This window comes from Pseudomonas migulae, assembly GCF_043225285.1.
In the GTDB taxonomy this organism is placed as follows: Bacteria; Pseudomonadota; Gammaproteobacteria; order Pseudomonadales; family Pseudomonadaceae; genus Aquipseudomonas; species Aquipseudomonas migulae_C.
On the sequence record NZ_CP171224.1, the window covers coordinates 6,202,573 to 6,317,915 of the forward strand.

Below are 115,343 nucleotides of genomic sequence, written 5' to 3' on the forward strand. Positions count from 1 at the left end.
CATAGCCATCGCCGGCAAGCCGGCTCCTACAGGGTTCGCAGTAAACCTCGTAGGAGCAACGCCAGACTCAAGCCAGGCTTTTGCTGACCACCTCAAACACATCGCTGGACAGCTGGCCCGAAGCACGAATCCGCTCCAGCTCGCCTTTCATCAACGCCTGACGGGCGTCGTCATACTTGCGCCAGCGCGTCAGCGGCGCCAGTTGGCGTGAAGCGATTTGCGGGTTGAAGCCGTTGAGTTCGATCACCAGGTCCGCGAGGAAGCGATAACCCGAGCCATCGGCTGCATGGAAGTTGATCAGGTTCTGCCCGGCAAAGGCACCGACCAGCGCCCGCACCTTGTTCGGGTTCTTGATGTTGAACGCCGGGTGCTGCATCAACTGACGCACACGCTCCAGACCACCCGGCAGCGTGCTGCCCGCCTGAACGCTGAACCACTGATCCATGACCAGCGGATTGTCCTTGAAGTGCTCGGCAAAACTCGCCAGCGCCCGCGCCTTGTCTTCTTCGTACGGAGAATTGACCAGCACGGCCAGCGCCGTCAGGCGTTCGGTCATGTTGTCGCTGGTCTCGAACTGCTCAAGCGTCGCCGCGAGGACTTCCGGTTTGCCGCTGAGCATCAGGTACGACAGCGCAATGTTCTGCAACGCGCGACGGGCAAAATGCTCGGCCTCGGCCACGTATGGGGTTTGCTTCGACAGATCGCGGTTGGCCTGGTAACGCAGCCACAACGCTTCGAACAGGCCTTCCGCCAATTGCTTGCGGGCAAACTCGCGAGCGATGTGGATGGCGTCGACGTCAGCCGTTTCGCTGATTTCCGTCAGATACGCCTCGCCCGGCAGCGAGAGCATTTCCGCGACCATCGCCTGATCCAGCGTCTCGTCCGACAGCACAGTACGCAACGCCGAGACCAGACGTTGATCCAGTACCAGCGCCTCGCCCTTCTGCTGCTGGGCAATCAGTTCCTGCAACACTTGCACCGACAATTGCTGACCGGCATCCCAGCGATTGAAACCGTCGCTGTCGTGCTGCATCAGGAACATCAGTTGGTCGCGGTTGTACGGGAAGCTCAGTTTCACCGGCGCCGAGAAGCCGCGCAGCAACGAAGGCAAAGGCTGTTCAGCGATGTCGACGAAGGTGAAGGTCTGCTCGGCTTCAGTCACCGAAATCACCCGCGAAGTGCCCTGGGCGCTGGCTTCGCCGGCCAGGCGCAAGGCAATCGCCGCGCCTTTGGAATCCAGCAAGCCGAGTTCCACCGGGATCACGAACGGCAGTTTTTCAACTTTGTCCGGGGTGGCCGGGCAGCTTTGACGGAAGGTCAGGCTGTAGGTTTTTGCCGCGGCGTCGTAGGACTCGCTCACTGCCAGACGCGGTGTGCCGGCCTGGCTGTACCAGCGTTTGAACTGGGTCAGGTCGACACCGTTGGCATCTTCCATGGCTTTGATGAAGTCGTCGCAGGTCACGGCCTGGCCGTCATGGCGCTCGAAATACAGATCGCTGCCTTTACGGAAGCCTTCGGCGCCGAGCAAGGTGTGAATCATGCCGACCACTTCCGAGCCCTTTTCGTACACGGTCAGGGTGTAGAAGTTGGAAATCTCGATGAAGCTGTCCGGGCGTACCGCATGCGCCATCGGGCCGGCGTCTTCGGCGAACTGGTGAGTGCGCAGGTAAGCCACGTCCTGGATGCGTTTCACGGTGGCCGAGTTCATGTCGGCGGAGAAGCCCGAATCCCGGAACACGGTGAAGCCTTCCTTCAGCGACAACTGGAACCAGTCGCGGCAGGTCACGCGGTTGCCCGACCAGTTGTGGAAGTATTCGTGGGCGACGATCGCTTCGACGCGCTGGTGCGCGGCGTCGGTCGCGGTTTCGGCGCGGGCCAGCACAGCGCTGGAGTTGAAGATGTTGAGGCCCTTGTTCTCCATGGCGCCCATGTTGAAGTCGTTGACCGCCACGATCATGAAGATGTCCAGGTCGTACTCGCGACCGTAGACTTCCTCATCCCAGCGCATCGACTTCTTCAGGCTGTTCATGGCGTGCTGGCACTTGTCGATGTTTTCCGGCTCGACATAAATACGCAGCGCCACGGAGCGCTCGGTCATGGTGGTGAAAGTGTCTTCGACGCACCACAAGTCACCGGCCACCAGCGCAAACAGGTACGCCGGTTTCATGAACGGGTCTTCCCACGTCGCCCAATGGCGACCGTCTTCGCCAGGCCCGCTGGCAATCGGGTTGCCATTCGACAACAGCACCGGATAGCTGTGCTGCTCGGCGACCACCGTGGTGGTGAACTTGCTCATCACGTCCGGGCGGTCGAGGTAATAGGTGATCTTGCGGAAGCCTTCGGCCTCGCATTGGGTGCAGAACATGCCGCTGGATTTGTACAGGCCTTCCAGCGCGGTATTGGTTTCCGGGTGGATTCTGACGCTGGTGTCGACCGTGAACGAGGTGCTGGTCGGGTGCAGGGTCAGGTGATTTTCGGTCAGCTGATAGTCAGCATCGCTCAATTCAGTATCGGCCAGCGTCACCGATAGCAGTTCGAGTTGCTGGCCATCCAGCACCAGCGGCGGCAGGCCCGGGCCGCGCTCAGGGTTGCGGCGCATCACCAGTTGCGCATGGACCAGGCTGTGGTCCTCGAACAACTCGAAGGTCAGGTGCGTCTCGTCGATCAGGTACTCGGGCGCCTGATAGTCTTTCAAATAGATCATCTTCGGTTGTTCGGTGCGCATGCTGGAGTCCTTACTGATGCACGGCGAGTTGATAAGCCGTGTACTTACGAATATTGATCACGCCGGTGTCGAAAATCAGGTACTGGCCCTTGATCCCCAGCAGCGTGCCTTCGGCAATCGGGTTCTTGTCCAGGTTGAAGCTGACGATCTTGGCCGGGTATTGCTCCACCGGATAACGGATTTCCAGCGGTTCTACGTCGGCAATAGTCTGGATCGCCTGCAGGCCGAATCGTTCCTGCAAGGCCAGCAATCCCTCGGCACAGCTGTCGAACAACTGGTCGCGAACCCCGGCCAGGTCCACCGACGCCGCTTCGCCCTTGAGTAAAGCACGCCAGTTGGTCTTGTCCGCCACCTGACTGCGGAACAGGTCTTCGACGAAGCCGGACTGCTGGCGGGTCGAGACGCGCATGATCGGCAGCGCCTGACGGGCGCCCTGATCGATCCAGCGGGTCGGCAACTGGGTGGCGCGGGTAATCCCGACTTTCACCCCGGACGAGTTCGACAGATACACAATGTGATCGGTCATGCAGAACTTCTCGCCCCACTCCGGTTCACGGCAGGTGCCAGCGTCGTAATGGCAGCGCTCCGGACTCATGATGCAGATATCGCACTGCGCCAGTTTGGTCATGCACGGGTAGCAGTAACCCTGGCTGAAACTGGTTTTGGTCTTGCGCCCGCAATGGGAGCAATGGATCGCCCCCAGGTATTCCAGACGCACCGTGCTGCCGATCAATGGATTGACCGGAACCTCGACATCGTCCAGACGAAACGCATATTGCACGTCAGCCCCGTCAAGGCGTGCCGACATCTTGCTGATTGCACCGCGGCCAATCTCGATCAATGGATGGCATCCGACTTGAACAGAATGTTCGGTACGCTGATCGACTTCGAGCTGCATTCCTGCGGGCCCATGTAGCCCGTGCGCTCTTCTTCCGGCAGGTTCTGGATTTCCCAGGCGATCATCGCTTGCAGCGACAGCTCGCGTTGTTCGGCGGTGAGTTTGCCACCGTCGGACCATTTACCGATTTCCACCGCCAGTTTCAGGCTCTGGTAGATATCGGGCGTGATGTTTTTGATCATTTCGTTAAAAGAGGACATCAAGGTCTCCGAACTTACATAACTGTTTTAGGCGGCCAGTTTACGGCGGTTGTACAAACCACCCAACAAGCCGGTCAAGCATCCGACGAGCAACCCGCCGACGTGGGCCGCGTTGGCAATTTCACCGAAGCCAATCATCGAGACCAGCCCGGACAGGCACAGCAGCAGCCACACCAGCATCATCACCAGCACACCGCGCGGCAGGCGATAGGCCCGGTTCGGCGACAGCACCTGGAAAATCCAGCAATGCCCGAGCAGGCCGTACAGCACGCCCGACAACCCGCCAAACAGGGTCGGGCCACTGAAATAGAACTGGGCGTAATTGGACACCAGGGCGAACAGCAGCGTCAGGCCGATCAGGTTGATGCTGCCCTGGCGCGACTCGATGCGCCGCCCCAGCTCCCAGTACCACATGCCGTTCATGGCCAGGTGCAGGATGCCGAAGTGGATCAGCATCGGCGTCACCAGGCGCCACCACTGCCCCGCCGCCAGGCTGTCAGCCAGCGGCACGAAATGGATGTATTCGCCGACCACGCGGAAATCGAGGAAGGTCAGCCAGCGCATCGTCTCGAGATTTTCGCCCAGCAGCGTCACGGCGCCGACGATCAGGCTCAGCAACAGCACGATCGCGGTCGCCTTGGCGTGGCGCAGTTGTTCGATGAAACCGGGACGCGGGGTGGTCTTCGCCACCGGGATGTGCAGCTGCTCGTCGGGATCGCCCGCCGGGAAACGCTCGTACAACGCACGCACGTCCTCGCTGATGTTGGCGGGCACCCACAGCACTTGCTCGCCCAGCTCCTCGCTGACCCGATGCGGCACCTGCATGCGTTGCAGCAGTTTGACAAACCCGCTCAGATCCACCGCCAGCGGCAGGCGCAATACGGCCACGGCACTCATCGCAGCACCTCCGGCCGTTCGACGTCGACCCAGACGAATTTATGCGGATCGAGCCGGGTTTCCTGGTCCAGGCGATAGGCAACCAGTTTGCCGTAGAGCACCGCGCTGTAATCCAGGCACGCCAGGTTCGGGCGGATCGGCGCCGGTTTGCCGCTGCGCCAGTAGTGGCCGACGAACAACAAGGGCTCATCAGCGCCATAGCGCAGCAAGGTGTTTTTCTCGGTGGACGACAGCGGCGTGCGGGCCACGGGTTCCGGCAAGGCGTCAGGCTGAAACACGATGTCTCCGTAGGTTTGCGGGTCGTCTTCCCAGAACTTGGTGCGGAAGAACGAACGCGTCAGGCCATCGCCGCTGGTCATGGTCAAGCCGTCGGGCAAACGCATGTCGGTGCCGCGCAGCAAGCGGTCGAACACGGTGCAGGCGAAACTGCCCGGCACGGCCGAAGCCTGGAGGAAATGTTCATCGACGCAGCCATCGGGAAACAGCGCGCGCAACGGCTCGATCAGTCCCGAATCCCAGCAGGCGTGCACCACGCGGAAACGCCCGGCATCGACAAACAGCGGCAGCTCATAGAACCACTGCTGAAAGTCATGCCAGTCACCGGGGTGATCTTCGAACTGCGCAAGGGTTTCGCCCAGCAGGCGCGCATGGCGCGGCGTGTGCTCGCGCACGAACTGCTTGCCGCTGCCGGGAGGCGCCGGGGTGCTCCAGCCGAGTGCGTTGAATTCATGGTTGCCCATGATGCACAACGCCTGGCCGGCCTCGACCATGTCGTGGACGATGTGCAGCGCTTCGCGAATCCGCGGGCCGCGGTCGATGATGTCACCGACGAACACCGCCATGCGCGACGGATGCCGCCAGACGCCACCCTGTTTGTGATAACCGAGCTGGTCGAGCAAGTGCTCAAGGGTCAGGGCGCAACCGTGCACGTCACCGATCAGGTCGTAACTTCGCGCGGGATCGAGCATCAGTCGCCTCCACCCCCCAACTTGCTGCCCCAACCGAGTTTGGTCCGGCAGACTTCATAATAGTTGTGGTCGAGCGGATGAATCAGTCGCAGCTTCTGGGCTTTCTTGCTGACGGTGATGGTGTCGCCCGGCGCGCAGGTGAAGTGGTTCTGACCGTCACAGGAGACTTGCGGGTATATCTGCATATCCTTGGACACGACGATTTTCAGCTCACTGTTGCCATCGACCACGATCGGCCTACCCGACAAGGTATGGGGGTACATCGGCACAATCACAATAGCGTCGAGCTTGGGGTGCATGATCGGGCCGCCGGCGGACAGCGCGTAGGCGGTAGAACCGGTCGGTGTGGCGACGATCAGGCCGTCGGCCTTCTGGCTGCAGACAAACTGGCCGTCGATGTACAGCTCGAACTCGATCATCCGCGTCGATTTACCGGGGTGCAGCACCACATCGTTCAGCGCGTCGCCCTGGCCAATGGCCTCGGCGTGGCGGCGGACTTCGGCCTGAAGCAGGAAGCGGTTTTCCACCAGATAGTGGCCGTCGAGCACTTCGGCGACCTTGACTTCGAGTTCGTCGGGACGGATATCGGTGAGGAAACCCAGGCTGCCCCGGTTGATGCCGAGCACCGGAATGTTGTGCCGGGCCAGCGCGCGGGCGGCGCCGAGAAGACTGCCGTCACCGCCGACCACAATCACCATGTCACATACTTCGCCGAGCATCTTGCGCGACGAGGTTTGCAGGCCATGACCCGGCAGCACTTCGGCGATGGTGTCTTCGAGGATCACGTGCAGGTGACGATCGAGCAGAAACCGTTTCAGTCGGCGGACGGTATCCAGCACCTGCGAACTGCCCAGGCGACCGATGATGCCGATATTACGAAATTGCTCCATGGGGCTCCTGCGGGGGTCTGCGGCGGCGAAAAACACGATTATGGGCGAAAGCGCGGGATAGACAAAATCCTTTCAGCTACAAGGGTGTACTCATGTTTAAGGCTATGCTCGCAAGATGATCCTATTTCCCGACTTGCAGCCGTTACCCCACCAGTTGCGCCACCCCGAAGTGCGCGATCTGGCCTGGGTCATCCTCGCGCCGCCGATGCTCGAGGTCACGCCGTGGCCGCAGCGTCACCCGCTGGCCGGCAGCGACTGGGTGCAGGCTCCGGAACAGCTCGAGCGCTGGCTGCGGCAACTGGATCGCGACAGTTATGACTTGCTGCACTGGCTGGCCCAGGCCCGCACCCGACGCCTCGGGCTGTATTACGAAAGGCTGTGGCAATACGCGGTGCGCCACGCGCCGGGCATCGAACTGATTGCCGCCAACCTGCCAATCCGCCGCGAAGGCCACACGCTGGGCGAGCTGGACATGCTGCTGCGCGATCGCGACGGCGTGCATCATCTGGAACTGGCGATCAAGCTTTACCTCGGCCCGCAGAACGGCGACGGGCATGACACGGCGTTTTGGCTAGGCCCCGGGTGTCACGATCGGCTGGATCGAAAGCTGGCCCACCTGAGCCAGCATCAACTGCCGATTTCCGCGCGTGCGGAGAGCCGTGAAGTGCTTGCTGCGCTGGACATCCAGCAGTTCAGCGCGCACCTGTGGCTGGGCGGTTATCTGCTGTACCCGTGGCCGGGGCAGTCCCGCTCGCCGAACGGCGCGCATCCGCAGCATTTGCGCGGCAGTTGGCTGCATCAGAAAGACTGGAAGGACTTTGTCGCGCAACGACCCTTCGGGCGCTGGCAACCCCTGCCCCGCCATGCCTGGCTGGCGCCGGCGCACTACCCGGTGGAGCAGACCTGGGACTCGGAACAGCTGGAGGCGTGGCTCCAGGACCTGAACCCGCTCGCGCCGGCGCAGTTGCTGGTGCGCCTGGTCGAGAATGCCGACGGGGACTGGGAGGAAACGGAACGGTTGTTTCTGGTGGCGGATCTTTGGCCGAATGTGCCGGGCAGTGGTTGAGTTTTTGTAGCGTCTGGCCCGGCCCTATCGCGAGCAGGCTCGCTCCCACAGGGAGCTGCATTCCAATGTGGGAGCGAGCCTGCTCGCGATAGAGCCAACCCGGTTTAGAAGGACAACCGCACCGCCAGCGCCGCCAACGTCACCAGCAACACCGGCACCGTCAACACAATCCCCACCTTGAAGTAATAACCCCAGCCGATCCGAATGCTCTTGCGCTCCAGCACATGCAGCCACAACAACGTCGCCAGGCTGCCGATCGGCGTGATCTTCGGCCCCAGGTCACTGCCGATGACGTTGGCGTAGATCATCGCTTCCTTCACCACCCCTGTTGCCTGGCTGGCATCGATCGACAACAGACCAATCAGCACCGTGGGCAGGTTGTTCATCATCGACGACAGCAACGCCGTCAACACCCCGGTGCCCATGGCCGCGCCCCAGACCCCATACCCGGCAAAACCATCCAGCCAACCCGCCAGATACCCGGTAAGCCCGGCATTGCGCAGCCCGTAGACCACCAGATACATGCCCAGGGAAAAAATCACGATGTGCCACGGCGCCTCTTTCATCACCTTGCGCGTGGAAATCTTGTGGCCCCGGGCGGCAATCGCCAGCAGCAACGCGGCGCACACCGCCGAAATGGCGCTGATGGGAATGCCCAACGGTTCCAGTGCGAAGCAGCCGAGCAGCAGGATCAGCAACACCGCCCAGCCGGCGATAAACGTGGCCTTGTCGTGGATGGCGCTGGCCGGTTCTTCCAGTTGTTCGGGGTCGTAATCCTTGGGAATGTCACGCCGGAAGAACCACATCAACACCGCCAGCGTCGCGGCCACGCTCACCAGGTTGACCGGGATCATCACGGCGGCGTAGCGATTGAACGTGATGTGAAAGAAGTCGGCGGAGACAATGTTCACCAGGTTCGACACCACCAGCGGCAGGCTCGCGGTGTCGGCGATAAACCCGGCGCCCATCACGAACGCCAGGGTCGCCGCCGGGGAAAAACGCAGCGCCAGCAACATCGAAATCACGATGGGCGTGAGGATCAGCGCCGCGCCGTCATTGGCGAACAATGCCGAGACCAGCGCGCCAAGCAACACCATGTAGGCAAACAACTTGCGCCCGCTGCCCCGCCCCCACCGCGCGACATGCAATGCCGCCCAGGCGAAGAACCCGGCCTCGTCCAGCAACAGGCTGATGATGATCAGCGCGACAAACGTACCCGTGGCATTCCAGATGATCTGCCACACCAGCGGGATGTCGCTCAGGTGCACCACGCCGAAAATCAGCGCCAACACAGCGCCGAACACGGCACTCCAGCCGACACCGAGGCCTTTGGGTTGCCAGATCACGAGGGTGATGGTCAGCAGGAAAATCAACGAGGCGGTGAGCATGCAAGCGCAGCCATCAAACAAGGGGCGGCTAAAATACCGCAGTTCACCGACCCGATGTAAGCGGGATAACAGCGCTACATGGGGCCCTTGTAGGAGCCGGCTTGCCGGCGATGGCGGCCGTTAGACCGATGCAGATTCCAAAGGCCCCATCGCCGGCAAGCCGGCTCCTACACGGGCTGTGTGTTTGTCAGGTTTTTTTGTGTTGCTCGACCCATTGGGCATAGGCGTTGATGAAGCTTTGCAAGAACGGCTTCACGGCATCGGACAGCTTGCCCGCCTCGTCGAATGCCGTGCCGGCGCCACCAAGGTACGCTTCCGGTTGCTGCATGCAGGGCACATTGAGAAACACCATCGACTGGCGCAAATGGTGGTTGGCGCCAAATCCGCCGATAGCCCCCGGTGACACACTGATTATCGCGCCGGGTTTGCCGCCCCAGGCGCTTTTACCATAGGGCCGCGAACCCACGTCGATCGCATTCTTCAACGGTGCCGGTACCGAGCGGTTGTATTCAGGGGTGACGAACAGCAACGCGTCGGATGAACTCACTTCCTGCCGGAAAGTGCTGTAGGCTGCCGGCGGTGATTCGCCATCGATGTCTTCGTTGTACAGCGGCAAGTCGCCGATTTCGACGATCTTCAGTTTGAGATTCGCCGGTGCCAGATCGGCCAGGGCCAAAGCAACCTTGCGATTGATCGAGCCCTTTCTCAAACTGCCGACCACAACGGCGATCGTATAGACATTGCTCATGGAAGATTCTCGACTGTCCGATGGAAAGAGCTAGTAGTTATAGATGACGATTCACGCAGTGGGCGACTGAAACCGCCGTCCCTGACTTTTTTTTTCCTGTAGGAAAACTTACCTCGCCCAACCACGGTCTACTGAGCCGCAAATTGAGTGATTTATCTCCAGAGGTTCTAAGCAGATGGCAGCAGTACTCGTCGGTCAGTTCCACGCAAGAGACGCGGAAGGCCGTGTCTATTCCGTGCATGAGTTCCAGGAATCCACCCCGTCCGCAGACGGCATCGCCGGCTCCGCGCCTGTTACCACCTACAAGCTGGCCATTGGCGATCGTGTAAAAAAACTCGATGAAAACCAGTTCCTGCTGGTGCAATCGGACGTCACGATCATTCGTGAGCCCGATACGTTCATTGCGGGCGTAGCGGAAACCAACGTCGCTTCATAACCTTGCGTTATGAGCAGAAGTCATATGCGCGGACTTGGGTTAGGATTCAGTCACTGACTCCTCCACCTGCTGAACATGGACTTCACGCATGCGTTTACGTCATATCGAAGTGATCCAGGCGCTCCTGCAGACCGGTCACCTGGGGACCGCCGCCGAATGGCTGCAGCTGCCAGTGACCGAGGTCGAAGGCATTCTGCGTGATGCCGAGAGTCAGTTGGGCTTCATGCTGTTTTCCAGCGTCCGTGGGCGTTTGCAAGCCACGCGCGAGGCGCGGGAACTGCAAGTGGAAATCGCCCGCGTCTACGACGCGCTTGAACCGGTCCAGCGTCTGGCCAGCAGCCTCAGGCAATATCAGGCCCCGCCCCTGCGCATCATTTGCACCCCGCCGCTGGCACAACAACTGTTGCCACAGAGCATTGCGGCCCTGCGCCGACGCCTTCCCGACGTCCCTTGCAGCCTGCTGAGCCAACCCACCCGCGACATCGTCAAAAGCCTGCTGCTGCGCGAAAGCGATCTGGGTCTGAGCCTGCATGATCCCGATCGCGCAGACATTCATTGCCAGGTCATCGCCCAGGGCAAGCTGCAGTTGCTGGCACCCCATGGTTGGCTACAACCCAAGCAAAAATACATTTCGCTGCAGGATCTGGCGGGCCAGTCGATGGTCGGCCTCGAAGGCCATGATCCGCTGAGCCCGGCGCTGGACAACAAGCTGCATGGCCTGCGCCCGGCGCCCGTCGTGCACACTCGTGTGCAGACGCACCAGATGATGCGCAGTATGGTCGAGGCCGGTGAAGGCCTGGCGATTGTCGACCCGTTCACGGCGCTAGGCGCAAAAACTGCCGGCCTGGATGCCTGCCCGCTGGCGCCCGCCGTGCCGATCAGCGTCTACGCCCTGACCTTGAAAAACGGCGAGCCTTCCCCGGCGGTTCAGGCGTTGCTGGAGATCGTCACGGAACAAGCCGCGGCGATGTTGGCGAGCTGATCGGGTTTTCCAGCGGGTTATCGAACAGTCGATACCAGAACAGCGCCACTTCGGCGGTGTTCGGATCGATCCCGCGATAGCGCAAGTGATCGACGCCACCCACGACATAACCGCAGCGTTCATATAGCCGACATGCGCCCAGATTATTGTTCTGGGTTTCGAGCATGATGCCCGGGAGTTTTTTCTTGCGACTCCAGAATTGCGCCACGTCCAGCAGCGCCTTGGCCACGCCATGCCGCCGGGCCGGCGCATGAACCGCCAGCTCGTCGATATGGGCAAAGCCGTTCCAGTTGGTGCTGATCACCAGGTGACCCACGGGTTCATCGTCGAGATACGCCATGAAAATCGCGCTGTCGGCGGCATCGCGAAAACTGCTGAACTCCTCGGGATCAATGCCGTAGCACTTGCGGTACGGAGTAATGGGCGTCACCCGCCACTGCTCCACCGGTTTGCCGATTTCGGCGGCGCCGTAGGCCGCGACTTCAAAACTGAAATCACTGCCCCAGATGTAGGCGGCGAAGCCATCGTCGGCAACGCGCACCGACAGCCCTGGGTACTTCGGATTCATGACCGGTTGCATACTGGGAAAGGTCCTCACTCCTTGATGCAATCGACGGTGTAATGCCGCCCATTGCCCTCGTCTTCGTGTTGCAAGCCGTGCACATCGGCGACAAATCCAGGAAAACTGCTGTCGAACGTGCGGGCAAACGCCAGGTAATCGATGATCGAGCGGGTTGAATCGGTGAAGCGTTCGCCGGGCATGATCAACGGGATCCCCGGCGGATAAGGTACGAGCATCACGGCGGCGATGCGGCCGTGCAGCGCATCGATCGACACTGCCTCCACCTCGCCACGCACCAGGTGATCGTAGGCGTCAGCGGGTTTCATGGCGATTTCCGGCAGCACGGTGTACATGCGCTTGAGATGTTTGGCCGTGGCGTTGCTGCGATAACAGGCATGCAGTTGATCGCACAAGTCACGCAAGCCCATGCCCTTGTAGCGCGCGCCGTCCTGTTGCGCCACGCACGGCAAACAGGTGGCGAGACTGACATTGGCGTCGTAGCTGCGCTTGAATTCCAGCAACTCGGTCAACAGCGTGCTCCATTTGCCTTTGGTGATGCCCATGGAAAACAGCACCAGGAACGAATACAAACCGGTTTTCTCGACGACCAGCCCGCGCTCCCATAGGAACTTGCTGACCACCGCCGCCGGAATTCCGCGCTCACTCAACGCGCCGCCCGCCGTCAGCCCCGGCATCACCAGGGTGACCTTGACCGGATCGAGCAGCACATAGTCGTCGGTCACGCCGCCAAAGCCGTGCCAGTCAGCATCCGGCTGCAGCAACCAGTCTTCTGTGACCACACGCTCGATGCCTTCCACCGACGGTGGCTGCCAGATCGAAAACCACCAGTCATCGGCAGCGATGTGTTGTCGGAGGTTGGCCAGCGCCCGGCGAAAACTCAAGGCTTCGTCGAACATTTCCTGTAACAAGGAACGACCGGCCGGGCCTTCCATCATCGCCGACGCCACGTCCAGCGAGGCAATGATGCTGTACTGCGGCGACGTGGAGATGTGCATCATGAACGCTTCGTTGAAGCGATCGCGATCCAGCTGCCGCGCGCCGCCGTCCTGGACGTGAATCATCGACGCCTGGCTGAACGCCGCCAACAGCTTGTGGGTTGAATGGGTGGTGAACACCAGCGGGCTGTCTTCACTGCGGGAAGTACCCATGCCGTAACGCCCGGCAAAGAACTCGTGAAACGCCGCGTAGGCGTACCAGGCTTCATCGAAATGCAGCACTTCAACGCTGTTGCCGAGGTTTTGCTTGATCAGTTCGGCGTTGTAGCACAGACCGTCGTAGGTCGAATTGGTCACCACCGCCAGCTTGACCCTGGGTTCGCGCCCCTTCGTCAGCGGACTGGCGTCGATCTTGGCCTGGATCGACTCGCGACTGAATTCGCTGAGCGGAATCGGGCCGATGATCCCCAGTTCGTTACGTTCCGGGCACAGGTACAACGGAATCGCGCCGGTCATGATGATCGAATGCAACACCGATTTGTGGCAGTTGCGGTCCACCAGCACCAGATCATCGCGAGCCACCATGGAATGCCAGACGATCTTGTTGGCTGTCGAGGTGCCATTGATCACGAAAAACGTGTGATCGGCGCCGAAATTGCGCGCCGCTCGCGCTTCAGCCTCGGCCAGCGGCCCGGTGTGATCGAGCAACGAACCCAGCTCCGGCACCGACACCGACAGATCCGAACGCAGGGTGTTTTCCCCGAAGAACTGATGGAACGCCTGCCCCACCGGACTCTTGTGATACGCCACACCACCGCCGTGACCGGGGGTGTGCCAGGAATAATTGGAATCGGCCGTGTGCTGCACCAGCGCCTTGAAGAATGGCGGCAGCAATCCATCGAGGTATTTACGCGCAGCCCGCGCAACTTGCCGCGCCAGAAACGGCACGGTGTCCTCGAACAGATAAAGAATCCCGCGCAGTTGATTGAGCTCGTCCATGGCGTCGGCCGGGGCGTTTTCCAGCGTCACTTGTTCGCCGAGGGCGAAGATCGGCAGGTCCGGCGCACGCACCCGTGCCAGCCCGATGAGGTCGGCCATGTTCTGCAATAAATGGGAATTGGCGCTGGGGTCTTCGGCGGCGATCAACATGCACGAGAGGCCGTGATGGGTCGACGCGACCAGGCGTCCCTCGGTGTAATCCACCGCCGAGACAATGCTGAAGCCTTCCTGCTCCAGCTCCCGTGCGATGCCACGCACGCGATCACCGGCAACGGTGTCGGCCTTGATGTCACGATGGACGATCAAAACCGGGAATTTCAAATCTTTATACATGGGGCTCAGTGTCCTGAGGCGGCAGGCCTTGGCCTGCCAATAACCTCAGGGTAGAGGGTTGAGGCGGATGTGGCGAGCGCCGATGCCCCGAAATGGGTCATCAATATCCGTGGATCACACAACCTTGTAGGAGCCGGCTTGCCGGCGATAGCGTCCGTTCAGGCGATGAATGTGTCGACTGTCCTACCGCAATCGCCAGCAAGCCGGCTCCTACAGATTCGATGTCTCTCAGGGAGATTTAAGCTTGGGCTTCAGCCTCGACCAGCTGCTCCCACAGCGAGGGAGCGCCGGCGGATTTGGCGATGATTTGCAGGCGGGCCATGTGTTGCGCCAGGTCATCCTCGCTGGCGCGGATGATCCGCGTCGGCTGACGATCAGCCGGCAAACGGCGGATTTCCGTGGCGGAATTGTCCGCGCCTTCGCCGGAGCCATTGCCGTCGGAAGCGTTACCGGCCAGCGACAGGCTGGTCTGGCCGCCGGTCATGGTCAGGTAGACGTCGGCGAGGATCTCGGAGTCGAGCAAGGCGCCGTGGAGTTCACGGCCGGAGTTGTCGACGCCATAACGTTTGCACAACGCATCGAGGCTGTTGCGCTGCCCCGGGTGACGTTCCCGGGCCATCATCAGGGTGTCGAGGATCGAGCAGTGCTGCGTGATGTCCGCGCGATCGTGCTGGCCCATCAGGGCGAATTCGTTGTTGATGAAACCAACGTCGAACGCCGCGTTATGGATGATCAGCTGTGCGCCCTTGATGAATTCGAAAAACTCATCGGCCACTTCAGTGAAGCGCGGCTTGCCCACCAGGAATTCGTTGGTAATGCCGTGGACGCCGATGGCGCCTTCGTCACTTTCGCGGTCCGGTTGCAGGTAAACGTGGAAATGCCGGCCCGTCAGGCGCCGACCAATCAACTCGACACAACCGATTTCGATAATCCGGTGGCCGTCGGTCACCGGCATGCCGGTGGTTTCGGTATCGAGTACAACGGATCTGGTGGCCATCAGTGCTCAGCTCTCAACGGGTCAATCGTGCAAAAGCGGCGATGTTATCACGCTCGCCGGGTACGTCGCGCACAGGCCAGTGGCTGGCTTGTCATTTGTAGGAGCCGGCTTGCCGGCGATGGATCTTGAGCCTTGTACGGACCGCGAGGACGCTATCGCCAGCAAGCTGGCTCCTACGGGATTGCGCTGAATCACGCTTGTTTGTAACCGCGCACTTCATCCACGCCACGGTTCGCCAACTGGTCCGCCCGTTCGTTGCCGTGATGGCCAATGTGCCCGCGCACCCATTTCCATGTGACGTTGTGGCGGTTGACCTGCTCGTCCAGCAACTTCCACAGGTCAGCGTTCTTCACCGGCTCCTTCGCCGCCGTTTTCCAGCCGCGCTTCTTCCAGTTGTCCATCCACTCGTTGATGCCTTTCATGACGTACTGGGAGTCGGTCACCAGCAGCACGTCGCAGGAGCGCTTAAGCTCTTCGAGCCCGCGGATCGCGCCCATCAGTTCCATGCGGTTGTTGGTGGTATTCGCTTCGCCACCCCAGAGTTCTTTTTCAACGCCCTTGCAAACCAGCAAAGCGCCCCAGCCGCCAGGGCCGGGATTGCCTTTGCAGGCGCCGTCGGTGAAGAGTTCTACGCTATCGCTCATGCCAATCTATCCAGAAAAATGCGGTGGCTCGCCGATCCGTGATCGACGATGCCCGAGGCCGGGGCAGCCCCGGCCGGGAATAAAAAAGGTATTACGGTTCGATATTGCGCCGGTTGACCTTGGCCATCGGCAAGGGAATCAGCTTGCCCATCGGTTCGCGGCGCTCCTGACGCAACGGACGCAGGCCCACCACGATCTTGCGCGCGACCAATAAATAGAAGCCGCCGCCCGAGAGTTGCCAGTCACCGGCCTTGCGTTCCCAACCGGCCAGACGGGCTTGCCAGGCGGGGGACGCCAGCGGCGGACGATAGCACCCGAAGCGGCGTTTCTCCAGCGCGAAGCCCAGCAGGTTCAGCCAGTCGCCAACCCGCGACGGCGAGATGCAGCGGGCCTTGCGCAAAGCATCATGGGCAAACACATGGCGCAATCCCCAGCTGCTCCAGGGGTTGATCCCGATAATCAGCAAATGCCCGCCGGGACGCACGCTGCTCGCCGCTTCGCGCAGCAGGCCGTGGGGTGACAGACAGAAATCCAGGCCGTGCTGCAACACCACCACATCGGCGGCATGCTCGCTCAACGGCCAGGCTTGTTCTTCACAGACGATTTCGACACCCGGCAACGGCGCGCCGAGCCGCACATTGCGCTGGACCTGGGGCGCCGGCGGAGGTGTTTCGGCCGAAGGTCCGTAATGCACCAGATAGCCGCCGAAGAAGCGCCCCAACTCGTCTTCGAGCATGCGGCGCTCTTCGTCCAGCAGAAATTGCCCGAGGGGCCCGGACAGCCATTCACGGGCCGCGCTGATCAAGGCCAGCCAGTCAGGATCAGCCTGAGCGAACGCTTTATCAGTCATTGCATTCTCCAACGCGCCAGGAAGTTCTAAGATGCGCCATTGTTTTCCGCTTGGCGAATCCGACGATGATACAGATCACAGCCCTGCCCGCCTTCACCGACAACTACATCTGGTTGTTACAAGACCCCACCACCAAGCGCTGTGCCGTGGTCGATCCGGGCGATGCCGCGCCGGTACAGGCCTGGCTTGCGGCGAATCCGCAATGGGCATTGAGTGACATTCTGATCACTCACCATCATCACGACCACGTCGGCGGTGTCGAGCAGCTGAAAAAAGCGACGGACGCGAAGGTCTACGGCCCGGCCAGCGAAAACATTCCGGCGCGGGACGTTGCGCTCAAGGACAACGACCGCATCAACGTGCTCGGCTGGGACTTCGAGGTGATCACCGTTCCCGGCCATACCCTGGGACATATCGCCTACTACCATCAGGGCGTGCTGTTTTGCGGCGACACACTGTTCGCCGCCGGTTGCGGACGGCTGTTCGAAGGCACCCCCGAGCAAATGCACACCTCGCTGACACGCCTCGCCTCCTTTCCGGAGGACACGCGGGTTTACTGCACCCACGAATACACCTTGAGCAACCTGCGTTTTGCCGTAGCGGTCGAACCCGGCAACCCGCATACCGTCGAGCGTCTGGCCAAAGTCACGGAACAACGGGCCGCTGGCGTCATTACTTTGCCGTCGACATTGGCCCTGGAAAAACAGACCAACCCCTTTTTACGTGTCGGCGAAACATCCGTTAAAGAAAAAGTGGACGAACGGGACGGCTCCAAAAACCGGGCTCCGAGTGCGGTTTTTGCTGCTCTGAGGGCTTGGAAAGATACGTTCTGACGAAGATTGTCATCAGGGCGAAAAATCTGAATGGTTGACCGCAAGGGGTGCGCTTTCTAGAATCGCCCGACATTTTTGCCCGGAACTTACTTCCAGCCAATGTCGTCATCCATACGTAAAGCCATCAATTCAGACGCATTGACCCGCTTGGCTCAAGCCATAGCGGTGGCTGTGTCCGCCACTTTGGCGGGCTGTTCCAGCCATGTGCCGCAGACCGAAGCGGCCCACACTCCGAATATTGCCGCACGCGCCAAACAGAAACCCATCTGGCTCAGCGAGAAACCGAGTCCACAGATCCCGCAGGACGTCTGGGAGCGCATGCGCCAGGGCTTCCAGTTGCAGGAAGGCCTGGGCGTCAACCCGCGCATCGAGCAACAGCGCCTGTGGTTCGCCAGCAATCCTTCTTTCCTTGAGAACGCCGGCGAACGCGGCAGTCTCTACATCCATTACATCGTCGAACGCCTTGAAGAACGCAACATGCCGCTGGAACTGGCGCTGTTGCCGGTGATTGAAAGCGCCTACAACCCGATGGCCTATTCCCGGGCCGACGCGGTGGGCCTTTGGCAATTCATCCCTTCCACCGGGCGTTACTTCAACCTGCGTCAGACCCGCTTCTATGATGGCCGTCGCGATATCACCGCGTCGACCACCGCTGCGATGGATTACCTGACGCGCCTGCACGACATGTTCAACGGCGACTGGCTGCTGGCCCTCGCGGCCTACAACGCCGGTGAAGGCACGGTCAGCCGGGCCATCGAGCGCAACGAAAAGCTCGGCCTGCCAACCGATTACTGGAACCTGCCGCTGCCCGCGGAAACCCAGGCTTATGTGCCGAAACTGCTGGCCTTGTCGCAAGTAGTCCTGGCGCCTGAAGCCTACGGCGTGAACCTGAACCCGATCGCCAACGAACCGTATTTCCAGGTCGTCGAAATCAACCAGCGCATGGACCTGTCGAAGGTTGCCGCGGTGGCCAACATCGACGAAGACGAACTGTTCCAGCTCAACCCGGCCTTCAAGCAACGCACCACCACCCTGGACGGTCCTCAGCATTTGCTGGTGCCAACGTCCAAGGCGCAGTTGCTGACCGCCAGCCTGCAGACCATGCGCCCTGAAGAGTTGATCAGCAAGAAGCCGCTGAAGCCGGTTTTCGAAGGCTCCGACGACGCCCAGCTCGCTACCCTCAAACGCGCCTACCGCGTCAAACGTGGTGATAACCTCGGCACCATCGCCAAGGCCAACAAGGTCGACGTCAAGGACCTGCAACGCTGGAACAAGCTCACCGGCAAGGACCTCAAGGTTGGCCAGACGCTGGTGATGCAGGACAAGACCAAAGGCAACACCGGGCGGGTCAATACCGTTGTGGCGGCCAATACCAAGACCTCTGGCAAGAAGGACAGCAAGAAGCCGCAGACCCAATACAAGGTCCAGCAGGGTGATTCGCTGTACATCGTGGCCAAGCGTTTCAACGTTGAAATGCAGCACCTCAAGCGCTGGAATCCGCGCGTCGGCCAGGCGCTGAAGCCGGGTCAGATGTTGACGGTTGCTTCGCCGCATTAAAAAAAGCCCCTGACTCCAGGGGCTTTTTTTTGCCCGAAAACCGACGCCATACCTGTAGGAGCGAGCCTGCTCGCGATGGACCCGAGGGCACCGCGGGGTATCAGGCTACCCGCGTTATCGTTAACGGCCATCGCGAGCAGGCTCGCTCCTACAATGGCCACGTTGCCCAAGCATTAAATCCCCGTCTTTTTCCTGTCCATACAAGCTGTTACTGTACGGCCCACAAAGCCCAAGCCGCCTGGATCGGATCTCTGACTTGAAGCGTCCCCTCCTCCTGCTCCTGATCAGCCTGGCCTTGAGCTCCACCGCAAGCGCGACGATCAGCGAAAGCCATGGTTATGCGCAGTTCGGCACGCTCAAGTACCCGGCCAGATTTACCCACTTCGACTGGGTCAACCCGCAAGCGCCCAAGGGCGGTACGTTGCGGGTGATGGCGTTTGGCACCTTCGATACGCTCAATCCGTACACCTTCAAGGGTTCAAGCCCGGTCTCCACCGCGAATTTCCTGCAATACGGCATCAATGAGCTGAACGAGCCGCTGATGGTCGGCACCGGCCAGTACGCGCCGTCCGGCGACGAGCCCACGTCCAGTTATGGCCTGATTGCCCAATCGGTGGAGTACAGCGAGGACCGCAGCTGGGTGGTGTTCAACCTGCGCCCCGAAGCACGCTTTCACGATGGCACGCCGATCACCGCGTATGACGTCGCGTTCTCCTACCGCTTGCTGCTCAAGGAAGGCCACCCGCAATACCGCACCAACCTGCAGGAAGTGCTGCGGGTCGACGTACTCAATCCGCAGCGCATCCGCTTTGTCTTCAAGCGCGCCGGCAACCCGTTGTTGATCCTGCGCCTGGGCGAGTTGCCGGTGCTGCCGCAGCATTACTGGAAAGGTCGCGACTTCAAGGCCACCACCTTCGAGCCGCCGCTGGGCAGCGGACCGTACCGGATCACCTCGGTCACGCCTGGACGGCAGCTGGTGTTCGAGCGGGTCAAGGATTACTGGGGCAAGGACCTGCCGGTGAATCGCGGCAAATACAATTTCGACCGCATGGAAGTCGAGTTCTACCGCGATAGCGACGTGGCGTTCGAGGCGTTCAAGGCCGGCGAGTTCGATATCTACATCGAGCATCAGGCCAAGAACTGGGACAACGGCTACCGCTTCCCGGCGATCAATCGCGGCGATGTGATCAAGGCGCAGATCCCGCATCAGATCCCGACCCAGAGCCAGGGTCTGTTCATGAACAGCCGCCGCGCGACCTTCTCCGATGCAAAGGTTCGTGAAGCATTGGGCATGATGTTCGACTTCGAATGGACCAATCGCACGCTGTTCAGCGGCGCCTACAAGCGCGCCATGAGTTACTACCCCAACAGCGAATTTTCCGCCACCGGGCTGCCGGTCGGCCACGAATGGCTGTTGCTCAAGCCGTATCGCGAGCAACTGCCCACCAAACTGTTCACCGAGCCCTTCAGCCTGCCGCAGACCCAAGGCCGCGGCATCCCGCGGGAAACCATGCGCAACGCATTGAGCCTGCTGGCCGAGGCCGGCTGGAAGCTGAATGGCCAACGCGTGCAAAATGCCGCCGGCCAACCGCTGAGCCTGGAAATATTGCTGGTCAACCCGAACCTTGAGCGCATCCTCCAGCCCTATGTCGAGAACCTCGCCAGCATCGGCATCGACGCCCGCCTGCGCACGGTGGATCGCGCCCAGTACAAACAGCGCCTCGACCAGTTCGATTTCGACATGATTCTGATGACCCTCAACCAGACCCTCAGCCCGGGCCTGGAGCAATGGCAGTACTTCCACTCCAGCCAGGTCGGGGTCAAGGGCAGCAAAAACTACGCGGGGATCGCCAACCCGGTGGTCGATCATCTGCTCGAACAATTGCTCGCCGCCCAGACCCGCGATGAACAGGTTGCCGCCGGCAAAGCGCTGGACCGGGTGCTGCTGTGGCAGCACTACATCATTCCCAACTGGTATCTCAATTATCACCGCCTGGCTTACCGCAACCGGTTTGCCTTCATCACTACGCCGCCCTATACGCTGGGCCTGAGCGCGTGGTGGTTGAAATCTTCGGAGAAAGATCGATGAAATCCGTACGTGCCCTGCTGTTGCAGGCCAGCGGCCTGTTGTTCGCCGGGCTGGCCAGCGCCGCCCCGCAACACGCCGTCACCTTGTACAACGAACCGCCGAAATACCCGGCCGACTTCAAACACTTCGATTACGTGAACCCTGACGCGCCCAAGGGCGGTATCTTCCGTCAGGCCGGTTTCGGCGGCTTCGACAGCCTCAATCCGTTCATCAGCAAAGGCGTACCGGCCGATGACATCGGCATCATCTACGACACCCTGGCCAAACAGGGCCTTGATGAGCCGTTCACCGAATATGGGCTGGTGGCGGGCAAAATCGAAAAAGCCCCGGACAACAGCTGGGTGCGTTTCTACCTGCGCCCCGAAGCCCACTTCCACGACGGTCATCCGATCCGCGCCGAAGACGTGGTGTTCAGCTTCGAAACGCTGACCAAGGAAGGCGCCCCCCTCTATCGCGGTTACTACAGCGACGTTGCCGAAGCGGTCGCCGAAGACCCGCTGACCGTGCTGTTCAAGTTCAAGCACACCAATAACCGCGAACTGCCGTTGATCCTCGGCCAGTTGCCGGTGCTGCCCAAACACTGGTGGGCGACGCGTGATTTCAACAAGGGCAACCTGGAACTGCCGCTGGGCAGTGGCCCGTACAAGGTCGCCGAAGTGAAGGCCGGGCGCTCGGTACGTTACGAGCGGGTCAAGGATTACTGGGGCAAGGACCTGCCGGCCAACCGTGGTTTCTACAATTTCGACGTGATGACCACCGATTACTACCGAGACAACACCGTCGCCCTCGAAGCGCTCAAGGCCGGACAGTTCGATTTCTGGCTGGAAATGAGCGCGAAGAACTGGGCCAATGCCTACAACACCCCGGCCGTCACCGAGGGCCGGCTGATCAAGGAACAGATCGTCAACGGCAACCCCACCGGCATGCAGGGTTTCGTCTTCAACATGCGCCACCCGGTGTTCCAGGACGTGCGTGTGCGTCAGGCGCTGACGCTGCTGCTGGATTTTGAATGGACCAACAAGCAGCTGTTCAATGGCGCCTATGTGCGTACCCGCAGTTTCTTCGAAAACTCGGAAATGGCCGCCACCGGCCTGCCGGACGCCGATCAACTGGCGATCCTCGACCCGTTCCGCAGCCAACTCCCGGCCGAGGTGTTCAGCGAAGCGTTCCAGAACCCGACGACCGACGGCAGCGGCATGATCCGCACGCAGCAGCGCAAGGCATATCAACTGCTGCAGGAAGCCGGCTGGCGGATCGTCGATGACAAGATGGTCGACGCCAACGGAAAACCGGTGACGATCGAATTCCTGCTGGCCCAGACCGAATTCGAACGGGTGCTGTTGCCGTTCAAGCGCAACCTGAGCGACCTGGGCATCGACCTGGTGATTCGCCGGGTCGACGTCTCGCAGTACATCAACCGCGTGCGCTCTCGTGACTTCGACATGATCGTCGGCAGCTTCCCGCAATCGAACTCGCCGGGTAACGAACAGCGCGAATTCTGGATGTCGGCGGCCGCCGACAAACCCGGCAGCCGCAATTCGATGGGGTTGAAAGACCCGGTAGTGGATCAACTGGTCGAGCAACTGATCAACGCCGACTCACGCAAAAGCCTGGTCGCCCACGCCCGGGCACTGGACCGCGTGCTGCAATGGGGTTATTACGTGATCCCCAACTGGCACATCAAGACCTGGCGCGTGGCTTACTGGAACCACATCGGTCATCCGAAAATCTCACCCAAGTACGACATCGGCACGGCCACCTGGTGGATCAAGCCCAACGTGACACCGGCGATAGAAATCGAAACCAAACTGCAAGCCGACCCTGCGGGCACGGAGTAATAGATGCTGGCGTATATTTTTCGGCGACTGCTGCTGATCATCCCGACGTTGTTCGGCATCTTGCTGATCAACTTCGTGATCATCCAGGCCGCCCCCGGGGGGCCGGTAGAGCAAATGATCGCCAAGCTTGAAGGCTTCGAAGGCGCCACCAGCCGCATTGCCGGCGGCGGTGCCGAAGTGTCGGTGGCTGGCTCGGCCTATCGCGGCGCCCAGGGTCTCGATCCCGCGCTGGTCAAGGAAATCGAGCACATGTACGGCTTCGACAAATCGGCGCCGGAACGCTTGTGGATCATGGTCAAGAACTACGCCACCCTGGATTTCGGCGACAGCTTCTTCCGTGACGCCAAGGTCATCGACCTGATCAAGGAAAAGATGCCGGTCTCGATCTCCCTCGGGCTGTGGAGCACGCTGATCATGTACCTGGTGTCGATCCCGCTGGGGATCGCCAAGGCCACGCGGCACGGCAGCCATTTCGACGTCTGGACCAGCTCGTTGATCATCGTCGGCTACGCGATCCCGGCGTTCCTGTTCGCCATCCTGCTGATCGTGCTGTTCGCCGGCGGCAGTTATTTCGACTGGTTTCCGCTACGGGGCCTGACCTCGAACAACTTCGATGAACTGAGCATGGGCGGCAAGGTGCTCGATTATTTCTGGCACCTGGCGTTGCCGGTGACCGCGCTGGTGATCGGCAACTTCGCGACCATGACCCTGCTCACCAAAAACAGCTTCCTCGATGAAATCAACAAGCAGTACGTGGTGACGGCCAAAGCCAAAGGCCTGACCAACCACCGCGTGCTCTACGGCCATGTGTTCCGTAACGCCATGCTGCTGGTGATCGCCGGTTTCCCTTCGGCCTTCATCGGGATCTTCTTCACCGGCTCGTTGTTGGTGGAAGTGATCTTCTCCCTCGACGGGCTGGGGCTGATGAGCTTCGAAGCGGCGATCAACCGTGATTACCCGGTGGTCTTTGGCACGCTGTTCATCTTCACGTTGCTGGGGCTGGTGGTGAAACTGATCGGCGACCTGACGTACACCTTTGTCGATCCGCGCATCGACTTCGAAAGCCGGGAGCATTGAGATGAACCTGTCCCCTCTCAATCGCCGACGTTTCGAACTGTTCAAGGCCAACAAGCGTGGCTGGTGGTCGCTGTGGCTGTTCCTGGTGCTGTTCGGCCTGAGCCTCGGTGCCGAGCTGATCGCCAACGACAAACCGCTGGTGGTGCACTACGACAACAGCTGGTACTTCCCGGCGATCAAGCGCTACCCGGAAACCACCTTCGGCGGCGAATTCCCGCTGGAAGCCAACTACAAGAGCCCGTACATCCGCGAACTGCTAAAAGCCAAGGACGCCTGGGTGTTGTGGGCGCCGATTCCTTTCAGCTACCAAAGCATCAACTACGACCTGAAAGTCCCCGCCCCCGCGCCGCCCTCCGCCGACAACCTGCTGGGCACTGACGACCAGGGTCGCGACGTGTTGGCGCGGGTGATCTACGGTTTCCGGATTTCCGTGCTGTTTGCCCTGAGCCTGACCATTCTCAGCTCGATCATCGGTGTGATTGCCGGGGCGCTGCAGGGTTTCTACGGTGGCTGGGTCGATCTGGCCGGGCAGCGCTTCCTGGAGATCTGGTCGGGTTTGCCGGTGTTGTATCTGCTGATCATTCTCGCCAGCTTCGTCCAGCCGAACTTCTGGTGGCTGCTGGGGATCATGCTGCTGTTTTCGTGGATGAGCCTGGTGGACGTGGTCCGTGCCGAGTTCCTGCGCGGGCGCAACCTCGAATACGTGCGCGCGGCGCGAGCGCTGGGGATGCAGAACGGTGCGATCATGTTCCGCCATATTTTGCCGAACGCCATGGTCTCGACCATGACCTTCATGCCGTTCATCCTGACCGGCGCCATCGGCACGCTGACCGCCCTCGATTTCCTCGGTTTCGGTTTGCCGCCGGGCGCGCCGTCGCTGGGCGAGCTGGTGGCCCAGGGTAAATCCAACCTGCAGGCGCCGTGGCTGGGCATGAGCGCGTTTGCGGTGCTGGCGCTGATGTTGAGTCTGCTGGTGTTCATCGGCGAGTCCGCTCGCGATGCCTTCGACCCGAGGAAGTGAAATGAATCAGGACAATCTGATCGAAGTGCGCGACCTGTCCGTCGAATTCGTCGTCGGTGAGCGCTGCCAACGTGTGGTCGAAGGCGTCAGTTTCGATATCCGGCGTGGCGAAACCCTGGCCCTGGTCGGTGAAAGCGGTTCCGGCAAATCGGTGACCGCCCACTCGATCCTGCGGCTGCTGCCCTACCCGCTCGCACGGCATCCGAGCGGCACCATTGAGTATGCGGGGCAGGACCTGCTGAGCCAGAAAGAGAAAACCATCCGCCACATCCGCGGCAACCGGATCGCGATGATTTTCCAGGAGCCGATGACCTCGCTCAACCCGCTGCACTCGATCGAAAAGCAGATCAACGAGGTGCTGGGCATCCACAAAGGCCTGGTCGGCAAAGTCGCCACCAAGCGCACCCTTGAGTTGCTGGAACTGGTCGGCATTCCCGAGCCGCACAAGCGCCTGAAGGCCTTGCCCCACGAATTGTCCGGTGGCCAGCGTCAGCGGGTGATGATCGCCATGGCCCTGGCCAACGAGCCGGAACTGCTGATCGCGGATGAACCGACCACCGCGCTGGACGTGACCGTCCAGCTGAAAATCCTCGAATTGCTCAAGGAATTGCAGGCCCGCCTGGGCATGGCATTGTTACTGATCAGTCACGATTTGAACCTTGTGCGAAGAATTGCGCATCGCGTATGTGTCATGCAGCGCGGTTGCATCGTCGAACAGGCATCGTGCGAAGAGTTGTTCCGCGCGCCGCAGCATCCGTACACTCGGGAACTGCTGGCAGCGGAGCCCAGCGGCAAGCCGGCGACCAACGTGATAGGCCCGCCGTTGTTGCAGGTCGAGGACTTGAAAGTCTGGTTCCCGATCAAGAAAGGCCTGCTGAAAAAGACCGTCGATCACATCAAAGCGGTGGACGGCATTAATTTCAGCCTGCCGCAGGGGCAGACCCTCGGGATCGTGGGTGAAAGCGGTTCCGGCAAGTCGACCCTCGGGTTGGCGATTTTGCGGCTGATCGGTAGCAAAGGCGCGATCCGGTTTGAAGGCAAGCAGCTAGACTGCCTGACGCAGCAACAGGTTCGGCCGCTGCGTCGGGAGATGCAGGTGGTGTTCCAGGACCCGTTCGGCAGCCTGAGCCCGCGGATGTGCGTGAGCCAGATCGTCGGCGAAGGCCTGCGGATCCACAAGATCGGCACCGAGGCGGAACAGGAACAAGCGATTATCGAGGCACTGAAGGAGGTAGGTCTGGATCCGGACACCCGGCACCGCTACCCCCACGAATTTTCCGGCGGGCAACGGCAGAGAATCGCCATTGCCCGGGCATTGGTGTTAAAACCGGCGCTGATTCTGCTGGACGAGCCGACTTCGGCCCTCGACCGGACAGTGCAGCGCCAAGTGGTGGAGCTGCTGCGTTCACTGCAAACCAAGTACAACCTGACGTATCTGTTTATCAGCCATGACCTGGCTGTCGTCAAAGCGCTGAGCCACCAGCTGATGGTGGTCAAGCATGGCCAAGTGGTCGAACAGGGGGACGCGCAAAGTATCTTTGCCGCCCCCCAACATCCGTATACACAGCAGTTGCTGGAAGCCGCTTTTCTGGCACCAGCCACTGCGCAATAACCTGAAAGAGGAGCAACACATGGGTTTTCTCGCCGGTAAGCGCGTACTGATCGTCGGTGTCGCCAGCAAGCTGTCCATCGCATCCGGCATCGCTGCCGCCATGCATCGCGAGGGCGCTGAGCTTGCCTTCACTTATCAGAACGACAAACTCAAGGGTCGTGTCGAAGAGTTCGCACAAAGCTGGGGTTCCAACCCGGACCTGTGCTTCCCGTGCGACGTGGCCAGCGATGAAGAAATCGCCAAGGTCTTCGAAGCGCTGAGCAAGAAGTGGGACGGCCTGGATTGCATCGTGCACTCCGTCGGCTTCGCCCCGGGCGACCAACTGGACGGCGACTTCACCGAAGCCACCACCCGTGAAGGTTTCCGCATCGCTCACGACATCAGCGCCTACAGCTTCGTGGCCCTGGCCAAAGCCGGTCGCGAAATGATGAAAGGCCGCAATGGCAGCCTGCTGACCCTGTCGTACCTGGGCGCCGAGCGCACCATGCCGAACTACAACGTGATGGGTATGGCCAAGGCTTCGCTGGAAGCTGGCGTGCGTTACCTGGCCGGTTCCCTGGGCCCGGACGGCACCCGCGTCAACTGCGTGTCGGCTGGCCCGATCCGCACCCTCGCGGCTTCCGGCATCAAAAACTTCCGCAAGATGCTGGCCGCCAACGAAGCGCAAACGCCGCTGCGTCGCAACGTCACCATCGAAGAAGTCGGCAACGCCGGCGCCTTCCTGTGCTCGGACCTGGCGTCCGGCATCAGCGGTGAAATCATGTACGTGGACGGTGGTTTCAACACCACGGCCATGGGCAGCCTCGAAGAGTAATCTTCGGCTCGGCCAATAAAAAACCCGCCTCCCTAGGCGGGTTTTTTTGTGCCTGCGATTCCAATTCTCACCGCAAATCCCTGTAGGAGCCAGCTTGCTGGCGATGACGATGTCCGGCTCACTGCAAATGTTGGATGTGACATTGCTATCGCCGGCAAGCCGGCTCCTACAGGGGTTGTGTGTTCGAGGTGAGGCAGTCGGTGAACAATTGCTGGATCGGCTGTGAACGCTGGCTGTAGCGCTGCAACAGGACGATCTCGCGGTGGAAGGTCAATTCGCCCAACGGGATGATCCTGACCTTGGCGCCATACTCCAGCCACAACCCGGCTTCGGGCAGCAGCGAAACACCAAGCCCGCATTCGACCATTTTCACGATGGCCTCCAGCTCGTCCAGCTCCAGCGCCACGCGCACCTCGATGTGTTGCTCACGCAGAAACCGCGTCACCAGCCGCCCACCGAACGAATTGCGGTCGTAGCGCACATGCGGGTGATCTGCCAACAGCTGCAACGGCTCATCGCCTTCCAGGTCAGCGGGCACGATCAACACAAACGGCTCACGGCGGATCACCTGCGCCGACAACTCCTTGGGCAGCTCAAAGGGTGGCTTGATCAGGATCGCCAGATCCACCTCGCCGGTGTCCACCTGGCTCAGCAAGTTAAGCGACACACCGGGCACCAGCTTCGGTTCGAGCAGCGGCGCTTGCTGGCGCAGCCGTAATAAAGCCTGGGGCAACAGCCCGGTCTGGGCGGTGGCCACGGCGCCGATTTTCAGCTCGCCACGGTACTCGCTGACATCATCGCTGACCGCCATGCGACTGAAGGTGTCGAGCATTTCCCGAGCCATCGGCAGCGCCCGCTGCCCCGCCGCGTTGAGAATCGCCTGGCGCCCGGTGCGATCGAACAAACGAATGCCCAGCGCCTGCTCCAGATTGCGCATCTGCGCGCTGACCGCCGACTGCGTGAGGCCGATGTGCATGCCCGCGGCCGCGAAAGTGCCATAACGGGTGACGGCGATGAAGGTTTTCAGTTCACGCAACATGGCGTTCTCGATTGATCGAAATTATTTGAGCTCGATGCAAAAACTATCGTCTTTCAATCAAAAAGCACAGCGGTAAACTCAGCCTCAAAGACCAACAGCCTGTGAGGTTCAACGATGCAACTCAGCCCTTTTCATCTGGCGATCCCGGTGTATGACCTGGCGGCGGCCCGGTCTTTTTACGGTGAGGTCTTCGGCCTCGAGGAAGGCCGCTCCAGCGATCATTGGGTCGACTTCAACTTTTTCGGCCATCAACTGGTGATTCACCTCGCGCCGAAAAACGCTTCCCAGGAAGCGGCGCACACCAACGCCGTGGACGGGCATGACGTGCCAGTGCCGCATTTTGGCGTGGTGCTGGGGATGGAGGAATGGGAACGGCTGGCGGAACGGCTGAAGGCGCGTGAAACCCGATTCGTGATTGAGCCGGGAATCCGGTTTCAAGGGTTGGTGGGTGAACAGGCGACAATGTTTCTGTTTGATCCTTGTGGGAATGCGCTGGAGTTCAAGGCGTTCAAGGATATTGGGCAGTTGTTTGCCAAGTGAAGTAGTAGGTGTCTGTTAAGACGCCATCGCCAGCAAGCCGGCTTCTACAATGGAATGCGTTCCCTGTAGGAGCCGGCTTGCTGGCGATGAGGCCGGCCAATACACCGCCGACCTCTGCCTACCGATGCAGCAAAAGCTCCACCTCATCCAGCAATTCATCCACTGAATGATGAACCGCCATGTCGTACTCAACCTGCCCAATACTGAAACGAATGTCATAACCACGACGCATCGTCGCATTGCGCTCGTCGAGAATCTCTTCCAGCCGCACCTTGATCGCATTCAGATCCACAGCGCTTGAGCCGGTCAACAACACCACAAACTCATCATCGCCCAGCCGCCCCACTACATCGCTTTCGCGAAACGCGATACGCAGCACGTCGGCGAAGGTTTTCAGCGCGTCATCACCCTCCGCACGACCGTACAGGTAGTTGATCTGCTTGAAGTAATCGAGGTCGAAATACAGCAAGGTGGCCGGTATTTCCAGGCGCTGGCAGACGTCCAGCCCCAGTTGGGCCAACGTGGTGAAACCGTGACGATTGGACAGCAGCGTCAGCTCATCCATGCTCGCCATGGTCACGCCCATCACGGCCTGTTCGGCGGTGCGGGCCATGTCTCGCAGTATTTCCCGTGCCTGTTGCGGTGAAAGCGAAGGGTCTGTGCTAGCACCGTGTTTGACCGGTTTGCCTGGGATCAGCATTACTTGCTCCAGTGGCGGGTATGTTCTTTAGAGTCGCCCATCGCCACTATGACTCCCTGCTAACGGACCGCCGGTCAACTGCCTGCCACCGGACAGGGGCCTCCGGCATCGGCCCAAAGCTTGAACTGGGTGACGAAAATGTCGTGCGGCACCGGCACCGGCGCCCTGCCCTCGCCCGGATTCCAGCCCCACAGCACCAGTTTGTCCTCGCTGACGTGCTTGATCAGTGCCGCGAAATCACGGTCGCCGTTACTGGAACGGTCCTTGATCATCGCGCACAGCTTGTCGGCGGGCAGCCCGATCCAGGCCATTTTGTGCGCCGCGGGCGGCAGGCTCCAGTGCGGCGCCCCCGGTGGCGCATGCGGGCCGTAACTGGCTGGCGGGTTGTTTTCGGCATGACAGGTGGTGCAGGGCAAACCTGCGGCACCCTTGCCGTCCATGCCCCGGACCACGTTCATCGCGTGGGGCGTCCCGGCGTCGAACTGCAATGGCGAGTCGCCGGGAATGTGGCAGTTCTGGCAACGCGGGTTCTGGAAGACTTTCTGCACGGTCTCGAACGCCTTCAACGCTTGTTTGTCCTCAGCGAAAAGGGCCGAGGCGTAAATCGTCAGGCCGACCAGCACCACTGCTCCAAGCACAAGATGTCGTTTCATCTCATACCCCCGACAGCTGCAAGGGTAATTCGCGCAGACGCTGCCCGGTCAGGGCGAACACTGCGTTGGCCACGGCCGGTGCCGTCGGCGGTACGCCAGCCTCACCGATACCGCCGGGCTTGTCGGTGCTGGGCACGATGTGCACTTCTACCACCGGCATTTCGTTGAGCCGCAACACTTGATAGTCGTGGTAGTTGGACTGCACCACTTGCCCGTTCTTGAAGGTCAGCTTGCTGTGCAAGGTGAACCCGAGGCCGAAGGTGATGGCCGATTCCATCTGCGCTGCAATGCTCATCGGGTTCACCGCAATCCCGCAGTCCACCGCGCACACCACCCGGTGCACGCGGACTTTCAGGTTGTCCTGGGACACTTCGACGACCTGCGCGACGTAGCTGCCAAACGATTCATGCACCGCCACACCCAGCGCATGGCCGTCCGGCAAGGGTGCCGACCAGTTGGCTTTCTCGACGGCGAGATTCAGCACGCCAAGATGGCGCGGATGGCTTTTGAGCAAGGTGCGGCGATAGTCCACCGGGTCCTTGCCGGCCGCCTCCGCCAACTCGTCGATCAACGATTCCATGACAAACGCGGTGTGGGTATGCCCCACCGAACGCAGCCACAGCACCGTGATGCCGGTCCTCGGCGAATGCAGCTCAACCTGATGATTGGCCATGCCTTCGAGGTACGGGCTGTCGGCGACGCCTTCGACCGACGTCTTGTCGACACCGTCCTTGACCATGGTGGCCGCAAACGCCGTGCCGTCCATGATCGACTGCCCGACCATCGAGTGCTTCCAGGCCATCGGCATGCCGTTGGCATCCAGGCCAATGCGCGCCTGGTGCAGGAACGCGGAGCGGTAGTAACCGCCGCGAATGTCGTCCTCCCGCGACCACACGGTTTTCACCGGCCCGCCCGCCGCCTTCGCCACTTCGACCGCTTCCGCGACGAAGTCCGAGGTCGGGTTGGCCCGACGGCCGAAACCACCGCCCAGAAACTCGGTGTGAATCTGCACTTGCTCTGGTTTGAGCCCGGTGATTTTCCCCGCGATCATTTGATCCAGGGTCTGGAACTGCGTGCCGGTCCAGATCTCGCATTTGTCCTTGGTGATGCTGACGGTGCAGTTGAGCGGCTCCATCGGCGCGTGCGCCAGATACGGCACGCTGTATTCGACGTCGATGGTCTTGGCGGCCTTGCTCAATGCGCCGGCGGCATCACCGGACTTGCTGGCCGAGGCGCCCGGTGTGCCGGCGAGTTTGCGAAAGCTTTCCAGCAAGGTCTGGCTGTCGAGCCCGGCGTTCGGCCCGAGGTCCCAATCGACCTTCAGCGCATCACGCCCCAGCTTCGCCGCCCAGTAATGATCGGCAATCACCGCCACGCCCGTGGGCACCTGCACCACTTTGTGCACGCCCGGTATCGCCAGCGCGCCGGCGCCTTCGAAGGATTTGACGTGCCCGCCCAGTACCGGCGGGCGCGCGACCATGGCGGTCATCAGGCCTTCGAATTGAACGTCCATGCCGAATTTCGCCCGGCCGGTGATTTTTTCCGGGGTGTCCAGGCGCTTGGTGGGTTTGCCGATGACCTTCCAGTCCTTGGGCTGCTTGAAGATGATCGACGCCGGATCCGGCACCGGCAACTTGCCCGCGTCATCCGCCAGATCGCCATAGGTGACGCGATGCTCACCGGCAATCACCACGCCCGATTCGGTGCGAATGGTCGACGGCGCGACATCGAAACGCTTGGCCGCAGCCTGCACCAGCATCAGACGCGCCGCCCCACCAGCCTGCCGATAGCGGTCGAACTCCATCCAGGTCGAGGTCGAGCCGCCGGTGATCTGCATCCCGCCAAACCCGGCCAGACCGTAGTCGGCGGCCGATGCGGGTGAATGTTCGACACGGATTTTCGACCAGTCGGCGTCCAGTTCTTCGGCGATCAACATGGTCAGGCCGGTCCAGATGCCCTGGCCCATTTCGGAATGACCGAGCAGCACCGTCACGCTGTTGTCGTTACCGATGCGCAGAAATGCATTGGGCGCGAAGACATTGCCCTGGCCCTCTGCACCCAGGGCAAAACGATGCGCCCCGGGGATGACAAACGCCACGACCAGCCCGCCACCCAGCACCGCACTGCCCTTGAGAAAGCCGCGACGGGATAACGGTTCGAGGCTGTTCATGAGCCAATCTCCGCAGCCCGTTTGACCGCCGCGCGAATCCTCGGGTAGGTGCCGCAGCGGCAGATGTTGCCGGAGAGTGCCTGGTCGATATCGCCGTCGGTGGGTTTGGGGATTTTTGCCAGCAAGGCCGCCGCCGACATGATCTGCCCGGACTGACAATAGCCGCACTGCACCACATCGAGTTCGGCCCAGGCTTGTTGCACCGGGTGCGAGCCGTCGGTGGACAGGCCTTCGATGGTGAGAATCTTCTGCCCATGGGCCACGGCTGTGGCGGGCGTGATGCAGGCGCGCAACGGTGCGCCATCGACGTGCACGGTGCAGGCACCGCATTGGGCCATGCCGCAACCGAATTTGGTCCCGGTCAGGTGCGCAACATCGCGCAGGACCCAGAGCAACGGCATGTCCGCAGGGACGTCGAGCTCCTGATCCTTGCCATTGATGTTCAAGGTCAGCATGACGATTTTCCTCAGGCTCACGGTGACGCCGTTATTGTGTGTGGGTCGGCGTTATCCTTTCAGCTAAGCGCAAATTGCCGGGCGAGACCGGTTCATCGACCGCCGGTACTCCAAAGATCACCACAAAACTGTAGGAGCCGGCTTGCCGGCGATGGCGTCTTCGGAATCGCCATCGCCGGCAAGCCGGCTCCTACAGGGTGCGTTTCAGTTTAGAAATCGGTGGAGACGGACACTTCGCGCCAGGCCTGCAACTCGCCGGCGACAAAACTGTTTTTCGCTTCGATCGCCGCGACGCAGTCACTGCCCAGCGGCAGCCGCAGAGGCGCGTTCGGCGCTTCCACCAGGGTGATCATGACCTGGGCGAGTTTGTCCGGGTCGCCGGGCTGGTTCAGGGTCACGGCCTTGGCGATCTTGCGCACTTCGCCCGCCGTGCCGTCGTAGTCGGCAATCGACGACGGCGATTCGACCAGCGAATTGCCTTCGAGAAACTCGGTGCGGAAATAGCCCGGCTCAACGATGGTCACCTTCACGCCCAGCGGCGCCAGTTCAGCATGCAACGCCTCGCTCAAGCCTTCGACGGCAAACTTGGTCGAGCAGTAGACACCGAAGCCCGGTCCCGATTGGTAACCGCCCACCGACGACAGGTTGATCACATGCCCGCTGCGAGCGGCGCGCATGTACGGCAGGACGGCGCGGGTGACATTGAGCAGGCCGAACACATTGGTTTCGTATACGCGGCGTACTTCATCGGCAGTGGCTTCTTCCACCGCGCCCAGCACACCGAAACCGGCGTTGTTGACCAGCACGTCGATGCGCCCGAAGTGCTCGATGGCAGCCTTGGCGACCGCGACACCCTGAGCTTCGTCAGTGACGTCGAGGCTGGCGGCCAGCAAACCCGGCTGCTCGCCGAAACGCTGGGTGATGCTGCTGGCGTCACGGGCGGTGGCAACCACGGCATCGCCGTTGGCCAGCGCGGCGGCAGCGATCTTCGCGCCGATGCCACGGGAAGCGCCAGTGATGAGCCAGATACGCTTGAAGGAGTTGGAAGTGGTCATGAGCGTGTTTCCTTGTGTGCAGTGGGGGTAGGCACAAGGTACGCAGGATGATTGCTCGGAAAAATGCCCTCGTGTTACAAGCACTATGAAACGCTCTTTCATAATGGCGCCCCAATGAATTACGACCCGTTCGACGGCTTGACCGAGTTTCTGGCGGTAGCCGAGCACAAGAGCTTCACCCTTGCCGCGACGCGCCTGGCGGTCACGCCCACCGCGATCAGCCACGCGATCAAATTGCTCGAGCGCCGCACCGGGGTGTTGCTGTTCCAGCGCACCACGCGCCGGGTCGCGTTGACCGAGGCAGGCGCCAGCCTGTTTGCACGCTTGCGCCCGGCGGCCAACGAGATCGACGAAGCGCTGGCGGTGCTCAGCAGTTTCAGCGATCAGCCCATCGGCACGCTGCGCCTCACGGCCCCGCGTTTGTCCGGGGCCTTGTTGATTGAGCCGCTGATTCCGCTGTTTCGCGCGGCGTACCCGCAAGTCACCCTCGACATTTCCCTCGATGACGCCACGGTGGACCTGATGGCTGGCGGATTCGATGCCGGGATCCGCCTGGGCGAATCCATCGAAAAAGACATGATCGCCGTGCGCCTCACGCCCGATCTGCAATGGTCGGTGGTGGGCGCTCCGGGGTACTTCGCCAAGGCCGGCAAACCCGCAAGCCCGGAAGAGCTGACCCGACATCAATGCATCGGTTTTCGTTTCTCGACTTCGGGCAATGCGCATCGCTGGGAGTTTCGCCGCGAGGGCCGCGACTTCACCGTGGGGGTCGAGGGAGGCGTGATCGTCAACGACCGACAGCTGCTGGTGTCAGCCGCGCGCAACGGCTCGGGGCTGGCGTATGCCTGTGACCTGGAGATCGCCGACGAGCTGGCGGATGGACGACTGGAACGGGTACTGGTGCCGTTTGTGCCGCTCAGTTCGGCGCTGTACCTGTACTTTCCCAGCCGCACCCAGACGCAGCCGAAGCTGCGCGCCTTTATCGACCTGGCCACGCGCTGGGTCGCCAGCCAGGGCAGCCTCAAACCCTCGGTTTGAACAGGATGCCGCTGTAGCACACGAGGAACAGCGCGAACGCCGCACACCAGAACAGCGCGGACAGCGCCAGCCCGCTGCCGGAAAACGGCACGAGCAGCACACGACAGACGCTGGCCATCAACAACAGGAAGAACCCGACGACAATCGCTTTCGACGGCTGCAACAAGCGCCCGGTATGGCCGAGGCTGACCCGGGCAATCATCGCCAGGATCAGGCCGCCGATCCCGCCGACGGCCAGCGAATGCGTCGCCAGGCTCTGTTGCGGCAGCACACCCAAATGCCACAGCGCCATGGCCAGCGTGGCGACAGCCAGCCAGAAATACGCCAGGTACAACGACCACAACAGCGGCACGCGCCAGATGCCCCGGTCATGCCAACGCCAGAGACGCAGCAGGTGCAAGCCGCCGATCAACAGAAACAACGCCGCGAGCCACACCCGGGGGACATCGTTGAAACCGCCGGCAAAGGCAACGGCCGACAGCAAACTGCTCGCCAACAGGATTCGGGTTGGCAATGGATGAGCGGGTTTGGCCGCAGGACGATTCAGGCCACGCTGGATAAAGAACGGAATCACCCGCCCGCCAATCACAGTCATCAAAGCGCCGATCAACCACACCGCCGCCAGCACGCCGTTTCGTTGCAGGCCGACGTCATCGGGCGAGATCCCCCACAACGTCATGGCCTGAGTCGTGGCCAACAGTGCGACAACCAACAGGATCGGGTAATTGTCGCGTTTGCCGGCGGCCACCAGGTCTCGGCCCAACACCCACGCCAGCAACGGCAGAAAAGGTATTTGCAGCGCAATCAACGCGACCGCAGGAATGGGCAGCAGCCACGCCAGCCGCGCCGCCAGCCACACCAGCAGCAAACCGATCAGGGGCCAGCCGTTGAGGCCCGGGCGCCCGGTCCAGTTCGGCACCGCCGTCAGCAGGAACCCGGCGATGATCGCCGCTGCGAAGCCGAACGGCATCTCGTGTCGGTGCCAGCTCAGCATGCCGCCCACCGGTTGCGCGCCGGGCAAGCGTCCGTAAAGCCACACGGCCCAGACCGCCACGGCGATGGCCGCAAAACCGGAGCCTGCAAGAAAGAACGGACGAAAGCCGAGGCTGAAAATGGGTGCAGAGGCGAGCCGGCGCATCAGGCGACCGCCACGGTCAGGCCTTTGCCCAGGCGATGCTGGGACAGCAGGCGCATGACGTAGCCGATCTTGATCAGCGTCGGGCCGACGATGGTCATGGCGTGCATCGCGACCAGCATCACGATTGGCAGGGAGCCGGCGTAGAGATAAGCGCCGTAGATACCTGCCAACAGCATCGCGAGGCCAACGCCGAGGATTTTGCTCGACAGCTGCAGGACATTCTGAGGATTGCTGAAGTAAGCGAACATTTTTTCGTACTCCTGAATCAGACCAGTTGTACGTTGGCTATATCAGCTTCCGTGCCAGGTTTGTCGTTCTTGTAAATCAAGGGGTTAAGACGCGACAGGTCAATTTGACTCAACCCAGAACATGTCCTATTGACTACAACCGATGTCATATCGACAACAGCACTCTAAAAGCAAACCAATATCATTTGCACAGCGCAAAGCCTTTTGTTTTAATCGCGACCAATTCTTATTTGCACCAAAGGCGCCCGCCGCCCAGGGACACGTGCTCACGATGATGGTCGCCGACTCTTCCAGCGTTCAAAACCTCTACGTCACTCATCACCGCTGGCTGCACGAACTGCTTCGCCGGCGTTTGAGCGATGCGTTCGATGCCGCAGACCTGGCCCACGACACCTTTATCCGTGTACTCAAACGTCCTCAGGTGTTCGACTGCGAAGCCCGTGAACGCTCCTACCTGGCCACCATCGCCCGGGGTTTGTGCATCGACCACTGGCGCCGTCGGCAACTGGAACAGGCGTGGCTGGAGACCCTGGCCTCGCGGCCGCAGGCGGTTCAACCGTCGCCGGAGCAACGGGCGATCATCGTTGAAACCCTGTACGAAGTGGACGCCATGCTGTTGCGCCTGCCGAAGAATGTGCGCGACGCGTTCATCCTCGCCCAGTTGCATGGCCTGCCCTACCGCGCCATCGCCGAGGAAATCGGCGTGTGCGAGCGCATGGTCAAGAAGTACCTGGCCCAGGCGCTGATGCATTGCGCGATGCTCGAAGCCGAGCTCGACGGCCTGTTGATCGAGTAAGCGCATGCCAGCCCCCGCCTCCAGCAGCATCAGCCACGCCAGCCTCGAACAGGCGGCGCAATGGTATGTGCAACTCAACGATCAGCAGGTCGGCGAACACGAGCGCCAACGCTGGCAAGCGTGGCTGGCGCAAAGTGGCGATCACCAGGCAGCCTGGCGTTACATCGAACGCGTGGGCCAACGCTTCGCCGCGTTGCAGGACGATCAGCCGCAAGCCGCCAGCCTGGTGTTGCGCAACACGGCGCGCACGCCGATCAGCCGGCGGCAGACGGTCAAGAGCTTGCTCATCCTGGCCTCGGGCGGCCTGCTGGGCTGGAACGCCTGGCGCGAAACGTCGCTGCCGGAGGCCTTGGGCCGATGGACCGCCGATATCTCGACCGGCACCGGCGAAACCCGCGAAAGTGTGCTCAGCGATGGCAGCCGCCTCTGGCTCAATGCCCTGAGCGCCTTGAACGTGCGCTTCGACACCACACAACGTCTGTTGCTGCTGAGTGCCGGCGAAGTGCTGATCGACACCGCCAAGGACGCCAACCGACCGTTGCTGGTGCAAACCGTCCAGGGCCGGATGCGTGCGCTCGGTACGCGCTTCAGCGTGCGCCAGGAAGCACAACACACGTTGCTCAACGTCTACGAAGGCGCGGTTGAAGTCCGCACCACCGAGGGCCAGGTGCAAGTGGTCGAGGCCGGGCGCCAACTGGCGTTCACACAAAGCCATATCCCGCCTTCTTCCGAAGCGGCGGCTGGCCGCGAAGCCTGGCGTCGCGGAGTGCTCCTGGCGGACAACCTGCCGCTGGGGCAACTGATCGAGGAATTGAGTCGCTACCGTCACGGCCATCTGGCGTGCGACCCGGCGATTGCCGGTTTGCCGGTCATGGGTTCGTTTCCACTCAAGGACACCGACCAGGCCTTGCGCCTGCTGGAAGCCGCATTGCCGATACGCGTGGAGAAGCGCCTGAGCTGGTGGGTCAACGTCGGCCCGAACGTGTGATCCGGAATTTATGCAACGCCAGAGTTCCCTTTTGCGTTTCTCGTTCGGTTAACCCTGTGAAGCCCTTCTATTGCCGATCGATCTGATGCCAGGGAACACCGATTTGCGCGACGCCTTCATTCGCACCCGTTTTGCCTTGCGACCGTTGGCACTGGCCTTTCCGACGGCGTTGCTCTGTCTCGTCGCGACACCTGCTCAAGCCGAATCACCCGCCGCCAGCGCGCAGGCCGCCAGCCACACGCGTTTCTACGCCATCGAGGCTGGCTCGCTGGTGAGCGTCCTGAACCGCTTCGCCGAACAAGCCGGGATTTTCCTCGCTGGCCATAACGACCTGGCGAGCGACAAGCGCAGCCCCGGCCTCCACGGTGAATTCACCGAGCAGCAAGGTTTGCAGCGCCTGTTGCAGGGCAGCGGCTTGCAAGCCCAGCCCCAGGGCAGCCGTGGTTACGTGCTCAAAGTCGCCGCCTCAACGGACGGGCCGCTGGAACTGGGCGCGACCAACATTTCCGGCCAGGCGCTGGGCGCCACCACCGAAGACACCCATTCCTACACCACCGGCTCGACATCGTCAGCCACCGGCCTGCCGCTGTCCCTGCGCGAAACGCCGCAGTCGGTGACCGTCGTCACCCGTCAGCAACTGGACGACCAGGGCTCCACCAGCATCGCCGACGCCTTGCGCCGCGTGCCCGGCATCAGCGTGCAGAACTACGACAGCGAACGCTGGGAGTTCTCCAGCCGTGGCCTGCCGATCACCAATTTCCAGTACGACGGCGTCAACACCGACTACGACGGTGTCTACGATTACGGCACCACCAGCACCGACATGGCGACCTTCGATCGCGTGGAAATCATCAAGGGAGCAACCGGCCTGATGACCGGCTCGGGCGATCCGTCGGCCACGGTCAACCTGATCCGCAAGCGTCCGAGCAAAGCGTTCAAGGCCTCGATCACCGGTGCCGTCGGTTCCTGGGACAACTACCGCAGCACCGCCGATATCGCCGGTCCGCTGAGCGAAAGCGGCAATGTGCGTGGGCGTTTCGTCGGGGCCTATCAGGACCGCAGCGCCTACATGGACAACTACCGCAACACGCGGGACATCGCCTACGGCATCGTCGATGCCGACCTGACGCCGGACACCTTGCTGACCGTCGGCATCGACCAGCAGAACACCCGTTCCCGTGGCGCCAGTTGGACCGGTTTCCCGATGTACAACAGCGACGGTTCGCGCACGCATTTTTCCCGCTCGTTCAACCCGGCCACCGACTGGAGCCGTCGCGATTTCACCAACCAGACGCTCTTCGCCTCGGTGCAACAGCAACTGGCCAACGACTGGGCCCTCAAAGTCAGCTACGACCGCAAGCATCGCCAGCACGACACCTTCCTCGCCTCGGCCAGCGGCGGCAATCCGGACCCGGTGACCGGGGACGGCATGTTCATGTACATGGGCAAGTTCAAGGGCGATCAGTTGCAGGACAACCTCGACGTCAACCTCAGCGGGCCGTTTCGTCTGTTCGGTCGCGAGCACGAACTGATCCTCGGTTTCATGTCGATGAACACGCGCCAGGACATTCCGGTTCACGGCTCGGTCTACCCGCCCGTCGACGACAGCATCTACGACTGGCGCGGCGAGTTCGCCAAACCGGACATTCCCAAGGTCGGCGACAACGACATCGTCCAGCGCCAGACCGGTGCGTACCTCGCCACCCGGCTCAAGCCCACCGACGACCTGTCGTTGATCCTCGGCACCCGCGTCAGTCAGTTCAAGGCCAGCGACGACCTCGACTACAGCGACCCGAACACCGCCGACCTGCACGATGGCTACCACCAGACGGGCGTCGTCACGCCGTACGCCGGGCTGGTTTACGACCTCGACGACACCTATTCGGTGTACACCAGTTACACCCGCATCTATCAGCCGCAAATGAGCAAGGACGCGGACCGAAAGCTGCTCGACCCGGTGCAGGGCGACAGCTACGAAGCGGGGATCAAGGCTGAGTATTTCGACGGACGTCTCAACGCCAGTTTCGCGGTGTTCCGTATCGAGCAGGACAACCTCGCCGAGTACGTCAGCGGCGTCGACAGCGAGTCGGTGTACCGCGCGGTGCAAGGCGCGACCATCAAGGGCTTCGAGGTTGAACTGGCGGGCGAAGTGCTGGACGGCTGGAACCTGTCGGCCGGCTACAGCTACAACCACACCCGCGACAGCAAGGGCGATTACGTCTATGGCTCGATCCTGAAAACCACGGCGCCGCAACAGGTGGTGCGGGTGTTCAGCACCTATCGCCTGTCCGGCCCACTGGAAAAACTCACCGTCGGTGGCGGCGTGAACTGGCAGAGCGAATTCTTCGGCAACGTGTTCCAGCCCAACCCGAATGACCCGGTCAACGTCGGCCAGTCCTCGACGATCACCCAGGAAAGCTATGCCCTGGTGGACGTCATGGCGCGCTACCGCTTCAACGATCACCTGAGCACGACGCTGAACGTGAAGAACCTGTTCGACAAGACCTACTACACCGGGCTCGGCAACTTCGGCACCGGTTTTTACGGTGAACCGCGCAGCCTGCAACTGACCACTCGCTGGGATTTCTGATCGGCAATCGGTGCGAGAGCTAATACACTCCAGAACTGACCTGCCGAGGACACCGACGATGAAGCCCACCGCTGCCAAAGACGCTGACAAGGCCCCGCGCTTCTGGCGCGATGACGCCCTGCCCTTCATCGAAGCCCGCTCCATCGCCGATGGCCGCGAGGTCTGCTACACCCGCCACGCTCACGAACATTTTTCCATCGGTGCGATCACGGCGGGACGCAGCACCTATATCCATGAGCAATCGGAATTCGAAGTCAGCGCCGGCACCGTGGTGCTGATGAACCCTGGCGACGTCCACGCCTGCAATCCGATTGACGACCAGCCGTGGTCGTACCTGATGCTGTACGTCGAAACGCCATGGCTCACCGATTTGCAGCATCAACTCGGGTTCAGCCATGACCTGGCGTTTCGGCGTTTCTCCATCACGCACAACGACGACGCCGACCTGTTTACCGGACTGAAAGACCTGTACGCCGTGTTGATCGATAACGAGCAGGACGTGTTGCGTAAACACAGCACGGCAGTGGAGTTTTTCACCGACGTGCAGCAACGGCTCAACCCGGGCGATCAACCGTTGCGCGAGCCCAATTTCAAACTGGAGCGCGCGGCGGATTTCATCCGTGACAACTGCACGAAACTGCTCAAGCTCGAAGACATTTGCGAGGCGGCGCAGCTGTCGCCGTCGTACCTGATCCGCGCCTTCAAACAGCATTACGGCATGACGCCCCACGCGTTCCTGGTCAACCGGCGGATCCAGTTCGCCCGGGAGCGGCTGCGCAGCGGCAAGCTGATCGCCGACGTGGCGCTGGAAGCAGGGTTCGCCGATCAGGCGCATTTTCAGCGGGCGTTCAAACAACACCTGGCGGCGACACCAGGGCAGTATCGAGGCTAGGGCAGCAACAGGTAGATCGCGCTCAGCGCCAGCAACAGCGCCATGATCCGGTTGAACAGGCGCATGCCCGCCGGGTTGTTCAAGTAACCGCGCAAAAAGGTCCCGGCATACGCCCAGCAGCCGACGGACAGGTAGCAGATCACCAGGTACACCGCGGCAAACTGCCAGACCAGTCGCGCTTCGCCATCGGCGACAAAGGCGCCCATGCCGGCGACGCAGGCCAGCCAGGCTTTCGGATTGAGCCACTGCATGATTGCGCCGTACAGCATCGAGGGCGCTCGCGCTGAGTCCTTCGCCTCAAGCTCGCCATTGTCCGCTGCCAGCTTCCATGACATGAACAACAGAAATGCCACACCGGCCAGTTGCACCACCCGCGTCAGCGCCGGCCACAGCTGCAACACCTCATGCAGCCCCAGCCCCATCAGCACCAGCAACAACACAAAACCCAGCGTCACCCCGGCCACATGCCGCTGGCTGGCGCGAAAGCCGAACTGCGCGCCGGAGCTCAACGCGACAATATTCACCGGCCCCGGCGTGATCGACGCCACCAGCGCAAACGCCGCCATCGAAATAATCAGACTCATCGCATACCTTCTTCAATTCAGTTGAACCAGGCCTCACGGTAAAGAGCGGGCTGGCTGGCGTATTGAAGAAAACTGCCCAAGGCACACGGATTGCCCTTTGTAGGAGCCAGCTTGTCTGCGGGCGGCGTTCCGACGATGGACGTCAACGATAACGCGGGCTGCCTGAAGGAACGCGGTGTCTGGATGATTTTCGCGAGCAGGCTCGCTCCTACAGGTTGTGTGTACGCATTCCCCGTGTAGGAGCCGGCTTGCTGGCGATGGCGTCCGTTCAGACAATTGGCGTGTCGACTGACCCACCGCTATCGCCAGCAAGCTGGCTCCTACAGGGGTTGTGCGGGTTTCGGGATAGACGTTTATCCGTATGCGCCAACCACCCGTTTCACCTTGATCAACGCCGCACGCAGCGCATCCATGTCTACCGACCCCAACGCCAGGCGGATCGCATGCGGCACATGGACCGAGGTGGCGAAAGGCTCGGCGGTGGAGACGGCGACTTGCTGGTGCATCAATTCCACGGCGATCTGGTCCGCCCTGGCGTCTTCGGCCAAGGGCAACCAGAGAAAGTACGACGAAGGATGCGTGATACAGCGCAGCCCTTTCAGCAGCTCGGCGGCCATGGCTTGCCGAGCCTGGGCGTCGGCGCGTTTTTGCGCTTCCAGTTGCGCGACAGTGCCATCATCGAGCCAGGCGCAGGCAATCGCCGTCATGACGCCAGGTGTGTTCCAGGTGGTTGCCCTGATCGCACGTTCCAGTGCAGGCACTTTTTCCAATGGCGCGGCAACGAAACCGACGCGCAATCCGGTGGCGATATTCTTGGAGAACCCCGAGACGTAAACGGTCCGCTCCGGTGCGATTTCGGCTAACGGTGCCGGGGCATCTTCGACCAGGAAGGCGTACGCCGCGTCTTCGATGATCAACAGATCATGCTGACGGGCAATCGACACCAACCGGTCGCGAGACTGCGCGTCCATGACCCAACCCAGGGGATTGTGCAGCGTCGGCATGCTGTAGACGGCCCGCACCGAGCGGCGCCGGCAAAGCTGCTCGAATGCATCGAGATCAGGCCCGGTGTCCGTGACGGGAATCGGTACGATTTCCAGGTGCAGCGATTCGGCGAGCACCTTGAAGCCGGTGTAGGTCAAGGCGTCGGCGGCGATCACATCGCCGGGTTTGAGCAACGCCATCAGGGCCACCGTCAAGCCATGCTGGGCACCGCTGACGATCAACACCTGTTCGCCCTCGACATTCAACCCGCGTGAAGCCAAATGAGTGGCAATCGATGCCCGCTCATGCGCTCGCCCGCCATGGGGCTGGTAGCGCAGATGGGATTCGAGGTCGCCGGACAACGCGAGCTGACGCAACGCGGTTCGCAACAGGTCGGCCTGACCGGGTAATGACGGGTAGTTGAAGTTGAGATCGGCCATGCCCACGGCCACCACGTGCTGGCTCACGCCCTGGCCGGGCGGAAGCGAGGTCTCCCTGACGAACGTGCCCCGCCCGGTTTCGCCGCTGACCAGGCCCATCGCCTCTAGCTCCGCGTATACCCGACTCGCCGTCACCAGCGCCAGGCCATGCTCGGCGGCGAGCTGGCGATGGGTGGGCAGGCGAGTACCGGGCGGCAACTGTCCTGAACGGATGTCGGCAGCAAAGCTGTCGACCAGCGACTTGTAGCGCAAGCGAGGCATAGGGCGATGTATCCATGACAATTTTTTGATTGTCTTAATACTCGGTCATACGATGGGTTCAAGGCAACCCGCCTTGTCACCCTTCAGTCGAGTATGACCGCCATGGAACGCGTATCGAATCTGCAAACCCACTCCCGGGAAAACTCCGCCAGCGGCTGGCTCAACGGGCTGATCGGCGTGGTGATCTTCAGCGGCTCGCTGCCTGCCACGCGGGTCGCGGTGCTGGAATTCGATCCGGTGTTCCTCACCGTCGCCCGCGCTACCATCGCCGGTCTGTTGGCGCTGTGCATGCTGTGGTTGTTCAAGGAAAAACGCCCAGCGCGCAACCAACTGCTGCCGCTGGTCATCGTCGCCTTGGGCGTGGTGGTCGGGTTTCCGCTGCTGACCGCGCTGGCGCTGCAATACGTGACCTCGGCGCACTCGATTGTCTTCGTCGGCCTGTTGCCCCTCGCGACCGCCGTGTTTGGTGTGCTGCGCGGAGGCGAACGCCCGCGCCCGGTGTTCTGGTTTTTCTCGATTCTGGGCAGCTTGCTGGTGGTGGGCTTCGCCGTGTCCCAAGGCCTGACCACCTCGCCTGCAGGCGACCTGCTGATGCTGGCGGCCATCCTGGCCTGCGGCCTCGGTTATGCCGAAGGGGCGAAACTGTCCCGGACACTCGGCGGCTGGCAGGTGATTTGCTGGGCGCTGGTGTTGTCGTTGCCGGTGATGGCGCTGTTGACCCTGTGGCGCATGCCCGCCTCGTTTTCGGGGATCACATGGCCGGCGTGGTTCAGCCTGGGCTATGTGTCGCTGTTCAGCATGCTGATCGGGTTTGTGTTCTGGTACCGCGGATTGGCCCAGGGCGGGATTGCGGCTGTGGGGCAGTTGCAATTGCTGCAGCCGTTTTTTGGGCTGGCGCTGGCGGCGACGTTGCTTCACGAGCAGGTGAGTATCGGAATGCTGGGGGTAACGGTTGCTGTGATTCTGTGCGTAGCGGGCGCGAAGAAATTCGCCAAGTAATCCCCGATCCCCTGTAGGAGCCGGCTTGCTGGCGATCGCGTCCGTTCAGACAATAAATAGGTCGGCTGACCCACCGCTATCGCCAGCAAGCCGGCTCCTACAGGAGATTGGCGTGATGCCTGGTGACCGGGTCAGTATTGGGTGTTGACTGTACGGGTCGAGCCCCACCCCACCTGTGGTAAAAATATCGCTCTCGTTACTGGAGCCGATCATGGACCTCGCCACCCTCTCCCTCTTCCTCCCGGCCTGCTTCGCCCTGAACATGGCACCCGGCCCGAACAACCTGCTGTCGGTGAGCAACTCGACGCGCTACGGCTATCGCACAGCGTGCGTGGCGGGGATCGGTCGGCTGTTGGCGTTTGCCGGAATGATCGCCCTCGCCTCGGCCGGTTTGGCGGTGGTGCTGCAAACCTCGGAATTGCTGTTCTACGGGATCAAGATTGTCGGCGCGGCCTACCTGTTCTACCTCGCGTGGCAATTGTGGCGCGCGGACCCGGGCACGGAGAACGTGGTGACCGGCGCACCGGCCGGGATGCTGACCCTGGCCCGACAGGAATTCCTGGTGGCCGCCGGCAACCCGAAAGCGATCCTGATTTTCACCGCATTCCTGCCTCAGTTCGTTGATCCGGCCCAAGCCGTGACACCACAATTCGCGGTGCTTGGCGCACTGTTCCTGATGCTGGAATGGATCGCCATCGGCGCCTACGCCTACATGGGCCTGCACATGCGCCGCTGGTTTGCCAAGCCGCGGGGCAAGCGGATTTTCAACCGTTGCTGCGCGGGGTTGCTGTCGGCGGCGGCGTCGGTGCTGCTGATGGCGCGCCGCGCCTGAATGGCTGATTGATTACCTGTGGGAGCGAGCCTGCTCGCGATGAGGGCATGTCAGCCAACATTGATGTCGACTGACACACCGCTATCGCGAGCAGGCTCGCTCCTACAGGGGGATTGGTCCACTGAGTAATTCTCTGTCGATTTTCCGGTGGAGGCCCTGGTCACCGCGCCCTATGCTCAACCCATGAACCTACAAAACGCTATGCTTCCGCCCCACGCCGAGATGGTTCGCGCCATGCTCGAACGAGACACCACCTACGAGGGGGTGTTTTTTACTGCGGTCAAGACCACCGGCATCTTCTGCCGCCCCAGCTGCACGGCGCGCAAACCAAAACCGGAAAACGTCGAGTTCTTCGCCCATGCCGACGAATGCCTGTCCGCCGGCTATCGCGCCTGCCTGCGCTGTAAACCGCTGGACGCTGCCGCCATCGCACCGGACTGGGTACAGAGCCTGCTGAAGTCGGTGGACGCCGATCCCGAGCAGCGCTGGACCGACGCGCAGTTGCTGGCCGAAGGCATCGAGCCGCTGAAATTGCGCCGCTGGTTCAAGCAGCATTTCGGCATGACCTTCCACGCCTGGTTGCGCACCCGGCGCCTCGGCATGGCCCTGGGCGGGATCAAGCAAGGCGATTCGATCGACAGTGCCGCCTACGACTCCGGTTACGAATCCCTGAGCGGGTTTCGCGATGCCTTCCAGAAATCCTTCCACATCACCCCCGGCCGAGCGGCCCACAGCGAACCACTGCTGTTCACCCGCCTGACCACGCCGTTGGGTCCGATGATTGCCATGGCCGAGCGGCGTGGCCTGGTGTTGCTGGAGTTTCTCGACCGGCCGGCACTGACCCGGGAAGTCGAAGCCCTGCAGAACCGCCATGGCTATGCGGTAGCGCCCGGACACAACGGGCACCTGCAGCAGATCGAGATTGAACTGGCCCAGTACTTCGCCGGCAAACTCACCGAATTCAAGGTGCCGCTGCACATGCCCGGTACCGTATTCTCCCGGCAGGTCTGGGCGGAACTGGCGAAAATTCCCTACGGCCAGACCAGCACCTACGGCACCCTCGCCGCGCGGCTGGGCAAACCCGGCGCCAGTCGTGCCGTGGGCCTGGCCAACGGGCATAACCGGATTTCGATTGTCCTGCCCTGCCACCGGGTGATCGGTGCGGACGGTTCACTCACGGGCTATGGTGGCGGACAACCGCGCAAGGCATTTCTGCTCAGGCTGGAACACGACGTGAACACATTGCTCAAACCAGCGGTGAACGCTTGACCGATCCTTACTTACCCGCGACGGCGTTTCTCGCCGCCATCGATGACGACTGGGCGCGCCACATCGCGACCATCGGCCCTTGCCTGCACCAGCCCCATGCTGCGCGCGATCCCTATGAGTCGCTGGTGCGGTCGATTGCCTACCAGCAACTGCACGCCAAGGCCGGGGATGCGATTGTCGGCCGACTGCTGGGGTTGTTTCCTGCTACTGCGTTTCCTCGACCGGAACAGATTCTCGCGACCGGGTTTGACCAGATGCGCAGTTGCGGTTTCTCCGCGAGCAAGATTGCGACCATTCAGGGCATTGCTCAGGCGACGCTGGACGGTGTGGTGCCCGATTATGCGACGGCGCTGGCCATGGACGATGAAGCGCTGATCGAACGGCTGATCACCATGCGCGGGGTGGGTCGCTGGACCGTGGAGATGCTGCTGATCTACAGCCTGGAACGGCCGGATATTTTGCCGGCCGATGATTTCGGGGTGCGCGAGGGGTACCGGCGGCTGAAAGGGCTGGAGGTGCAGCCGACACGCAAACAAATGATTGAGATAGGGTTGGCGTGGAGCCCGTATCGGACGGTCGCTTCGTGGTATTTGTGGCGGGTGCCCAGCCGGTAGACCGCGTTATCGTTCATCGTCGGAACGCCGCCCGGAGCCGGCTCACTCCTACATTTGAAATGCGTTCCCCTGTAGGAGCGAGCCTGCTCGCGAAGAGGCCAGCCCAGGCACCCCATCATCCAGAGCCTCTGACACTCAGTTCTCAAGTTATGAGGATCCATGCCGACAAACCCTGTAGAAATTACGGATATTCAGCATGGAGCCGCTATGACCGCCATCTCTTCAATCCCTGCCTTGCCGCCACCGGTGGTCGCCAGGATTGCTGCCACTCAGCCCGTCGCCAGCACTGCCACCGAGCCATCAAGTGCCCTGTCCTCCCCGGCATCGATTGTCACCCTGCATCAAGAAAACAACGTGATCGATGCACAGATTTACAACTCTCGGGGTGTCATTGCACAGCCGGATGCTCCGCTTGCCTGGGAATACACGCAGCCTGACAAAGTGTCGTTTCACATGGGCGGCAACTTCAGCACCGCTTCAACCAGCAGCCGTTTTTGGGGACTCGGAGAGACACTGCTTCTGCAGCTGGCGCAATCCAACAAGAACATCTCCCAGTCGGTCATTCGCTCATCGACTGGACGGGAGCTCGAGGCTGCAGAGTTGGCGGCTGCCCAAGCCAAAATCCACAGTGGCGATGCAGACAACAGCATCAACCTGACCTTGAAAACAGCAAGCGGCAAAACCATCCAGATAAGCCTGTCCAGCCAGGATAACGCGCTGGCCGTGCAGGCTCAGGTCCAGGACGGCGATCTCAATGAACAAGAGCTTGCTGCGCTTGGGGCGATGGCCAAAGGATTTGAAACGGCCCTTCAAGGCCTCACCGCCGTTCCACCGCAACTCAAGCTGGAGGCGCTGACTCAGTTCGACACTGACGTGTTTTCCTCGGTCGACCTGACTACACGGTTCAAGCTCGACGATGACAGCACGCAGAGCTTTGAGCTGCATGCTGACGCAAGTCAGCGCCAGGTACGCATGAGCGGCGCGGCTGGCGATATTGACATGTCCGTGGACCTGAAAAACGCCGCCATCCTCGGCGACAGCAATCAGAAAGCCAAGGCACTCGCGAGCTACCTGCGTCAAATAGAAGCGGCGCGCGTGCGAGGTGACGGCGACCGAAATCTGCTGTCGATGTTCGAGAGTGCATTCAAGACGCTGCACAGCGACTATCCGCAAAGCCCCGCTGTCAGCCAACCGCAGGCTTCAACGGCAATCACGCTGACAGACACCGACCGCCGCGTGCTCACCGGCCTTGCCGATTTCAGCGCTACGGTCAGCGAGAAGAGTGTGAACGGCAATCCTGCACGGCCTAACGAACTCGACTCGTTCAACTATGGTTTGTCGCAAACCACGCAATCCAAGGGTCAGGACCAGTTCAATCGCAAGGTAGTCCAGAATCAGCAATCGCATCTGACAGCCCGATTCCACAAGCCACTGTATCCCGGACAAAAGCTGGAACTGACGACCGACCCACAATCCCAGAACTATCAGTACTACCAGATCGACGATCAGGCCAGCAGCATGAGCAGCATCGGGTATGTCAAAGGGAAGTTGGTCGAAGCGTCCGTCACCCAATCGGCCAGCCAATCCACGCGCATCTCCAAGTATGTGATGGGGCATCTGGAGGAAGAAAGTGTGAAACCGGTCTCGTCCTCGAAGACACAAAATCTCCTCGGTCTGCTGCAAAAGGCACTGCAAGAGGACAAGCTTGCGAAAATGGGACGGGGGACGTCGTACGGCTTTGCCGCTATCCAGGACAAGCTGATGTTGGCGAGTGATCCGGGAGAGATTAAGGGCTGAGCCGAAAACTGCCGCGGCCCTTTACCTTGATTATCACGACAGTCATTCTCAGACTCAGCAACAATAACAAGCACTAACGACTGTTATCATCAAGCCACCCTACTTGCGTTCGGTGGCTTTTTGGCTTCAAAGAGTGCGGCAGTTTGCCGCAAGTTATCAATAATCCTTTGAGGCGTATAATCCGTCCCCCCGCTAAACCGGCATGCATCATAGACGCCCTGCCCGAGCTTGATTATCCGTTCGGGCTCATCAAAAGGTCTGTAGAACATGAGTGTTTCGTTGACCCGCCGCCAGGTGGTTGCAGGCATGGGCTTGTTCAGCCTTGGCCTCCTGACCGGCTGCGACAATAGCGTCAGCCTGTCGTACAAATACGGCAAGGACCTCAGCGACAAGATCCTCGGACGGACATTCAAGCTGAAAGATTCTGAAGGCAACCTCACCACGCTTTCGAGTTTTCGTGGCCTGATGCCGATGATTTTCTTCGGCTTCACCCAGTGCCCGGCGGTCTGCCCCACGACCCTGGCTCGCGCAGCGCAAATCAAGAAACTGATGGGCAAAGACGGCGATATTCTGCAAGTCGTCTTCATCACGCTGGACCCGGAACGGGACACACCGGCGGTGCTGGACGCCTACGTCAAAACGTTCGATCCCTCATTTGTCGCGCTGCACGGAACGCTCGAGGAAACGGCGGAAACGGCCAAGGAGTTCGGGGTGTTCTATGAAAAAATCCCGAGCGGTTCGACCTACACGCTTTCCCATACAGCGACCAGCTATGTGTACGACACAAGGGGCAGGTTGCGCGTTGGACTGTCCCAGTCCCTTTCGGCACAAGAGTGCACGGAAGACTTGCTCACCGTTATGGAGGTCTGCTGATGAATTCGAATGCCATTAAAACCGCTGCTTTGGGACTTTTCCTGCTGGGATTCGCGCTGCAGGCTTCGGCCCAGACTCAAGTGGACGACGCCTGGGTCCGCGCCACCGTTGCCGGGCAACAGGCCACCGGCGCGTTCATGACGGTGACTGCGAGCGGCGACAGCAAACTGCTGAGCGTGCAATCACCGGTCGCCAAAACCGTGCAGATTCACGAGTCGACCATGAAAAACGACGTGATGAGCATGCAGCCGGTGGAGTTCGTCGCTTTGCCTGCGGGGAAAGCGGTCTCTCTGGACCCTCATAGCTATCACGTGATGCTGATCGACCTGGTTGGCCAGGTCAAAGAAGGCGACAAAGTGCCGCTGACCTTGACCGTCGAAAACGCCAAGGGCGAGAAGGAGTCGATCAAGGTCGAGGCTGAAGCGCGTGCGCTGAATACGATGGATCACAGCAACATGCATTGATGGGTGGCGCTCAGCGGGACCGCGTTATCGTTCATCGTCGGAACGCCGCCCGGAGCCGGCTCGCTCCCACAGGAGAATGCATTCCAAAGTGTGGGAGCGAGCCTGCTCGCGATGACGGTGTCACTGTCGATACATCATCCAAAGCCTGTCACAACCCCGACTTCAACCGACTGAACGCCCGAATCAGCGCCCGGTTGAACGCCTTGCCATTGTCATTCTTGCTGTACAACGAAGCCCGCACCTGCGCCGACGGATACGTCCCCGGATCATCGCGAATCGCCGGGTCGATCAAGTCATCCGCCGCCGTAATCGCATTGGCGTAGTGAATGGTGTCGGTGATCGGCGCGATCACTTCCGGGGTCATCAGGTAATCCATCAACGCCAGGCCGGCCTCGGGATGCGGTGCATCCTTGGGAATGACCATGGCATCGAACCAGATCAGCGTGCCCTCCTTCGGTATCCGGTATTTCAGCGTGTACGGTTTTTTCGCGGCTTCTGCCTGCCCGGCAGCGATGGCCACGTTGCCGTTCCACGACATCGCCACGCAGGTGTTGCCGTTCGCCAGGTCGCTGATGTTCAAGTCATTGTCGAAGTAGCGAATGTAGGGCCGTATCTTCGCCAGTTGCTGCTCGGCCTGTTTCAAGTCATCGAGGTTCTGGCGGTTGATGTCCAGCCCCATGTACTTCATCACCGCAGCGAACACCTCGTTGGGGTCGTTGAGCAGGCTCACGCCGCAATCGGCAAATTTCGACACCACGGCAGGATCGAACAGCATCGCCCAACTGTCCGTTGGCGCAGCGGGCAGGCGCTTGTCGACCGCCTCTTGCTGATAACCCACACCCGTCGTGCCCCAGGCGTAAATCCCGGCGTAACGATTGCCCGGATCGAACACCGCCATGTGCTGGCGGAACTCATCACCCACGCCGGCAAAATGCGGCAGTTTTTGCGGGTTCAGGGTTTGAATCGCGCCACTCTGGATCGCCCGGGACAGATGCTGTCCCGCCGTCAGCACCAGGTCATAGCCACTGCGCCCGGTGAGCAGTTTGGTCTCGACGGTCTCCAGGGAATCGAAGTGATCGGCGACCACATGGATGCCGGTCTTTTTCTCGAAATTGGTCAGGGTATCCGGGGCCAGATACTCGCCCCAGATGTACAGGTTCACCACCGGTTTGGCGCTGTCAGCGGCCTGCACACACCAGGGTGCAAGCACCAGCAATACCGCTTGGGTCAGTTTGTGCAGGCCCATGATCACACTCCTTTGCCGGCGTATTGCGGCATGGTGATGCACGCGACGTTGCCGCCGCCGAGGAGGATTTCCCGGGAGTTTTCGATGCCGACAATCTTGTGTTGCGGGAACAGTTCGGCCAGGGTCGCCAGTGCTACCTGATCATTGCGATCGCCAAACAGCGGCACCACGATCGAAGTGTTGCCGGCGTAATAGTTGATGTACGACGCGCAGATTTGGGTCCCGGCCTGACGGGTGTGGGTGCTGTCTTGCTGGTCCAGGCCTTCGGCTTCTTCAGCAGTCCATTCCAGTACGTCGGGTTGCGGCAGTTTGTGCACGGTCAACTCGCGGCCGCGGCTGTCGCGGGTACTGCGCAGAATGTCGTAAGCCTCCTGGTAGATTTCCCATTGCGGGTCGTCGCGGTTGTCGGTCCATTGCAGCACCACTTCACCGGGACGCACGAAGCACGCGAGGTCGTCGACGTGGCCGTCGGTTTCATCGAACTTGCAACCGCGCGGCAGCCAGATGACTTGCTCGGCGCCGAGGTAATCGGTCAGCCGACGGGTGACTTCTTCCTTGCCCAGATGCTGGTTGCGATTGCGGTTGAGCAGGCATTGCTCGGTGGTGAGGACGCTGCCCTGGCCATCGCTCTGGATGCCGCCGAGCTCGGCGATCAGCGGCGCGCGGTAGCGGTCGAAACGTTCGATTTCGAGGATCTTGCTGGCGATCTGGTCGTCCTTGTCCCACGGGTAGTACAAGCCGCCGTCGAGGCCGCCGTAAGCGTTGAATTCGAAGTCGACGCCGCGCACTTCGCCGCTGGCATCGTTGACCACAAAGCACGGGCCGCTGTCGCGGAACCAGGTGTCGTTGCAGGTCATTTCCACCACGCGCACTTGCGGCGGCAACTGACGGCGGGCCGTGGCGAACTGCGTGGCGGAGGCGCACACGGTGACCGGTTCGCTGTGGGAAATGGCCGTGACGATCTGCACCCAGACTTTCTGCGCAGGCTTGGCGCCGTTGCGCCAGACGTCGGTGCGTTCCGGCCAGCCGAGCCAGCAACCGGCCTTGGTTTCGAATTCGCCGGGCAGCCGGAAACCGTCGTGTTTGGGAGTGGAGTCGAGCAAACGTGCCATGGTCAAACCTCATCGGCGGGGATTGGAATGACCACAGGCTAAGGTTGTCGGCGCCCTCCTCGCCAACGATGATTATTTCGGAATACTTGAATTCAACTCATCAATCGATCAGCTGATCGTTGAACCATTCGAGCATTTGCGCCACCGCCGGCCGCTCCAGCCGTACCCGCTCGCACACCAGCGCGTATTGGCCCAGCGCGGTCATGCTCGACGTGAATGGCCGCACCAGGCGGCCGCTGAGCAGATCCTCCTGGGCCGTGAGGTTATCGCCCATGGCCACGCCCTGCCCTTGGGCCGCCGCTTCCAGCGCCAGACCGGCGTGGGCGAAATACAGCTGCCGTTGCGGACGCAGATCGCCGGCATGGCTGGTGAGCCAGGCGGTCCAGGTCTTGCCGTCCTGATCGTCGTGCAGCAGGCAGTGGCGCGACAAATCCTTCGGGGTTTTCAGGCTGCCCTGGTTGAACAGGCCGGGGCTGCACACCGGGAAGAACTGCAAGGCCGGCAAAGGCCGGACGAAATAGGCGCTGCTGTCCACCGGGCCGGTGCCGTAGGTGATCGCCAGGTCGATGTCTTCACCCGGTGCGGTCGCGTCGATGGGTTGTTCGTAGAGGTGCAAGGTGATGTGCGGGTAACGCGCGTAGAAATCCGTGAGGCGACGCATCAACCACTTTTGGGCGAGTTCGGCGGTCACGGCCAGGCGCAGCACTGCCAGCGATGACGGATCGCGCAGTTCGTCACAGGCCTCGCCGATCAGTTCGAAGGCCTGTTGCAGGCTTTGCATCAAACGCCCGGCGGCCATGGTCGGACGAATCTGCCGGCCTTCGCGGATGAACAGCGACACGCCCAATTGCTCTTCGAGCTGACGGATCTGATGGCTGACGGCGCTGTCGGTGACGCACAGCTCCGCCGCTGCACGGCCGAAATGGGCGTGGCGGGCGGCGCATTCGAAGGTTTTCAGTGCGGCGAGGGACGGTAGGCGGCGCATGAGTCGGTTCCCGGTTTGAGGTGGTCATGCTGACTGGGCGGGCGGTGGGCGTCCAGTGGGAGCGCGTTATCGTTTATCGCGAGCAGGCTCGCTCCCACAGGGATTTTGTGAACACTGGAGATCCACTGTGGGAGCGAGACCGGCTTGCTGGCGATGGCGTCGGCACTGACACCGATGATCTTCTAGGCTAAACCAGTCAGCTTCATTTCACCGGAGGTCCCCCATGAATCTCGAAGGCTCCTGCCACTGCGGCGCGGTGTCGTTCAGCCTGACCAGCGCCCACCCCTATCCTTATCAACGCTGCTACTGCTCGATCTGCCGCAAGACCCAGGGCGGTGGCGGTTACTCGGTCAACATCGCCGGCGATGCCGCCAGCCTCAAGGTCCGTGGTCGCAAATCCATCGCGGTGTATCACGCACGGCTCAAGGACGATGGCGGCAAACGCGCCCACCGCAGCACGGCAGAGCGGCATTTCTGCTCGGTCTGCGGTTCGGGGTTGTGGGTGTTCAGCCCGGAATGGCCGGAGCTGATTCACCCCTTTGCCTCGGCCATCGACACCGCGCTGCCAGTGCCTCCCGAGTACACCCACGTGATGCTCGGTTCGAAGGCACCCTGGGTGGAAATCCCGCCCCACGCCGGTGATCGACCGTGCGACGTCTGGCCCGAAGAATCCATCGCGCAGTGGCACGAGCGTCTGGGTCTGGCACGCTGAATCCGGAAAAAAACACCGGCCCCACTATTTTTTGCACACGGCAGTTCCCTTTTGCGTTTTTCGTTCGGTTAACCCTCAGAAGCCTTTCACTTACCGAACGATTCGATACAAAGGGATCTCCATGTCGCACCCACTTGCCGCACGTTTTCGTTTTGCCCTGCGCCCCTTGGCCCTGGCCCTTCCCGCCGCGCTGCTGAGTTTTGCCTCCACGGCCCATGCTGCCGACACCGCCGAAAGCAAACCGGCGTCCAAGGAAGACGGCGCGCTGCAACTGGGGGCGACGAACATTTCCGGTGTGACCTTGGGCGCGACCACCGAAGACACTCATTCCTACACCACCGGCTCCACGTCGTCAGCCACGGGCCTGGCGTTGTCGCCCCGTGAAACCCCGCAATCGGTCACGGTGGTCACCCGCCAGCAAATGGACGATCGCGGCGTGCAGAGTGTCAGCGATGCGTTGCGCAATACCCCCGGGGTCTCGACGCAAAAGTACGACAGCGACCGCACCGAGTTTTCCGCCCGTGGTTTTGCCATCACCAACTTCCAGTACGACGGCATCAACCAGCCGTACGACGGCGTCTACGGTGAAAACCCGAACAACAGCGATGACGCCGCCAGCCTCGACCGCATCGAAGTGATCAAGGGCGCGACCGGCCTGATGACCGGTTCGGGCGACCCGTCCGCCACCGTCAACCTGATTCGCAAGAAGCCAACCAAGGAATTCAAGGCGTCGCTCAGTGGCACGGTCGGCTCGTGGGACAGCTACCGCACCACCGGCGACATTTCCGGTTCGCTGAATGACAGCGGCAGCGTGCGGGGCCGCTTCGTCGGTTCGTACCAGGACAAGAATTCCTACATCGATCACTACAGCCAGAAGAAAGACCTGTACTACGGCATCCTCGAAGCCGACCTGACGGACGACACCTTGCTGACCTTCGGCATCGACAAGTCCAGCGCCACCCCGCGCGGCAGTTCCTGGACCGGCAACACGGTGTATTTCGCCGACGGCGGGCGTACCGATTTCCCGCGCAGCTTCAACCCCGGTGCCGACTGGAGTCGACGTGATTTCGACAGCGTGACCTACTTCTCGTCGCTGGAGCAGGCCCTGGCCAATGACTGGAAACTCAAGGTCAGCCTCGACCAGAAAACCACCGATCACGATACGCGCCTGGCCTCCGCCAGCGGCGGCGCCCCGGATCGCGCCACGGGCGAAGGCATGTTCCTTTACTGGGGTCGCTGGGAAGGCCATCGCGTGCAGAACACCGCTGACGTGAACGTCTCCGGACCATTCACCCTGGGCGGTCGCGAGCACGAACTGGTGGCCGGGTTCATGACCTCCCATGCGCGCCAGACCGGTGCGACGTTCAACAGCGTGATCCCCGGCGCAGGCAGTGTGCCGGGCAGCATTTATGACTGGAACGGTGATCTGCCGGAACAGGACTTCCCGAAGAACGGTAAATACGAGCGCACCACCAGCCAGAACGGTGCCTACCTGGCCACGCGTCTGCGCCCGACCGACGACCTGTCGATCATCCTCGGCACCCGCGTGAGCACCTTCAAGTACAACGAGGATTACAGCTACTACCCTGACGCCGGCCAGGCCAACACCCATGCCAGCTACAAGGAGCACGGGGTTGTCACCCCTTACGCCGGTGTGGTTTACGACCTGGATGACACGTACTCGGTCTACGCCAGCTACACCAACATCTACCAGCCACAGATCTACAAGGACGCCGCCGGTTCGACCCTGAAACCGGTTGAAGGCAACAGCTACGAGACTGGCCTGAAAGCGGCGTATCTGGATGGCAAGCTCAACGCCAGCCTGGCCTACTTCCAGATCGAACAGGAGAACGTCGCCCAATACGTCACCACCGACGCCACCGGGCAGGACGTGTACGAAGCCATTCCCGGTGCCAAGACCAAAGGCATCGAGCTGGAACTGGCAGGCGAATTGTCCGATGGCTGGAACCTGTCGGCCGGCTACACCTACGCCCGCACCCGCGACAAGGACGAGCAACGCATCTACGGTTTCCCGCTGGCCACCACCAAACCGGAACACGTCGTGCGCACGTTCACCACCTACCGCCTGCCGGGTGCGCTGGACAAGGTCACCGTCGGCGGCGGCGTCAGTTGGCAGAGCGCTTTCTACGGGCAGAGTTCCAGCCCGACCGAAGGCAGCACCTCGCTCAAGCAAGGCGGCTACACCCTCGTCGACCTGATGACCCGTTATCAGTACAACGAGCACCTGAGCTTCACCGCCAACGCCAACAATGTCTTCGACAAGAAGTACCTGACGGGCCTGGGCAACTTCGGCACCACCTTCTACGGCGAACCGCGCAACCTGATGCTGACCACCAAGTGGGATTTCTGATCCGTCCAAGGCCGCAACACGAACTGTAGGAGTCCGGCTTGCCGGCGATGGCGATTTCGAGGACGCCATCGCCAGCAAGCCGGCTCCTACAGTGTTGTGCAACCCGCAAATCCCGAATGCCCCCGATCCGGCCATTCACAGTCTTTGACAGTTTCCCGACAAAGCTGTCAAAGATTGCCGATCGGCACCCGCCTAGCATGGGCGCATCCAACTTCCCTCGGGTGCTTCCATGCTTCGTTCGCTGTGTCTGTCGCTGACTTCCTGCTGTCTGATCCTCCCCGCCGATTCCGTGCACGCCGAAGACTGGCGCTACAACCTGCGCGCCGGTGCCGCCAGTGTGCCGCGTTACAGCGGGAGCGATGAACGCGTGGTGGCGCCGTTGCTGGGCGGGGAAATCGTCAGCCCGTATGGCTTCTTCCTCGACACGGATAAAGGCCTCGGCTGGGCGTTCGACGAGGACGACTTCGGCCTCAGTGTTTACGTCGGCGCGAGTGATGTGCGCAAGGATCGCAAGACCGGCTTCAAAGGCTCGGACGACCTCGAAGGCATGGGTTCGATCAAGTCGCGGCCGGTGCTCGGGCTGGACGGGACCTATCACATGGGGCCGATCATTCTTGGTGCGAGTTTTGAGCATGCGCTGGAAAAGGAGGATGACGATCACGGCACCGGCTCCGCCTGGAACCGCTTGAAACTGAGCATCAGCGCACCGTTTTACGAGGGTGAGCATGGCAAGGTCGTGGGCAGTCTCAACAGTCAGTTCGGCGATGGCGATTACCTGCGCACCTGGTATGGCGTAAGCACGGCCCAGGCCTCGCGCAGTCGATTCCGGGCGTATGACGCCCATGGCGGGCTGGTGAGTCGCGGGGCGGACCTGACCTGGTCATTGCCGATCAATGAGCAATGGAGCGTGTCGACGGTGCTGGCGCTGCAGTACCTGGCCAAGGAGGCGGCGGACAGCCCGCTGGTCGAGCGGCGGATGCAGGCCTCATTGGCTGGGCAGGTGATTTACACCTTTTGAGGTGTCGTGCAGCGGAAGGCCCTTCGCGAGCAGGCTCGCTCCCACAGTTGAAATGCATTCCCATGTGGGAGCGAGCCTGCTCGCGAAGGCGTCCGTCAGAACACTGCAACTAATCCTGATGCGCCCACGTCATCCGAAACGACGCCCCGCCCCACGGCGAATCCGCCACGTGCACTTGCCCGCCATGGGATTGCGACACCCGTCGGACCAGTGCCAGGCCCAGGCCAAAACCACCGGTGCGACGGTCGCGGCTGGCGTCCAGGCGCGAGAACGGTTCGAAGATTTTCTCCCGCCCGGCCAGCGGCACACCCGGCCCGTCGTCGTTGACCTGCACTTCGTAATGATCGCCGATGCGCGCCAGCGACACCTCCACCCGCTCCTCCGCATAGCGAATGGCATTGCGCAGCAGGTTGATCACCGCCCGCGCCATGAACCGTGGTTCGATGCGCACCTCATCGACCTCGCATTCGACAATCAGCAATTGCACCCCGGCCGCCTCGGCCTCCAGCGCCACACTGCCGACCACGCTGTCGAGCCAGCTATTGGCCTGGATATTCTCCCGGGTGATCACCGTGGCACCCCGCTCCAGGCTGGCGTAAGTCAGCAGCTCCGAGACCATTTCTTCCAGCTCGCCCAAGTCGGCGTACATGTCGGCGATCAGCTCGCGGTTCTGCGCAGGATCCGGTTGTTGCTTGAGCTGATCGAGCTCGAACGACAACCGTGCAATCGGCGTGCGCAACTCATGGGACACCGCGTTGGTCAGCTCGCGCTGATCGGCAATCAGCCCTTCGATACGCGCGGCCATCAGGTTGAAGTGCTCGGACAGGTCGCGAATGTTCGAGCGCTTGGACAATTGAATACGCACCGACAGGTCGTTATCACCGAAACGTTCGGCCGCCAGGCGCAGTTTTTCCAGATCGCGCCAATGCGGACGCACCCAGAAAAACAGCACAATGCCGATCAACCCGGCCAGCATCAGGTAGGCCGCCGCGATGTAGAACGACATCAGGCTGGGTTCGGGCGGCAGCTTGATACTCAGCAACTGCGGACCGCCGTCGATCGAGGAGATGAACTGGGTGTACTTCTCGCGGATCACCAGTTTGCCCTCGGCCAGCAAGGCTTTCTCCTGATCATCGAGGGCCAGTTCGGCGGATTCGACCAGGCTCAGCCCCAAGCCGTAATGCGGGCGCAGCGCATCCAGTTGATGCTCGCGCCCAGGACCTTCGAGCCCGCGCAATTGCTCCACCAGCGAATACGCCTGACCACGGACTGCCTCACGGTTGTAGGCCTGCGTCTGCCCGTCGAGCAGCGCATTGAAGGTGTGTTCGACAGCCTGTAGCGCCAGCACCAGCCCCACGGCCAGCACCAGGTACAACCCCAAAAATAGCCGCAGCATCTACAGCTCCCACGCGAATGGATTGAACAGGTAACCCTTGCCCCAGATGGTCTTGATGCACACCGGTTCGCGCGGGTTGTCCTTGAGCTTGCCGCGCAACTTGCTGATGTAGACGTCGACGCTTCGATTGAGGCCATCGAAGGCTATGCCGCGCATGCGGTTGAGAATGTCATCGCGGGACAGGATCTTGCCGGCGTTGCTGGCCAACAACCACAGCAGTTCGAACTCCATGGTCGTCAGCTCGATGCCCTCGTCCGCCAGCCGTACTTCGCGGCAGCTGCGGTCGATGCTCAGATGGCCGAATTCCAGGGCATTGCAAATGCTGCTGTCTGGCGTTTGTCGGCGCTGCAACGCACGCAGACGGGCCAGCAACACTGGCGGTTTGATCGGTTTGATCACGTAGTCGTCGGCACCGGATTCCAGACCGAGAATGTGATCGAGATCGTCTTCCTTGGCGGTGAGGATGACGATCGGCGTGTCGGAAACGCTGCGGATCTCGCGGCACACGTGCAGGCCGCTCTGGCCCGGCAGCATCAGGTCGAGCACAACGATTTTTGGCTTGAAGTCGAGGAACGCCGCCAGTGCCAGGTCACCGCGGTGCACTTGCAACACTTCAAAGCCATGTTGGGACAGGAAATGCGCGATCAGCCCGGAGAGCCTTTCATCGTCTTCCACCAGCAGTACTTTGCCAAAACCCAGGTTATCCATAACGAACGCTTGCCGACCCTTGAGTGAAGTGGGCGGCATTATGGCGTCAATCGGTGACGGGACGGTGGTGACGGGCAGCAAAAACCGGCCGCTGGGGCCGGTTTTCAGTGATCTTTCATATTCTTAAGAGTTTTTAACATTTGTAGGAGCCGGCAATCCCGAACATCCCAACGATCCGTAGGAGCCGGCTTGCCGACGATGGCGTTCGCAAGGCCGCCATCGCCGGCAAGCCGGCTCCTACAAGTTATGCGGCGGTTGGGACGCCGCTGTGGAAACGGAACTCGACGTCGGGCGACTCGATCAGCTCCTGCTCGGCGGCACGCACCCGGTCGATCACCTGGGCGATGTCCTTGGCGTCACCGTACTGGTAGGCCAGTTTCAGGTAACCCTGGAAATGCCGCGCCTCGCTTTTCAGCAAGCCGAAGTAGAACTTGCCCAGTTCCTCGTCCAGGTGCGGCACCAGCGCCTCGAAACGTTCGCAGCTGCGGGCTTCGATGAATGCGCCGACTACCAGGGTATCCACCAGTTTCACCGGTTCGTGGCTGCGCACCACTTTGCGCAGGCCCGAGGCATAGCGCCCGGCGTGCAGCTGACGCAGTTCGATCTTGCGCTTTTTCATCAGGCGCATGACCTGTTCGTGGTGCACCAGTTCTTCCCGGGCCAGACGCGACATCATGTTGATCAGGTCGACGTGGGAGTGATACTTGGCGATCAGGCTCAACGCCGTGCTGGCGGCCTTGAATTCGCAGTTCTTGTGGTCGATCAGCAGGGTTTCCTGATCGGCCAGCGCGGCCCGGATCCAGCCGTCGGGGGTGCGGCAGCCAAGGAACTCGTGAATTTCGGGAAGGATCATGGGGCTCACGGACATAAGGTTCAAAACGAAGGGCGCCGATTATACCGGCCCGCCGCCAGACCACCAGCCACGACCGTTGATATGCATCAAGTCCCGGATGCGCGACCAGCAACTATAGTTGTGCAACGCCATGCTTTTTCATTCTCTGGAGATCCCGATCATGCAAGCCATACGCAGCATTCTGGTGGTCATCGAACCCGAACACTCGGAAAGCCTGGCGCTTAAACGGGCCAAGCTGATTGCCGGGGTGACCCAGGCTCATCTGCATCTGCTGGTGTGCGACCGCAAGCATGACCATAGCGGCATGCTCGGTGTACTCAAGGCAGCGCTGCTCGCGGATGGCTACAGCGTGACCACCGAGCAGGCGTGGAACGAAAGTCTGCACGAAACCATTGTCGACGTGCAGCAGGCCGAAGGGTGCGGCCTGGTCGTCAAGCAGCACTACCCCGACAGCTCGTTGAAAAAAGCCCTGCTGACCCCGGCAGACTGGAAACTGCTACGGTACTGCCCGACGCCGGTGTTACTGGTCAAAACGTCTAAACCCTGGACCGGCGGCGTGATCCTGGCGGCGATCGACGTCGGCAATACCGATAACGAACACCGTCACTTGCACAACACCATCATTGATTACGGCTATGACATCGCCAGCCTGGCCAAGGCGCACCTGCACGTGGTCAGCGCCCATCCTTCGCCGATGCTGTCGGCGGCGGACCCGACATTGCAGCTCAGCGAAACCATCGAGGCACGCTACCGCGAACAGTGCATAGCGTTTCAGGCCGAGTTCGATATCGACAACGAACACCTGCACATCGCGGAAGGTCCGGCGGATGTGCTGATTCCTTACATGGTCCACAAGCTGGGCGCATCGGTGACGGTGATTGGCACGGTGGCGCGGTCCGGGCTGTCCGGGGCGCTGATCGGCAATACGGCGGAAGTGGTGCTGGATGCGGTGGAGAGCGATGTGCTGGTGCTGAAGCCGCAGGAGATTGAGGATCATCTGGAGGAGATGGTGTCGCATCATTGATGATTTGCGGTGCCGGTCAGATTGCCATCGCCGGCAAGCCGGCTCCTACAAGGGGACGCGGTTACTTGTAGGAGCCGGCTTGCCGGCGATGTTCTTCAAATTCAACCGCCGAACGCATCCTTGAGGAAACCCGGCGCGATATAGCGCTGGTAATGCGCCTCGGAGAGCAAAAAGAACTCCCGATCGATCGCATCCCGCAGTTCCGGCAGGTTCCAGTCGCGGAACTCCGGCATCAACACCATCCCGTAGGCCTCCAGATTGTTGATCACCCGCGCGCCACGGGCGATCAACTGATAGGCCCAGCAATATTCCGACTGGTGCGGCACGAAGCGAATCTTGCGCTGTTCCAGTTGCTGGCGCAGGCGCTGGGGATCGAAAACCTCAAGCTTGCTGGCCATGACCTGGGACAACAGCTGTTCAAGACGCAGCCATACCGCGCGCTTTTCCTCCTCGTTGTAACCGTTCCAGTTGATCACTTCATGGTGGAAACGCTTGCAGCCACGGCAGACCAGGTCTCCGTAAACAGTGGAGCAAAGGCCGACGCAGGGGGTCTTGATGGTCTGATTGGGCATAGGTCAACAAAGCACGGGAAAGCAGAACAGGCCGGCATGTTAGCCCTTTGTCTAACATTCATCACCCCTCAAAATTGAGGGCCTAACTTACCTTTAAATTTTTTTTGCCGTAGAATCAGCCAGCCTTTTAAGGCGCCAATGTCCGTTAGAAGCTGTTTTCAAAGCGTCACGAGCACAGTCGTTCCTTCAGAGCGGTGTTGGCGAAGGGTTTTTCCAGCGGGGAAAAGCCCAACGCCAACCCTCATCAGCTCCCCGTTCTGCAGGCGTAAAACTTTGAAAGCAGCTTCTGTAAGGAATTGTCGGTAATTCTGGCTAAGTGGCCCACAACGCCACGCAGCGCATGAGTACGGCAATTTCGGGATGAGCGTCCCGGACACCCATTTGGGACCACTGATGAGGGTAATAACTGTGCTTGAAGCCTACCGCAAACATATCGAAGAGCGTGCAGCACTGGGTATCGTTCCCCAGCCGCTTAACGCCGAACAAACTGCAGGCCTGGTCGAGCTGCTGAAGAATCCCCCGGCTGGCGAAGAAGCTTTCCTCGTTGACCTGATCACCAATCGCATTCCGCCTGGCGTGGACGAAGCGGCTTATGTAAAAGCCGGTTTCCTCTCTGCCGTTGCCAAAGGCGAAGCAAAATCCCCTCTGATCGACAAGAAACGCGCTGTTGAACTGCTCGGCACCATGCAAGGCGGCTACAACATCGTGACTCTGGTTGACCTGCTCGACAGCGCCGAACTGGCCGCTGTTGCTGCCGAACAACTCAAGCACACCCTGCTGATGTTCGATGCGTTCCACGACGTCGCGGAAAAAGCCCGCAACGGCAACGAACACGCCAAAGGCGTGATCCAGTCCTGGGCTGACGGCGAGTGGTTCAAGAACCGCCCTGTCCTGGCCGACAAGATCAGCCTGCGCGTGTTCAAGGTCACCGGCGAAACCAACACCGACGACCTGTCCCCTGCTCCTGATGCCTGGTCCCGTCCGGACATCCCGCTGCACGCCCTCGCCATGCTGAAAATGGCTCGCGAAGGCATCGTGCCTGACGTCCAGGGCGTCACCGGTCCGATGAAGCAGATCGAAGAAATGCGCAACGCCGGCTTCCCGATCGCCTACGTCGGCGACGTGGTCGGTACCGGTTCCTCGCGTAAATCCGCAACCAACTCGGTGCTGTGGTTCTTCGGCGACGACGTTCCTTACGTGCCGAACAAGCGTGCTGGCGGCTTCTGCTTCGGCAGCAAGATCGCTCCGATCTTCTACAACACCATGGAAGATGCCGGCGCACTGCCGATCGAATTCGACGTGACCAACATGAACATGGGCGACGTGATCGACCTGTACCCGCATGCTGGCAAAGTCTGCAAACACGGCACCGACGAAGTCCTGACCACCTTCGAAATGAAGACTCCGGTCCTGTTGGACGAAGTACGTGCCGGCGGCCGTATTCCGCTGATCATCGGTCGCGGTCTGACCGACAAGGCGCGTGCTGAACTGGGCCTGGGCCCTACCGATCTGTTCAAACTGCCTGAAGCACCTGTCGACACCGGCAAGGGCTACACCCTGGCACAGAAAATGGTCGGCAAGGCGTGCGGTCTGCCAGAAGGCAAAGGCGTTCGTCCTGGCACCTACTGCGAACCGAAAATGACCACCGTCGGCTCTCAGGACACCACCGGTCCAATGACCCGTGACGAACTGAAAGACCTGGCGTGCCTGGGCTTCTCGACCGATCTGGTGATGCAGTCCTTCTGCCACACCGCGGCTTACCCTAAGCCGATCGACGTGACCACCCACCACACCCTGCCAGACTTCATCATGACCCGCGGCGGCGTTTCCCTGCGTCCGGGCGACGGCATCATCCACTCGTGGCTGAACCGTATGCTGCTGCCGGACACCGTCGGTACCGGTGGTGACTCGCACACCCGTTTCCCGATGGGCATTTCGTTCCCGGCCGGTTCCGGCCTGGTTGCGTTTGCCGCAGCCACCGGCGTTATGCCGCTGGACATGCCGGAATCGATTCTGGTGCGCTTCAAAGGCAAAATGAAACCTGGCATCACCCTGCGTGACCTGGTTCATGCCATTCCTTACTTCGCCATCCAGAACGGTCTGCTGACCGTCGAGAAGAAAGGCAAGAAAAACGCCTTCTCCGGCCGCATCCTGGAAATCGAAGGCCTGGAAGGCCTGACGCTGGAACAGGCTTTCGAGCTGTCCGACGCCTCCGCCGAACGTTCGGCTGCCGGTTGCACCATCAAGCTGTCGAAAGAGTCGATCACCGAGTACCTGAACTCCAACATCACCCTGCTGCGCTGGATGATCGGCGAAGGCTACGGCGATGCACGTACTCTGGAACGTCGCGCTCAAGCGATGGAAGCCTGGGTAGCCAACCCTGAGCTGATGGTTGCCGATGCTGACGCCGAATACGCCGAAGTCATCGAAATCGACCTGGCCGACATCAACGAGCCTGTGCTCTGCGCGCCGAACGATCCGGACGACGCCCGTCTGCTGTCCAGCGTTGCTGGCGAGAAGATCGACGAAGTGTTCATCGGTTCGTGCATGACCAACATCGGTCACTTCCGCGCTGCCGGCAAGCTGTTGGAACAGGTCAAGGGTCAGCTTCCAACCCGTCTGTGGCTGTCGCCGCCGACCAAGATGGATGCTCACCAGCTGACTGAAGAAGGCTACTACGGTATCTACGGCAAGGCTGGCGCGCGCATGGAAATGCCAGGCTGCTCGCTGTGCATGGGTAACCAGGCACGTGTAGAGCCGAACTCCACCGTGGTGTCGACGTCGACCCGTAACTTCCCGAACCGTCTGGGTGACGGCGCGAACGTCTACCTGGCTTCGGCCGAGCTGGCGTCCGTTGCGTCCATCCTGGGTCGCCTGCCGACCGTCGAGGAGTACATGGAATACGCTGGCAAGATCGACAGCATGGCGGCCGATGTCTACCGCTACCTGTCCTTCGACCAGATCGCCGAGTTCCGTGAAGCCGCTGCGAACGCCAACATTCCGGTCGTTCAAGCCTAACGTTACAACGCAATAGAAAACGCCGCCCATCGCGAGATGAGCGGCGTTTTTTATGCCCGGACGCTTTGCACCCTACCCTTGTGGGAGCGAGCCTGCTCGCGATAGCGGTGGGTCAGCCGATACAGGAATGAACTGACTCATCGCTATCGCGAGCAGGCTCGCTCCCACAGGGGTTATGTGGTTGGTTTGAGGGCTTGTTGCACCGCCTCGTCCACGCTCAGCCCACTGAGAATCACCTGTTCTAGCTCTCGCGTCGGCAACTTCGACAACACCGCTTTGGCCTGATGCTTGAGCCGCGCCAGAATCAGCAGCTTGTCTTCAGCCCGCACCTGCAAAAAGAACGCTTCCAGCGCTTCGATGCTGGTGCCATCCAGATCGGGCGACTCTTCGAGGCTGAGAATAATTGTGTGCACCGGTGGCTCCGCAAGCCGTGCCAAACGCAGCGCACCGCCCAGAATGCGTTCCACGTTGGCGAAAAACAGCGCCTCGTTGGGCCGTACGATCAGCACACCGGGAATGGCCTGGGCGTCCGGATGACGTTGCACATCGACAAAATCATGACCGCTACCCAGTCGCCCCAACACCTGGATATCCGCCGATGACATTTGCTTGAGCATTAGCACCACGCTGATCGCCACTGCCAGCAACAAACCGTCCAGCACGCCCAGCACCAGAACGGCCGCCACCGCGCAAATCACCAGCAGGCGGTCGCGTCGCCAGATGAAATACCGGCCCAGCGGTTGCAAGCTCAAGCCTCGGGCCAAGGCATGAATGACGATAGCGGCCAGCACCGGCTCAGGCGTCAGGGCGATCCACGGCAGCACCGTCAGCACAATGAGCAGCACGACCCCCGCCGCCGCCGCCCCGGCCAGACGCGAGACCGCCCCCGCCGCCTCATTGGCCGACGTCGCCGAGTAACCGGCACCGGCCGGCATGCCATGAAAAAGCCCCGATAGAAGATTGGCCGCACCGAGAGCCAGCAAATCGCGGTTGGATGACACGCGGTCGCCGTGCTTGAGCGCAAACGAGCTGATCGATCCGTAGGACTCGGCGTACAGAATCATCACCATGGCAAACGCCAGTTCACCCAGCCGCAGCCAGTCGGCGAACGGCAATACCGGAAGATTCGGCACCTCAAGGCTCAGGTCGATAACGCCGATCAGCTTGACGCCGTAGGCCGTCAGATTCAGCCATTGACCCGCCGCGATCCCCAGCGCCACCACCAGCAAACCGCCGGGCAAACGCCTGATCCGCACGCATAGCCACAACACCAGCAACGCCACGGCCGCGACCAACGCCCCGACTTTATTCCACTGCGGCCACTGTTCCAGCAGTTGCGGCAGGAAACGGACCAGGTTGCCCGTGCTCAGGTGCACGTCGACGATGCTCGCCACCTGCTTGAGGATGATGGTCACCGCCAGCCCGACCGCAAAGCCGCGCAGCACCGGTTTGGCAATAAAGGAAGTGACGCTGCCGAGCTTGAACAAGCCGGCCAACAGGAAAAAGCCGCCGGTCACCAACACCAGGCCAATGGCCAGGCTCAAGCGCAATGCCGAATCGCCGTTGGCCAGGGTCGCCGTGGCCGCCGCCAGAACGGCCGCGGAGGACGAGGTCGCGGAGACGATGGCAAAACGGCTGGTGCCGAACAGTCCGTAGCACAGAAGCCCGGCAAACAGCGCAATCACCCCGGCCTGTGGCGGCAACGCGGCAATGCTGGAATAGGCGACCGCCTCGGGCAGCAATAAACCGGCAATCGACAGACCGGCCAGCACGTCGAGCCAGCGGTTAGGCGCATCGACGCGGGATTGCACCGATGCGTCTGGGGCACGAGCCATAAAGCGTCTCCAGAGAAAGCGCTCTACGTCGCGCCGATGAGCGGCAGCTTAGCGGTTTATGCCTGGGGATGGGTGTTCCCGCCGCCCCCTGTAGGAGTGAGCCTGCTCGCGATAGCGGTCGGTCAGTTAATACCTGTATTGGCTGATCCACCGCTATCGCGAGCAGGCTCGCTCCTACAGGGGATAGGCGTACACCTGTTAACCGGATAGTCCGCTCAAAAAAAACGGCCAACCCGCATCGCGGATCAGCCGTCTTCATTTCATCAAACCAGTCAGCAATCAGGCACTCAGCGAATAAATCAGCGCCGAAATCGCCACCAGGCCCACCGCCGTCACAAACACGTTGGACGCCTGACCACGGAAGCGTGCCATCGCCGGCACCTTGCGGATCGCGTACATCGGCATCAGGAACAGGATCGCCGCGATAACCGGACCGCCCAGGGTTTCGATCATCCCCAGGATGCTCGGGTTCAGCGTGGCCACGATCCAGCACACCACCAGCATGAACGCGGCGGTCATACGGTCCAGCGCTTTTGGCGACGGGCGTTTGCCGGTTTTCACGACCAGGCCTTTCAAGCCTTCGCTGGCGCCGATGTAGTGGCCCAGGAATGACTTGGAAATCGCCACGAACGCAATCAACGGCGCCGCAAACGCGATGGTCGGGTTGCTGAAGTGGTTGGCCAGGTACGACAGGATCGACAGGTTCTGCGCCTTCGCTTCCGCCAGTTGCGCCGGCGACAGGGTCAGCACGCAGCTGAACACGAAGAACAGCACCATCACCACCATCAACACGTGCGCGCGGGACAGGATCTGCGAGCTGCGCTCTTCGGCGTGTTCACCGTAGCGACGCTTCTGGTCGACGGCGAACGCCGAGATGATCGGCGAGTGGTTGAACGAGAACACCATCACCGGAATCGCCAGCCACAAGGTGTGCAGCAATGCGGAGGGCTCCGGCAGCGTCGACGCGGTGGTCAGGATGCCGCCGTTCCAGTGCGGAATCAGAAACACCGCGAGGAACAGCAACGCGACGATAAACGGGTAGACCATCAGGCTCATGGCCTTGACGATCATCTGTTCGCCGCAACGCACCACCGCCAGCAGGCCGAGGATCAACACGAGCGACAGCACGGCGCGCGGTGGCGGCATGATGTGCAACTGATGTTCGAGGAAACTGCCCACGGTGTTGGTCAGGGCCACGCTGTAGATCAGCAGGATCGGGAAGATTGCGAAGAAATACAGCAACGTGATCAGCGCGCCGGCCTTGATGCCGAAATGCTCTTCCACCACTTCGGTGATGTCCGCGCCTTCGCGACCGGACAACACGAAACGGGTCAGGCCACGGTGCGCGTAAAACGTCATCGGAAACGCCAGCAGCGCCAGGATCAGCAGCGGCCAGAAACCGCCCAGCCCCGCGTTGATCGGCAAAAACAGGGTACCCGCGCCGATGGCCGTGCCAAACAGGCCCAGCATCCAGGTGGTGTCATGGCGATTCCAGCCTTCAAGGCTGACAGGTTTCGCCGCTACATAGCGTTCGTTGACGCTATTGGCCTGATCATTCATCCGGTGGGATCTCCACATTCCGGTCAGTTGCTACCCAGCCAGGACGAGTCGGAAAAATCCGACAGGCAGCGCCCTGGCCGAAACAGGGGCGCGATTGTCCGGGATTAATGAGCAGAAGCAAAGACTTAGCTGAGGAATGGTGGTGCGGATCAGATGATCCGGAGCGAACACAACCCTGTAGAAACGTAGGTTTTCAGTATTTTTGAAATTTTTTCATGAATGATTGAATTCATCGCGCCTCTCGACACTGGAACCCAAGCGTCGGCTTATGGCTCGGCAAAAGCCTGAAACTCAGCAGCCTGATCTGCCGTGATGGACATGACCATCACACCGACTCACGAAGGGATTTGGACTTACATGAGAACCCACAGTCGTTTTCTGCCCGTCAGGCGCCTGGATTGATCAGGCGCTGACAGTTAGATCTGCTAGCCCGGCATTGCTTCGCGACTGAAAGCGTCCAACGCACGCACCAAACTCTGTGCCGCCAACTCTACCAGTTGCCGACCTTTTTCCGGTGTCGCCTGTGCCGGATCCGATCCCATGCGGCCATCGGGATGCCGGGCGCGGAAATCCAGTGCTTCTCGGATAGGTCCTGATGGAGCGATCTGCGGCGAGTAGTCAGCTGACTTGGTGGAGTTGGGATAGGCCCACTGAGTGACAGCGATTTCGGAAGGTGTGGCATGCATGCCGTGGCCTGTCGGAAATTGATCTCTGGCCAACTTATCTACGCCTTCCAGGTCCCACCAATTGCATAATTTCAGGGCGAATCCGGATTGGCGTCGTGCAAAGCTCGCCTCGCAGTAAATCTCTGAAAAGGCGGCCTCAATCGAAGCGACATTGCCGCCGTGGCCATTGAGGAAAAAGATTTTCTCAAACCCATGCCCGGCCAATGAGCGTGTCCAATCACCAATGGCGGCAATGAACGTTGAAGGCCTGAGCGAGATGGTTCCCGGGAATCCGAGATGGTGCTGCGCCATGCCGATATTGAAGGTCGGGGCAATTAAGATGTCCGCTTTTTTTTGTGCTTCGCCCGCGATGATTTCAGGGCACATCCAATCTGTCCCGAGAAGACCGGTAGGGCCGTGTTGTTCGTTGGAGCCGATCGGAATGACGATGGTGCGACTGCGTTCAAGAAACCGCTCGATTTCGGCCCACGTCGATAGATATAGAAACATGTGAGTTCTCTCTTGATGAGGCGCACCTTTCGGAACGCGATGGTTGGGAGTTCAAGGTGGAAGGTCATCCCGGGTTGTATTCGGCAACCAGGCGTTTACGTGTCAGTGGCTTGTTCGCGAAAATGATCAGGGCTCCGCACAGGAACACGCAACCCACTGCGACGATGCCAGGCGTCATGCTGCCGGTTGCCGTCTTGGCCCAACCGATCACTGCCGGCCCCCAGAATCCGCCAGAAAGGCCGATGGTATTTATCAACGCGATACCGCCCGCCGCCGCCTCGCCCTTGATGAGTTCAGAGGGCATCGCCCATAGCACCGTGTAGGCCATGAACATCATTGCAGTGGCTAACGTCAGCAGGCTAATAGAGAGCGCCAGATTCCCATCAGCAAAAGGGTATATCAGTATCAGCGCTGCCCCGATGCCCGCAGGAATCGCACAGTGGAAACGCCTTTCACCGACCCGATCGGATCGACGCCCTATCCAGTACATACCGAATGCGGCGGCTATATAAGGGATCGCGGCATACCAGCCTAACTGCATCATGTCATTCACGCCTTGGGCCTTGATCAATGCTGGCAACCAGAAACTGAAGGCGTAGATCGAAAAGATAATGCAGAAATAGGCCGACGCAAGAATGTAGATTCTCGGATCTCGCAACACCGCCCGGAAGGAATGAGCGTGGCTCGACGAAGATCCCAGCTCACATTCAAGCAGGCGCTTTTCCTCAACGCTCAGCCAACGCGCCTCTGCGGGCCGATTCGCAAGAACGAAAAACATAAGGATGCCAAGGAACACACACGGCAGGCCTTCCAACAAGAACATCCACTGCCAACCGGCCAGACCACCAACGCCTTCAAATGTGGTGATCAGCCAAGCGGAAAGAGGGCCGCCAATAATGCCGCCGACAGGGCCGGCGATGAACACGATCGCAATGGCCCGCGCCATTCGCTTCGGACCGTACCAGCAGGACAGGTAATAAATCATTCCTGGAGCGAAACCGGCCTCGAACACGCCTAGCAAAAAACGCATGGCGTAAAACATTGGGACGTTGCGAACGAAGAGCATGCACGCAGAGGTAATTCCCCAACACACAAGAATACGGCTGAAGGTTTTACGCGCCCCTACCCGTGGCAACATCAGGTTGCTGGGTATTTCAAACAGCACATAACCCAGAAAAAACACGCCCGCTCCGGCACCGTATGCTGCGTCGGAAAGCCCGAGGTCACTCTGCATTTGCATTTTTGCAAAACCGACATTGATCCTGTCGAGGTAGGCAAAGACGTAACAGATGAACAGGAGTGGCAGCAGTCGCCAGTTGAGCTTTCGGTACAGGGCGGAAATGACATCACTTCCTGGAGATATCAGTAGGTTCGACATGCAATTCTCCGTTGTTCTTATTGGTCTGCGTTCGTGGAAAGAATGCTGCGCCCCGTATCACTCACCAGCAAGAGCAACTAAGTTCATGTTACGTTGCTCTGAGAGCAACACATCGTTTTCAACGGAGGGCCTGGCATGCGCGAAATCAATCAACAGCGCTTACGTTATTTTCACGAGGTGCTGGTGCACGGATCGATTCGTGCGGCCGCAGACCACATCAACACATCACCCTCGGTGATCACCCGCCAAATCAAGCTTCTGGAAGAAGAACTCGGGGCGAAGCTATTCGAACGCCAGGCCCGAGGCGTTCAACCCACAGAAGCTGCCGCACATTTACTGGAGTTTTGGCGGGGCTACCGATCGCACCAGGAAAAACTCGAAGATCAATTGCAGGCCATTAAGGGCTTACAGCAGGGCCATGTGAGGATTGTCATCAGCGAGGGTTACGTCGATGCATTGGTCGACCATGTGCTCGCACCGTTCTGCAAGCAATACCCGAAGCTGGATGTCACGCTGGACATACTGCCCGTTGACGATGTGCTCAACGAAATAGCTGAAAACCGTGCCCATATCGGCTTGGCTTACAATCCCCCTCCGCACCCCCATATCGACTACCGCGCAACATCTTTGCAGCCAGTCATGTTGCTGGTTCGACCGGACCATCCACTTGCCCTGAGAGGTGGAATGGCTACCGTCGCAGACATACTCCGCTGCCCGCTGGTACTAACCCCCACCACATTCGGCATCGGGCATGCGATCAAGATGCTTGAATACGCCGAAAAAATAGAGGTCCGTCCGGTCCTGGTCAGCAACTCACTGGCAGCACTCAAACGATTGGTGGCCTGCGGAGAATTTGCCTCACTACTCGGCGAAGTCGCGGCCTATCGTGAAATCGCCAAAGGTAGCCTGGTAGCAGTTCCAATTGACCATCCGTTACTACAGAGCGTCGAGGCGAAGCTGCTTGTGAAGTCCGGACGACCGCTCGCCGCACCCGCGCAAGAGCTGCTCAATTGGGTGCAGCGGCAGATGCCGATGTTTATGTCTGCTTCTGCACAGCAATCTTGAACAGGGATGGATTACTTCGCCGCGGCTGCTTTTTCAATCAGACATGATCCAACCAACACCACTGCGTCGCCTGACACACCATCGCGAGCAGGCTCGCTCCTACAGAACAACACTTTCGACTTGATAAAGGTTCATCATCATGTATTTTAAGTTGACCGCCCACTCTTCCGGAGTCATTCAATGCCACTGGTTCGCATCGACATCAAAAAGCATCAGGACCCCACCCACGCCAAACGCATCGGCCAGTTGATCTACGCCGCCATGCACAGCGCCATCGGCGTGCCGGAGAACGATAACTTCCAGATCCTCGCCGAGCACGACGAGCAGCATTTCATCTTTGACCCGCAGTACCTCGGCATCAACCGCACCGATAAACTGGTGGTGATCCAGATCACCCTGAGCGAAGGCCGCACCGTCGAGCAGAAGAAACTGCTCTACAAAACCATCGCCGAGAGCCTTAACACGGAACTGGCCGTGCGCCTGGAGGATATTTTCATTAACCTCGTCGAAGTGAAAAAAGAGAACTGGTCGTTCGGCAACGGTATCGCCCAGTACGCCCTCTGACCTCCCACTTGAATTTGTGAGCCGCCAATGCCCCGTGTTTCCCGCAAGCAAGCCGAACTCAACCGCGAAATCATCGTCGAGGCGGCTACGCGGCTGTTCCGCGAACGGGGCCTCCACGGCATCAGCGTGATTGATGTCATGGGGGCCGCGGGGCTGACACATGGCGGCTTTTATGGGCATTTCGAATCCAAGGAAGCCCTGGCGCAAGAGGCCAGCGGCCGCGCCTTCCAGCAATCGGCAGAGCGCTGGAAGTCATGGATCGCCGCCAACGAAGACAAGGGCGCCGCCCGTAAGGCCTTGATCGCCCCCTATCTGTCGGCGACCAGCCGCGACAATCCGGGGGACAGCTGCCCGGTGGTGGCGTTTGCCGGGGACATGTGCCACGAGGCTGCCGAAAGCGGCCTGCGCCAGACCTTCATGACAGGTCTTGAATCCTTGCTCGACACCTTTGCACCGCTGATGGAAACCGGCGATGACGCCCGCGACCGCCAGCAAGCGCTGGTGCAATATTCCCTGATGGTCGGTGCGCTGACACTGGCCCGCGCCACCCGTGGTGAAGCCCTGTCCGACGAAATTCTCGAGGCGGCGCGCACCTTTCTCAAAGCACAGTAGCCACCCTCTCCTGTTCCGCTATGATCATTGGGCAGTGTCACGATCTTTGGTGTTTGCCAAAGTGCGTTGAAGCCAGCAATCTCAAGGGATATTCAAGCCACAGGAGCCCAGCATGCCCGCAACTGTTCTGGTACTGGTTGAGACCATCAATGATTACCTGCCGATTCTCGAACATCAGGGCTTTCACCTGATTCTGGCCCCTACTCCCGCCGAACGCGCCCAGGCCATTGCGGCTCATGGCGCGCGTATCGATGCGGTGCTGACGCGCGGACCGCTAGGCTTGTATGCCGACGAAATCGCCGCCCTGCCGGCCCTCAAGATCATCTGCGTAATCGGCGCCGGCTACGAACAGGTCGACCTGCAAGCCGCCGCGGACCGTGGGCTGACGGTCACCAATGGCGCCGGGGTCAACGCCTCTTCAGTCGCCGACCATGCCATGGCGATGCTGCTTTCGATGGTGCGCGACATCCCCCGCTGTGACGCCGCCGTGCGCCGTGGCGAGTGGCCGAAAATCATGCGCCCTTCCCTCGCGGGCAAACGCCTGGGCATCCTCGGGCTCGGCGCCGTCGGCATGGCCATCGCCAAGCGCGCGGCCAACGGGTTCGACATGACGGTCAGCTACCACAACCGCCAGCACCGCAGCGATGTGCCCTACAGTTTCTGCTCTACGCCGACCGAACTGGCTCGCGCCTCGGACTTCCTGATCGTGGCCACGCCCGGTGGGCTCGGCACCCGCAGCCTGATCAACCGCTCGGTGCTCGATGCCTTGGGGCCGAACGGTTTCATGGTCAACATCGCCCGGGCCAGCGTGGTCGTTACCGCTGACCTGATCAGCGCATTGGAGCAACGGCGCATTGCCGGCGCAGCGCTGGATGTCTTCGATCACGAACCCCAGGTCCCGGATGCCCTGAAATCCCTGAGCAACGTGATTCTCACGCCGCACGTCGCCGGCCTGTCTCCCGAAGCGACCAAGGGCACGGTCGAACTGGTCGGTCGCAACCTGTCGGCGTTCTTTTCCGGCAAGCCGGTACTGACGCCGATCGAACTCCCCGTTACCGAGAACAAAGCCGTCCTGTAGGACAATTCAAACAGGTGTATCAAAAGCAATGATTGCCCGGCAACACGCTCACCTATAAGGGCCGATCGTGGTTGTGGGTGCCGGGAGCGCGCATTAGATTAGCCAATAGTTTCAGGCCTCCAGAATAAGCAGAAGGGATAAGCATGGCGCTTACTGACCAGTCCACCCGTATCCGCTCCGGCGAAGAACTCGATGCCAGCCTGATCGATCCGTACCTCAAGGCGCACATTCCGGGCCTCAGTGGCTTGCCGCAGATCAGCCAGTTTCCCGGCGGCGCGTCGAACCTGACCTACTTGCTGGAATACCCCGAGCAGGAATTCGTCCTGCGCCGCCCGCCCTTCGGCCACAAGGCCAAATCCGCCCATGACATGGGCCGCGAATTTCGCATCCTCAATCAACTGCGCGACGGCTTTCCGTACTGTCCGAAGGCCTACGTGCACTGCACCGACGAATCGGTGATCGGTGCCGAGTTCTATGTGATGGAACGGGTCAACGGCATCATCCTGCGCTCGGAGCTGCCGCCGGAACTGGGCCTGGACTCGGCGAAAACCGAAGCCCTGTGCAAGAGCTTCATCGACAAGTTCGTCGAACTGCACCGCGTCGACTACAACGCCTATGGCCTCGGCGATCTCGGCAAACCCGAAGGTTATGTCGCGCGGCAGATCAAAGGCTGGAGCGACCGCTACGAAAAAGCCCTGACCCCGGACGCACCGCAGTGGGAAGCGGTGAAGGCCTGGCTCAACGACAAGATGCCGGCCGATCATCCGACCTCCAGCATCGTCCACAACGACTACCGCTTCGACAACGTGATCCTCGACCCGAACAACCCGATGCAGATCATCGGCGTGCTCGACTGGGAACTCACCACCCTCGGCGACCCGCTGATGGACCTGGGCAACACCCTCGCCTACTGGATTGAAGCCAACGATCCGGCGCCGGTACAACTGATGCGCCGCCAGCCGAGCCACACACCGGGCATGCTGACCCGTCGCGAGTTCGTCGACTACTACGCCCAGCGCTCGGGCATCCAGATCGACAATTTCGACTTCTACTACACCTACGGCCTATTCCGCCTCGCCGGTATCGTGCAGCAGATCTACTACCGCTTCTTTCATGGCCAGACCCAGGACAAACGCTTCGCGCAGTTCATTCACATGAACAAACTGCTGGAGCAGATGAGCCTGCAAGTCATCCAGAAATCCAGCCTCTGACCGCGCCCCTGTAGGAGCGAGCCTGCTCGCGATGGACGTAAACGATAACGCATGTTTTCTGGTTAAACGCTGCGCCCTTGAGCACATCGCGAGCAGGCTCACTCCTACAGGGATCTTATTCGCTTGAGCGACCAGCGATAGCCCCTGATCCAGCCCTATAACAAGGAAAACACCATGTCCAAGACCCAGTTGTTCGACCTCGACGGCAAGATCGCTTTCGTCTCCGGCGCCAGCCGCGGCATCGGTGAAGCCATCGCCAAACTGCTGGCCCAGCAAGGCGCCCACGTTATCGTGTCGAGCCGCAAACTCGACGGCTGCCAACACGTGGCCGACGCGATCATCGCTGCCGGCGGCAAAGCCACCGCCGTCGCCTGCCACATCGGCGAAATGGAACAGATCAGCCAGGTCTTCGCCGGCATACGCGAACAATTCGGCCGCCTCGACATCCTGGTCAACAATGCCGCGACCAACCCGCAATTCTGCAACGTCCTCGACACCGACCTCAGCGCCTTCCAGAAAACCGTCGACGTGAACATCCGCGGCTACTTCTTCATGTCGGTCGAAGCCGGCAAACTGATGCGCGACAACGGCGGCGGCAGCATCATCAACGTCGCCTCGATCAACGGCATCTCGCCAGGGATTTTCCAGGGCATCTACTCGGTGACCAAGGCCGCCGTGATCAACATGACCAAGGTGTTCGCCAAGGAATGCGCGCAGTTCGGCATTCGCTGCAATGCGTTGTTGCCAGGGTTAACTGACACCAAGTTTGCTTCGGCGCTGGTGAAGAACGATGCGATTTTGAAGACGGCGTTGGCGCAGATCCCGTTGAAGCGTGTGGCGGATCCGAGTGAGATGGCGGGAGCGGTGTTGTATTTGGCGAGTGATGCGTCGAGTTATACGACTGGGGTTTCGTTGAATGTGGATGGGGGGTTCTTGTCCTGATTCTTGTCAGCTGAATTTGTCGCTGCGGCTTGCCGACAAGTATTCCTGAAATACTATCGTCTGCAAGCCGAGCTCATTTCTGTACCTTCGCCTGAGAAGCCCTCTCACCGAAAGCGCTCTTTTTTCCGGAATGAACTTTACGGTTCCTTTGTGAATATCGAGAGATATACCTTCTAAGACGTAACATTTAACAGACTTTCTACGCCGCTTCTCAGGCTCGGCGAGTTGCTATTTTTTTTACGAGCGAACGTCCACTAACATTTTTATAGTCCTGTCTCCGTCGGAAAACTCGGCAACCGCGCTTATTTCACGGGTGCCTGCGGTCTTGTAAATGATGGGGGCCATAGACGCCTTGCCGGCCGGTCCAGTCTGCAGAGTTTGAGCTCCATGCTCCGGAACATTGAATGTCACCGTCACGCCGCCGGCAGGTTCGCCTTTTGAAGTTGCTAGCACGCCAGAGGCATACAACACATTGACACGAGCTGCAACCTGCGCGGGAGGATGGGGGATAGGGTCGTCAGTTAAATAAATGAACCTGATGTCAAAATCAGACACCGAACATCGGAGTTCCATGAGCGGAGGTATCTCTGCAGTGTAAACAACTAACGTGGCGGAGGAGTCCGCCCCGCTTTGCGGTGTAACCGCCCAAGAGCAGCTACGATCGATCAACAGATTTTTGCTGTTAAAAGGAGGGTTCGATATAAATTTCTGTTCTTCGCCATCAGCCAAACCTAGCCTTAGTTCACTTACCCCGACTGGCGCATCCTCTATTTTAATTTCGTTATCCCGCTCACTGAGCAGAATCACTTCATCGCCTTTTTGGACCTGCTTGCCATTAACAATCACTTTAGCCCAATAAGTGTTCTCTGATCCTGATTCGACTTTTTCACTCATGACGTGCCCCTTGATTCAACGCTGCCTGAAAAAATTAACCTAAGAAATTATCGGAACTTTTGCCCCCGCAAGTAACTGTCAATATTGACAGTTACCTTAGAACTAATTGCGATAACACTTAGTTGCGTTGTCAGGGTTGACGGATACCAAGTTTTCTTCGGCGCTAGGCTCTATACGAAATCCGCTGAAACTCATTTGGCTCCCACAAACGTCAGGAATCAGTAGAGTCCGCGTCCATCAAAAGCAGGAGCCCACGATGGCCAAACGGTACGAACTTCCCGACGCAGCCTGGGATTTGGTTGCAGACATCTTCAGTGAAACCCGCCGTAACGGACGCCCCCGGGCAGACGATCGGCTGATGCTCAACGGCGTGCTCTGGGTGCTTTGTTCAGGCGCAGACTGGCGTGACATGCCCGAGCGCTTCGGCCCGTGGTCAACGGTCTATCAACGCTTTCGAGACTGGCGTAATCGCGGGGTTTTCGACCAAATGCTCAAACGACTCCACATCCGGTTGAACGAGCAAGGCCTGATTGACTTGGAAACCTGGATGATCGACTCCACTGCCGTTCGTGCTACCCGAGCCTCATCAGGCGCCGGGGAAAAAGGGGGCCTGAAGAACCGCCAGATCATGCACTCGGGCGCAGTCGGGGCGGCCTGACGACCAAGATTCACATGTTGTGCGATGCCAGGCCTGCCGCTGCGCTTTCTATTATCAGGCGGACAAGCAAGTGATATCGCTTATGCCCAACCGCTGCTGGATGAGGCTTACATTCCAGGCTTGCGCGGTCGTCCCCGTAAACGCCGCTGATGGTTGCTGGCCGACAAGGGCTATGACGCCGAAGCACTGCGCCGCTACTGTGATCGTTACCGGATGCAGCCGGTAATCCCGCTGCGCAGCATGAAGCGCAAGCCGGGGCCGGGCTTGCCAAGACTGTTTGATCGCCCCAAGTACCGCCAGCGCAACATCATCGAGCGCATGTTCGGGTGGCTGAAGGAAAACCGCCGCATCGTTACGCGCTTCGACAAGCTCGCGAAAAGTTATGCCGCAATGGACTCACTGGCTTGTGCCATGAGGTGTTTGCGACATTACTTTTCGTACAGAGCCTAGACGATGATATTAGCTACAAATTTACTAGCTATTTGAAACGACGATTTTACTTGCCGCCTGTCGCTTACACTGTAACTAGGGCAAGCGGGCACTTTTCAAACTGAATTATCCGAGCACCGTAAATTCACTGGACCAAAGTTCGAGGAGTTGCTGGCGCTCTCAAACAAAGTCACAGCTCTGCATGCTCATTCGGAAATGAGCAACTCATCCAGCTTCCGCAATCCAGTCCGCCGCCTTGACGCCACAAATCATCAACACCGCGAAAAATGCGCAACTCCGAACTTGCTGGAATGCGACCTCGACGATGAACGAAATTCGTTAAAACTCTCTTCAACACCTGTAAGAAAACTGCGATAAACGGACGACTACGCCAGCGCAGCTGCAAGCCAAAACGGGTTATTAGAATTGCTTGGTGCAAAGAAGATCACTGAGTCACGCAACGCGTCAACGTAGTCTCCCTCGTCACCAACCCTTCAGCTCTGGCATCCCCCATAACATCGGTTTTTTCCGACGTGTCACAGGTGCGCTGGGGAATAGGCGCAGGTGCTGCTGGCGGCGGAGGTGGAGGACTGGCGCAACCGCCCAGAACGGCTGCGCAGAAGGCGAACGACACTGGCAAGAAAATACGTTTCCCGAGACTGTTCATAGGTTGATCCGCAGTAATTGATCGACAGGTTTTAGCGACAAAAAACAATGCCGCCGTTACTAGCGGACCCGCCACGGAAAAATTAGTTTCGTATTTTTTAGAGTTCAACCGGCCGTCAACAGACCGGGTCGGGGCGATGAAGGGTGTTGCTATCGAGTTCGTAACGAAGTTCTTCGACCAATGCCTGCAGAGCTTCCGGGCTGCCGAGCGTCGTAATGTTCAAGCCGCTGACCACAAGGTCCACCTGCCCGGACACCGGGTGATAAAGCTTCACCGTCAACGAATGCTCTCCCGTCAGCGTGCACTCACAGGCCAATGGCGAAAAACTGCGCTCCAGTTGCAGACGTAATTGCGCCAGGGAAATCATTGCGACTTGCCTGCATAACGCTCGAACCAGTGCGGTGGGCGCGTGATCATGGACATGTTCCTTTGCCTGTTTCGAAGTGACACGAAAACTCGTGTCGCACCCTTACAGACTAAGAACCGCCCTACCCAATCAAAACATCAATTTGCACTGCCTCAACTAGTGCATTTGCACCTTAACGCTGGCCCGCCGTTCGGCGTTCGCTGGAAAACAACCCGCGTTCGCGCGCCCACACGATCGCCTCGCTGCGACTATGCACATCGAGTTTGGAGTACACGGTCGCGACGTGATTGCGCACGGTGTTCGGCGCCAGCTTCAGTCGTGCGGCGATTTCCTTGTCGGCCAGGCCTTCGCAGATCAGCCCCAGCACATCGCGTTCCCGGGCCGTGAGGTCGGTGAAGGACACACTGGGCAATGTCGGCGAGTTGACGCTTTTCACGTTGGCGAGTTTTTCGATCAGCGTGCGACTGAACCAGGACGCGTCCTTCATCACCTCTTCAATCGCCGCCACCAATTCCAGCTCGGTGCGCTTGCGCTCGGTGATGTCCATCAACACCAGCAGATAGCAAGGGTTGTCCTGGATGTTCACGGTGTCAGCAGAGATCGCGCAATCGATCAGCTCGCTGTCTTTCTTGCGCAGGCGGACATCGATGCGGTCGAGGCTGCCCGCCTTCTCCAGCGCCGCAAACAAACGGGTGCGCGCAGTTTTGTCGTGGATGAAATCGATCTCGGCCAAGGTTTTGCCCAACACTTCTTCACTGGGGTAAGCGAGGGTGTCGAGAAAGGCTTCGTTGACGTCGATCACCACCTGATCACTCGCGCCACACACCAGCGTTGGCACCGGCGTCAGGCGAAAGGCCTTGGCGAAACGCTCTTCGCTCTGACGCAGGGCCACTTCTGCCTTGTGCCGTGGTTCCATATCGACGAAGGAAAACAGCATGCAGTCTTCGTCGTTGAGTTCGAGCGGCTGGCCGGCGACGATCACCTGTTTGCTTCCGCCTTCCGGTAGCTTCAGCTCGGCCTGCATTTGCGGAATGGTCGCGTGTTCGCGCAAGCGCTCGATCGCCAGGTCTTTCTTTTCAGCGCCTTCAAGAATGTCCAGTTCATAGGTCGAAACACCGATCACTTGATCGCGGGTGTAGCCGGTCATTTCCAGAAATCCCGGGTTGACCTTGATGTAACGCAAATCGCTGAGACGGCAGATCACCGCCGGCGCCGGATTGGCGTTGAAGGTCTTTTCGAATCGCTGCTCGGCGCTGGCCCACTCGGTGACATCATCCATGATCAGCACCAGCGATTCCGGTTCGCCGCGACTGTCGGTCAGCACCATGCTGCGTACGCTATGCACCCAGGTGAGCTCCTCGTCACTCGCCGGTGTCACTTCAACCAGCACGTCACTGAAGGTCTCGCCACGGGCCACACGGTTGATTGGATAATTCTCGGCCGGGACCGGATGATTGTTGCGATAACGCAAGGCGAATCGCTTGGCGTATTCCCTGGCATTGGCGCCCAGATCGCTCGTTTGCATTGCGCCGTGCATGATCAGCGCGGCGTCATTGGCCCAGAGAATGGTCTGGTCGAGTTCCAGCAGGATCACGCCGTCGGATAGCCCGGCGATGATCTGCTGCAACTGGCGACGATTGGTTTCGGTGGTCAGGACGTCCGGGCTCATTGGCTCTCCACAAATCCGGTCGCACCGGTGTGGCGCGTTGTGAAGATTACGACCTCAGGGGTGTGTAATCGTGCGTTACATCTACTCCGTGACTGATATCTCTAACCATCAATTACCTCTGAATGCTGCAAACCGCTAGATACGGCTTCGAGCCTGTCTGTGGGTACAAAGTCCAATTCAGCCTTTGAACCATCCTTAAATTCAACCCATGCTGTTACCGCCTTTACTTCTCTCAAATTTTCGAAACTAAAATCCCAGCCCACGCCGCCATCAGCCATTGCCAGCGGATTGGTAGATGTAATATCGGGAACCCCATCCTTGCCGGTGAATGACAACTTAACTTCTTCACCAATCCTTATTTGCGACACAATGCTGAGACGATTTTTGTATCGAAGTCGAGGCAAAGGAATAACTGCCTTATGAGTTACATACCCCCACACAAATGGCCCACCCACTAGAAAAGTAGATTTTGGATAGACAGGATGATCAGGATCAAAGAACTCGCAGCCAATGTCCCAAACCCGAGTAAATTCCCGGCTCATCAATACGAATGTTCCATTATCCTCATCAGCACCAAGCGTTATCGACCAATCTGCCGAGTTATCGTCGAGATCCACCCATGAATCAGGTTCGATCAGAGATTTTCCTGAGACATCCACCAGGCGAAACCCTGCTCTTAACGTCTGACTGCTAATCTTAAATTTATTTTTAATACCTTTCTGCAATAGCATCGGCGAGCTCGAAGTCCAATACAGGCCATTCACCATTAGTAATGTTTTTTCAAGCGGATCATCTTGCGATTCAGTTTCCAAACCATTTCTCATGATAAAAACCCTCTCATTAGATAACGCAAAAATTAATGCATCTCTAATATCGAGGAAAACCAGTACCTACGTCACTGTCATATATGACAGTTGTTTACTACCAAACACCGCAAATACAATTATTTTAATAACTAAAAACACCCATCGCACCCGGCAGATCTCTCAATTTGGTGGTGGAAAGCTTGCCGCGCGCGAGTCCGTCGCATTCAGGATTTTCGTCGTCAGATTTGACGTCTTCGCGAGCAAGCTCTACTCCTACAGGAGGTTGCGTGTATCCGAAAAAGTGCATTTCCAGGTTTTCAAGCCGCAAGCTGCCCACCCGCAATCGCCGCCGACGCCGCCAGCATCGCCCGCAACAACACCGCACACCCCGCCGCCAGATCATCCGGTGCGGCGTTTTCGATTTCGTTGTGGCTGATGCCGCCTTCGCACGGGACGAAGATCATCCCGGCCGGGCCGAGTTCGGCGAGGAAGATCGCGTCGTGCCCTGCTCCGCTGACGATGTCCATGTGCGACAACCCGAGCCCTTGCGCGGCGCTGCGGACGGCTTCGACGCAGCCTTTGTCGAAGTACAGCGGCGGAAAGTCGGCGGTTGGGGTCAGTTCGAAGGTCAGGCCGTGTTCTTCGCAGGTGGTTTCGATCACTTCGCGGACTTCGGCGATCATCGAATCCAGGCGTGCCGGCTCCAGGTGCCGGAAGTCCAGGGTCATGCGCACTTCGCCGGGGATGACGTTGCGTGAGCCGGGATAGGCTTGCAGGCAGCCGACGGTACCGCAGGCGTGGGGTTGATGGCCGAGGGCGGCGCGGTTGACGGCGCCGACGATTACAGCCGCGCCGACCAGTGCATCCTTGCGCAGGTGCATCGGGGTTGGGCCGGCGTGGGCTTCGACGCCGCGCAGTTTCAGGTCGAACCATTTCTGGCCGAGGGCGCCCATCACGACGCCGATGGTTTTGCGTTCGTCTTCGAGGATCGGGCCTTGTTCGATGTGGGCCTCGAAATAGGCGCCGACGGCGTGGCCGCTGACTTTACGCGGCCCGGCATAGCCGATAGCGTTCAGGGCTTCGCCGACGGTAATGCCTTCGGCGTCAACCTTGGCCAGGGTTTCTTCGAGGGTGAATTTTTCCGCGAACACGCCGGAGCCCATCATGCACGGGGCGAAGCGCGAGCCTTCTTCGTTGGTCCAGACCACCACTTCCAGCGGCGCCTCGGTTTCCACGCCGAGGTCGTTGAGGGTGCGCAGGACTTCGACGCCGGCGAGTACACCGAAGCAGCCATCGAACTTGCCGCCGGTGGGCTGGGTGTCGATGTGGCTGCCGGTCATCACCGGTGGCAGGTTCGGGTTGCGACCGGGGCGACGGGCGAAGATGTTGCCGACGGCGTCGATGCTGACGGTGCAGCCAGCCTCTTCGCACCATTTGACGAAGATGTCCCGGGCCTGACGGTCCAGGTCGGTCAGGGCCAGGCGACAGACGCCGCCCTTGACGGTGGCGCCGAGTTTGGCAAGTTCCATGAGCGACTGCCACAGGCGGTCGCGGTTGATGTGCTGATGGGTGGATTGCAGAACGTCTGTGGCCGCGTTCATGGTGATCTCCTCAGGCAGTTTTTATAGGTTTCTTCAGGCAATTCATGGGTGTATTTGAGGCCGTCATCGCGAGCAGGCTCGCTCCCACAGGGGAACGCATTTCAAAATGTGGGAGCGAGCCTGCTCGCGATTAGGCCATCCGTCACACCGGAGATTTCGCTACAGACGGGCTGCGCCGCATCGAGCACAACCCGTAATAAATCAACCCGCCCAGCGCCGACCCGGTGAACCAGCCGTAGCTGTAGAACCAGCTGAACGCATCGCTGCCCAGCGACAGCAGCGTCAACACCACGGGCACGGCAAACGCGATGAAACCGAACCAGTTCCACGCCGGGTACACGTCATCGCGATACAGTCCCGCCAGGTCCAGCTGCTGTTTCTTGATCAGGAAATAGTCCACCACCATGATCCCGGCAATTGGCCCGAGCAGGCTGGAATACCCCAGCAGCCAGTTCGAATAGACCGTTTCCAGGCTGACGTCGGAAACGATCAGCCCGAGTTTTTTCAGCAGCTCATGTCCCATCAGCACCAGCCCGACGAACCCGGTGAGCAACACCGCTTTGGTGCGGTTGATTACCTTCGGCGCGATGTTCTGGAAGTCGTTGGTCGGGGACACGATGTTCGCGGCGGTGTTGGTGGACAGCGTGGCGATGATGATCAGCGCCATGGCCAGCGCGACCCAGACCGGGCTCTGGATATGGCCGATCAACGTCACCGGATCGGAGACGGTCACGCCCACCAGTTTCACCGACGCGGCGGTCATCACCACGCCCAGGGAGGCGAACAGGAACATGGTCAGCGGCAGGCCGATGATCTGCCCGACGATCTGGTCCTTCTGGCTTTTCGCGTAACGGCTGAAGTCCGGAATGTTCAGCGACAGCGTGGCCCAGAACCCGACCATCGCGGTCAGCCCGGCGGCGAAGTAGCTGACCACGCTCGCGCCTTCCGGACGTTTGGCCGGGATCGCCAGCAGTTCGGACATCGACACGTTCGGCATCGCCCACACCAGCAGGCCGACGCCGACCAGCACCAGCAACGGCGCGGACAAGGTTTCCAGCCACTTGATCGATTCGGCGCCGCGAATCACCACCCACAGGTTCAGCGCCCAGAAAATCATGAAGCCAATGACTTCGCCGGTGCCGCCAAGGGATTTCCAGCCCTCGAACACCGAGCCCAGGAACAGGTGAATCGCCAGCCCGCCAAACATCGTCTGGATACCGAACCAGCCGCACGCCACCAGCGCGCGTATCAGGCACGGAATGTTCGAGCCGAGAATGCCAAAGGACGAACGCAGCAACACCGGGAACGGGATGCCGTACTTGGTACCGGGGAAGGCATTCAGGGTCAGGGGGATCAGCACGATGATGTTGGCGAACAGAATCGCCAGCAATGCCTCGCCGACGCTCAGGCCGAAGTACGCGGTGAGCACGCCGCCGAGGGTGTAGGTCGGCACGCAGATCGACATGCCGACCCACAACGCGGTGATGTGCCATTTGTTCCAGGTTCGTTCGCGCACCTTGGTCGGTGCCATGTCGTGGTTGTAACGGGGACTGTCGAGGACGTCGCTGCCGGCTTCGAGCTCAAACAAGCCGTCGCGCTCGGTCACTTGCGATCTGATCTGTTGCATGGCCGCTCCACTGTTCTTTGAATTATTTTTTGCTCATCAGCGGCTGGCGGCATCAATAAACGTGCCGGCCACCGCATTTGCGCATCGGGCAGTTCCATAAAACGTTATAAACAACTGATGTTGATCAGTTTTATTCAACTCTCCAATGAGTCTTGGATCACTTGCCTGTTCACTCAGGCTAAAGGCCGGGCAAGTTGTCCGAACAGTCAGGACTCAATCTGGTGCAGCAAAGTTTTTTTCAAAGTTGCGCACCAACCATAGACCATCCTCAAGCGGCTGATTTCACATAGGAAATCTTGACCATATTTGGAACCTGTCAAGTGCGTCAAAATGGTGAGAGCCCTCACCATTTTGGTGATTAATCGTTTTAGTTGTTTTATTTCAACAACTTAAAACAGCTATATGCTTATAAAAAATATTCTTGCTGATTCACTCAACTCATACTAGCTTCTAATCCTGACAGCGTTGACAGGAATACGACCGTTGACGCCCGCTTCATATAAAACAGTTAGAACCGACATCAGTCGGTCATTGCCTGCGAGGAACTCGGAATGTCTCTGTTGATCCGTGGCGCCACCGTTATTACCCATGATGAAAGTTATCGCGCCGACGTCTATTGCGCCGACGGCGTGATCAAAGCCATTGGCGACAACCTCGATGTTCCGGCGAGCGCCGAAGTGCTCGACGGCAGCGGCCAATACCTGATGCCCGGCGGCATCGATCCGCACACTCACATGCAATTGCCCTTCATGGGCACCGTGGCCAGCGAGGACTTCTTCAGCGGCACGGCGGCCGGTCTGGCCGGCGGTACCACGTCGATCATCGACTTCGTGATTCCCAATCCTCAGCAGTCGCTGATGGAAGCCTTTCATCAGTGGCGCGGCTGGGCCGAGAAATCGGCGTCAGACTATGGTTTTCATGTGGCGATCACCTGGTGGAGCGAGCAGGTTCGCGAGGAAATGGCCGAGCTGGTCAGCCATCACGGGGTCAACAGCTTCAAGCACTTCATGGCCTACAAGAACGCAATCATGGCAGCGGATGACACGCTGGTGGCGAGTTTCGAACGGTGCCTGGAACTGGGTGCCGTGCCGACCGTGCATGCGGAAAACGGCGAACTGGTTTATCACCTGCAACGCAAGCTGATGGCCCAAGGCATGACCGGCCCTGAAGCGCATCCGCTGTCGCGCCCTTCGCAGGTCGAAGGTGAAGCGGCGAGCCGGGCGATTCGCATTGCTGAAACCCTGGGTACGCCGCTGTACCTGGTGCATGTCTCGACCAAGGAAGCGCTGGACGAAATCACCTACGCCCGCAGCAAGGGCCAGCAGGTTTACGGGGAGGTGCTGGCGGGGCATCTGCTGCTCGACGACAGCGTCTACCAACACCCGGACTGGCAGACCGCCGCCGGTTACGTGATGAGCCCGCCCTTCCGTCCTCGCGGCCATCAGGAAGCACTCTGGCATGGCTTGCAGTCCGGCAACCTGCACACCACCGCCACCGATCACTGCTGTTTCTGCGCCGAGCAAAAAGCCGCGGGGCGTGACGATTTCAGCAAGATCCCCAATGGCACCGCCGGTATCGAAGACCGCATGGCGGTGCTGTGGGATGAAGGGGTGAACACCGGGCGTTTTTCGATGCAGCAGTTCGTCGCGCTGACTTCCACCAACACGGCGAAGATCTTCAATCTTTACCCGCGCAAGGGTGCGATTCGCGTCGGCGCCGATGCAGATCTGGTGCTATGGGATCCCGAGGGCACGCGGACGATTTCGGCGAAGACCCATCACCAGCAAGTCGACTTCAACATTTTCGAAGGCAAGACCGTGCGCGGTGTGCCGAGCCACACGATCAGCCAGGGTCGGGTGGTCTGGGCGGACGGTGATCTGCGCGCCGAGCGCGGGGCCGGGCGGTATGTCGAACGGCCGGCGTATCCGGCGGTGTTTGATTTGCTGAGCAAGCGGGCGGAGTTGAATCAGCCTGTGGCGGTGAAACGCTGAGACCTATCGCCAGCAAGCTGGCTCCTACAGTTTGAAATGCATTCCCCTGTAGGAGCCAGCTTGCTGGCGATGGCGTCGGCCCAGACAACACAAAAACCAATGCCCACCAGAGGCAGTTACCTCAATAACCGTGAGGCCAACACCGTGATCAAGACCCTGAACCACCTCCCGCATCCCTACGAGAATGCCGCCGCGCTCGCCGGCCATTTCACCGACCTGGCGCCACCGCTCAACGACCGTCAGGCGCATCTGGAAGCTTCGCGCTGCCTGTACTGCTACGACGCGCCGTGCGTGAACGCCTGCCCGAGCGACATCGACATTCCGTCATTCATCCGCAACATCCACCAGGACAACGTGCAAGGCGCCGCGCAGAAAATCCTTTCGGCGAACATTCTCGGCGGCAGTTGTGCCCGGGTCTGCCCGACGGAAATCCTGTGCCAGCAGGCTTGTGTGCGCAACAACGCCCATGAGTGCGCACCGGTGCTGATCGGCCTGTTGCAGCGCTACGCCGTGGACAACGCGCACTTCAGCGAGCACCCCTTCCCCCGCGCCGCGGCCACCGGCAAGCGCATCGCCGTGGTCGGTGCCGGACCGGCCGGTTTGTCCTGCGCCCATCGCAGCGCCATGCACGGGCATGACGTGGTGATTTTCGAAGCAAGGGAAAAGGCTGGCGGCCTCAACGAATACGGGATCGCCAAGTACAAACTGGTGGACGATTACGCGCAGAAGGAGCTGGATTTCCTGCTGCAGATCGGCGGCATCGAAATCCGTCACGGGCAGAAACTCGGGGACAACCTGACCCTGAGCGAACTGCATCAGCAATTCGACGCGGTGTTTCTCGGCCTCGGCCTCAATGCCAGCAAACAGCTCGGGCTAGCCCACGAAGAGGCGCCCGGCCTGCTCGCCGCCACCGATTACATTCGTGAACTGCGCCAGGCTGACGACTTGACCCAACTGCCGCTCGCCGACCACTGCATCGTCCTCGGCGCCGGCAACACCGCCATCGACATGGCCGTGCAAATGGCTCGTCTCGGCGCACATGACGTCAATCTGGTGTACCGCCGCGGTGTCGAGGACATGGGCGCGACCCACCACGAACAGGAAATTGCCAAGGCCAATCAAGTGCGATTGCTGACCTGGGCGCAACCCGAGGAAGTGCTGCTGGATGATCAAGGCCATGTGCGCGGCATGCGTTTCGCTCGTACCCATCTGGTGGAAGGTCGTCTGCAAACGACCGGCGAAACCTTCGAACTGGCAGCCGATGCAATCTTCAAGGCGATTGGCCAGGCCTTCGACTCCAGCGCACTCAGCGATCCACTGGCCCGCGAACTCAAGCGTCAGGGCGATCGGATCGACGTGGACGAACACCTGCGCACCAGCATTCCCGGGGTGTACGCCGGTGGCGATTGCACCAGCCTCGATCAGGACCTGACCGTGCAGGCGGTGCAGCACGGCAAACTGGCTGCCGAGGCCATCAACGCTCAACTGATGCTCAACGTGGAGGCTGCGTAAATGGCCGATCTGTCGATTGTCTTCGCCGGCATCAAATCCCCGAATCCGTTCTGGCTGGCCTCCGCGCCGCCGACTGACAAGGCCTACAACGTGGTCCGCGCCTTCGAGGCCGGCTGGGGTGGCGTGGTCTGGAAAACCCTGGGTGAGGACCCGGCGGCGGTGAACGTGTCGTCGCGTTACTCGGCGCACTTCGGGCCTAACCGCGAGGTGCTGGGTTTCAACAACATCGAGTTGATTACCGACCGCTCGCTGGAGATCAACCTGCGGGAAATCACCCAGGTCAAAAAGGACTGGCCGGACCGTGCACTGATCGTGTCGTTGATGGTGCCCTGCGTCGAAGAATCCTGGAAACACATCCTGCCGCTGGTGGAAGCCACCGGGGCTGACGGCATCGAGCTGAATTTCGGCTGCCCCCATGGCATGCCGGAACGGGGCATGGGCGCGGCGGTGGGTCAGGTGCCGGAGTATGTCGAGCAGGTCACGCGCTGGTGCAAGACGTATTGCTCGCTGCCGGTGATCGTCAAGCTCACGCCGAACATCACCGACATCCGCGTGGCAGCCCGCGCGGCCCATCGCGGCGGCGCCGATGCGGTGTCGCTGATCAACACGATCAACTCGATCACCAGCGTCAACCTGGAGCGCATGGTCGCCAACCCTATGGTTGGCAGCCAGAGCACCCACGGCGGTTATTGCGGTTCAGCCGTCAAGCCGATTGCGTTGAACATGGTCGCGGAAATCGCCCGTGACCCACAGACCCAAGGCCTGCCGATCTCCGGCATCGGCGGCATCGGCAACTGGCGCGACGCGGCGGAATTCATCGCGTTGGGCAGCGGCTCGGTGCAGGTGTGCACGGCGGCGATGCTGCACGGGTTCCGGATTGTCGAAGAGATGAAGGATGGCTTGTCACGCTGGATGGACAGTCAGGGTTACGCCAGCATTTCGCAGTTTTCGGGACGCGCGGTGGGCAACACCACGGACTGGAAGTACCTGGACATCAACTATCAGGTGATTGCGAAGATCGACCAGGACGCCTGCATCGGTTGCGGGCGTTGCCATATTGCCTGTGAGGACACGTCGCACCAGGCGGTGGCCAGCATCAAGCAGGCGGATGGCACGCGTAAATATGAAGTGGTTGATGAGGAGTGCGTGGGGTGCAATCTGTGCCAGATCACCTGCCCGGTCCAGGACTGTATCGAGATGGTGCCGATGGAAAATGGGAAGCCGTTTCTGGATTGGAATCATGATCCGCGCAATCCCTATCATGTAGCCGTCTGAAGGGACGCCATCGCGAGCAGGCTCGCTCCCACATTGGAATGCATTCCAAATGTAGGAGCGAGCCTGCTCGCGATGAGGCCATCAGCAGCACCCGACGTCTCACGGTTCCAACCCGATCCCCCGCAAAATCACGCTCGTCACCGTCTGCACAGCCCGCTCGAACTGCATGTCCGACAACGGCTGATGATCGTTCAGGATGTTCACCTGGTGATCGAAGTCAGCGTAGTGCTGGGTCGACGCCCAGATCATGTACAGCAGGCTCGAAGGCTCCACCGGCAGGATGCGTTTGTCGTCCACCCACTGGCGGATTTTCGCTTCTTTCATCTTGGCCCAGTCGTACAGGCTGGCGTCCAGCGCCACGCCCAGCGTTGGCGCGCCGTGGATGATTTCGTTGGCCCAGACTTTCGAGCCGTAGGGCCGACTGCGGGAGTGGTTCATCTTGGCGCGGATGTAGCTGCTGAGGACCACGCGCGGGTCATCGAACATCTCGAAGCACAGCGCGTCCTGCTTCCACACTTCCAGCAAGTCGAACAGTACGGCGCTGTACAGCTCGGTCTTGGTGCTGAAGTAGTAATGCAGGTTGGAGCGCGGCAGTTGCACTTCGGCGGCGATGTCGGCCATGGCGGTACCGCCAAAGCCTTTTTCGGCAAAGACCTTTTCGGCCCCGAGCAGAATTTTTTCGACGTTACTGCGACGAATCTCGATCTTGTGATTGCCCATGAGGGCTCCCTGACAACAGCGTTGTTCAAGACTAGCATTCGCTCTAATCTGCGGCGACAAGGGAAAACGAAACTTCCTACGCCCACCCTCCCGCGCACGCCGTTAGACTGTCGCCCTTCTTCGAACCTGCCTCTGAGGTATCCGCGATGCTTTTCAAGAAAACCCTGATCGTCACTGCCCTGCTCGGCTCGCTGCTCGGCGCTTCTTCAGTGTTCGCCCACGCCCACCTCCAAGGCCAGACACCGGCCGCCGACAGCACCGTGAGTGCGCCGTCGGAATTGCGCTTGGTATTCTCCGAAGGAGTCGAAGCCGCGTTCACCAAAGTCACGATCAGCAAGGATGGCGCCGAAGTGCCGGTAAAAAGCCTGGCCACCGAAGGCAGCGACAAAAAGACTCTGGTCGTGACTCCGGCAGCGCCGCTGGCAGCAGGCGCCTACAAAGTCGAATGGCACGCGGTTTCAGTTGATACGCACAAAAGCGAAGGCGCCTACAGCTTCAAGGTTGGCCAGTAATTCATGACGAGCGCGATGGTGCTGTGCCGCTTCCTGCATTTCACCGTGGTGCTGATGCTGTTCGGGGCCTGGGTCTTCAGGCCGCTGTTGTTGGGCCGGGAGACGTTGCTTGATCCCGTCCTGGCGCGAGTCAGCCGCTGGCTCGCGGCCGTCGCCTTGATCAGTGGCGTCAGCTGGTTGCTGCTGGTCACGGCCAGCATGGCCGGGAACTGGGCGGCGGCACTCGATCCGTCGACCCTGAGGCTGGTATTGGGCAATACCTTTTTTGGTCAGGTCTGGACCTGGCATTTGCTGCTCAACGGTCTGCTGCTGATCGTGCTGCTGACACGGCTACGCGCCCATCAGCCTTTGCGCCTGATCCTCGCTGGCCTGTTGCTGGCGACGCTAGCTCCGGTCGGCCACGGGGCGATGCTCGACGGTCTCAGTGGCCAGTTGCTGATCCTCAATCAAATCGTTCACCTGATCTGCGTCGGTGCCTGGCTCGGCGGTTTGATGTTGTTGGTGTTGATTCTGCAACGACCGGCCGAACATGCCGTGCGCAGCGTCCTGCAACGGTTCAGTGGCGTGGGCTATGCGCTGGTGGCGGGACTGGTGATCACCGGGCTGATCAATGTGCGCGTGCTGACCGGGCAATTCTGGCCGACGCCGTTGTTGTCCGGGTTTGCGTTGATTCTGCTGATCAAGGTGTTGCTGGTGATCGCGATGCTGGGGTTGGCACTGTTCAATCGGCTGCGGATCAAGGATTGCGAGGAACGCATGGCGGCGCTGAAAACCAGCGTGCTCCTCGAATGGCTGCTGGGGATTGGCGCGGTGGCGGCGGTCTCGCTCCTGGGCACCCTGCCCCCGATGATCAGCGGATAAACACACCCTCTGACCACACCGGATAAACACGATCCTTGTAGGAGTCGGCTTGCCGGCGATGACGATCTCGAGGACGCCATCGCCGGCAAGCCGGCTCCTACAGGAATCGCATCCAACCGGACAAGTCATCGTATAACTTCTGATTGACATACCCTGAAACACTCGCAAATAATCGCTCCCATGTTGTACGACGACGTATGACAAAAATAAAAACAACAAGAAACAATGGGAGCGTCACAGTGAGCAAGCTCGTCCGCAATTCCTCCGTCTGCACCCCTCGCCCTACCTTCGCCCGCCGCCACACCCTGAGCTTGATCGGTTGCAGCAGCCTGGCCGTTCTCGCCCTGCCCGTGACCAGTCACGCCGAAGGTTTTGTCGATGACACCAAGGCCACGCTGAACCTGCGCAATGCCTACTTCAATCGCAACTACACCAACCCGGCCTACCCGCAGGGCAAGGCTGAAGAGTGGACGCAGAACTTCATCCTCGATGCCAAATCCGGCTTCACCTCCGGCCCGGTAGGCTTCGGTGTGGATGTGCTCGGTCTGTATTCGCAAAAGCTCGATGGCGGCAAAGGCACGGGCGGTACGCAATTGCTGCCGATCCACGACGATGGCCGTCCGGCGGACAATTTCGGCCGGATGGGTGTGGCGTTGAAAGGCAAGATTTCGAAGACCGAACTGAAGGTCGGGGAATGGATGCCGGTGCTGCCGATCCTGCGCTCCGACGACGGCCGCTCGCTGCCGCAAACCTTTCGCGGCGGCCAGGTGACGTCTACCGAGATCAGCGGCCTGACGCTCTACGGCGGCCAGTTCCGCCAGAACAGCCCGCGTAACGATGCGAGCATGGAAGACATGTTCATGAACGGCAAATCGGCGGCCTTCACCTCAGACCGTTTCAACTTCGGCGGCGGCGAATACCAGTTCAACGACAAGCGCACCCAGGTTGGCGTCTGGTACGCAGAGCTCAGCGACATCTACCAGCAACAGTATTTCAACCTGAGCCACAGCCAGCCCATCGGCGACTGGACCCTCGGCGCCAACCTCGGCTACTTCATCGGCAAGGAGGACGGCAGCGCCCTGGCCGGCGACCTCGATAACAAGACCGCCTTCGCCATGCTGTCGGCCAAATACGGTGGCAGCACCTTCTACGTCGGCCTGCAAAAACTCAGCGGCGACGATGTCTGGATGCGCGTCAACGGCACCAGCGGCGGGACCCTGGCCAACGACAGCTACAACTCCAGCTACGACAATGCCAAGGAGAAGTCCTGGCAGTTGCGCCATGACTACAACTTCGTCGCGCTGGGCATTCCCGGCCTGACCATGATGAACCGCTACATCAGCGGTGATAACGTGCACACCGGCGCCATCACCGACGGCAAGGAATGGGGCCGTGAATCGGAACTGGCCTACACCGTGCAGAGCGGGCCGCTGAAGAACCTCAACGTCAAATGGCGTAATGCGAGTATCCGCAAGGACTTCAGCACCAACGAGTTCGATGAAAACCGCATCTTCATCAGCTATCCGATTTCGTTGCTATAAAACGACGCAGCCCCCTGTAGGAGCGAGCCTGCTCGCGATGGACTCATAGGCGCCGTGTTTATTCAGACAATACGCGTAATCGTTGACGTCCATCGCGAGCAGGCTCGCTCCTACAGGGGTCCGCCATTTAGCGGGCAACCCTCCGTCATTTTCAGGCGATGCCGCGTTGACAAGACCCGGAAACCCTAACGATACTTCGGCACAGTCGTACGACAACCTACAACGAATTCAACAACAATAATTTTCGCGTCCAGGAATTTCCATGACTACCACTTCCCAAGCCCCTTTCAATCGCCTGCTGCTGACCGGTGCCGCCGGAGGCCTCGGTAAAGTCCTGCGCGAAACCCTGCGCCCTTATGCCAACGTGATTCGCCTGTCGGACATCGCCAACATCGCCCCGGCCATCGACGATCGCGAAGAAGTCGTGACTTGCGACCTCGCGGACAAGCAAGCCGTGCATCAACTGGTCGAAGGCGTGGACGCGATCCTGCACTTCGGCGGTGTGTCGACAGAACATTCGTTCGAAGACATCCTCGGCGCCAACATCTGCGGCGTGTTCCACATCTACGAAGCCGCGCGTCGCCATGGCGTGAAGCGGGTGATTTTCGCCAGTTCCAACCACGTCATCGGTTTCTACAAACAGGATGAAGTGATTGACGGCCGCTCCCCTCGCCGCCCGGACAGCTACTACGGCTTGTCCAAGTCCTACGGCGAAGACATGGCCAGTTTCTACTTCGATCGTTATGGCATCGAGACCGTCAGCATCCGCATCGGCTCTTCGTTCCCGGAACCGCTGAATCGCCGGATGATGAGCACCTGGCTGAGCTTCGGCGACCTGACGCACCTGATCGAACGCTCGCTATACGCGCCGAACGTCGGTCATACCGTGGTCTACGGCGCTTCCGACAACAAGAATGTCTGGTGGGACAACCGCTACGCCACCGCGCTGGGTTACGTGCCCAAGGACACTTCGGAAGTGTTCCGCGAAAAAATCGAAGCGCAGCCGATGCCCGCCGCCGATGATCCGGCGATGGTTTACCAGGGCGGCGCCTTTGTCGCGTCCGGCCCGTTCGGCGACTGATACCCACCCCACAACAAAACACCCAAGGGAATGAGTCGCCATGCCAGCCGAATTGATTGTCGATGCCCGTAACACGGTCGGTGAAAGCCCGGTCTGGGTCCCCGAGGAAAACGCCCTGTACTGGGTCGATATTCCCGCCGGAGGCCTGCAACGCTGGAGCGCCGACACCGGCCATGTCGAGGCCTGGACCGCACCGGAAATGCTCGCCTGCATCGTGCGTCAGCATGACGGCCGCTGGGTTGCGGGGATGGAAAGCGGATTCTTCCGCCTCCAGCCACACAATGACGGCAGCCTCGACAGTGAGTTGCTGGCCCACGTCGAACACCCGCGCACCGACATGCGCCTCAACGATGGTCGCTGTGACCGTCAGGGGCGCTTCTGGGCCAGCAGCATGGTCCTGAACATGGGCGCCAATGCGGCCGACGGTGGTTTGTATCGCTACAGCGCCGGCCAGCGCGGGCCGATCCCGGCGCAACTGGGCGGGTTCATCGTGCCCAACGGCTTGGGTTTCAGCCCGGACGGAAGGACGATGTACCTGTCGGACTCTCACCCTCAGGTCCAGCAAATCTGGGCTTTCGATTACGACACCGACAGCGGCACACCGTCGAGACGGCGGCTGTTCGTCGACATGCAGCAGTTTCCCGGTCGCCCCGATGGTGCCGCTGTCGATGCCGACGGCTGCTACTGGATTTGCGGCAACGACGCAGGGCTGATCCACCGCTTTACCCCTGACGGTCGGCTGGATCGGTCGCTCGAAGTGCCGGTGAAAAAACCGACCATGTGCGCCTTTGGTGGCAGTGGTTTGGACACGTTGTTCGTGACGTCGATCCGCCCTGGGGACGATCAGGATCCGCAGTCGCTGGCGGGTGGTGTGTTCGCCCTTGACCCTGGCGTTAAAGGCCTGCCGGAACCACGCTTCAACACCGACCTGTAGGAGCCGGCTTGCCGGCGATGGCGGCGTGTCAGTCGACATATTAATTGCCTGAACGGACGCCATCGCCGGCAAGCCGGCTCCTACAGGGATTTCATGCATTCAGTGACTTTTGCGGGTCAACATGACACCAGACTTGCTCGAACTCGACGACGGATTCACCCGACTCACCCTAGCCCCCGAAACCGGCGGCAGCATCGTCAACTGGACCGTGAACGGTTCGGGCCAGCCGCTGTTGCGCCACAGCGATACGCACGCCCTGCACACCGGCCTGCCGGGTAAGCTCGGTTGCTTCCCCTTGGCACCATGGTCCAACCGGATCTCCGACGGTGGTTTCGATCGCCCGGACGGCTGGCTGGCGCTTGAGCCCAACAGCCTCACCGATCCACTGCCGATTCACGGCAGCGCCTGGCAGCAGCCGTGGCAAGTGGTTTCCCAGGCGCGCGACGAGGTCATCCTGCAACTCGACAGCACCACGCCGTTCGCCTATCGCGCCCGGCAACGCTTTCATCTGAGTGAGGGCAAGCTGAGCATCACGTTGCACGTCACGCACCTGGCCGAGCGCGCAGCGTGGCATGGCTTGGGATTGCATCCCTATCTGCCGCGTACCGCGGGCACGCGATTGCAGGCAAAAGCCGAGCAAGTCTGGATGTCAGATGCCTCCAAGCTGCCGACACGCCTCGCTCCGTTGCCCGTCGAATGGGATTTCCAGCAGCTCAAGGCACTGCCCGACGCCTTGGTCGACAACGGTTTCTGCCAATGGGATGGCCACTGCCTGATCCAGCAACCCGACCTCGGTTATGAACTGGAATGCCAGGCCAGCGGCAGCGATTACTTCCTGCTTTATTGCCCGGTGGACCTGGGCTTTTTCTGCATCGAACCGGTGAGCCATCCGGTCAACGCCCACCACTTGCCCGGCCGTCCGGGGCTGGTGTTGCTGGAGCAAGGTCAATCGGCAGAACTGGGTTTCAGTCTGCAGTACCGGCCTTACCCCAACAGCTGACTCAGCACCGCGCGTAACTTGCCGGGCTTCACCGGTTTGTTCAGCAGCGGCGCTTCGAGCCGCTGCAATGAACGCCGGCACTGATCGGTGCGGTCCGCGGTGATGATCACCGCCGGAATCGTCTGGCTGAAATGCTCGCGCAAATTCCGAACCACCTCACACCCGACCACGCCGTGATCGAGGTGATAGTCCGCCAGAATCAGCTCCGGCGCCTGGCCCTGTAACGCCGCCAGTGCCGAGCGTTCATCGGTGGCGGTGACCACTTCGCAGCCCCACTGGCCGAGCAGCGCGCTCATGCTTTCCAGGATGCTCACTTCATTGTCCAGCACCAACAAACGTCGGCCGGGCAACGGATTACCGGTGCCCGGTTGCGGCACCGCGAGGCTGATGGGCAGCGGTACTTCATGGGAGATCGGCACCTCGATGCTGAACATCGAACCGCGCCCGGGCAGCGAGTGCACCTGAATCCGGTAATCAAGGATCTTGGCGATGCGCTCGACGATCGCCAGTCCCAGCCCCACGCCTTTGCGGTCAGCCGCGCGGCCGACGTCCAGTTGATTGAACTCGAGGAAAATCGAGTCGAGATGATCCGCCGGGATCCCGCGCCCGCTGTCCCACACCTCCAACCGCAACCGGTCGCCCCGGCGCCGGGCGCCCAGCAAAATGCTGCCTTCGTCGGTGTAGCGACAGGCGTTGCTGAGGAAGTTGCGCAGGATGCGCGTCATCAGGCGCAGATCGGTGCGAATAGCGTGATCGCCCATCTGCACGCGCAGGCGCAAACCGGCCGCCTCGGCCACGGACTGAAACTCCGACACCAGCGGCGCGAACAATTCGTCGAGGCGGTACAACGCGATATCCGGTTTGACCGCGGCCTGGTCGAGCCGGGAAATGTCCAGCAAATCGGTGAGCAGGTCTTCAGCGCCTTCCAGCGCCTGATGCGTGCGTTCGACCAGCACTTGCTCAACCTCCGGCAGCTTGCGTTCGCGCAGGGTCGAGATCAATAAACGCGCAGCATTGAGCGGTTGCAGCAGGTCGTGACTGGCAGCCGCGAGGTACTTGTCCTTGCTGTGGTTGGCGGCCTCGGCGGCGTCACGGGCATCGCGCAAGGCTTCGGCAATCTGCTTACGCTGGGTGATTTGCTGTTGCAGGTTGCGGTTGGCTTCGAGCAATTCATCGGTGCGCGCGGCCACGCGTTGTTCCAGTTCGTCATTGAGTTGCTGCAAGCGCTGCTGGGCGAGTTTGCGCTCGGTGATGTCCGCGACGAAGCCCTCGACCAGCGGTTCCTGTTCGGGCCTGAGCAGCAGGTTCATCAGCACGTCGACGCTGCTGCCGTCCTGGCGGCGCAACTGGGTTTCGTAGCCATGCAGGCTGCCTTGATGGCGAAGGATTTCGCCGATGTTTTCCAGTTCCTGCTCACCGCCGACGAACAGCCGGCTGGCGAGGTCGGCCTTGGAAAACATCACGTCTTGCGGGTCCTGATAGCCGAGCATGCGCGCCAACGCCGTGTTGGCGGCGCGCATGCCGCCGTCGAGGCTGGCCTGGAAAATCCCGTAGACCGCGTGCTCGAACAGCCACTTGTAGCGATTGCGCTCGGTTTCCAGGTCTTCCAGGCGCGCGGCCAGTTCCGGGTAATGACTCTTGCGCGCCGAATGGCTGCCCAGTCCGAGCAAACCGGCCAGCGCCGCCTGTTGCTCGTCAGAGGGCTTCGCCATAGACGACCTCGACATCACGCTGACTGGATTCGCGCGGGTTGGTCAGGATGCACGGGTCGTCCATGGCGTGTTGTGAGAGGAACGGGATGTCGGCCGTGCTGACACCATGCAAACCGAGGGTTTCGTGGAAGCCGATGGCGTGCTTGAGCGCGATCAGGTGCTCCACCAGTCGGCCGCTGATCTGCCGGTGGTTGAGGCCTCGGCAATCGATGCCCAGCGTCTCGGCGATCACCTTGAAGCGGTCCGGCGCCGAGCTGTAGTTGAAGGCCACGACGTGTTCGACCAGCACCGCGTTGCACAGCCCGTGGGGCAAATCGAGGAAACCGCCCAGGCTGTGGGACATCGCATGCACGGCACCGAGGATCGCATTGGAAAACGCCAGCCCGGCCTGCATGCTGCCGAGCATGATTTTTTCGCGCAGGGCGATGTCCGTCGGGTTGGCGATCATCTGCACCAGGTTGCCGTTGATCAACCGCATCGCTTCCAGCGCATGGGGGTCGGTCAAGGGTCCGTGGCCGGTGGAAACGAACGCTTCGATGGCATGCACCAACGCGTCGATGCCAGTACAGGCGGACAGGAAAGGGTCCATGCTCAAAGTGGTTTCAGGGTCGATCAGCGACACGTCCGGCACCACCGCCTTGCTGACGATGGAGAACTTCATGCGTTCCTGCTGGTTGGAGATGATCACGAATTGCGAGACATCCGCCGACGTGCCGGCGGTGGTCGGGATCAGGATCAGCGGCGGGCTCGGCACGCGGATGGTGTCCACGCCTTCGAACTCGAGGATGCTGCGCCCGTGCGCGACGACAATGCCGATGCCCTTGCCGCAATCCATCGGGCTGCCGCCACCGACAGCCACAATCACGTCGCAGTGGTTTTCCCGGTACAGCTCGGCGCCGAGCATGACTTCCTCGACCCGGGGGTTGGGCGACACGTCGCTATACAGAAAGTAATCGATGCCCTGGGCTTGCAGGCTGGCTTCGACATCGGCCACCCAACCGGCGGCGATCACACCGGGGTCGCTGACCACCAGCACCTTGCGCGCGCCAAAGGTCTTGGCGTAGTTGCCGACGTTATGCCGGCAACCGGCACCGAAGATGATTTCAGGGGACACGAATTTACGCAGCTGGCTGAGACTCTGGCTCATTGGAAAGCCTGTTTTTTATTGTTTTGGAAGATAAGAGCCACACTAACCCATCTTGCTGCGAATGCAATCAGACCAAAGATCAACGTTGATTCCCTGTAGGAGCGAGCTTGCTCGCGATGAACCTGAGCACGCCGCGGGGTGTCAGGTATCCAGCGTTATCGTTGGCGACCATCGCGAGCAAGCTCGCTCCTACAGTGAGTTTGCTCGCGATTCATCCGCGGTAGATGAGGCGCGACGCCTTTTCGTTGCGCAACGTCAGGTGTTCCATCCCCTGCCCCGGCGCATCGGCTTCCTCGCGGGCCTTGAGGATCACGCCATGGTGCGGCGACTTGCTGCACACCGGGTCGGCATTGGCGGCGTCGCCGGTCAGCATGAACGCCTGGCAGCGGCAGCCTCCCAGATCCTTGTGCTTTTCGTCGCAGGACCGGCACGGCTCTTTCATCCAGTCATCGCCGCGAAAGCGGTTGAAACCGAAGGAATCGGTCCAGATGTGTTCGATGCTGTGCTCGCGCACGTTGGGAAACTGCACCGGCAACTGCCGGGCACTGTGGCACGGCAATGCGGTGCCGTCGGGGGTGATGTCGAGAAACAGGTTGGCCCAGCCATTCATGCAGGTTTTCGGGCGTTCTTCGTAGTAGTCCGGGGTGACGAAAATCAACTTGCAGGGATGCCCCTGCGCTTCCAGCCGTTCGCGGTATTCGTTGGTGATGCGCTCGGCACGCTGCAACTGATCCCGGGTCGGCAGCAACCCCACGCGGTTGAGTTCGGCCCAACCGTAGAACTGACAGGTGGCCAGCTCGACGAAATCCGCCTCCAGCTCCAGGCACAACTCAATGATCCGGTCGATCCGGTCGATGTTGTGCCGGTGCGTGACGAAGTTCAGCACCATCGGATAACCCTGGGCCTTCACGGCCTTGGCCATCGCCAGCTTTTGCGCGAAGGCCTTGCGCGACCCGGCGAGCATGTTGTTGACCGCTTCGTCGGCCGCCTGGAAGCTGATCTGGATGTGGTCCAGCCCGGCGACCTTGAAATCCCGGACCTTCTGTTCGCTGAGACCAATGCCCGAGGTGATCAGGTTGGTGTAGTAACCCATGTCCCGCGCAGCCTTGATCAGCTCGGCGAGGTCCTGGCGCACCAGCGGTTCGCCACCGGAAAACCCCAGCTGCGCGGCGCCCATCTCCCGCGCCTCGCGGAACACCCGGATCCATTCCTCGGTGCTCAACTCCTCGCCTTGCCGGGCAAAATCCAGCGGATTGGAGCAATACGGGCATTGCAGCGGGCAACGGTAAGTCAGCTCGGCCAGCAGCCACAGTGGCGGCCCCGGACGGGAATCATTCGATCCAGAACTGGGCATGGGCCACCTCCAGAAACGCCAGCACATCCTCGTCGATCCCCGGCACACCGGGAAAACTCTCTGTCAGCAAATCAATGATCGCCGCCACGCTGCGCTGGCCGTCCACCAGATCGAGAATCTGCCCGGCACTGCCGTTGAGTTTGATCATGCCTTCGGGGTACAGCAGCACGTGGCAATCCTGACGAGGTTCCCATTGCAGGCGAAAACCCTGGCGCAAGGCCGGTGACTGCGCGCGGTTGATCAGGCTCACAGTGCGATCCCCCGATGCCAGACGTTTTCCCGGGTGACGGTGTGATACGGCGGGCGTTCCAGCTCGTAGGCCATGCTCATGGCGTCGAGCATGTTCCACAGCACGTCGAGCTTGAACTGAAGGATTTCCAGCATGCGCCGCTGGCCTTCGAGCGTGACGTAGTGCGCGAGGGTGATCCGCAACCCGTGCTCGACATCGCGCCGTGCCTGGCTCAGGCGCGTGCGGAAGTAGTCGTAACCGGCGACATCGATCCAAGGGTAATGCGTGGGCCAGGCGTCGAGTCGAGATTGATGGATCTGCGGCGCGAACAGCTCGGTCAGGGAACTGCTGGCCGCTTCCTGCCACGAGGCGCGCCGAGCGAAATTGACGTAGGCGTCCACGGCGAAACGCACGCCGGGCAAAACCAGTTCCTGGGACAGGATCTGTTCACGATCCAGACCGACCGCTTCACCGAGCTGCAGCCAAGCCTCGATGCCGCCTTCGCTGCCGGGCACGCCGTCGTGGTCGAGAATCCGTTGCAGCCACTCGCGGCGCACCTCGCGGTCGGGGCAGTTGGCGAGGATGGCGGCGTCCTTCAGGGGGATGTTCACCTGGTAATAGAAGCGATTGGCAACCCAGCCCTGGATCTGTTCGCGCGTGGCGCGGCCGGCGTACATGGCTTGGTGAAAGGGGTGATGGATGTGGTAATACGCGCCTTTGGCGCGCAGGGCCTGTTCGAATTCGGTGGCGGTCATCGGTGTTTCGGTCATTGTGGGTCTCCGGGAAATCTTCGGTGTCTGGCCAGGCCCCATCGCGGGCAAGCCCGCTCCCACAGGTCTTGTGTACACCGCCGTAGTTGTGGGAGCGGGCTTGCCCGCGATGGGGCCACCCGCTACAACTCAATACTCATGCCGTCATAGGCCACTTCGATCCCCCGCCGCACCAGCAACGCCCGCTCCGCCGAGTCTTCGTCGAGGATCGGGTTGGTGTTGTTGATGTGGATCAGCACCTTGCGCTGACGGGGAAAACCCTCCAGCACTTCCAGCATCCCGCCCGCGCCGCTTTGCGGCAGATGCCCCATCTCGCTGCCCAGGCTCTGGCCGACTTCACACACGCGCATTTCGTCATCGCGCCACAACGTGCCGTCGAGCAACAGGCAATCGGCACGCTGCATCCAGCTCAACACCTCTTCGTCGATTTGCCCGAGGCCTGGCGCATAGAACAGCGAAGCGCCGGAGCGCCGGTCTTCGACGAACAGGCCAATGGTGTCGCCCGGCTGCGGGTTGCCCCGGTTCGGTGAGTACGGCGGCGCGTTGCTGGTCAAGGGAATCGCCTGAAACTGCAAGTGCTCGCAGGCGGCGATGCCGAAAGGCTGGCGATCCAGGCCGATCGGTTGCCACTGCAAACCGCCGTTCCAGTGCTTGAGCATGGTGAACAATGGAAAGCCGCTGCTCAGGTCTTCATGAACCCGTTCGGTGCACCACACCGAATGCGGGCAGCCTTCGCGCAGGCTCAGCAGTCCGGTGCAATGGTCGATCTGGCTGTCCATCAAAATCACGCCGGCAATCGCCGTGTCGCGCAAGCGGCGGGCCGGTTGCAGCGGCGCGAAACTCTCGAGTTGCGCGCGGATGTCCGGGGACGCATTGCACAGCACCCAGTCCACACCGTTGTCACTCAGGGCAATCGAAGACTGCGTGCGACGTTGCGCCCGCAGACTGCCGTTGCGCACGCCGGCGCACTGGCGGCAGTTGCAGTTCCACTGCGGGAAACCACCGCCGGCGGCGGAACCGAGAACACGGATGTGCATGGGTGTTGCTCCAGAAGGCAGGCCCGGCCAACGCAACGGCTGGCCGGGTGGACGATCAACGGTTGGCGAAATACATCGTCACTTCGAAGCCAATGCGCAGATCGGTAAACGCGGGTTTAGTCCACATGGGTCAATCCTCTTCTTGTGCCGGGCAAGTCCGGTAGAGCCATTAATGCACGGGGCGTCGGGCGCCCGAATGCTACTTTCGAAGGAGGTCGTGGGGTGCGTTGGTAGGGGGTGTCTGGCATACACAAAACCAATGTAGGAGCGAGCCTGCTCGCGATGCACTCGAGGACGCCGCTGGGTGTCAGGTGTCCAGCGTCATCGTTGACGTCCATCGCGAGCAGGCTCGCTCCTACAGGGGGATTGTGCTGATTTTGCGGGGGTTAGAAGAACCCCAGCGGATTGATGTCGTAGCTCACCAGCAGGTTTTTGGTCTGCTGGTAATGGTCGAGCATCATCTTGTGGTTCTCACGGCCAACCCCGGATTTCTTGTAGCCACCGAACGCGGCATGCGCCGGGTACAGGTGGTAGCAGTTGGTCCACACGCGACCGGCCTTGATCGCCCGGCCCATGCGGTAGGCACGGTTGATGTCGCGGGTCCACAGGCCGGCACCGAGGCCGAACTCGCTGTCGTTGGCAATCGCCAGGGCTTCGGCTTCGTCCTTGAACGTGGTGACACCCACCACCGGGCCGAAGATTTCTTCCTGGAACACGCGCATCTTGTTGTGGCCCTTGAGCAGGGTCGGCTGGATGTAATAGCCGCTCGACAGGTCGCCTTCAAGACGTTCCGCCGCGCCACCGGTGAGCAACTCGGCGCCCTCCTCCTGGGCAATTTTCAGGTACGAGAGGATCTTGTCGTATTGCTGCTCCGAGGCCTGGGCGCCGACCATGGTGTCGGTGTCCAGCGGGTTGCCGCGCTTGATCTTGACGATCTTCTTCATCACCTCGGCCATGAACGGTTCGTAGATCGACTCTTGCACCAGCGCCCGCGACGGGCAGGTGCAGACTTCGCCCTGGTTGAAGAACGCCAGCACCAGGCCTTCGGCGGCTTTCTCGATGAACTGCGGCTCGGCGTTCATGATGTCTTCGAAGAAGATGTTTGGCGACTTGCCGCCCAGTTCAACGGTGCTTGGAATGATGTTCTCGGCGGCGCAATGCATGATGTGCGCGCCCACCGGGGTGGAGCCGGTAAAGGCGATCTTGGCGATGCGCTTGCTGGTGGCCAGCGCTTCACCGGCTTCGCGGCCGAAACCTTGCACGATGTTGAGCACACCGGCCGGCAGCAAGTCGGCGATCAGCTCGGCGAAGACCATGATCGACAGCGGCGTCTGCTCGGCGGGTTTGAGCACGATGCAGTTGCCGGCCGCCAGGGCCGGGGCGAGTTTCCACGCGGCCATCAGCAGCGGGAAGTTCCACGGGATGATCTGCCCGACCACGCCCAGCGGCTCGTGGAAGTGATAGGCAGTGGTCAGCTCGTTGATTTCGGCGGCACCGCCTTCCTGCGCACGGATGCAACCGGCGAAGTAGCGGAAATGGTCGGCGGCCAGCGGCACGTCGGCGTTAAGGGTTTCGCGTACGGCCTTGCCGTTGTCCCAGGTTTCGGTGACGGCGAGGATTTCCAGGTTCTGTTCGATGCGGTCGGCGATTTTCAGCAGCACCAGGGAGCGATCCTGCGCCGAGGTCTTGCCCCAGGCATCGGCCGCGGCATGGGCGGCATCGAGGGCCTTGTCGATGTCGGCGGCGCTGGAACGCGGGAATTCGGCGATGACTTCGCCGGTGACCGGCGAGGTGTTGGTGAAGTATTCGCCATTGACTGGGGCGACGAATTCGCCGCCGATGAAGTTGCCATAGCGCGCCTTGAAGGAAACGACGGCGCCGGGTGTTCCGGGTTGTGCGTAGATCATGATGGGCCTCAGTCTGGGTCGATGCCTGTCGGGCAAACAGGCGATGGACCGATGTTAGAGAGCCCCGCAGGCGGGACGAATGCGCCGTTGGCAGCGGAACTCTCGTTATTTGGTATTAGGTTTCACACATTCCCCTGTAGGAGCGAGCCTGCTCGCGATGGCCGTCAACGATAACGCGGGGCGTCTGATGCCCCGCGTCGGCCTCAGGTTCATCGCGAGCAGGCTCGCTCCTACAGGTTTCACACATTCCCTTGTAGGAGCGAGCCTGCTCGCGATGGCCATCAACGACAACGCGGGGTGCCTGGTGCCCCGCGTCGGCCTCAGGTTCATCGCGAGCAGGCTCGCTCCTACAGGGGGGCGCGGCGGGGTTAGTGTTTGGCGACGAGGTCTTTTGGCAACTTGAAGGTCCAGAGCATGCCGCCCTGGTTGAAGTCCTTCACGCGCTTGGCCACTTCACCGCCCCACAGCGGCACCGCGCCGCCCCAGCCCGAGAGCACCGAGACGTACTGTTCGCCGTCCATTTCCCAGGTGACCGGCGAGCCGAGTACGCCGGAGCCGGTCTGGAATTCCCAGACCTTTTCGCCGGTCTTGGCATTGAACGCCTGGAGGAAACCTTCCGGCGTGCCGGTGAACACCAGGTTGCCCTTGGTGGTCAGCACCCCACCCCACAGCGGCGCGAAGTTCTTGTGGCGCCAGACTTCCTTGCCGGTTTTCGGGTCAATGGCGCGCAACACGCCGATGTAGTCTTCGTTCAACGGTTTGATGGTGAACCCGGCACCGAGGAACGCCGCGCCTTTCTTGTAGGCGATACCCTCGTTCCAGATGTCCATGCCCCACTCGTTGGACGGTACGTAGAACAGCCCGGTGTCCCTGTTATAGGCCATCGGCATCCAGTTTTTCGCACCGAGGAACGCCGGCGCCACGAACACCGAACTGCCCTTGGCCTCAGTGCCCGGCGCGCCGGGACGGCTGGCTTCGTTGTAGATCGGCCGGCCATCCTTATCGAGACCGGTGGCCCAGGTGATCTTGTCCACGAACGGGAAGCCACGGATGAACTTGCCGTTGGTGCGGTCCAGCACGTAGAAGAAACCGTTACGGTCGGCGGTGGCAGCCGCTTTGATTTCCTTGCCGCCTTCGGTGTAGTTGAACGACACCAGCTCGTTCACGCCGTCATAGTCCCAGCCATCGTGAGGCGTGCTCTGGAAGTGCCATTTGATGGTCCCGTCGTCCGGGTTCAACGCCAGGCGTGACGAGGAGTAAAGGTTGTCGCCAGGACGCAAATGCGAGTTCCACGGTGCCGGGTTGCCGGTGCCGAACAGCAGCAGGTTGGTTTCCGGGTCGTAGTAACCGCCGAGCCAAGGTGCGGCACCGCCGGTTTTCCAGAGATCGCCGGGCCAGGTCTTGCCCGCTTCGCCACCGGAGATGCCGTTCTCTACCGCTTTGCCGTCCTTGTAGACGTAACCCATGTGGCCTTCGACGGTCGGCCGGGTCCACAGCAGGTCGCCGTTTTTCGGGTCATAGGCTTCGATCTTGCCGACCACGCCGAACTCGCCGCCGGCCACGCCGGTGATCAGTTTGCCGTTGATCACCAGTGGCGCGGCGCTGATGGAGTAGCCTTCCTTGTGGTCGGCGACTTTCTTGCTCCACACCACTTTGCCGGTGTCTTTGTTCAGGGCCACGAGCTTGGCGTCGAGGGTGCCGAAAATCACCAGGTCGCCGTACAGCGCGACGCCCCGGTTGATCACGTCGCAGCACGGGCGAATGTCATCGGGCAGGCGCGCATCGTATTGCCAGAGTTTCTTGCCGGTGCGCGCATCCACCGCAAACACCCGCGAATAGGAGCCGGTCATGTACATCACACCGTCCTTGATCATCGGTTGCGCTTGCTGGCCGCGCTGTTTTTCGCCGCCAAACGAGAACGCCCAGACCGGTCGCAGGTCTTTCACGTTGTTGACGTTGAGCGTGTCCAGAGGACTGTAACGCTGACCCTGGACGCCCAGACCGTTGGTGACGATCTGCTCGGGATTCTTGGGATCCTGGAGAATTTCCTGGTCGGTGACACCGGCCAGGGCGCTGCCGGACAGCAGCATGGCACTGAGCAACAGGCTCAAGACGAAGGGTTGGCGACGTGCGGGTTGGGTCATGACGGCTGCCTCTGCGGTTTTTGTTATACCCGGGAAATTTTCCCGGTCTGGTGCAGATTCTTGGGCGCCGCCGCCCTCGCAACAATTGCCCGCAATATTGAGATTGCTAGTTCCTTAGTACCGGGTCGGACCGCGACGCAACCGTGTAGGAGCCAGCTTGCTGGCGATGGCGCCCATGAAATCGCCATCGCCAGCAAGCTGGCTCCTACAGGGTTTGTGTCACCCGAGATCCGTAGGAGCCGGCTTGCTGGCGATCCAGGCGACGCGGTGTATCAGACCGACCGCGGCGTCCCGATCGCCAGCAAGCCGGCTCCTACAGGTTTGAGTCAACACGTTGCATTTGTGTGCGTTCGTAGCGCGGATAGAGATGGCTGACACTGCGGATCAGCTCATACCGACTCAGGCTGATCCCGGCGAAACGTTCGGGAATGGGGCTGCGGATCATCTCGGTCATGTCACTGCCGTTGGCCGCGCCGTCACGCATGAGCTGGTCGAGCCAGCCGAGGTAGTCACGCATCTGCTCGAACGGCTTGGCATCGGTGGCCACCGGGCCATGACCGGGGACGATGAGGGTCCACGGCAGCCCCTGAAGCGTGGCGAGGTCCGCCAGCCACACCGACAACCCCGGGCTGTTCGGCGTGGTCAGCGCCCGTTGGTAAAACACCAGGTCCCCGGCGAACAGCACCCCGGTTTGCTGGTCGAGAATAGCCAGGTCCGCGCCGGTGTGCCCACCCAGACTCAGCAAGCGCAGATCGTGATTCCCAAAGTTTTTTACGCCGGCTGCCAGCGTCTCGGTCGGCAACACGACTTCCGTGCCACGCATCCAGTCACCCACCAGCCGATACATGTTCTCGGCCATCGCATCACCCTGCTGCTTCAACAACTCGGTGGTGCCGGCCAGCGCGCCGATCGGCACATCGCTGAAGGCCTGATTGCCCAGCGCGTGATCGGGATGATGATGGGTCAGCAACACCTGGATCACCGGTTTGTCGGTGGTCGCGGCAATCGCTTTGCGCATGGCCTCGCCGTAGCGCTTCGACGGCCCGGTATCGATCACCACCACACCGCGCTCGGTAACGATGAACGCGGTGTTGACGATATTGCCGCCGTTGTCCTTGGCGAAATTGTCGGTGCTGCCTTCCAGTAACCAGGTGTCAGCGGCAATCTGCCGGGGCTTGAGCACGTAGTCGAGATCCGCCAGGGCCGGCAGGCTCAGGCTCATGAACAACAGCAGCATCCAGCGCATCGCGCGCTCCTTCGAGTCAGGGTATGGCCGCATCAAATTCGTTGCCGCTGTTGTCGCGCAGCAACAGGCGCGTCTGCCCTGCCCCCTCGATGTCGAAGGCCAGGTTGGGGTTTTCGCTGACGGCGGGAAACAGTTCGAGGCGGGCCAGCAACTGATTGTCCTGGTCCCGCAGCTCAGCATGGTTGATGAAAAACTCCGGGATGCCGCCGACCATGCCGTTATCCATCGGATGCGCCACCTGCAAACGCAAGCGGCTGAATTCGCCACGGGGGTACCGCCCGCCGAGCACTTCACCGATGCGCTCTTCCCAGCCCGGCTGGGTGCGCACCACGCTCGGCGCCGTGCAGCCGCCACCCGCCGCATCGATCAATGTCGAACCGACATGCCACACGCCGTCGCGGGTCAGCACGGCCGCGCGCAGCGGTGTGGCTTGCTCGACCCGAATACGGATCGACAGCCAGGGCAGCACCCGATCCTGCAGCTGGAAATCGACAATCTTCGGCAACGGATTGAGTTCGGCCCACGCAAGGATCTTCACCACCTCGCCCTTGAACGCGCGGGCGTCGATTTCCAGCGGCACTTGCCGGGCGTCTTCGGCGAACGGCGGCGCCAGCAGCTTGACCCGGTCGTCGAACAGGAACGGCGCATCGCCGAGCATCTGCTTGTGATAGAAGGCCCACATCACCGACGGCACCGGGTCTTTACCCGGCTCGATGTCTGCAGCGTGCGCAGCCAAGGGCAACCAGCAGACCAACAGATATCGCGCTCGCCAGTTCACGGTTGATACATCTCCGGCACGTCATACCGCAGGCCGTAACGGGCATAAATGGCTTTCACCGAGCCTTCGCGGATCAGGGTTTCCAGGGCTTCTTCCACGGCATAGGCCAGTTGCCGATTGCTTTCGTGCACCGCCATGCCGATCTCCCAGAGCTGCTTGCCCATGTTCGGGTAAGCGTTTTCCGCCAGCGCCACTTGCGGGTCGGCGGCCTGGTGGACCTGCCAGTCGATCTCGCCGCGCATGGCCATGACCGCGTCGACTTCCCCGGCCTTCATCGCTGCAAAGGCCTGGGGTACGCCGGGATAGTGGTGGGTTTTGCCGGCGAGCATGCCGTTGAACACCGACGTCAGGTAGAACGACGGCACGCTGTCTACCTCGACGCCGATCGGGTGATGCTCGAAAACGGCGACGCTGCCCACCGACTCCAGCCGACGACGGTCATAAGCGACTTGCCATTGCTCGTTCTGGTAGGGGCCAAACATCACCACATGGGCGTTTTCCAGCTCGCCCAGTTCGTTGCGTTTGCGCGCGTAATCCTGATCGTAGGGCACGCGCATCATCAGGTCGGCCAATTGCTGGTTATGCAGCTGACTGGCCCGCCAGATGTAGTCGCGCAGGTCGTCGTCGAGCTTTTCGCCGGCCGGCGCCCAGATCAGTTCCAGGTGCACGCCAAGGGCCTTGGCCAATGCCTCGGCGAGTTCGACATCCACGCCCCGGGGCTCGCCGGCGTCTTCGAAACTGTAGGGCGCAAAGTCTTTGTAGACCGCGACTTTCAGCGTCCCGGCGGCGATCATTTCGTCATAGGTCCGGACCTGCGCCTGCACCGTCTGGCAGCACAGCAACACAGCGCTGATCAACACAGCGAGCAGGCGCATGCATTACTCCTCGACGCGAACGCTGTCCAGGTAAGTGCGCACCGCCCACAGGGCTTCCTGACTCAGGTAGTCGGCCATTTTCGGCATGTACACCCGGCCGTCACGCACGGCGCCGTGGCGGACCCGCTCAACGAACCACTCATCTCCCGACTCGCCGACATCGAGCATGCGCAAGTCCGGGGCGATACCGCCGGACTTGGCCTCCAGGCCGTGGCAGGCCGCGCAGTTCTGGTTGTACGCGGATGATCCGATCTCCACCGCCTTATCGTGTTCCGGGGACGTGCGGTAAGGGTTCACCGCCGCCCAGCCATCACCATCGACTTTCACGCCGGCGTCCTTGATCGGGGTCAGGCCCTGGGTTTCCACGGCTTGCGGCACCACGTTGCCATGGGCCCAGACCGAACCTGCGCTGATAAAGCCGGCCAGCAGACCGGCCACGAGCAAGGCGTTGCGTTTTGTTGTCATTGTTATGCCCTCAGGATTGCACGCAAGACCTCTTGGCAGAGGCTATGGCAACCATCTTAGGAAGCGCTGCGCATCGGCCCCATGCTGCTTTGGTGGCCGCCGTCTACTCCCTTGGTAGTAGGGCTTGCGGCGCACACCCAAATCAGGTGCCTTTCGGGAAGTCTTCCCGGCGACAGCGGGACTTTTTCCGTAGTCGCCACCCCGACGGAACCACCACCCTGTGCAGGCCAAAACCTCCATTGGGAACTGCAACCATGACAATAAGATCGCTACCCGCCCTTTCCCCTCTGACCCTCGCCGTGCAAGCCTTTTTGCTGGTGAGCAGCCTGTCCCTGAGCGCTGCCAGCCACGCCGCGAGCGAACCTGCCACAACGACGCGCAACGTGAGCTGGGAAGACATTGCCAACGATCACCTGACCACCAAGGATGTCCTGCAATACGGCATGGGCACCAACGCCCAACGCTGGAGCCCTTTGGCCCAGGTCAATGACAAGAACGTGTTCAAGCTGACGCCGGCCTGGTCCTATTCGTTCGGCGACGAGAAGCAGCGCGGCCAGGAATCCCAGGCGATCGTCAGCGACGGCGTGGTGTACGTCACCGGCTCGTATTCGCGGGTATTCGCCCTCGACGCCAAGACCGGCAAACGCCTGTGGACTTACAACCATCGCCTGCCGGACAACATTCGTCCGTGCTGCGATGTGGTCAACCGTGGCGCCGCCATTTATGGCGACAAGATCTACTTCGGCACCCTCGACGCACGCCTGATCGCGCTGGACAAGAACACCGGCAAAGTGGTCTGGAACAAGAAATTCGGCGACCACGCCGCCGGCTACACCATGACCGGCGCGCCGGTGCTGATCAAAGACAAGACCAGCGGCAAGGTGCTGTTGATTCACGGCAGTTCCGGTGACGAGTTCGGCGTGGTCGGGCAGCTTTACGCCCGTGATCCGGACACCGGCGAAGAAGTGTGGATGCGGCCCTTCGTCGAAGGTCACATGGGCCGCCTGAACGGCAAGGACAGCACGCCGACCGGCGACGTCAAGGCGCCTTCATGGCCGAACGACCCGACCACCGAAACCGGCAAGGTCGAGGCCTGGAGCCATGGCGGCGGCGCCCCTTGGCAGAGCGCCAGTTTCGACGCGGAAACCAACACCATCATCGTTGGCGCCGGCAACCCCGGTCCGTGGAATACCTGGGCGCGCACCTCCAAGGACGGCAACCCTCACGATTACGACAGCCTCTATACCTCGGGCCAGGTCGGCGTCGACCCGAGCACCGGCGAGGTGAAATGGTTCTACCAGCACACCCCGAACGATGCATGGGATTTCTCCGGCAACAACGAGCTGGTGCTGTTCGATTACAAGGACAAGGACGGCAAAGTGGTCAAGGCCACCGGTCACGCCGACCGCAACGGTTTCTTCTACGTGGTCGACCGCAACAACGGCAAATTGCAGAACGCTTTCCCCTTCGTCGACAACATCACCTGGGCCAGCCACATCGACCTCAAGACCGGCCGCCCGGTGGAAAACGAAGGCCAGCGCCCGGCGAAACCGCTGCCGGGTGAAACCAAGGGCAAACCGGTGGAGGTTTCGCCACCGTTCCTCGGCGGCAAGAACTGGAACCCGATGGCGTACAGCCAGGACACCGGGCTGTTCTACATTCCGGGCAACCAGTGGAAAGAGGAATACTGGACCGAAGAGGTCAACTACAAGAAAGGCTCGGCCTACCTGGGCATGGGTTTCCGGATCAAGCGCATGTACGACGATCACGTCGGCACCCTGCGCGCGATGAACCCGACCACCGGCAAAGTGGTGTGGGAGCACAAGGAGCATTTGCCATTGTGGGCCGGCGTGCTGGCGACCAAGGGCAACCTGGTGTTCACCGGCACCGGTGACGGTTTCTTCAAGGCCTTCGACGCAAAAACCGGCAAGGAGCTGTGGAAGTTCCAGACCGGCAGCGGCATCGTCTCGCCGCCGATCACCTGGGAACAGGATGGCGAGCAGTACATCGGCGTGACCGTCGGCTATGGCGGCGCGGTGCCGTTGTGGGGCGGCGACATGGCCGAGCTGACCAAACCGGTGGCTCAGGGCGGATCGTTCTGGGTGTTCAAGATTCCGAGCTGGGATAACCCGACTGCGCAGAAATAACCCACAACCCCCACCACTGTGGGAGCGAGCCTGCTCGCGATGGACGTGAGATCGCCGCGGGGTTCCAGACACCACGCGTCATCGTTGACGACCATCGCGAGCAAGCTCGCTCCTACACTCAGCGTGAGCCAACGCCATGAACTATCTGCCTCTATTACTGCTGTTGACTCTGTCTACGGCATTCGCCACCGACGGCGACGACGCCCCCCTGATCATCAACGGCTGCACCCTCGCCGAACACAGCCAGTGCCCCGGCGCCAATCTCAAAGGCGCCAACCTGAGCAACCAGGACCTGCGCAACATGAACCTCAGCGGCGCCGACCTGCGCGATGCCGACCTGCGTCACGCCCGTCTCGACCTGGCCAACCTGGAAAAAGCCCAACTGCAAGGCGCCAACCTGACCCGCGCCAGCCTGCAACAAAGCAATCTGCGCCTGGCCGACTTCAGTGGCGCCACGCTGATGGCGATCCAGGGCTGGGGCCTGTTCGCCCAGGGTGCGCAATTCCAGGACGCCAACCTCAGCGGCGCCTACCTGGAATTCGCCCGCCTCTCTGGCGCCAAACTGCACAACGCCAACCTGCAGGCGGCAGACCTGGAAATGACCTGGTTAAGCAAGGCCGATCTCAAGGGTGCGAACCTCAGCGACGCCAACCTGCAGGAAGCCAAGTTCGGTGAAAGCAACCTGGAACAGGCCAACCTCAGCGGCTCGCGCCAGCATTATGCGAATTTTCAGGACGCGAACATGGAGGGTTGCACCGGGTGCCCGACAACCTGGAATAAATAACCTCAAACCAACACCGCCCCCCCCTTGTAGGAGCGAGCCTGCTCGCGATAAACCTGAGAGCACCGCGGGGCATCTGACTGCCCGCGTAATCGTTGACGACCATCGCGAGCAGGCTCGCTCCTACAGGGGATTTGTGCTGGCCGTGCTGGCGCGTCACCCCGCCTTGCGCACCACCCCCATATCAATCCCCAGATGCACCAACTCGGCATGGGAGCTGACCTGCAATTTGCTCTTGAGCAAGGTCAGGTGATTGGACACGGTCTTGCTGCTGATGCTCAGCTGTTCGGCGATCAACCGCGCCGGGGTGCCTTTGGCGAGCATCACGAAGATCTCCAGTTCGCGCTGGGTCATGCTCTGCAAGCGCGGGTCGCTGGCGTCCTGCTGCGGGTGACACGCCAGTTGCGTGGCCAGCGGCTGTTCGATGTAGGCATGGCCCGCGAGAATCCGTCGCACCGCCTCGATCAGCACCTCCGGCGCCGAATTTTTCGTCAGGTAGCCCGAAGCCCCCGCCTCCAGTGCCTGACGCACCAGCGGCAGTTCATCGTGCATGCTGAAAAACAGCACGCGCAATTGCGGCAGGCGCTGGCGCAGGCGCCGCGTGGTTTCCAGGCCGCTGATCCCCGGCAGGCCGAAATCCATGATCACCAGGTTCGGCACGGCTTCCGACACCTTGGTCAGCGCCTCCTCACCGGTCGCGGCTTCACGCACTTCCATCGCCGGCAACAACGCCCGCAACAAACTCGCGTAGCCCTGACGGACCACCGCGTGGTCATCCACCAGCAGAATATTCATGACGCCTCCAAAGGCATGCTCAAGGCCAGCGCCCAACCCGCGCCGGGATGGCTGATGATGCGCAACTCGCCGCCCAGGCTGCGGGCGCGCTCGAACATCGAATGCAAACCGACACCTGGCCGCTGCGGCTGTTGCGCGCCGCAACCGTTGTCACGAATCAGCAACCGCAAATGGCTGCCGCAGTGTTGCAGGCGAACCCGCACCTGGCTGGCATCGGCGTGACGAGCGACGTTGGTCAAGGCTTCCTGCAACAGGCGGTAGAGATGGGTCTTGTCCGGCGCCGACAAGGGCGGCAACGAAGCGCTGACGCGCAGCTGGCAATCGACACCCTGGCGGCCCCGCCATTGCTCCACCAACAGCGCGAAAGCCTCGGCCAGCGGCAGGTGTTGCAACACCACCGGATAGAGGTCGTGCACCAGCGCCCGAAAACCCTGCTGCAGGTGTTCACAGTTATGTTCCAGCTCGCGCACCGTGCGCTCCACGGTGTCCGGCTGATCGACGACCAGGCGCAACAGACAGGCCTGGGCACGAATCCCCGCCAGGTATTGCCCAAGGTCGTCGTGCAGGGTCTGCGCCA

102 protein-coding genes and 1 pseudogene (1 of these 103 running past the window's edge) are annotated in these 115,343 nt (G+C 60.7%); 47 read left to right on the forward strand and 56 right to left on the reverse strand.

Annotated elements, in window-relative coordinates; translation table 11 throughout:
- Positions 1–67: 67 nt before the first annotated feature.
- From pepN to ACF6ZU_RS28380, 6 genes are read right to left on the reverse strand one after another with little or no spacing between them, the layout of a single operon-like run.
- Positions 68–2,725, reverse strand: a complete 2,658-nt coding sequence (pepN, locus tag ACF6ZU_RS28355) for an aminopeptidase N (RefSeq protein ID WP_392889153.1) — start codon at positions 2,723–2,725, stop codon at positions 68–70.
- 10 nt (positions 2,726–2,735) lie between these two features.
- Positions 2,736–3,566 carry a DUF2797 domain-containing protein gene (locus tag ACF6ZU_RS28360; protein WP_392889155.1) on the reverse strand — a complete coding sequence of 277 codons (831 nt, stop codon included), beginning with the start codon at positions 3,564–3,566 and terminating at the stop codon, positions 2,736–2,738.
- On the reverse strand, positions 3,563–3,823 hold the full coding sequence (locus tag ACF6ZU_RS28365) for a YeaC family protein (RefSeq protein WP_133836178.1): 261 nt from the start codon (positions 3,821–3,823) through the stop codon (positions 3,563–3,565). The genes ACF6ZU_RS28360 and ACF6ZU_RS28365 overlap by 4 nt, the downstream gene beginning before the upstream one ends.
- Positions 3,824–3,850: 27 nt before the next feature.
- Entirely contained in the window at positions 3,851–4,720 is an 870-nt protein-coding gene (locus ACF6ZU_RS28370; protein ID WP_392889158.1) for a rhomboid family intramembrane serine protease, read from the reverse strand.
- Positions 4,717–5,691 (reverse strand): metallophosphoesterase, encoded by a 975-nt coding sequence (locus tag ACF6ZU_RS28375; RefSeq protein ID WP_392893952.1) that lies wholly within the window; start codon positions 5,689–5,691, stop codon positions 4,717–4,719. The genes ACF6ZU_RS28370 and ACF6ZU_RS28375 overlap by 4 nt, the downstream gene beginning before the upstream one ends.
- Positions 5,688–6,578, reverse strand: coding sequence for an NAD(+) kinase (locus ACF6ZU_RS28380; RefSeq protein WP_007988608.1), 891 nt, complete (start codon positions 6,576–6,578; stop codon positions 5,688–5,690). The genes ACF6ZU_RS28375 and ACF6ZU_RS28380 overlap by 4 nt, the downstream gene beginning before the upstream one ends.
- A 115-nt stretch (positions 6,579–6,693) precedes the next feature.
- On the opposite strand from ACF6ZU_RS28380, the gene ACF6ZU_RS28385 reads away from it, so the two are divergent.
- Positions 6,694–7,644: a DUF1853 family protein gene (locus ACF6ZU_RS28385; protein WP_392889161.1), complete on the forward strand. Its 951-nt coding sequence runs from the start codon at positions 6,694–6,696 to the stop codon at positions 7,642–7,644.
- A 104-nt stretch (positions 7,645–7,748) separates the two neighbouring features.
- Here the strand turns inward: ACF6ZU_RS28385 and ACF6ZU_RS28390 are convergent, their stop codons facing one another.
- Both ACF6ZU_RS28390 and ACF6ZU_RS28395 read right to left on the reverse strand, forming a co-directional pair.
- Entirely contained in the window at positions 7,749–9,032 is a 1,284-nt protein-coding gene (locus ACF6ZU_RS28390) for an arsenic transporter (RefSeq protein ID WP_392889163.1), read from the reverse strand.
- A gap of 187 nt (positions 9,033–9,219) precedes the next feature.
- The gene (locus tag ACF6ZU_RS28395; RefSeq protein WP_392889165.1) at positions 9,220–9,780 is read right to left on the reverse strand and encodes an NADPH-dependent FMN reductase; all 561 of its coding nucleotides are present in this window, start codon (positions 9,778–9,780) and stop codon (positions 9,220–9,222) included.
- 175 nt (positions 9,781–9,955) lie between these two features.
- Here ACF6ZU_RS28395 and ACF6ZU_RS28400 point away from each other — a divergent pair, with 175 nt between their 5' ends.
- Positions 9,956–10,216, forward strand: coding sequence for a hypothetical protein (locus ACF6ZU_RS28400; RefSeq protein WP_392889167.1), 261 nt, complete (start codon positions 9,956–9,958; stop codon positions 10,214–10,216).
- A gap of 88 nt (positions 10,217–10,304) precedes the next feature.
- Positions 10,305–11,198 (forward strand): LysR substrate-binding domain-containing protein, encoded by an 894-nt coding sequence (locus tag ACF6ZU_RS28405; RefSeq protein WP_392889169.1) that lies wholly within the window; start codon positions 10,305–10,307, stop codon positions 11,196–11,198.
- Here the strand turns inward: ACF6ZU_RS28405 and ACF6ZU_RS28410 are convergent.
- The 5 genes from ACF6ZU_RS28410 to ACF6ZU_RS28430 all read right to left on the reverse strand — a co-directional run bounded on the left by ACF6ZU_RS28410 (position 11,164) and on the right by ACF6ZU_RS28430 (position 16,539).
- Positions 11,164–11,778, reverse strand: coding sequence for a GNAT family N-acetyltransferase (locus ACF6ZU_RS28410; RefSeq protein ID WP_392889171.1), 615 nt, complete (start codon positions 11,776–11,778; stop codon positions 11,164–11,166). The two genes, ACF6ZU_RS28405 and ACF6ZU_RS28410, sit on opposite strands and share 35 nt — an antisense overlap.
- 14 nt (positions 11,779–11,792) lie before the next feature.
- A complete protein-coding gene (locus ACF6ZU_RS28415) occupies positions 11,793–14,048 on the reverse strand; it encodes an Orn/Lys/Arg decarboxylase N-terminal domain-containing protein (protein WP_392889173.1) in 2,256 nt (751 codons plus the stop codon).
- A gap of 238 nt (positions 14,049–14,286) precedes the next feature.
- The gene (gene dnaQ, locus ACF6ZU_RS28420) at positions 14,287–15,045 is read right to left on the reverse strand and encodes a DNA polymerase III subunit epsilon (RefSeq protein WP_392889175.1); all 759 of its coding nucleotides are present in this window, start codon (positions 15,043–15,045) and stop codon (positions 14,287–14,289) included.
- A gap of 191 nt (positions 15,046–15,236) precedes the next feature.
- Positions 15,237–15,689 carry a ribonuclease HI gene (rnhA, locus tag ACF6ZU_RS28425; protein ID WP_008028618.1) on the reverse strand — a complete coding sequence of 151 codons (453 nt, stop codon included), beginning with the start codon at positions 15,687–15,689 and terminating at the stop codon, positions 15,237–15,239.
- Between the two features lie 91 nt (positions 15,690–15,780).
- A complete protein-coding gene (locus ACF6ZU_RS28430) occupies positions 15,781–16,539 on the reverse strand; it encodes a methyltransferase domain-containing protein (RefSeq protein ID WP_392889179.1) in 759 nt (252 codons plus the stop codon).
- 65 nt (positions 16,540–16,604) lie between these two features.
- Between ACF6ZU_RS28430 and gloB the strand changes: the two genes are divergently transcribed.
- The 8 genes from gloB (at position 16,605) to fabI (ending at position 27,380) form a co-directional block, all read left to right on the forward strand.
- Complete coding sequence (gene gloB / locus ACF6ZU_RS28435; RefSeq protein WP_392889181.1) at positions 16,605–17,372, forward strand: hydroxyacylglutathione hydrolase; 768 nt, start codon at positions 16,605–16,607, stop codon at positions 17,370–17,372.
- A gap of 99 nt (positions 17,373–17,471) precedes the next feature.
- Entirely contained in the window at positions 17,472–18,929 is a 1,458-nt protein-coding gene (locus ACF6ZU_RS28440; RefSeq protein ID WP_392889182.1) for a transglycosylase SLT domain-containing protein, read from the forward strand.
- 274 nt (positions 18,930–19,203) lie between these two features.
- Positions 19,204–21,018 (forward strand): extracellular solute-binding protein, encoded by a 1,815-nt coding sequence (locus ACF6ZU_RS28445; RefSeq protein WP_392893954.1) that lies wholly within the window; start codon positions 19,204–19,206, stop codon positions 21,016–21,018.
- Positions 21,015–22,856 carry an extracellular solute-binding protein gene (locus ACF6ZU_RS28450; RefSeq protein WP_392889184.1) on the forward strand — a complete coding sequence of 614 codons (1,842 nt, stop codon included), beginning with the start codon at positions 21,015–21,017 and terminating at the stop codon, positions 22,854–22,856. The genes ACF6ZU_RS28445 and ACF6ZU_RS28450 overlap by 4 nt, the downstream gene beginning before the upstream one ends.
- Before the next feature lie 3 nt (positions 22,857–22,859).
- Complete coding sequence (locus tag ACF6ZU_RS28455) at positions 22,860–23,933, forward strand: microcin C ABC transporter permease YejB (RefSeq protein WP_392889186.1); 1,074 nt, start codon at positions 22,860–22,862, stop codon at positions 23,931–23,933.
- Between the two features lies 1 nt (position 23,934).
- Entirely contained in the window at positions 23,935–24,954 is a 1,020-nt protein-coding gene (locus ACF6ZU_RS28460) for an ABC transporter permease (protein ID WP_392889187.1), read from the forward strand.
- Position 24,955: 1 nt separating this feature from the next.
- Entirely contained in the window at positions 24,956–26,566 is a 1,611-nt protein-coding gene (locus ACF6ZU_RS28465; RefSeq protein ID WP_392889189.1) for an ABC transporter ATP-binding protein, read from the forward strand.
- A 19-nt stretch (positions 26,567–26,585) separates the two neighbouring features.
- On the forward strand, positions 26,586–27,380 hold the full coding sequence (gene fabI, locus ACF6ZU_RS28470; RefSeq protein ID WP_084320830.1) for an enoyl-ACP reductase FabI: 795 nt from the start codon (positions 26,586–26,588) through the stop codon (positions 27,378–27,380).
- A gap of 166 nt (positions 27,381–27,546) precedes the next feature.
- Here fabI and ACF6ZU_RS28475 read toward each other — a convergent pair whose 3' ends face one another.
- Positions 27,547–28,419, reverse strand: a complete 873-nt coding sequence (locus tag ACF6ZU_RS28475; protein WP_392889191.1) for a LysR family transcriptional regulator — start codon at positions 28,417–28,419, stop codon at positions 27,547–27,549.
- A 114-nt stretch (positions 28,420–28,533) separates the two neighbouring features.
- Between ACF6ZU_RS28475 and ACF6ZU_RS28480 the strand changes: the two genes are divergently transcribed.
- On the forward strand, positions 28,534–28,959 hold the full coding sequence (locus ACF6ZU_RS28480; RefSeq protein ID WP_392889193.1) for a VOC family protein: 426 nt from the start codon (positions 28,534–28,536) through the stop codon (positions 28,957–28,959).
- A gap of 118 nt (positions 28,960–29,077) precedes the next feature.
- Here ACF6ZU_RS28480 and ACF6ZU_RS28485 read toward each other — a convergent pair whose 3' ends face one another.
- The 5 genes from ACF6ZU_RS28485 to ACF6ZU_RS28505 form a co-directional block, all read right to left on the reverse strand.
- Positions 29,078–29,659 (reverse strand): GGDEF domain-containing protein, encoded by a 582-nt coding sequence (locus ACF6ZU_RS28485; RefSeq protein ID WP_392889195.1) that lies wholly within the window; start codon positions 29,657–29,659, stop codon positions 29,078–29,080.
- A gap of 74 nt (positions 29,660–29,733) precedes the next feature.
- Positions 29,734–30,312, reverse strand: a complete 579-nt coding sequence (locus ACF6ZU_RS28490) for a hypothetical protein (protein WP_392889197.1) — start codon at positions 30,310–30,312, stop codon at positions 29,734–29,736.
- 1 nt (position 30,313) lies between these two features.
- A complete protein-coding gene (locus tag ACF6ZU_RS28495) occupies positions 30,314–32,482 on the reverse strand; it encodes a molybdopterin cofactor-binding domain-containing protein (RefSeq protein WP_392889200.1) in 2,169 nt (722 codons plus the stop codon).
- Positions 32,479–32,937: a (2Fe-2S)-binding protein gene (locus ACF6ZU_RS28500; RefSeq protein ID WP_392889202.1), complete on the reverse strand. Its 459-nt coding sequence runs from the start codon at positions 32,935–32,937 to the stop codon at positions 32,479–32,481. Before ACF6ZU_RS28500 ends, ACF6ZU_RS28495 begins: the two co-directional genes overlap by 4 nt.
- A 209-nt stretch (positions 32,938–33,146) precedes the next feature.
- A complete protein-coding gene (locus tag ACF6ZU_RS28505) occupies positions 33,147–33,992 on the reverse strand; it encodes an oxidoreductase (RefSeq protein WP_392889203.1) in 846 nt (281 codons plus the stop codon).
- Between the two features lie 114 nt (positions 33,993–34,106).
- Here ACF6ZU_RS28505 and ACF6ZU_RS28510 point away from each other — a divergent pair, with 114 nt between their 5' ends.
- On the forward strand, positions 34,107–35,030 hold the full coding sequence (locus ACF6ZU_RS28510; RefSeq protein WP_392889205.1) for a LysR family transcriptional regulator: 924 nt from the start codon (positions 34,107–34,109) through the stop codon (positions 35,028–35,030).
- Here the strand turns inward: ACF6ZU_RS28510 and ACF6ZU_RS28515 are convergent.
- Complete coding sequence (locus tag ACF6ZU_RS28515; RefSeq protein ID WP_392889207.1) at positions 35,014–36,168, reverse strand: NnrS family protein; 1,155 nt, start codon at positions 36,166–36,168, stop codon at positions 35,014–35,016. The genes ACF6ZU_RS28510 and ACF6ZU_RS28515 overlap by 17 nt on opposite strands.
- Positions 36,168–36,416: a transmembrane sensor/regulator PpyR gene (locus ACF6ZU_RS28520; RefSeq protein WP_392889210.1), complete on the reverse strand. Its 249-nt coding sequence runs from the start codon at positions 36,414–36,416 to the stop codon at positions 36,168–36,170. Before ACF6ZU_RS28520 ends, ACF6ZU_RS28515 begins: the two co-directional genes overlap by 1 nt.
- 271 nt (positions 36,417–36,687) lie before the next feature.
- Between ACF6ZU_RS28520 and ACF6ZU_RS28525 the strand changes: the two genes are divergently transcribed.
- From ACF6ZU_RS28525 to ACF6ZU_RS28540, 4 genes are all read left to right on the forward strand, one after another.
- The gene (locus ACF6ZU_RS28525) at positions 36,688–37,212 is read left to right on the forward strand and encodes a sigma-70 family RNA polymerase sigma factor (protein WP_392889212.1); all 525 of its coding nucleotides are present in this window, start codon (positions 36,688–36,690) and stop codon (positions 37,210–37,212) included.
- A 4-nt stretch (positions 37,213–37,216) separates the two neighbouring features.
- The gene (locus tag ACF6ZU_RS28530) at positions 37,217–38,200 is read left to right on the forward strand and encodes a FecR domain-containing protein (protein ID WP_392889214.1); all 984 of its coding nucleotides are present in this window, start codon (positions 37,217–37,219) and stop codon (positions 38,198–38,200) included.
- Positions 38,201–38,285: 85 nt separating this feature from the next.
- Entirely contained in the window at positions 38,286–40,790 is a 2,505-nt protein-coding gene (locus ACF6ZU_RS28535; protein WP_392889216.1) for a TonB-dependent siderophore receptor, read from the forward strand.
- A gap of 58 nt (positions 40,791–40,848) precedes the next feature.
- The gene (locus ACF6ZU_RS28540; protein ID WP_392889219.1) at positions 40,849–41,682 is read left to right on the forward strand and encodes a helix-turn-helix domain-containing protein; all 834 of its coding nucleotides are present in this window, start codon (positions 40,849–40,851) and stop codon (positions 41,680–41,682) included.
- Here ACF6ZU_RS28540 and ACF6ZU_RS28545 read toward each other — a convergent pair.
- Complete coding sequence (locus ACF6ZU_RS28545) at positions 41,679–42,266, reverse strand: LysE family translocator (RefSeq protein WP_392889220.1); 588 nt, start codon at positions 42,264–42,266, stop codon at positions 41,679–41,681. The two genes, ACF6ZU_RS28540 and ACF6ZU_RS28545, sit on opposite strands and share 4 nt — an antisense overlap.
- 353 nt (positions 42,267–42,619) lie before the next feature.
- Positions 42,620–43,951 carry a PLP-dependent aminotransferase family protein gene (locus ACF6ZU_RS28550; protein ID WP_392889222.1) on the reverse strand — a complete coding sequence of 444 codons (1,332 nt, stop codon included), beginning with the start codon at positions 43,949–43,951 and terminating at the stop codon, positions 42,620–42,622.
- A gap of 102 nt (positions 43,952–44,053) precedes the next feature.
- Here ACF6ZU_RS28550 and ACF6ZU_RS28555 point away from each other — a divergent pair, with 102 nt between their 5' ends.
- From ACF6ZU_RS28555 to ACF6ZU_RS28585, 7 genes are all read left to right on the forward strand, one after another.
- The gene (locus tag ACF6ZU_RS28555) at positions 44,054–44,950 is read left to right on the forward strand and encodes a DMT family transporter (RefSeq protein ID WP_392889224.1); all 897 of its coding nucleotides are present in this window, start codon (positions 44,054–44,056) and stop codon (positions 44,948–44,950) included.
- A gap of 211 nt (positions 44,951–45,161) precedes the next feature.
- The gene (locus ACF6ZU_RS28560) at positions 45,162–45,782 is read left to right on the forward strand and encodes a LysE family translocator (protein WP_392889227.1); all 621 of its coding nucleotides are present in this window, start codon (positions 45,162–45,164) and stop codon (positions 45,780–45,782) included.
- A 183-nt stretch (positions 45,783–45,965) separates the two neighbouring features.
- Positions 45,966–47,051, forward strand: coding sequence for a bifunctional transcriptional activator/DNA repair enzyme AdaA (locus ACF6ZU_RS28565; RefSeq protein WP_392889229.1), 1,086 nt, complete (start codon positions 45,966–45,968; stop codon positions 47,049–47,051).
- Positions 47,048–47,665, forward strand: coding sequence for a DNA-3-methyladenine glycosylase family protein (locus ACF6ZU_RS28570; RefSeq protein ID WP_392889231.1), 618 nt, complete (start codon positions 47,048–47,050; stop codon positions 47,663–47,665). The genes ACF6ZU_RS28565 and ACF6ZU_RS28570 overlap by 4 nt, the downstream gene beginning before the upstream one ends.
- Positions 47,666–47,872: 207 nt before the next feature.
- Entirely contained in the window at positions 47,873–49,462 is a 1,590-nt protein-coding gene (locus tag ACF6ZU_RS28575) for a lactate dehydrogenase (RefSeq protein WP_392889233.1), read from the forward strand.
- Between the two features lie 267 nt (positions 49,463–49,729).
- Positions 49,730–50,335, forward strand: coding sequence for an SCO family protein (locus ACF6ZU_RS28580; RefSeq protein ID WP_392889235.1), 606 nt, complete (start codon positions 49,730–49,732; stop codon positions 50,333–50,335).
- On the forward strand, positions 50,335–50,799 hold the full coding sequence (locus tag ACF6ZU_RS28585; RefSeq protein ID WP_392889237.1) for a copper chaperone PCu(A)C: 465 nt from the start codon (positions 50,335–50,337) through the stop codon (positions 50,797–50,799). Before ACF6ZU_RS28580 ends, ACF6ZU_RS28585 begins: the two co-directional genes overlap by 1 nt.
- Before the next feature lie 148 nt (positions 50,800–50,947).
- On the opposite strand, the gene ACF6ZU_RS28590 is transcribed toward ACF6ZU_RS28585, so the two are convergent.
- The 3 genes from ACF6ZU_RS28590 to ACF6ZU_RS28600 all read right to left on the reverse strand — a co-directional run bounded on the left by ACF6ZU_RS28590 (position 50,948) and on the right by ACF6ZU_RS28600 (position 54,142).
- A complete protein-coding gene (locus ACF6ZU_RS28590; protein ID WP_392889239.1) occupies positions 50,948–52,045 on the reverse strand; it encodes an extracellular solute-binding protein in 1,098 nt (365 codons plus the stop codon).
- A gap of 2 nt (positions 52,046–52,047) precedes the next feature.
- Complete coding sequence (aguA, locus tag ACF6ZU_RS28595; RefSeq protein WP_392889241.1) at positions 52,048–53,157, reverse strand: agmatine deiminase; 1,110 nt, start codon at positions 53,155–53,157, stop codon at positions 52,048–52,050.
- Positions 53,158–53,257: 100 nt separating this feature from the next.
- Complete coding sequence (locus ACF6ZU_RS28600) at positions 53,258–54,142, reverse strand: LysR substrate-binding domain-containing protein (RefSeq protein ID WP_392889243.1); 885 nt, start codon at positions 54,140–54,142, stop codon at positions 53,258–53,260.
- A 223-nt stretch (positions 54,143–54,365) separates the two neighbouring features.
- On the opposite strand from ACF6ZU_RS28600, the gene ACF6ZU_RS28605 reads away from it, so the two are divergent.
- The 3 genes from ACF6ZU_RS28605 to ACF6ZU_RS28615 all read left to right on the forward strand — a co-directional run bounded on the left by ACF6ZU_RS28605 (position 54,366) and on the right by ACF6ZU_RS28615 (position 58,243).
- Positions 54,366–54,854, forward strand: a complete 489-nt coding sequence (locus tag ACF6ZU_RS28605) for a GFA family protein (RefSeq protein ID WP_392889245.1) — start codon at positions 54,366–54,368, stop codon at positions 54,852–54,854.
- 121 nt (positions 54,855–54,975) lie between these two features.
- Entirely contained in the window at positions 54,976–57,225 is a 2,250-nt protein-coding gene (locus tag ACF6ZU_RS28610) for a TonB-dependent siderophore receptor (protein ID WP_392889247.1), read from the forward strand.
- Positions 57,226–57,454: 229 nt separating this feature from the next.
- Positions 57,455–58,243 carry a MipA/OmpV family protein gene (locus ACF6ZU_RS28615; RefSeq protein WP_392889248.1) on the forward strand — a complete coding sequence of 263 codons (789 nt, stop codon included), beginning with the start codon at positions 57,455–57,457 and terminating at the stop codon, positions 58,241–58,243.
- Positions 58,244–58,352: 109 nt separating this feature from the next.
- Here the strand turns inward: ACF6ZU_RS28615 and ACF6ZU_RS28620 are convergent, their stop codons facing one another.
- The 3 genes from ACF6ZU_RS28620 to ACF6ZU_RS28630 all read right to left on the reverse strand — a co-directional run bounded on the left by ACF6ZU_RS28620 (position 58,353) and on the right by ACF6ZU_RS28630 (position 61,200).
- Positions 58,353–59,639: an ATP-binding protein gene (locus ACF6ZU_RS28620; RefSeq protein ID WP_392889250.1), complete on the reverse strand. Its 1,287-nt coding sequence runs from the start codon at positions 59,637–59,639 to the stop codon at positions 58,353–58,355.
- A complete protein-coding gene (locus ACF6ZU_RS28625) occupies positions 59,640–60,347 on the reverse strand; it encodes a winged helix-turn-helix domain-containing protein (protein ID WP_392893955.1) in 708 nt (235 codons plus the stop codon).
- 244 nt (positions 60,348–60,591) lie between these two features.
- The gene (locus tag ACF6ZU_RS28630; RefSeq protein WP_392889252.1) at positions 60,592–61,200 is read right to left on the reverse strand and encodes a tRNA-(ms[2]io[6]A)-hydroxylase; all 609 of its coding nucleotides are present in this window, start codon (positions 61,198–61,200) and stop codon (positions 60,592–60,594) included.
- 160 nt (positions 61,201–61,360) lie between these two features.
- Between ACF6ZU_RS28630 and ACF6ZU_RS28635 the strand changes: the two genes are divergently transcribed.
- Entirely contained in the window at positions 61,361–62,224 is an 864-nt protein-coding gene (locus tag ACF6ZU_RS28635; RefSeq protein ID WP_392889254.1) for a universal stress protein, read from the forward strand.
- 101 nt (positions 62,225–62,325) lie between these two features.
- On the opposite strand, the gene ACF6ZU_RS28640 is transcribed toward ACF6ZU_RS28635, so the two are convergent.
- Positions 62,326–62,796, reverse strand: a complete 471-nt coding sequence (locus ACF6ZU_RS28640; protein ID WP_392889255.1) for a DUF1289 domain-containing protein — start codon at positions 62,794–62,796, stop codon at positions 62,326–62,328.
- Positions 62,797–63,204: 408 nt separating this feature from the next.
- On the opposite strand from ACF6ZU_RS28640, the gene acnB reads away from it, so the two are divergent.
- Positions 63,205–65,814, forward strand: a complete 2,610-nt coding sequence (acnB, locus tag ACF6ZU_RS28645; protein ID WP_392893957.1) for a bifunctional aconitate hydratase 2/2-methylisocitrate dehydratase — start codon at positions 63,205–63,207, stop codon at positions 65,812–65,814.
- Between the two features lie 173 nt (positions 65,815–65,987).
- On the opposite strand, the gene ACF6ZU_RS28650 is transcribed toward acnB, so the two are convergent.
- The 4 genes from ACF6ZU_RS28650 to ACF6ZU_RS28665 form a co-directional block, all read right to left on the reverse strand.
- On the reverse strand, positions 65,988–67,649 hold the full coding sequence (locus ACF6ZU_RS28650; RefSeq protein ID WP_392889256.1) for a SulP family inorganic anion transporter: 1,662 nt from the start codon (positions 67,647–67,649) through the stop codon (positions 65,988–65,990).
- Between the two features lie 279 nt (positions 67,650–67,928).
- Positions 67,929–69,209 (reverse strand): serine/threonine transporter, encoded by a 1,281-nt coding sequence (locus ACF6ZU_RS28655; protein ID WP_392889257.1) that lies wholly within the window; start codon positions 69,207–69,209, stop codon positions 67,929–67,931.
- 425 nt (positions 69,210–69,634) lie between these two features.
- On the reverse strand, positions 69,635–70,384 hold the full coding sequence (locus ACF6ZU_RS28660) for a creatininase family protein (RefSeq protein WP_392889259.1): 750 nt from the start codon (positions 70,382–70,384) through the stop codon (positions 69,635–69,637).
- A gap of 64 nt (positions 70,385–70,448) precedes the next feature.
- Complete coding sequence (locus ACF6ZU_RS28665; RefSeq protein ID WP_392889260.1) at positions 70,449–71,762, reverse strand: MFS transporter; 1,314 nt, start codon at positions 71,760–71,762, stop codon at positions 70,449–70,451.
- A 135-nt stretch (positions 71,763–71,897) separates the two neighbouring features.
- Between ACF6ZU_RS28665 and ACF6ZU_RS28670 the strand changes: the two genes are divergently transcribed.
- The 6 genes from ACF6ZU_RS28670 (at position 71,898) to ACF6ZU_RS28695 (ending at position 77,234) form a co-directional block, all read left to right on the forward strand.
- Positions 71,898–72,827, forward strand: a complete 930-nt coding sequence (locus ACF6ZU_RS28670) for a LysR family transcriptional regulator (RefSeq protein WP_392889262.1) — start codon at positions 71,898–71,900, stop codon at positions 72,825–72,827.
- Positions 72,828–73,007: 180 nt separating this feature from the next.
- Positions 73,008–73,391 (forward strand): tautomerase family protein, encoded by a 384-nt coding sequence (locus ACF6ZU_RS28675; RefSeq protein WP_392889263.1) that lies wholly within the window; start codon positions 73,008–73,010, stop codon positions 73,389–73,391.
- 27 nt (positions 73,392–73,418) lie between these two features.
- Positions 73,419–74,003 carry a TetR/AcrR family transcriptional regulator gene (locus ACF6ZU_RS28680; protein WP_392889264.1) on the forward strand — a complete coding sequence of 195 codons (585 nt, stop codon included), beginning with the start codon at positions 73,419–73,421 and terminating at the stop codon, positions 74,001–74,003.
- A 112-nt stretch (positions 74,004–74,115) separates the two neighbouring features.
- A complete protein-coding gene (locus tag ACF6ZU_RS28685) occupies positions 74,116–75,081 on the forward strand; it encodes a 2-hydroxyacid dehydrogenase (protein ID WP_392889267.1) in 966 nt (321 codons plus the stop codon).
- Positions 75,082–75,224: 143 nt separating this feature from the next.
- On the forward strand, positions 75,225–76,292 hold the full coding sequence (locus ACF6ZU_RS28690; protein ID WP_392889269.1) for a phosphotransferase family protein: 1,068 nt from the start codon (positions 75,225–75,227) through the stop codon (positions 76,290–76,292).
- Between the two features lie 174 nt (positions 76,293–76,466).
- The gene (locus ACF6ZU_RS28695; protein ID WP_392889270.1) at positions 76,467–77,234 is read left to right on the forward strand and encodes an SDR family oxidoreductase; all 768 of its coding nucleotides are present in this window, start codon (positions 76,467–76,469) and stop codon (positions 77,232–77,234) included.
- 237 nt (positions 77,235–77,471) lie between these two features.
- Here ACF6ZU_RS28695 and ACF6ZU_RS28700 read toward each other — a convergent pair whose 3' ends face one another.
- Complete coding sequence (locus tag ACF6ZU_RS28700) at positions 77,472–78,128, reverse strand: hypothetical protein (RefSeq protein WP_392889271.1); 657 nt, start codon at positions 78,126–78,128, stop codon at positions 77,472–77,474.
- 256 nt (positions 78,129–78,384) lie between these two features.
- Between ACF6ZU_RS28700 and ACF6ZU_RS28705 the strand changes: the two are divergent.
- A pseudogene (locus tag ACF6ZU_RS28705) lies at positions 78,385–79,236 on the forward strand (IS5 family transposase).
- Positions 79,237–79,997: 761 nt separating this feature from the next.
- Here ACF6ZU_RS28705 and ACF6ZU_RS28710 read toward each other — a convergent pair.
- From ACF6ZU_RS28710 to ACF6ZU_RS28730, 5 genes are all read right to left on the reverse strand, one after another.
- Entirely contained in the window at positions 79,998–80,249 is a 252-nt protein-coding gene (locus tag ACF6ZU_RS28710) for a DUF1652 domain-containing protein (protein ID WP_392889272.1), read from the reverse strand.
- A gap of 172 nt (positions 80,250–80,421) precedes the next feature.
- Complete coding sequence (locus tag ACF6ZU_RS28715) at positions 80,422–81,918, reverse strand: PAS domain S-box protein (RefSeq protein ID WP_392889273.1); 1,497 nt, start codon at positions 81,916–81,918, stop codon at positions 80,422–80,424.
- A gap of 101 nt (positions 81,919–82,019) precedes the next feature.
- Positions 82,020–82,742 carry a hypothetical protein gene (locus ACF6ZU_RS28720; protein ID WP_392889274.1) on the reverse strand — a complete coding sequence of 241 codons (723 nt, stop codon included), beginning with the start codon at positions 82,740–82,742 and terminating at the stop codon, positions 82,020–82,022.
- 299 nt (positions 82,743–83,041) lie between these two features.
- Positions 83,042–84,325 (reverse strand): Zn-dependent hydrolase, encoded by a 1,284-nt coding sequence (locus ACF6ZU_RS28725; RefSeq protein WP_392889276.1) that lies wholly within the window; start codon positions 84,323–84,325, stop codon positions 83,042–83,044.
- Positions 84,326–84,467: 142 nt separating this feature from the next.
- Positions 84,468–85,952, reverse strand: coding sequence for an NCS1 family nucleobase:cation symporter-1 (locus ACF6ZU_RS28730; RefSeq protein WP_392889277.1), 1,485 nt, complete (start codon positions 85,950–85,952; stop codon positions 84,468–84,470).
- A 551-nt stretch (positions 85,953–86,503) separates the two neighbouring features.
- Here ACF6ZU_RS28730 and hydA point away from each other — a divergent pair.
- The 3 genes from hydA to preA all read left to right on the forward strand — a co-directional run bounded on the left by hydA (position 86,504) and on the right by preA (position 90,730).
- A complete protein-coding gene (gene hydA / locus ACF6ZU_RS28735; protein WP_392889278.1) occupies positions 86,504–87,943 on the forward strand; it encodes a dihydropyrimidinase in 1,440 nt (479 codons plus the stop codon).
- 144 nt (positions 87,944–88,087) lie between these two features.
- On the forward strand, positions 88,088–89,455 hold the full coding sequence (locus ACF6ZU_RS28740) for an NAD(P)-dependent oxidoreductase (protein WP_392893959.1): 1,368 nt from the start codon (positions 88,088–88,090) through the stop codon (positions 89,453–89,455).
- Positions 89,456–90,730, forward strand: coding sequence for an NAD-dependent dihydropyrimidine dehydrogenase subunit PreA (gene preA / locus ACF6ZU_RS28745; RefSeq protein WP_392889280.1), 1,275 nt, complete (start codon positions 89,456–89,458; stop codon positions 90,728–90,730).
- 99 nt (positions 90,731–90,829) lie between these two features.
- Here preA and ACF6ZU_RS28750 read toward each other — a convergent pair whose 3' ends face one another.
- Positions 90,830–91,450 carry a TetR/AcrR family transcriptional regulator gene (locus ACF6ZU_RS28750; RefSeq protein WP_084320882.1) on the reverse strand — a complete coding sequence of 207 codons (621 nt, stop codon included), beginning with the start codon at positions 91,448–91,450 and terminating at the stop codon, positions 90,830–90,832.
- Positions 91,451–91,596: 146 nt separating this feature from the next.
- Between ACF6ZU_RS28750 and copC the strand changes: the two genes are divergently transcribed.
- From copC to ACF6ZU_RS28780, 6 genes are all read left to right on the forward strand, one after another.
- Positions 91,597–91,962 carry a copper homeostasis periplasmic binding protein CopC gene (gene copC, locus ACF6ZU_RS28755; RefSeq protein WP_392889283.1) on the forward strand — a complete coding sequence of 122 codons (366 nt, stop codon included), beginning with the start codon at positions 91,597–91,599 and terminating at the stop codon, positions 91,960–91,962.
- 3 nt (positions 91,963–91,965) lie between these two features.
- The gene (copD, locus tag ACF6ZU_RS28760; protein ID WP_392889285.1) at positions 91,966–92,823 is read left to right on the forward strand and encodes a copper homeostasis membrane protein CopD; all 858 of its coding nucleotides are present in this window, start codon (positions 91,966–91,968) and stop codon (positions 92,821–92,823) included.
- Positions 92,824–93,062: 239 nt separating this feature from the next.
- Positions 93,063–94,364 (forward strand): OprD family porin, encoded by a 1,302-nt coding sequence (locus ACF6ZU_RS28765; RefSeq protein ID WP_392889286.1) that lies wholly within the window; start codon positions 93,063–93,065, stop codon positions 94,362–94,364.
- Positions 94,365–94,626: 262 nt separating this feature from the next.
- Entirely contained in the window at positions 94,627–95,445 is an 819-nt protein-coding gene (locus tag ACF6ZU_RS28770; protein ID WP_392889288.1) for an NAD-dependent epimerase/dehydratase family protein, read from the forward strand.
- 40 nt (positions 95,446–95,485) lie between these two features.
- The gene (locus ACF6ZU_RS28775) at positions 95,486–96,379 is read left to right on the forward strand and encodes an SMP-30/gluconolactonase/LRE family protein (protein ID WP_392889291.1); all 894 of its coding nucleotides are present in this window, start codon (positions 95,486–95,488) and stop codon (positions 96,377–96,379) included.
- Positions 96,380–96,500: 121 nt separating this feature from the next.
- On the forward strand, positions 96,501–97,379 hold the full coding sequence (locus tag ACF6ZU_RS28780; protein WP_392889293.1) for an aldose 1-epimerase: 879 nt from the start codon (positions 96,501–96,503) through the stop codon (positions 97,377–97,379).
- Here ACF6ZU_RS28780 and ACF6ZU_RS28785 read toward each other — a convergent pair.
- The 13 genes from ACF6ZU_RS28785 to pedF form a co-directional block, all read right to left on the reverse strand.
- Positions 97,364–99,091 carry a NahK/ErcS family hybrid sensor histidine kinase/response regulator gene (locus tag ACF6ZU_RS28785; protein WP_392889294.1) on the reverse strand — a complete coding sequence of 576 codons (1,728 nt, stop codon included), beginning with the start codon at positions 99,089–99,091 and terminating at the stop codon, positions 97,364–97,366. The two genes, ACF6ZU_RS28780 and ACF6ZU_RS28785, sit on opposite strands and share 16 nt — an antisense overlap.
- Entirely contained in the window at positions 99,075–100,238 is a 1,164-nt protein-coding gene (gene ercA / locus ACF6ZU_RS28790) for an alcohol dehydrogenase-like regulatory protein ErcA (protein WP_392889296.1), read from the reverse strand. The genes ACF6ZU_RS28785 and ercA overlap by 17 nt, the downstream gene beginning before the upstream one ends.
- 211 nt (positions 100,239–100,449) lie before the next feature.
- Entirely contained in the window at positions 100,450–101,592 is a 1,143-nt protein-coding gene (gene pqqE, locus ACF6ZU_RS28795; protein WP_392889297.1) for a pyrroloquinoline quinone biosynthesis protein PqqE, read from the reverse strand.
- The gene (pqqD, locus tag ACF6ZU_RS28800; RefSeq protein ID WP_392889299.1) at positions 101,570–101,842 is read right to left on the reverse strand and encodes a pyrroloquinoline quinone biosynthesis peptide chaperone PqqD; all 273 of its coding nucleotides are present in this window, start codon (positions 101,840–101,842) and stop codon (positions 101,570–101,572) included. Before pqqD ends, pqqE begins: the two co-directional genes overlap by 23 nt.
- Positions 101,839–102,591 (reverse strand): pyrroloquinoline-quinone synthase PqqC, encoded by a 753-nt coding sequence (pqqC, locus tag ACF6ZU_RS28805; RefSeq protein WP_392889301.1) that lies wholly within the window; start codon positions 102,589–102,591, stop codon positions 101,839–101,841. The genes pqqD and pqqC overlap by 4 nt, the downstream gene beginning before the upstream one ends.
- A 122-nt stretch (positions 102,592–102,713) precedes the next feature.
- Entirely contained in the window at positions 102,714–103,628 is a 915-nt protein-coding gene (gene pqqB, locus ACF6ZU_RS28810; RefSeq protein WP_392889303.1) for a pyrroloquinoline quinone biosynthesis protein PqqB, read from the reverse strand.
- Positions 103,629–103,683: 55 nt separating this feature from the next.
- Positions 103,684–103,755, reverse strand: a complete 72-nt coding sequence (gene pqqA / locus ACF6ZU_RS28815; RefSeq protein ID WP_003253598.1) for a pyrroloquinoline quinone precursor peptide PqqA — start codon at positions 103,753–103,755, stop codon at positions 103,684–103,686.
- A 259-nt stretch (positions 103,756–104,014) separates the two neighbouring features.
- Positions 104,015–105,535, reverse strand: coding sequence for an aldehyde dehydrogenase family protein (locus ACF6ZU_RS28820; protein WP_392889305.1), 1,521 nt, complete (start codon positions 105,533–105,535; stop codon positions 104,015–104,017).
- A 368-nt stretch (positions 105,536–105,903) separates the two neighbouring features.
- On the reverse strand, positions 105,904–107,679 hold the full coding sequence (locus ACF6ZU_RS28825) for a PQQ-dependent methanol/ethanol family dehydrogenase (RefSeq protein WP_392889307.1): 1,776 nt from the start codon (positions 107,677–107,679) through the stop codon (positions 105,904–105,906).
- A gap of 313 nt (positions 107,680–107,992) precedes the next feature.
- Positions 107,993–108,925: a quinoprotein relay system zinc metallohydrolase 1 gene (locus ACF6ZU_RS28830; RefSeq protein ID WP_392889309.1), complete on the reverse strand. Its 933-nt coding sequence runs from the start codon at positions 108,923–108,925 to the stop codon at positions 107,993–107,995.
- Between the two features lie 16 nt (positions 108,926–108,941).
- Positions 108,942–109,703, reverse strand: coding sequence for a quinoprotein dehydrogenase-associated SoxYZ-like carrier (locus ACF6ZU_RS28835; RefSeq protein ID WP_392889311.1), 762 nt, complete (start codon positions 109,701–109,703; stop codon positions 108,942–108,944).
- Positions 109,700–110,578 (reverse strand): substrate-binding periplasmic protein, encoded by an 879-nt coding sequence (locus tag ACF6ZU_RS28840; RefSeq protein ID WP_392889313.1) that lies wholly within the window; start codon positions 110,576–110,578, stop codon positions 109,700–109,702. The genes ACF6ZU_RS28835 and ACF6ZU_RS28840 overlap by 4 nt, the downstream gene beginning before the upstream one ends.
- 3 nt (positions 110,579–110,581) lie before the next feature.
- Positions 110,582–111,043, reverse strand: a complete 462-nt coding sequence (gene pedF / locus ACF6ZU_RS28845) for a cytochrome c-550 PedF (RefSeq protein ID WP_392889315.1) — start codon at positions 111,041–111,043, stop codon at positions 110,582–110,584.
- Between the two features lie 254 nt (positions 111,044–111,297).
- Here pedF and exaA point away from each other — a divergent pair, with 254 nt between their 5' ends.
- A complete protein-coding gene (gene exaA, locus ACF6ZU_RS28850) occupies positions 111,298–113,190 on the forward strand; it encodes a quinoprotein ethanol dehydrogenase (RefSeq protein WP_392889317.1) in 1,893 nt (630 codons plus the stop codon).
- Between the two features lie 136 nt (positions 113,191–113,326).
- The gene (locus tag ACF6ZU_RS28855) at positions 113,327–113,974 is read left to right on the forward strand and encodes a pentapeptide repeat-containing protein (protein WP_392889319.1); all 648 of its coding nucleotides are present in this window, start codon (positions 113,327–113,329) and stop codon (positions 113,972–113,974) included.
- Positions 113,975–114,127: 153 nt separating this feature from the next.
- On the opposite strand, the gene ACF6ZU_RS28860 is transcribed toward ACF6ZU_RS28855, so the two are convergent.
- Together ACF6ZU_RS28860 and ACF6ZU_RS28865 are read right to left on the reverse strand one after the other, a co-directional pair.
- Positions 114,128–114,766, reverse strand: a complete 639-nt coding sequence (locus tag ACF6ZU_RS28860; protein ID WP_392889320.1) for a response regulator — start codon at positions 114,764–114,766, stop codon at positions 114,128–114,130.
- A protein-coding gene (locus ACF6ZU_RS28865; protein WP_392889322.1) for a histidine kinase crosses the window boundary here: on the reverse strand, positions 114,763–115,343 show its end. It continues 682 nt past the right edge of the window; only the last 581 of its 1,263 coding nucleotides appear in the window; the start codon falls outside the window, past its right edge; it ends in the stop codon at positions 114,763–114,765. Before ACF6ZU_RS28865 ends, ACF6ZU_RS28860 begins: the two co-directional genes overlap by 4 nt.

Bases quoted from the DNA above. Each gene is read 5' to 3' on its own strand.
- pepN (WP_392889153.1), bottom strand. From the start codon at position 2,725: ATGCGCACCGAACAACCGAAGATGATCTATTTGAAAGACTATCAGGCG.
- ACF6ZU_RS28365 (WP_133836178.1), bottom strand. From the start codon at position 3,823: ATGTCCTCTTTTAACGAAATGATCAAAAACATCACGCCCGATATCTAC.
- ACF6ZU_RS28370 (WP_392889158.1), bottom strand. From the start codon at position 4,720: ATGAGTGCCGTGGCCGTATTGCGCCTGCCGCTGGCGGTGGATCTGAGC.
- ACF6ZU_RS28380 (WP_007988608.1), bottom strand. From the start codon at position 6,578: ATGGAGCAATTTCGTAATATCGGCATCATCGGTCGCCTGGGCAGTTCG.
- ACF6ZU_RS28385 (WP_392889161.1), top strand. From the start codon at position 6,694: ATGATCCTATTTCCCGACTTGCAGCCGTTACCCCACCAGTTGCGCCAC.
- ACF6ZU_RS28390 (WP_392889163.1), bottom strand. From the start codon at position 9,032: ATGCTCACCGCCTCGTTGATTTTCCTGCTGACCATCACCCTCGTGATC.
- ACF6ZU_RS28395 (WP_392889165.1), bottom strand. From the start codon at position 9,780: ATGAGCAATGTCTATACGATCGCCGTTGTGGTCGGCAGTTTGAGAAAG.
- ACF6ZU_RS28400 (WP_392889167.1), top strand. From the start codon at position 9,956: ATGGCAGCAGTACTCGTCGGTCAGTTCCACGCAAGAGACGCGGAAGGC.
- ACF6ZU_RS28405 (WP_392889169.1), top strand. From the start codon at position 10,305: ATGCGTTTACGTCATATCGAAGTGATCCAGGCGCTCCTGCAGACCGGT.
- ACF6ZU_RS28410 (WP_392889171.1), bottom strand. From the start codon at position 11,778: ATGCAACCGGTCATGAATCCGAAGTACCCAGGGCTGTCGGTGCGCGTT.
- ACF6ZU_RS28415 (WP_392889173.1), bottom strand. From the start codon at position 14,048: ATGTATAAAGATTTGAAATTCCCGGTTTTGATCGTCCATCGTGACATC.
- dnaQ (WP_392889175.1), bottom strand. From the start codon at position 15,045: ATGGCCACCAGATCCGTTGTACTCGATACCGAAACCACCGGCATGCCG.
- rnhA (WP_008028618.1), bottom strand. From the start codon at position 15,689: ATGAGCGATAGCGTAGAACTCTTCACCGACGGCGCCTGCAAAGGCAAT.
- ACF6ZU_RS28430 (WP_392889179.1), bottom strand. From the start codon at position 16,539: ATGACTGATAAAGCGTTCGCTCAGGCTGATCCTGACTGGCTGGCCTTG.
- gloB (WP_392889181.1), top strand. From the start codon at position 16,605: ATGATACAGATCACAGCCCTGCCCGCCTTCACCGACAACTACATCTGG.
- ACF6ZU_RS28440 (WP_392889182.1), top strand. From the start codon at position 17,472: ATGTCGTCATCCATACGTAAAGCCATCAATTCAGACGCATTGACCCGC.
- ACF6ZU_RS28450 (WP_392889184.1), top strand. From the start codon at position 21,015: ATGAAATCCGTACGTGCCCTGCTGTTGCAGGCCAGCGGCCTGTTGTTC.
- ACF6ZU_RS28455 (WP_392889186.1), top strand. From the start codon at position 22,860: ATGCTGGCGTATATTTTTCGGCGACTGCTGCTGATCATCCCGACGTTG.
- ACF6ZU_RS28460 (WP_392889187.1), top strand. From the start codon at position 23,935: ATGAACCTGTCCCCTCTCAATCGCCGACGTTTCGAACTGTTCAAGGCC.
- ACF6ZU_RS28465 (WP_392889189.1), top strand. From the start codon at position 24,956: ATGAATCAGGACAATCTGATCGAAGTGCGCGACCTGTCCGTCGAATTC.
- fabI (WP_084320830.1), top strand. From the start codon at position 26,586: ATGGGTTTTCTCGCCGGTAAGCGCGTACTGATCGTCGGTGTCGCCAGC.
- ACF6ZU_RS28475 (WP_392889191.1), bottom strand. From the start codon at position 28,419: ATGTTGCGTGAACTGAAAACCTTCATCGCCGTCACCCGTTATGGCACT.
- ACF6ZU_RS28480 (WP_392889193.1), top strand. From the start codon at position 28,534: ATGCAACTCAGCCCTTTTCATCTGGCGATCCCGGTGTATGACCTGGCG.
- ACF6ZU_RS28485 (WP_392889195.1), bottom strand. From the start codon at position 29,659: ATGCTGATCCCAGGCAAACCGGTCAAACACGGTGCTAGCACAGACCCT.
- ACF6ZU_RS28490 (WP_392889197.1), bottom strand. From the start codon at position 30,312: ATGAAACGACATCTTGTGCTTGGAGCAGTGGTGCTGGTCGGCCTGACG.
- ACF6ZU_RS28495 (WP_392889200.1), bottom strand. From the start codon at position 32,482: ATGAACAGCCTCGAACCGTTATCCCGTCGCGGCTTTCTCAAGGGCAGT.
- ACF6ZU_RS28500 (WP_392889202.1), bottom strand. From the start codon at position 32,937: ATGCTGACCTTGAACATCAATGGCAAGGATCAGGAGCTCGACGTCCCT.
- ACF6ZU_RS28505 (WP_392889203.1), bottom strand. From the start codon at position 33,992: ATGACCACTTCCAACTCCTTCAAGCGTATCTGGCTCATCACTGGCGCT.
- ACF6ZU_RS28510 (WP_392889205.1), top strand. From the start codon at position 34,107: ATGAATTACGACCCGTTCGACGGCTTGACCGAGTTTCTGGCGGTAGCC.
- ACF6ZU_RS28515 (WP_392889207.1), bottom strand. From the start codon at position 36,168: ATGCGCCGGCTCGCCTCTGCACCCATTTTCAGCCTCGGCTTTCGTCCG.
- ACF6ZU_RS28520 (WP_392889210.1), bottom strand. From the start codon at position 36,416: ATGTTCGCTTACTTCAGCAATCCTCAGAATGTCCTGCAGCTGTCGAGC.
- ACF6ZU_RS28525 (WP_392889212.1), top strand. From the start codon at position 36,688: ATGATGGTCGCCGACTCTTCCAGCGTTCAAAACCTCTACGTCACTCAT.
- ACF6ZU_RS28530 (WP_392889214.1), top strand. From the start codon at position 37,217: ATGCCAGCCCCCGCCTCCAGCAGCATCAGCCACGCCAGCCTCGAACAG.
- ACF6ZU_RS28535 (WP_392889216.1), top strand. From the start codon at position 38,286: ATGCCAGGGAACACCGATTTGCGCGACGCCTTCATTCGCACCCGTTTT.
- ACF6ZU_RS28540 (WP_392889219.1), top strand. From the start codon at position 40,849: ATGAAGCCCACCGCTGCCAAAGACGCTGACAAGGCCCCGCGCTTCTGG.
- ACF6ZU_RS28545 (WP_392889220.1), bottom strand. From the start codon at position 42,266: ATGAGTCTGATTATTTCGATGGCGGCGTTTGCGCTGGTGGCGTCGATC.
- ACF6ZU_RS28550 (WP_392889222.1), bottom strand. From the start codon at position 43,951: ATGCCTCGCTTGCGCTACAAGTCGCTGGTCGACAGCTTTGCTGCCGAC.
- ACF6ZU_RS28555 (WP_392889224.1), top strand. From the start codon at position 44,054: ATGGAACGCGTATCGAATCTGCAAACCCACTCCCGGGAAAACTCCGCC.
- ACF6ZU_RS28560 (WP_392889227.1), top strand. From the start codon at position 45,162: ATGGACCTCGCCACCCTCTCCCTCTTCCTCCCGGCCTGCTTCGCCCTG.
- ACF6ZU_RS28565 (WP_392889229.1), top strand. From the start codon at position 45,966: ATGAACCTACAAAACGCTATGCTTCCGCCCCACGCCGAGATGGTTCGC.
- ACF6ZU_RS28575 (WP_392889233.1), top strand. From the start codon at position 47,873: ATGACCGCCATCTCTTCAATCCCTGCCTTGCCGCCACCGGTGGTCGCC.
- ACF6ZU_RS28580 (WP_392889235.1), top strand. From the start codon at position 49,730: ATGAGTGTTTCGTTGACCCGCCGCCAGGTGGTTGCAGGCATGGGCTTG.
- ACF6ZU_RS28585 (WP_392889237.1), top strand. From the start codon at position 50,335: ATGAATTCGAATGCCATTAAAACCGCTGCTTTGGGACTTTTCCTGCTG.
- ACF6ZU_RS28590 (WP_392889239.1), bottom strand. From the start codon at position 52,045: ATGGGCCTGCACAAACTGACCCAAGCGGTATTGCTGGTGCTTGCACCC.
- aguA (WP_392889241.1), bottom strand. From the start codon at position 53,157: ATGGCACGTTTGCTCGACTCCACTCCCAAACACGACGGTTTCCGGCTG.
- ACF6ZU_RS28600 (WP_392889243.1), bottom strand. From the start codon at position 54,142: ATGCGCCGCCTACCGTCCCTCGCCGCACTGAAAACCTTCGAATGCGCC.
- ACF6ZU_RS28605 (WP_392889245.1), top strand. From the start codon at position 54,366: ATGAATCTCGAAGGCTCCTGCCACTGCGGCGCGGTGTCGTTCAGCCTG.
- ACF6ZU_RS28610 (WP_392889247.1), top strand. From the start codon at position 54,976: ATGTCGCACCCACTTGCCGCACGTTTTCGTTTTGCCCTGCGCCCCTTG.
- ACF6ZU_RS28615 (WP_392889248.1), top strand. From the start codon at position 57,455: ATGCTTCGTTCGCTGTGTCTGTCGCTGACTTCCTGCTGTCTGATCCTC.
- ACF6ZU_RS28620 (WP_392889250.1), bottom strand. From the start codon at position 59,639: ATGCTGCGGCTATTTTTGGGGTTGTACCTGGTGCTGGCCGTGGGGCTG.
- ACF6ZU_RS28625 (WP_392893955.1), bottom strand. From the start codon at position 60,347: ATGGATAACCTGGGTTTTGGCAAAGTACTGCTGGTGGAAGACGATGAA.
- ACF6ZU_RS28630 (WP_392889252.1), bottom strand. From the start codon at position 61,200: ATGATCCTTCCCGAAATTCACGAGTTCCTTGGCTGCCGCACCCCCGAC.
- ACF6ZU_RS28635 (WP_392889254.1), top strand. From the start codon at position 61,361: ATGCAAGCCATACGCAGCATTCTGGTGGTCATCGAACCCGAACACTCG.
- ACF6ZU_RS28640 (WP_392889255.1), bottom strand. From the start codon at position 62,796: ATGCCCAATCAGACCATCAAGACCCCCTGCGTCGGCCTTTGCTCCACT.
- ACF6ZU_RS28650 (WP_392889256.1), bottom strand. From the start codon at position 67,649: ATGGCTCGTGCCCCAGACGCATCGGTGCAATCCCGCGTCGATGCGCCT.
- ACF6ZU_RS28655 (WP_392889257.1), bottom strand. From the start codon at position 69,209: ATGAATGATCAGGCCAATAGCGTCAACGAACGCTATGTAGCGGCGAAA.
- ACF6ZU_RS28660 (WP_392889259.1), bottom strand. From the start codon at position 70,384: ATGTTTCTATATCTATCGACGTGGGCCGAAATCGAGCGGTTTCTTGAA.
- ACF6ZU_RS28665 (WP_392889260.1), bottom strand. From the start codon at position 71,762: ATGTCGAACCTACTGATATCTCCAGGAAGTGATGTCATTTCCGCCCTG.
- ACF6ZU_RS28670 (WP_392889262.1), top strand. From the start codon at position 71,898: ATGCGCGAAATCAATCAACAGCGCTTACGTTATTTTCACGAGGTGCTG.
- ACF6ZU_RS28675 (WP_392889263.1), top strand. From the start codon at position 73,008: ATGCCACTGGTTCGCATCGACATCAAAAAGCATCAGGACCCCACCCAC.
- ACF6ZU_RS28680 (WP_392889264.1), top strand. From the start codon at position 73,419: ATGCCCCGTGTTTCCCGCAAGCAAGCCGAACTCAACCGCGAAATCATC.
- ACF6ZU_RS28685 (WP_392889267.1), top strand. From the start codon at position 74,116: ATGCCCGCAACTGTTCTGGTACTGGTTGAGACCATCAATGATTACCTG.
- ACF6ZU_RS28690 (WP_392889269.1), top strand. From the start codon at position 75,225: ATGGCGCTTACTGACCAGTCCACCCGTATCCGCTCCGGCGAAGAACTC.
- ACF6ZU_RS28695 (WP_392889270.1), top strand. From the start codon at position 76,467: ATGTCCAAGACCCAGTTGTTCGACCTCGACGGCAAGATCGCTTTCGTC.
- ACF6ZU_RS28700 (WP_392889271.1), bottom strand. From the start codon at position 78,128: ATGAGTGAAAAAGTCGAATCAGGATCAGAGAACACTTATTGGGCTAAA.
- ACF6ZU_RS28710 (WP_392889272.1), bottom strand. From the start codon at position 80,249: ATGATTTCCCTGGCGCAATTACGTCTGCAACTGGAGCGCAGTTTTTCG.
- ACF6ZU_RS28715 (WP_392889273.1), bottom strand. From the start codon at position 81,918: ATGAGCCCGGACGTCCTGACCACCGAAACCAATCGTCGCCAGTTGCAG.
- ACF6ZU_RS28720 (WP_392889274.1), bottom strand. From the start codon at position 82,742: ATGAGAAATGGTTTGGAAACTGAATCGCAAGATGATCCGCTTGAAAAA.
- ACF6ZU_RS28725 (WP_392889276.1), bottom strand. From the start codon at position 84,325: ATGAACGCGGCCACAGACGTTCTGCAATCCACCCATCAGCACATCAAC.
- ACF6ZU_RS28730 (WP_392889277.1), bottom strand. From the start codon at position 85,952: ATGCAACAGATCAGATCGCAAGTGACCGAGCGCGACGGCTTGTTTGAG.
- hydA (WP_392889278.1), top strand. From the start codon at position 86,504: ATGTCTCTGTTGATCCGTGGCGCCACCGTTATTACCCATGATGAAAGT.
- preA (WP_392889280.1), top strand. From the start codon at position 89,456: ATGGCCGATCTGTCGATTGTCTTCGCCGGCATCAAATCCCCGAATCCG.
- ACF6ZU_RS28750 (WP_084320882.1), bottom strand. From the start codon at position 91,450: ATGGGCAATCACAAGATCGAGATTCGTCGCAGTAACGTCGAAAAAATT.
- copC (WP_392889283.1), top strand. From the start codon at position 91,597: ATGCTTTTCAAGAAAACCCTGATCGTCACTGCCCTGCTCGGCTCGCTG.
- copD (WP_392889285.1), top strand. From the start codon at position 91,966: ATGACGAGCGCGATGGTGCTGTGCCGCTTCCTGCATTTCACCGTGGTG.
- ACF6ZU_RS28770 (WP_392889288.1), top strand. From the start codon at position 94,627: ATGACTACCACTTCCCAAGCCCCTTTCAATCGCCTGCTGCTGACCGGT.
- ACF6ZU_RS28775 (WP_392889291.1), top strand. From the start codon at position 95,486: ATGCCAGCCGAATTGATTGTCGATGCCCGTAACACGGTCGGTGAAAGC.
- ACF6ZU_RS28780 (WP_392889293.1), top strand. From the start codon at position 96,501: ATGACACCAGACTTGCTCGAACTCGACGACGGATTCACCCGACTCACC.
- ACF6ZU_RS28785 (WP_392889294.1), bottom strand. From the start codon at position 99,091: ATGGCGAAGCCCTCTGACGAGCAACAGGCGGCGCTGGCCGGTTTGCTC.
- ercA (WP_392889296.1), bottom strand. From the start codon at position 100,238: ATGAGCCAGAGTCTCAGCCAGCTGCGTAAATTCGTGTCCCCTGAAATC.
- pqqE (WP_392889297.1), bottom strand. From the start codon at position 101,592: ATGCCCAGTTCTGGATCGAATGATTCCCGTCCGGGGCCGCCACTGTGG.
- pqqC (WP_392889301.1), bottom strand. From the start codon at position 102,591: ATGACCGAAACACCGATGACCGCCACCGAATTCGAACAGGCCCTGCGC.
- pqqB (WP_392889303.1), bottom strand. From the start codon at position 103,628: ATGCACATCCGTGTTCTCGGTTCCGCCGCCGGCGGTGGTTTCCCGCAG.
- ACF6ZU_RS28820 (WP_392889305.1), bottom strand. From the start codon at position 105,535: ATGATCTACGCACAACCCGGAACACCCGGCGCCGTCGTTTCCTTCAAG.
- ACF6ZU_RS28825 (WP_392889307.1), bottom strand. From the start codon at position 107,679: ATGACCCAACCCGCACGTCGCCAACCCTTCGTCTTGAGCCTGTTGCTC.
- ACF6ZU_RS28830 (WP_392889309.1), bottom strand. From the start codon at position 108,925: ATGCGCTGGATGCTGCTGTTGTTCATGAGCCTGAGCCTGCCGGCCCTG.
- ACF6ZU_RS28840 (WP_392889313.1), bottom strand. From the start codon at position 110,578: ATGCGCCTGCTCGCTGTGTTGATCAGCGCTGTGTTGCTGTGCTGCCAG.
- pedF (WP_392889315.1), bottom strand. From the start codon at position 111,043: ATGACAACAAAACGCAACGCCTTGCTCGTGGCCGGTCTGCTGGCCGGC.
- exaA (WP_392889317.1), top strand. From the start codon at position 111,298: ATGACAATAAGATCGCTACCCGCCCTTTCCCCTCTGACCCTCGCCGTG.
- ACF6ZU_RS28855 (WP_392889319.1), top strand. From the start codon at position 113,327: ATGAACTATCTGCCTCTATTACTGCTGTTGACTCTGTCTACGGCATTC.
- ACF6ZU_RS28860 (WP_392889320.1), bottom strand. From the start codon at position 114,766: ATGAATATTCTGCTGGTGGATGACCACGCGGTGGTCCGTCAGGGCTAC.